Consider the following 113,814-nt stretch of genomic DNA (forward strand, 5'->3'; position numbering starts at 1 on the left):
AAATACGACCAAAAGCCTTCTTGCCTGCCTGACACACATGAGTCGCCCCAAGCGTAAACATAAAAGCGCGATCTACTACTTCCCCATCTACCCGCACACCACCAGAGCCGAGCAGATCACGCGCAACCGCAGCATTCTTGACCAAGCCCGCACGATTCAATACCGAGGCTATCGGCATATCTTCCAGTGAGCGCAACTCGATATCCGGCATGTCGTCAGGCAACTCGCCCTCTTTCATTCTATTACCCGCTGAGCGATGCGCAGCCGCAGCCGCTTCCTCTCCATGAAAGCGAGCAACTATTTCCTCAGCCAGGAGGATCTTGATATCGCGCGGATTAGCCCCCTCCTGCACGTCCACCTTGAGGGATTCGATCTCCTCCACGCTACGGAAGCTGAGCAACTCGAAATAGCGCCACATCAGAGCATCCGGAATTGATACCAGCTTGCCATACATGACACCTGGCGCCTCCTGAATACCCACGTAGTTACCGAGTGACTTGGACATTTTCTTGACGCCATCCAGCCCCTCGAGGAGCGGCATCGTCACAATGCACTGGGACTCCTGCCCATAGGAGCGCTGCAACTCCCTACCCATCAGCAGGTTAAACTTCTGATCCGTCCCACCCAACTCAATATCGGCCTTCAGAGCAACGGAGTCGTAGCCTTGAACCAGCGGATAAAGAAATTCATGTATTGCGATTGGCTGACTGGATGCATAACGCTTACTGAAGTCGTCACGCTCCAGCATGCGGGCAACGGTGTATTGCGAGGCCAGACGGATGAACTCCGACGGCTTCAGCTGATCCATCCAGGTGGAATTGAAAGCCACCTCGGTTTTCGCCGGATCGAGAATCTTGAACACCTGAGCCTTGTAGGTTTCTGCGTTTTCCAGAACCTGCTCACGAGTCAGGGGCGGGCGAGTCGCACTTTTGCCACTCGGATCCCCAATCATTCCGGTGAAATCACCTATAAGGAAGATCACCTGATGCCCCAGATCCTGAAGCTGACGGAGCTTATTGATGAGCACCGTATGCCCCAAATGAAGATCAGGTGCAGTCGGATCAAACCCGGCCTTGATTCGCAGCGGCAGGCCTCGCTCCAGTTTTGAAATCAGCTCTGCCTCAACGAGCACCTCATCAGCGCCCCGCCTGATCACCGACAACTGCTCTTGAACCGACTTCATTGGAGGCCCCGCACCGAGAAATAAAAGGGCGTCAACCTTACAAGATCGACCAAAAATTACAATGTCACAGCTAACACCCAGTTAGCAGTCCGCGTGTTTCAAGGGTTGCCTCGACAGCACTTTGCTTATATTTTAGGCAGATATTTTCCTGTACAAAAAATCGCCAGACATCTAATGACCTATTCAAAATCGAAAGCACCTTACTACCCGAAGAGCCATCTTTTGGCTGCAAGCGGCGTAGCTGCGCTTCTGAGCCTGGCACTGCTGGTGTTCCCATCGCGCGAAGTCGAGGCGAAGAAAACCTTTCTCGACCTCAGGCTGGATGCTGCCAATGAGCACGCACCAGTAGAAGCAGGGGCCTCATCAAACATAAGCGACGTCAGTAGCCCATTCGTACAAATACAGGCCTCAGAGCAGAAAGCAGCCACTGAAGCCTCGCCGGAGCAAACCGAGAACGCTCAGGCCGACACGAACCCCCTACTGAAGGAAGTCATAGTCGCCAATGGTGACACTCTGTCGACCGTCTTTGCCAAGGTCGGCCTGCCTCAGTCAACCGTTCATGACGTACTGGCGAGCAGCAAGGAAGCGAAGCAGCTTACCCGCCTCCGAATCGGCCAACGCCTGGAGTTCGAGATGGACGAACAAGGCGGACTCGCACGACTGAGTAGCCCGATAAACAGACTGGAAAGCCTTCAGCTGGAAAAAATGGACAGCGGCTATACCTTCAAGAAAGAACAGCTCAAGCCAGACGTCACCACGACCTACGCCTACGGTCAGATCGAAAGCAGCCTTTTCCTTGCAGCCAAGCGCGCAGGCCTGAGCCACAACTTGACGATGGATCTTGCCAACGTTTTTGGCTACGACATCGATTTCGCCATGGACATCCGCAAAGGCGATTCTTTTGAAGTCGTCTATGAGGAAAAGACCATTGAAGGCGAACGGGTAGGCACGGGCAATATTCTTGCCGCTCGCTTCACCAACCGCGGCAAGAGCTATACAGCCGTTCGATACACCAACAAGCAGGGCAACACCAGCTACTACACTGCCGACGGGACAAGCATGCGCAAGGCATTCATACGCACCCCCGTCGATTTCGCCCGTATCAGCTCTCGTTTCTCGAACGGTCGCAGGCATCCGATCCTGAACAAAATCCGCGCCCACAAGGGCGTAGACTATGCCGCCCCACACGGCACTCCGATCAAAAGCGCAGGTGACGGCAAGGTCTTGCTCGCAGGCCGCAAAGGCGGCTACGGCAACACTGTGGTCATTCAGCATGGCAATCGCTATCGCACGCTATATGCGCACATGCAAGGCTTCGCCAAGGGCGTGAGAAACGGCTCGCAAGTCAAGCAAGGGCAGATCATTGGTTACATCGGCACGACCGGTCTCTCCACCGGCCCGCACCTGCATTATGAATTCCAGGTAGACGGGGTGCATGTCGACCCACTCGGTCTGAAACTGCCCATGGCAGATCCGATTGCCAACAACGAAAAGCAGCGCTTTCTACAGCTGAGCCAACCTTTGATGGCGCAGATGGATAAAGAGCGCGCGACCATGCTGGCCATGCAGACTCAATAGCGATGCCGATCTATGTCGGCATCATGTCCGGCACCAGCCTCGACGGGCTGGATTTCGCGCTGATCGAACACACCAGCAACACCAGGCTGCTCGCCACTCACTACGAACCCATGCCGGAACAGCTGAAACAGGACCTGCTCGAGCTCTGCTCGACAGGCCCCGACGAACTGGCACGCGCAGCAATTACCGAGCAAACCTGGGCCAAGCTGGCTGGCTACGGTGTTCTACGACTCCTTCAGCAGGCGCAAGTCTCACCCAACGCCGTTCGGGCTATCGGCAGCCATGGACAAACAGTGAGACACGAGCCCCAGCGCGGCTTCACCATTCAGATAGGCAATCCCGCGCTCCTGGCAGAGCTGACAGGAATATGCGTGGTTGCCGACTTCCGTCGCCGTGACGTGGCTGCAGGCGGACAGGGCGCGCCTCTGGTGCCGGCCTTTCACGAAGCGGTATTCAGCGACGCCGGGCATGCCAGAGCAGTGCTCAATATTGGTGGATTCAGCAACCTCAGCCTGCTCCAGCCCGGACAGGAAGCCCGTGGCTTCGATTGCGGGCCTGGGAATGTACTGATGGATGCCTGGATTCAACGCAATCAGGGAAGTGCCTACGACCGGAACGGCACCTGGGCCGCCAGTGGAAAGGTGGACCCCGCCCTTCTTCACGCGCTTCTGGACGACCCTTTCTTCTCGGCCCAAGGCCCCAAAAGTACGGGGCGGGAGCTGTTCAACCTGGTCTGGCTGGACGACCGATTATCGGCATTCTCCGACTTACCCGCCCAGGATGTTCAGGCCACGCTACTCGAGCTGACCGCAAGAGCCATCTGCGATGCGTTGCAAAAAAGCCAGCCGGCAACAAAGGATGTACTGGTTTGCGGGGGGGGTGCGCACAACGCGACACTGATGCGCAGGCTGCAGGCGCTTATTCCTGACAGCAAGGTAAGCAGCACCGCTGATCTCGGAATAGAGCCCGACTGGATTGAGGCCATGGCTTTCGCTTGGCTGGCACACTGCTGCCTGGAAGGCATCACAGCCAATCGACCGAGCGTTACAGGGGCTCAAGGGCTGCGGGTACTGGGTGCGATCTATCCGGCCTGAGAACCCAAACGAAAACGCCGCGCATAGCGCGGCGCTCGTCGAGAAAACCCGATCAGATGGAGAACGAAGACCCGCAACCACACGTGGTAGTGGCATTGGGGTTCTTGATTACGAAGCGCGAGCCTTCCAGTCCCTCCTGATAGTCGACCTGCGCTCCGGCCAAGTATTGGTAGCTCATGGCATCCACCACCAGGCTGACACCTTCACGCTCGATGATGGTGTCGTCTTCAGCCAGATCCTCATCGAAGGTGAAGCCGTACTGGAACCCGGAGCAGCCGCCGCCCGTGACAAAGACGCGCAATTTCAGACGCGGATTGCCTTCTTCTTCGACCAGGCTCTTCACCTTGCTCGCAGCATCCTGACTGAACTGGATGGCGGTGGGTGTGAAGGATTCGACACTCATTTGGTTCTCCCGGCGCAAAGCGCGCTGTACTGCATTGATGGCGCATTATCGGCTTACCCTACGAAATCGGTCAACTATTGCCAGCAGATCGATTCCCAGGGACGAAAACCCGCCTCAGCAATCCCGACACGAGCTCAACAAGATTTATGGCAACAACGCCACATTGCCCAGCCCGAGACGCTCATCAAGCCCGAAGATGATGTTCATGTTCTGCAGCGCCTGGCCGGATGCACCTTTGACCAGATTGTCGATGACCGACAGCACCACGACCAGGTCGCCACCCTGCGGGCGATGCACCGCAATCCGGCACATATTTGCGCCACGTACGCTGCGGGTTTCCGGATGGCTACCGGCAGGCATTACGTCGACGAAAGGCTCGTCGGCATAGCGTTGTTCGTACAACGCCTGCAGATCGACCGACGTATCGGCGACCGTTGCATAAAGCGTTGCATGGATGCCGCGGATCATAGGCGTCAGATGTGGAACGAAGGTCAAGCCGACATCGCCTCCGACCGCACGACGCAATCCCTGGGTAATCTCCGGCAGATGACGATGTCCCTTGACCGCATAGGCCATCATGCTTTCGCCCGCCTCGGTAAACAGAGAGCCGATCTTCGCCGCGCGCCCGGCACCGCTGACACCAGACTTGCAGTCGGCAATCAGCCGCGACGCATCCGCCAGGCCATTTTCCAACAGAGGCAGGTAGCCCAGTTGAGTCGCCGTCGGATAACAACCAGGAACAGCTATCAACCGAGCCTGACGAATGTCTTCACGATTGACTTCCGGTAAGCCATAGACGGCCTCGGGCAGCAGATCGGGCGCGCCGTGCGGCTGGCCGTACCACTTCGCCCACTCATCAGCATCCTGTAGACGAAAATCCGCTGACAGGTCGATGACCCGAGTGCCCGCATCCAGCAATTCCTTCGCCAGAGCATGCGCAACGCCATGGGGAGTCGCGAAGAACACCACATCACAGGCGCCCAGGGTCGCCGTGTCTGGCACGCTGAAGGCCAACCCGTCGTAATGTCCGCGCAGGTTCGGATACATATCCGTGACCTTGACGCCATTTTCGGAGCGCGACGTGATCACGGTTACGTCAGCCTGAGGGTGCTGCGCCAGCAATCGCAGCAGCTCGACCCCGGTATAGCCTGTACCGCCGACAATTCCGACCTTGATCATGAGCCGCCTCTCGAATGGAACGATAAAAGACCGCTGATGATAAAGCTGCCCGCGCCCGGGGCCAACCATTGAGGTGACGCATGGCCGCTCAAGCCACTACTATCTGCGTCAAACACCAGACATGGAAACCTCGAATGCTCTACCTATGGCTCAAAGCTCTGCACATTATCGCGGTTGTCTGCTGGTTCGCCGGACTTTTCTACCTGCCAAGGCTGTTCGTCTATCACGCCATGAGCGAGGACCAGACCAGCCGTGAGCGATTCCAGGTCATGGAGCGCAAGCTCTATCGCGGCATCATGATTCCCTCGATGATCGCGACGTTGCTACTGGGCATCTGGATGATCGCCCTCAACCCGTCGCTGTTCGGTACAGGCGCATGGCTGCATGCAAAGCTCACGCTGGTGGCCCTGCTGATCGTTTATCACCATATGTGCGGGGCGCAACTGAAACGCTTCGCGCGCAATCAGAACACGCATAGTCACGTGTTCTACCGCTGGTTCAATGAGGTTCCTGTGCTGTTCCTGCTGGCCATCGTCATCCTGGTGGTGGTCAAGCCCTTCTGACAAATCACCCGGAGGCGTGATGCAGTACACATTTCGCACACCACTGCCTGCAGTATCACGCGCCTTGCTTGTTGCTGCCTCAGAGGCAATTTAGGCTTTGTCGGACAAACACCAACAAGGACGTCACATGCAGGCCAACCAGTACCGAATCGTTTTCGATGGCGAGCTTATGCCAGGCATGTCAGCCGAAACCGTCAAGGCGAATCTGGCCAGGCTCTTCAAAAGCGACAGCGGCAAGATCGACCAGCTTTTCGGTCGAGGCTCGGTCAATCTCAAACGAGAGCTGAGCGAAACGGAGGCCGACAAATACCTTAGCGCGCTGCAGGCTGCCGGCGCCAAGGCCCGCAAGGAACGGGAAGCCCGTCAGCCGCTCAGCCTGGCATTGGTGGACACCGATTCAACCATCACACCCGAGGTCGCCCCACCAATGGAATGCCCCAAATGCGGGCATATTCAGACGCAGGCCATCCAGTGCGAGAGCTGTGGAATCGTCATCGAAAAGTACCTCGCACGCCAGGTGCAGGCCAAAACGCGAAACAACAGGGCCGACACCAACCTGCCCTATGCACCACCAAGCGCCCAGGTAGCCGAGCCCATGCCGGAATATGGCGACCTCAAGCCATTTTCTCTGCAAGGCCGTATCGGTCGCCTGCGCTATCTGGCCTGGTCCATGGTGCTGTCAATTACCGCCCTGGGGCTGCTGGCCGCAGCCAGTGCCACCCTTGTCTTTTCCAGCCTGATAGGCGTACCTCTGGTCGCGCTGGTGGTCATCGGTTTTCTTGTCGTCAGTGTCCAGATCGGCGCTCAACGCCTGCATGACATTGGCTGGTCCGGCTGGCTACTGTTACTGACACTGATTCCAGTGGTCGGCTCGATATTCCCGCTGGTCATGCTGGCGGTACCCGGAAGCAGCGGGGTTAATCGCTTCGGCCCGCCACAGCCACCGAACAGCCGAGCAGTGAAGATTCTGGCTATCTTTTGGTTACTGGTGCCGCTCATCGGCATTCTCACCGCCATTGCCCTGCCGGCCTATCAGCAATATCTGCAGCGGATGACGCTTTGAAACCGACGTGCGCTCAGGCTTTGACTGCACGCCCCGAAGCCCAGCCACGAAGATCGGCCAAGGCTTCAGCCATCACCACCGAAAGCGGAGAGGTTGCCCGAATGCAGTCGAGCAACACCTGCTGGCCCGGCTCGCGTGACTGCGCCTGCCCTGCGTAGACTGCCGACACCACCACTTGCTCGATCTCCGCTCCGGAAAACCCTTCACAGGCCATCGCCAGCTCGGCAAGGTCGAACAGTTTCGGAGCTAGCTCGCGTCGCTCCAGATGAATACGGAAGATATCGGCACGGGTCGCAGTGTCGGGCAGATCGACAAAGAACAGCTCATCAAAACGCCCCTTGCGCAGAAGTTCGGGTGGCAGACGAGTCACCGCATTGGCCGTTGCCACCATAAACACCGGGGCCTTTCGTTCGGCCATCCAGGTCAGCAGTGTGCCGAGGATTCGCTGGCTTACGCCGCCGTCCATCTCACCAGTGGCCAATCCCTTTTCCAGTTCATCCATCCAGAGTACGCAAGGCGCCATCTGCTCGGCGAGCTTCAGGGCTTCTCGCAGGTTGCGCTCGGTCTCACCAAAAAACTTGTTGTAAAGACAAGCGAAGTCCAGCCGCAGCAACGGTAATCCCCAGAGTCCTGCAACAGCCTTGGCCGCCATGCTCTTGCCGCCACCCTGGACGCCCACCAGCATCACGCCACGTGGCATATCCTTGCCTCCGGCCATAAACGCCCCCTGACGCTCTCCCAGCCAGCGCCTGAAGTTATGCAGCCCGCCGACATCAGCGAAACGTGCCGTTTCGTGCTCGAAACCCAACACGCCCTGCATGTCCAGAAGCTCGAACTTCTTGCGATTGAGCTCCGGCAAATCATCCTGCGTAATAGCGCCGTCATCGCAGATCAGGCTGTGAGCCAGACTTCGGGCCTCAGCATGGCTCAGGCCGCGCAGATTCTTCACCACCTGCTGCAGGGTGCGATTATCGGTCCGAACCCGCGCGCCACGATTACGCTCGCTCCAGCGGGTCGCCTCGTCACGCACGATGCTCAGCAGCTCTTCTTCAGACGGCAGGGTCAGACTGAAACGGGCGGCGTAGCGCTGAACCTCGGCAGGTAGCGTAAACGCATGGGAAACCAGTACCAGCGTGGACGCCGACGACTCTTCAGCCATCGCGATTTCCTTGATCAGCCGCACCAGTTGCGGCTGATCAAGAAACGGATGCAGGTCGCAGAATACATAAAGGCTGCGTTGCGGATCATGTTTGACGTGTTTGAGCGCGACCTCCGGGGCACAGCTTTCGCCCTCATCCAGCGCCTCGCCACCAAAAGCCAGCCGCCGCAACCCCTCGGTTACAGACCAGACCTGTAGCGCCATGCCACGGGCTATCGCCAGGCCGGTCAGGGTTTCCAGAACACGCCGCTCGTCCCAGGACTCGATCACCACCAGCCGTAGCCGCGACTCAAGCACCAGCGCCAGATCATGAATGTCGTTCTTCATTGCTCCCCTCTTTCGCGCAAGCTGACCCATCGCTTAATGGCCTGCTAAACTGCCAGTCGATCCTAATTCCGGAGACATGCCATGGATTGTCTATTCTGCAAGATCGTGGCGGGGGACATCCCGGCGCACAAGCTATATGAAGACGATCAGGTCATTGCCTTCAATGACATCACACCCCAGGCACCAGTCCATTTTCTGGTGATACCGAAGAAGCACATCGCCACGCTGCACGACCTCAACGAAGAAGACGACAAGGCGCTCGCCGGTCATATCCTCTTCACCGCCCAGCAGCTTGCCGAAGAACAGGGCTGCCAGGAAGGCTTCCGCGTCGTCATGAACTGCAACGACCTCGGGGGCCAGACGGTCTACCACATACACATGCATGTCCTCGGCCAGCGCCAGATGCATTGGCCGCCGGGCTGACAGACGCCCGCAGCACTTATCGACGACCGCTCTGCAAACATGGAGGCGACATGCCCAACCAGCGTGAATACTCAACTGCCGACCGCCTGCTGATGCAAGCCGATGCCGCATTAAGAACGCTTCTGCCTTTCAGCGGACAGCCCAATCGCCCGAACCCGGGGCTATTGAAGAACGAGACCGAGCTAGGCGACAGCGAAACACGTCACGTTGCCGGCCTGATGCGGATCAACCATACCGGAGAAGTCTGCGCTCAGGCGCTGTACCAGGGTCAGGCGCTGACGGCCCAGTTGCCGAAAGTGCGCAAGGCGATGGAGCAGGCCGCCGAAGAGGAAATCGACCATCTGGCCTGGTGCGAACAACGCATTCGCCAGCTTGGAAGTCACACCAGCGTGCTCAATCCGCTCTTCTATGGACTTTCATTTGGTATCGGCGCTACAGCGGGACTGATCAGCGACCGGGTCAGCCTGGGTTTTGTCGCCGCCACCGAAGATCAGGTCTGCAAACACCTCGACGAACATCTTGAGCAGATTCCCGCAGGCGACGAGAAATCGCGGGCGATTCTCCAGCAGATGCGCGTGGATGAGGCACAGCACTCGACTGCCGCTCTGGAAGCAGGTGGATTTCGCTTCCCGGCGCCAGTCAAGTTCGGCATGAGCCTGATGGCCAAGGTGATGACCAAGACCACTTATCGTATATGAGCTACAAGCAAGACCGTACGAGAAGCGGCCTTCCAGACAACGTTACGCTCTGCCCGCCTTACCAGCAATTCAAGGCTTGAGCGTGCAGGTGTTGTTCAGCCCAACTCGACGATTTCGTAGTCATGCGTGATCTCGACACCGGCACGCCCAAGCATGATCGAGGCGGAGCAATATTTTTCAGCCGACAATTCCACAGCACGCCTGACCTGAGCTTCCTTCAGCCCACGTCCCTTGACGACAAAATGCAGATGAATCCTGGTAAATACCTTGGGGTCTTCATTGGCGCGCTCCGCCTCCAGGAATGCCTCACAGCTTTCAACCGGCTGTCGCGACTTTTTCAGGATGCTCACTACATCAAAGTTGCTGCAGCCACCCAGACCAAGCAACAGCATTTCCATCGGGCGAACACCGAGATTGCGTCCACCGTTCTCCGGCGGACCGTCCATCACCACGACATGCCCGCTGCCCGACTCGCCGAGAAACATGGCTTCGCCAGCCCATTGAATGCGCGCTTTCATCGATAGACTCCGCTAAAAAAGAGCGAAGCTTAGCATGAGCATCGACGGCGGCTGGAGACGACAAATCAACGCGACTGATTTGCCAAAGTTGATATTCGTGCCGCAGTTTTGTTGTCGACTTGAACCTGTCTGTTAAGCTCTTGTTGTTAATTATAAAGATCAGTCAATAAATAATAAGAACCTGCCTCTATTTGGAACCTTTTCCGGGACTACAGCATGGTCGCTATCACACTTACACCCAAGATCAAGAACATCGACAAACTACTCGCTCACTGCCATCGACGGCGCTATACCGCCAAAAGCACCATCATCTACGCGGGTGATCGTTGCGAAACTCTTTTCTTCATCGTCAAGGGATCGGTCACCATCCTGATAGAGGATGACGACGGTCGCGAGATGATCATCGCCTATCTCAATCCCGGGGATTTTTTCGGTGAAATGGGACTTTTTGAGAAGGAAGGCACCGAAAAAGAACGCAGTGCGTGGGTTCGCGCAAAAACCGAATGCGAGGTCGCCGAACTGAGCTATGCCAAATTCCGCGAACTGACGCAGCAGGACCCCGACATCCTCTACGCACTTGGCAGTCAGATGGCCGAACGCCTGCGCAATACCACCCGCAAGGTCGGCGACCTGGCGTTCCTCGACGTCACCGGCCGTGTTGCCCGCACGCTTCTTGACCTGTGCAAGCAACCCGACGCAATGACCCATCCGGATGGCATGCAGATCAAGATTACGCGCCAGGAAATCGGCCGTATCGTGGGCTGCTCGCGGGAAATGGTCGGACGGGTACTCAAGAGCCTGGAAGCCCAGGGACTGGTCTACGTCAAAGGCAAGACCATGGTGGTGTTCGGCACCCGCTGAATGCTGATCGGTGAAAGGCCGGCCTCATAGTAGCCGGCTCACCGACTCGGTCAGTCCGGGTCGCCAGACGCCCTGGGGCGGTTTCGCCCAGGAAAGAACAGGCGCTGCAATTCGACGCCAGGCTGCTCTGCGCGCATAAAGGCTTCGCCAACCAGAAACGCATACACCTGGTTTATCTCCATCAGCTCGACATCGGCGCGGTGCAGTATTCCGCTTTCGGTTACCACGACCCGATCACGGGGAACGCGCGGAAGCAGATCGAGCGTGGTTTCCAGATTCAGCTCGAAGGTATGCAGATTCCGATTATTGATCCCGAGCAGCGGTGCCTCGATGCATAAGGCACGCTCCAGCTCCGCAGCGTCATGCACCTCCACCAGCACATCCAGGCCATGACCCGCCGCCACATCGGCCAATTCCTTCATTTGCTCATCAGTCAGTGCCGCGACAATCAGCAGAATGCAGTCGGCGCCCAGCGCCCGCGCCTCGACTACCTGATAAGGGTCGACCATGAAATCCTTGCGGATGACGGGCAGATTGCAGGCACTGCGCGCCTGTTGCAAATACTCATCGGCACCTTGAAAAAAATCGATGTCGGTCAGTACCGACAGGCAGGTCGCGCCACCGGCCTCGTAGCTTCTGGCAATCTCTGCGGGAACAAACTCTTCACGCAACACCCCCTTGCTCGGCGAAGCCTTCTTGATCTCGGCGATCACCGCAGGCTGCTTGTTGCCAACCTGTTCCTGCAGCCGTCGGGCGAAGCCTCGTACCGGGTCCGCAGTCGCTGCCAGGCGCTCCAGCTCATCCAGCCCAATCCGGCCACGACGCTGGGCCACTTCCTGATACTTGCGCGTAATGATCTTTTCCAGAACGGTTGGCACGCTCATCGCGCATTCTCCTGTCTGAACACCGCTGTAAAGGAAACCAGCTCCTCGAACTTGTCGCGCGAAAGCCCGCTGTGCAGGGCGTCATGTGCCATTTCCACGCCCTCCTTGAAACTCATCGCCACGTCGGCGGCATACAGCGCTGCGCCGGCATTGAGCACGATCATGTCGGCGGCCTTCTGACCGTTTTCGGTCTTACGTCGGCCCAACGCATCACGAATCAACGTCAGCGAGCCCTGAGCGTCCTCGACATTCAGGCCGATCAGGCTCTTGCTCTTGATACCGAAATCCTCGGGCTGAACCCGGTACTCGCTAATTTCGCCATTGCGCAGTTCGGCGACATGCGTCGGTGCCGCCAGGCTGACCTCGTCCAGGCCATCCTGTGCATGGACCACCAGCACATGGCTGCTCCCAAGGCGTGCAAGCACTTCGGCCATGGGCCGGCAGAGCTCCTTGCTGAATACACCCAGTACCTGATGCCTGACGCCTGCCGGGTTCGACATCGGACCGAGAATATTGAACAGCGTGCGCAGTCCCAGCTCGCGACGCGGCCCTGCGGCATGTTTCATCGCGCCATGGTGAGCCGGCGCAAACATGAAGCCGACCCCCACCGTATCAACACTACGCGCCACCTGTTCCGGGCTCAGATCGAGGTAGACGCCCGCTGCTTCAAGCAGATCGGCGCTGCCGCTCTTGCCGGACACCGCCCGGTTGCCGTGCTTGGCCACTTTTCCGCCCGCCGCCGCAACGACGAAGGCAGCCGCGGTCGAGACGTTGAAGATATTCATGCCGTCGCCGCCGGTACCACAGGTGTCCACCAGACGATGGGTATCGAACTTCACCGGCTCGGCCAGCTCGCGCATCACCTGCACCGCACCGACAATCTCGTCGATGGTTTCGCTCTTCATGCGCATGCCCATGAGGAACGCGCCGACCTGAGCATCGCTGCACTGCCCGGTCATGATCTGGCGCATGACCGCCTTCATCTCTTCAGTGGTCAGATCCAGTTGGCCGACGATCCGATTCAGGGCTTCCCTGATGTCCATTAGCGTACGCCTCCGGTCTGCTTCAAGAAATTGGCGAAGAGCTCATGACCCTGTTCGGTGAGGATCGACTCGGGATGGAACTGCACGCCTTCGACATTCAAGGTCTTGTGCCGCAGCCCCATGATTTCATCAACGCTGCCATCCTCCCGGCAGGTCCAGGCGGTGACTTCCAGAGGCTCGGGAAGCGTCTCGCGGCTGACCACCAGCGAATGGTAGCGGGTGACGGTAAGCGGATTGTTCAGGCCTGCGAAGACGCCGGTATTTTCATGAAAGACCGGGCTGGTCTTGCCATGCATCACCTGCCGCGCCCGAACCACATCGCCACCGAAAGCCTGGCCGATGCTCTGATGGCCGAGGCATACGCCCAGAATCGGCAACTTGCCGGCAAAATGGCGAATCAGCTCCAGCGATATGCCCGCCTCGTTCGGCGTGCAGGGCCCTGGAGAGACAACAATGCGCTCGGGCTTGAGCGCTTCGATCTCGGCCACGCTCAGCTCGTCGTTGCGTACCACCCTGACCTCGGCACCGAGCTCGCCCAGGTACTGCACGACGTTGTAGGTAAAGGAGTCATAGTTATCCAGCATCAGCAGCATGTGCGTCACCCTCGAGAATTGCGCTGCCCCCTTCGGTGTTCGCCGGAGCCGTGGCGGTCGCGTGGCAATGAGGCGCAACCGGATGGCGGACGAAGCAGGGAGCGAATGATTTCTGGCCTGGCGCCAGCAAGACCGGATCAGGCGTGCCAACGCCATCGGGCGTTGGCCTTGAAAAGACATATCAGGAGGATGCTGCTGAATATCACGGGAAGGTCTCGCAAAACGATCGACGCAAAGTAGCCTATGCCAAGCCCTGATTCAACCTGCAACAGTCGCCACATGCCGCTACTGAGCCAGCACGCAACCTTGCGCATACCTGCGAACAGCGTCCAGAGTCGCCGTCAGCTCCTGGGCCGGCACCGGACGTGCATAGAGAAAGCCTTGCGCCTGCCGGCAGCCTAGCCGCAGCAGCTCGTCGGCAATAACCTGGTCCTCGACGCCTTCGGCCAGGGTCGCGAGCCCCAGCGAATCAGCCATCTGAATGATGGTGGCGACAATGGCATGGCCATCTTCGGTATCGATCCCCTGCACAAAGGATCGATCAATCTTCAGGGTATCCACCGCCAGCTGCCGCAAATAGGCGAGGCAGGAATAGCCCGTGCCGAAGTCGTCAATCGACAGTTTCACGCCAAGCACCTTGAGTCTGCTCAGCGTCAGCATGACCTCGGTGTTGTTTTGCACCAGACTCGACTCGGTGAGTTCAAGCTCCAGCGCAGACGCCGGCAACCCGGTTTTTGCCAGCGCCTTTCTGACGACGCTTTCCAGCGAGCCCTTGTGCAGCTGGGCTGCCGCCACGTTGACCGCGACCCTGGGAATCATCACGCCCTGAGCACGCCAGCTGGCGGCCTGTCGGCAGGCCTCGAAAAGCACCCAGGTGCCGATCTCAACGATCAGTCCGTTCTCTTCGGCGACCGGTATGAAACGCCCTGGCGGCACCAGCCCCCATTGCGGATGCTGCCAGCGCACCAGCGCCTCGACTCCCAGCACGCGGCCCGAGGCGATATCCACCTGCGGCTGGTAATGCAGCACCAGCTCGTTGTGCGAAAGCGCGAGGCGCAAGCCATTGACCAGATAGAGTCGCCCGCGCATCTCGGCATCCAGCCCGGCGTCGTAGTAACACCAGGTTTTGCGACCGGCATGCTTTGCCTTGTACATGGCCATTTCGGCATTGCGCAGCAGCATGAGAAAGTCGTCGCCATCGTTGGGACCCAGCGCCACGCCGATGGAAACCGGCGCCACGATACTCTGCCGGTCCAGCACGAAGGGTTCGGAAAACTCGGCCAGGATCGCCTGTATCACGACCGAAGCCGCCTCGGCATCCGCCAGTCCCGTCAGCAGGATCACGAATTCATCACCGCCGGCCCTTGCCAGCATGGCGTTTTCCGGCAGCAGACGCTGCAAACGCTCGGCTGCGCCACATAACAAGCGATCGCCAAAGGTATGACCGAAGGAATCGTTGACCATTTTGAAATGGTCGAGATCCATATAAAGGACGGCAATCGAACCCTGCAACTTCAGCGCACTTTCCAGCGCCTGACGCGTTCTCTCCTGCAACAGGTCCGGTTTCGGTAACCCCGTGAGGCTGTCGTAGAACGTCAGAAATTGCGCCTTCTTTTCTGCCGCATCACGCTCTGCCATTTCCACCGCAAGACGCACATAGGGCGCGCGCACGTTGGCAACGAACACCACATGGTAGATAAAGCAGTAGGAAATAATCTTGTAAGCGTGCCCGAGCAGGCTGAACAGGCTGTTCACGTTGCCGTAAGCGGTAAAACACAGCTCGGCAAAGATAGAAAGCAACGTTGCGGCCAGCATGCCGTCGGCATGCCAGGAGGGTCGCTCCCTGCGCCCGCCCCAGAAGCGCCAGGCGGCGACAACCAGCAGGCCGATGATCAGCCATTCGGCAATGATCTTGAATGAAGTCAGCCCGCTGCCATCGACAAAGGTGCGGGGCCAGAGCTGCGGCTGATAGAGCTGCAGATAGGTCGTCACACCGGCCACCGCCAGCGCCGCGACGAGCAATGCCGGGCGCGGCAACGAGCGCTTCGGCTCCATGCGAAAGGCAACTGCAAGCAGGGTGCAGGCGAGCAGCACGCGTGACACAAGCCAGAAGGCAATGGCTTTTTCCGGTGATGCCGGCGTTATCCAGTCTGGCATGCCCTTGTAGGACAGCATGTGCGCCAGATCGAGCAGGGCAATGGCGAGAAAAGCACAACCCAGCAACGGACTTGAAGCACGCTGCGGTCCATGGCTATGCCAGACCACGGCAAAGACCAGAGAGGCGACGACGATCGAGAAGACTTCAACAACGACATGCAGCGGTAACGGAAACCAGGCGGTGCTCGTCTGCAAATCGGTGAAGCTGGACAGCAGCCAGACCAGTCCGAGCAGCAGGCCGCAGGCAGTCACCAGAACCCGTATCAGGTAGCGATTTACGGGCGATACGGCGGCATTGCTATTCGACTGATACGGCATGCAGGTTACCGGCTGATAAATCGTCAAGAGCCCTGTATAGGCGAATTCGGACTATATACAGGGCAATTAGCCATTACCATACGGAACGCAGGGTATTTCGCATTACACCGTTCGCACGACTCAGCGCTCGGTTTTCTCCGCCAGGGCCACCGCACGGAACATCGCGCGACGCTTGTTCAGCGTCTCTTCCCACTCCAGCGCCGGCTGCGAGTCAGCAACAATGCCGGCACCCGCCTGCACATGCAGCTCGCCATCCTTGATCACTGCGGTGCGAATAGCGATTGCGGTGTCCATGTTGCCATTCCAGGCGAGATAACCCACGGCACCGCCGTAAACACCGCGCTTGACCGGCTCCAGCTCGTCGATGATCTCCATCGCACGCACCTTCGGCGCGCCGGACAGCGTTCCCGCCGGCAAGATCGCCCGCAGTGCATCCATCGCCGTCAGCGGCGCCTTCAACTGGCCCGTGACGTTGGAAACGATATGCATCACGTTGGAATAGCGCTCGATGACCATCTTTTCGGTCAGCCGTACCGAGCCGTTTTCAGCGACGCGACCCACATCGTTGCGACCCAGATCGATCAACATCAAGTGCTCGGCCAGCTCCTTGGCGTCGCTGAGCAGGTCCTGTTCCAGGGCCAAATCGGCTTCTTCATTGGCGCCGCGCGGGCGTGTTCCAGCGATGGGTCGAACTGTGACCAGACCTTCCTCGACCCGCACCAGCACCTCCGGCGACGAACCCACCACGTGGAAGTCGCCGAAATTGAAGAAGTACATGTAAGGGGTCGGGTTGAAGCAGCGCAGCGCGCGATACAGATCGATCGGCGCTGCCTTGAACGGAATTGACATGCGCTGGGAAATCACCACCTGCATGCAGTCGCCGGCGAGGATGTAATCCTTGATGCGGTTGACCGCCTGCTCGTAGTCCTCGCGACTGAAGCTGGAGCGGAAGGTCGGTTCGGCGCCGTTGCCCTGTTCAAAGTCCAGGCCCAGGCGCGGCGTGATCGACTGGCGTAGCTTCGCCCGCAACGCCTGCAGTCGGGCCTGACCTGCCTCGTAGGCGTCCGGCTGCGACGGGTCGACCAGCACGATGCAGTGCAGCTTGCCGGCTAGGTTGTCGAACACCACCACGGCGTCGGAAACCATCAGCAGGATATCCGGCGTGCCAAGCGGATCGGGATTAGGGCAGTTACCCAGCTTGCGTTCGACATAGCGCACGCTGTCATAGCCGAAATAACCGACCAGCCCGCCGTTGAAGCGCGGCAGGCCGTCCACCGGCGCGACGCGGTAGCGCTGCTGGAAGGACTCGACGAAGGCCAGCGGGTCCTCAACTTCACAGGTCTCGGTTTCGACGTCATCGGTGGTGACGCTGATACGGTGATCCTGCACGCGCAGCACGGTGCGGCACGGCAGACCGATGATCGAGTAACGCCCCCACTTCTCGCCGCCCTGAACGGATTCAAGCAGATAGGAGTTCGGCGCATCGGCCAGTTTCAGGTACAGCGACAGCGGCGTATCGAAGTCGGCCAGAGTTTCAAACGACAAGGGGATACGGTTATGGCCTTCGGTGGCCAAACGCTGGAATTCTTCGCGGGTCATGTCAGCCTCGTGGTCGGAGGGGCTTTCGAAAACAGCTTGGCAAACAACCGGCCTGCAGCCGGTCAGCAGACAGTCAGGCGCGCCAGCGCCAACGCGCCAGGGCCTTGATGACATTCGTCCATTGTTTGCGGGTGACCACCACGATCTGATCTCTTTGGCGGGGTGCAGAGTTGGGCCACACTAGCGCAGGCCCTCAGCCGAAGCAACCAGCTCACGCAGGTCATCCAGCACCATTGCCGGCTGCTCATTAGCGATGGGTTCACCATGGTTGTAGCCGTAGCTGAGTGCAACACAGGGCACCCCAGCAGCCTTGGCCGCCCGGACATCATTGCGCGAGTCACCGACAAACAGCGATTCGACCGGTGCGGCACCCGCCTTGCCCATCACCCAGAGCAGCGCTGCCGGGTCGGGCTTCTGCTGCGGTAGGGTGTCGCCGCCGACCAGCCATTGGAAATAACCGACCAGGCCCTTCTCTACCAGCAGCGGCTCGATGAACTGGGCCGGCTTGTTGGTGATGATCGCCATCGGCACATCGTGCTCGCGCAGCCAGCCCAGACATTCGCGCACGCCGGGGTAGACGGTAGTCAACTCGTGCCCGCCGGCATAGGCCTGCATGAACAGCGCCAACGCTTCTGCAGCCAGATCCCCAGGGACGCCATCATGCTCAAGCTGCCCCGCCAGCGCGCGCCGCACCAGCACCGGCGAGCCGTTGCCCACCCAGTTGCGCACCTGCTGCACACCAGCCGGTTCGCGACCCAGCTGCAGCAGCATCTTGTCCACCGCCGTAGCCAGATCCGGCACCGAATCCATCAGCGTGCCGTCCAGATCGAACATCACCAGCTGCGGCAGCTTGCCGTCGAACAGTTGCTCCAGCCGCGTCATGGACGAGCCAGCGCCAGCTCGGCACGCATCTGCTCGATCACCGCTTTGTAGTCCGGCTGATTGAAGATGGCCGAACCGGCGACGAAGGTATCGGCGCCCGCCGCCGCGATCTCACGGATATTCTTCGGATTGACGCCGCCGTCGATCTCCAGACGAATCTCGCGACCGCTGGCATCGATCAGCGCACGCGCTTCACGCAGCTTGTCCAGTGTGTTGGGAATGAACTTCTGCCCGCCGAAACCAGGGTTGACGCTCATCAGCAGGACCATGTCGACCTTGTCCATGACGTACTTGAGCACGTCCAGTGGCGTGGCCGGGTTGAACACCAGACCGGCCTTGGCGCCGCCGTCCTTGATCAGCTGCAGCGAGCGGTCGATGTGCTCGGAGGCTTCCGGGTGGAAGGTGATGTAGCTGGCGCCGGCTTCGAGGAAGTCGCCGATCATGCGGTCCACCGGCTTGACCATCAGGTGCACGTCGATGGGCGCGGTCACGCCGTGCTTGCGCAGTGCAGAGCAGACCATCGGGCCGATGGTCAGGTTGGGCACGTAGTGGTTGTCCATCACATCGAAATGGACGATGTCGGCGCCGGCGGCCAGCACGTTGTCCACTTCCTCGCCCAGGCGGGCGAAATTGGCGGAAAGAATGGAAGGGGCGATGGCGAACGGCTGCATGACGACCTCGGGTAGCACGGGCGGAATGCCGCGCATTGTACCCGAGGCGACGTAACGACAGCATGGCGATGGTCGGTGCGCCGCCTCGGGTTCCGGTCAGGTCAACTCGTCGAAGCACTCGCCAATGATTGCCAGGCCGCGGTCGAGCAGCTCGTCCTCCACCGTCAGCGGCACCAGCACCCGCAGTACGTTGTAGTAAGTGCCACAGGACAGCAGGATCAGCCCCTTGTCCCGCGCCCTGGCGACGATCTGCGATGTGAGCGCCGCTGCCGGTCGGGCATGGTTACCGTCCTCGAACAGCTCGATGGCGATCATCGCGCCAAGCCCGCGCACCTCGCCGATTTCCTTGTGCCGCGCCTGAACGGCCTTGAGGCCGGTGGTGAGTTTCTCGGCGACCGCCTTGCAGCGGTCGAGCAACTGTTCCTCTTCGAAGATTTCCAGCACTGCCAGCGCTGCTGCACAGGACAGCGGGTTGCCGGCGTAGGTGCCACCCAACCCGCCCGGGGCGATGGCGTCCATGAGCTCGGCCTTGCCGCACACGCCGGCGATCGGGAAGCCGCCGCCGACCGACTTGGCGAAGGTGGTCAGGTCCGCCACCACACCCATCTGCTCCATGGCGAAGAAGGTGCCGGTACGCCCGGCGCCGGTCTGCACTTCGTCGGCAATCAGCAGGATGCCGTGTTCGTCGCACAGTGCGCGCAGGCGAGCCATGAAATCCTTCGGCGCGACGTTGAAGCCGCCCTCGCCCTGCACCGGCTCGATGATGATCGCCGCGATGTCGCGTGGCTCCGCGTCGTTCTTGAAGATGCGCTCGATGCTGGCGATCGAGTCATCGACGCTGACGCCATGAATGGCGCAGGGGTACAGCGCACGGAAGATACCGCCCGGCATCAGGCCCATTCCAGCGGAGTACGGCGCGACCTTGCCGGTCAAGCCGAGGGTCATCATGGTGCGGCCATGGTAGGCACCGGTGAAGGCAATCACCCCGGCACGACCGGTGGCGGCACGGGCGATCTTCACCGCGTTTTCCACCGCCTCGGAGCCGGTAGTGACCAGCAGCGTCTTCTTGGCGAAATCACCCGGCACCCGCGCGTTTATTTTTTCGCACAGCTCGACGTAGGGCTCATAGGCGAGAACCTGAAAGCAGGTGTGGGTCAATTTGTGCAACTGCGCCTCCACCGCCGCGATGATTTTCGGGTGCAGGTGACCGGTATTCAACACGGCAATGCCCCCGGCAAAGTCGATGAACTCTCGCCCTTCCACATCCACCACCAGACTGTTCCGGGCATGGTCTGCAAAGATCGGGTGAATCTGCCCTACACCACGAGGGACGGCGGCAACGCGACGCTGCATAAGAGATTCGTTGGTCTGACTCATAAGGGCTCCTCGGTGAACGGGCAACAGGTTGCCCTTGAAGGCAGGGCGCTCGCCTGTGCAGTATCTTGCAAAGGATTACTCTAAGCCGCTGTTCGGGATATTGCACGCCCTTGGCATAAAGATGAATTCCGCACCGGCACGGTTGCCGTTAGGCTTGCGGCGTGCCGGGCAACCATGCCGAGCGCAACAGACCCAGCAGGAGAACCCGATGCTTTGCCGCCACCACATGAGGGTCGGTCTTTGCGCCTTCGCGCTGGCCATTACAGCCGTCAGCGCAAACGAGCCGGAAGCCGCAGTCGAGACGCCAGTTGTTGCGCCGGTGGAGCGTCACACGCTGTCATCGCGCAGCGACATAATGGCGGTCGATCTTGCGCGTCAGCTATCCCCCGCAGAAGTGCTCAACCTCCAGACATTTGAAGAAACCTTTATGGCCCTCTGGCTACCGGCGAATGTCGCCGAGCCAAGAGGGCTGGTGATTCTCCTGCCCGGCGAGGGTGAAAGTGCGGACTGGCCGCTCGGCATAGGCCCTCTGCGCCGCAACCTTCCCGATCACGGCTGGCACACCCTGAGCCTCAGCCTGCCGGATGCTCCCGGATTCACTCCATCCGCCACGCTGGCTCCAGCCGCGGACGAACCCGAACCCGACGAACCGACAAACGACGCAGAACCACCGAGTGCACCCAGCGAAGCCGGCTATCTGCCTGAAGAAACCGCAGCCTTGCAGGATGACGCGGCACCGGATGAGATTGAGCAGGAACAGGCCCCAGCGGGCGACGTCACTGAGGAAGCCGGCCTGCCTGAGCGCATTGATGCACGAATCACGGCAGCGCTGGATCATGCCCGCAGCCTGCAACCGGGGACCATCATCCTGCTGGGTCAGGGCACAGGCGCCTACTGGGCCGCCCACCACCTGCAACAGTGGGCACCCGATGACGTCGAGGGACTGGCGCTGATCCAGCCACGACAGCCGGAAAGCCAGCAGGAACCACTCGCCCAGCTGGTTCCGACACTCAAGCTGGCAACTGCAGACTTCTATTACCGTAACAACGCCAGCACCCTGGCGGCCGCGCGGGAACGCCTGAATGCAAGCCGTCGTATTGCCCATCCGGCCTACCATCAGGTCGGCCTGACCCCGCAGGCCGAGGAACGCAAGGTCGAGCAGGAGCAACTTGTGCGGCGGGTGCGTGGGTGGCTGGACAAGCCGTCCGATAAAAAGGAGCGCTAGCAGCCCATTGAAAGCCTGGTGAAGCAAGCAGCCGGATTGCCAGCGCAGGCAGGTTTCAACAGCCTGCTAACGAAAGCCCCGGCGCTCACGAATCAGCGCATAGGCATTATGCAATTCACGGGTTCGCTCGGTTGCTTCACGAACCTGCAGCGGTGTTGCACCAGCGCCGGCCTGTTTGTCCGGATGATGTTTGCTGAGCAGACGTCGATAGGCGCGTTTGATGGTCTGCGGGTCGCTGTCGCTACCCACGCCCAGCAGACGCAATGCCTGCTCATATGCGCCCCCCGGACTGCTCGGACTCTCCCGGCGCCGACCGCCGGCTTGATCAAGCGCCGCAACCGCGACCGCCTCCCAGCCCATCCACTTGCCCCACAGCAGTATCAATTCATGGGCGCGAGCATCTATCCGCCCCGGCGCCCGCGCCATCCGCCAGCAGGCCTGCAGGATCGCCTTCGCCTCGTCGCGCCGCCCCTGCAGTCGCTGCAGAGGTTCGCGCAACCCCTCACCGCTGGCCTTGCCCCGATAGAACGCGTCGATGGCGGCGCGCTGAGCCGCTGACGCCAGTTGCAGCCGCCGCATTTCGCTGCGCGCCACCTGAATGTGCGCCTCGCTGACCCGGCCACTGCTTTTCGCCAGACGCCCGAGCAGAAAGAACAGCAACTCGTTGCCCGCCATCATCGGCTGACTGCCTTTCATGCGCTGGCGCAGCTCCGACCAGGAACCCAGCCCGAGCCGACGGTCGAGCATCTGTCCGATCAGCGCTCCGAGCAAAGCGCCTGGAATGCTTGCCAGCAACCCGCCAGCCAGTGCTCCAAACAGTGTGATGGGCCAGAACATCAGCAACCCTCTCCGAGGATGCGTTCGACTTCAGCGAGCCGTTCAAGGGTACCGACATCGACCCAGCGCCCTGGATGGCGCTCGCCGCTGACGTCATTCGCCGCCATCGCGCGGCGCAACAGGGGCGCAAGCTTGAAGGCACCCGCACTGCAACCGTCGAACAGGCGAGGACTCAGCAGCGCAATGCCGCTATAGGTCAGCCGGCTCCCCGCGCCTTCCTCGGCCACCCGACCCTCGGCAAGCACGAAGTCCCCGTCCGGATGATGGCCGGGGTTATCCACCAGTACCAGATGGGCCAACCCGGTCAGCGGCTTCTTCAGGGCCGAAAAATCATAGTCGGTCCAGATATCGCCATTGATGACCGCAAAAGGGGCATCCCCCAGCAATGGCAGTGCATGATGGATGCCGCCACCGGTTTCCAGCGGCTCGCTCTCGGGCGAGTAGCGGATGCGTACACCGAATCGATCACCGTCGCCCAGATAAGCTTCGATCTGCTCGCCCAGCCAGGCGTGATTGATCACCAGTTCGCCAAAGCCAGCCTCGGCCAGCGCCCGGATGTGATACTCGATCAGCGGTACGCCGCAGGCCCTCACCAGTGGCTTGGGTGTATGCAGCGTCAGCGGGCGCAGGCGCTCGCCCTTGCCTGCCGCCAGAATCATCGCTTTCATGGGTGGGCCTGTGTGCGTGGCAGGTCTTGTAGCAGTTGCGCCAGCTCGGCCAGCTCGGGACGGCGTGCCAGTACACCGTCAACATAGGCAAAGAAGCGCGGCACATCGGCCAGATAGCGAGGTTTGCCGTCGCGATGGCAGATTCGCGCAAAAATGCCGATGACCTTCAGGTGCCGCTGCAATCCCATCAGATCGCTGGCGCACTGAAACTCGGCAAAGCTGTCCTGAACCGGGATACCCGCTGCCCGCGCGGCTTGCCAGTAGCCCTGCAGCCAGCCCTGTACCCGCTCTTCCGGCCAGCTGAGGAAGGCATCCTTGAACAGCGAGGTGATGTCATAGGTCACCGGGCCAATGACCGCATCCTGAAAGTCCAGAACGCCCGGATTCGGGTCACTGATCATCAGGTTGCGCGGCATGTAGTCGCGGTGCACCAGCACGCTCGGCTGCGCAAGCGCGGCGTCGATCAGCAAACGACAGCTGCGCTCCCAGAGCTGCTGCTGCGCCGGGCTGAAGCTGTAGCCCAGATGACGCTGCACATACCATTCGGGAAACAGCTGCAATTCACGCCGCAGCAGAGCTTCGTCATAGCGTGGCAGCTGCGCCGATACAGGCAGCACCTGGAATGCCAACAAGGCCTGGATCGCATCGGCGAACAGCCCATCGGCGTTGTCTTCGTCAATCACATCCAGGTAGGTCTGACGGCCCAGATCACCGAGCAGAAGAAAGCCACGCTCCAGATCCTCGGCAAGCACCTCCGGCACATGGATGCCCGCCTCGGCCAGCAGCGCCGCCACCTCGACGAAAGGTCGGCAGTTTTCCTGGGGCGGCGGCGCATCCATCACAATCAGGCTGCGATCCGCCGCCTGCCAGCGAAAGTAGCGGCGAAAACTCGCATCGCTGCTGGCCGGGATCAGCGAAGCCTCAGGCACCGGGCCCCAGCCGCGGTGCGTAAAAATGTCCTGCAGGCGAGGCTCCAGCCAGGCGCAGAGGTCCAGCAGACGTTGATCGTGTTGCGGCATATCAGGGCTCTCCACGGCGCTAGCCGATAAGCAGGTCATGCTTTATTATCCCGGATCTTTCTCAGCCCATCGAGAGGCCTGCGGCCCAGCACGGCCGATGGCTCGCCGCAAGCACGGACCAAAAAACAAGATGGCAGTCAAAAATCCCGCATTTCGCAAAAAATTCCCGCTACTGGTTACCGGCAGTCTGCTCGCACTGCAACCTATAGCGATACCCGTCGCCATCGCAGCCGAACAGTTCGCCTGCCAGCCGGGTGCTGGTGGTGGCTGGGACTGCGCAAGCAATGCCGCCAGCCCGACACTGCCGCCACGCCCCCTGCATCGCGGCAGTGCCGCCGAAAGCGCAGGTGATGGCGCGCAATCTGCCACCGGCAAAACCCAGCGCCAGGCAGCCACAACCACTGACGTCACCAAAAGCAAGGGCCGCGCCCTGGCCTCACGCAGCGCCGACTACAGCCATCTGGACTGGGTCCCGCGCGAGCAGCTGACCAACGCGCAACTGGCCGAGACGGGCCCCTACTGCGCCGGCGCCTATATAGAGCCGAGCCGTCCGGGGCAGTTCGACGACACCCCCATGAGCGATGCGCCGACCTATGTATCGGCCAAGGCGACCCGCCACGAGCAGGAGCAGGAAGTTTCCACGCTGGCAGGCGACGTGGTGTTGCGCCAGGGCAGCATGCAGGCCGAAGCCGACGAAGCGAGTCTCTATCAGCTGGAAAATCGTGGCGAGCTGAAAGGCAACGTCCGCCTGCGTGACCGCAACGCGCTGATGGTCGGCGACCGTGCGGAGATCTTCCTCGACAGTGGTGAAGCCAAGATCGAGAACGCCGAGTACGTTCTGCACGACAGCAGGATTCGCGGTAGCGCGCAGTACGCCAAGCGCGAGGAAACCGCCATCATCCGCCTCAAGGACGGCACCTACACCAGCTGTGAACCGGGCGAGAACACCTGGCACCTGAGAGGCAACAACGTCACGCTGAACCCGGCCACCGGCTTCGGCTCGGCTACCAACGTCACGCTGCGGGTCAAGGATATTCCGGTGTTCTACACACCCTATATCCACTTCCCCATCGATGACCGCCGTCAGTCAGGCTTCCTCATGCCGACCATCGGCAGCTCCAGCGACACCGGCCTGTCACTGCTGACCCCCTACTACTTCAACCTGGCGCCCAACTTCGACGCCACGTTGTATCCACACCTGATGACCGATCGCGGCCTGTTGATGGAAGGCGAGTTTCGCTACCTGACCCGCAGCAGCGAAGGCCAGTTCGGCGCCGCCTGGCTGAACGACGACAACGACGACCGCAAGCTGCAATCGGAATACGAAGACCAGCGCTGGATGTACAGCTGGCAGAACCGCAGCGGCCTGGACTCGCGCCTGCTGGCCGAAGTCGACTATACGGATATCAGCGATCCCTATTATTTCCAGGACCTGGATACACAGCTGGGCATCAGCCAGCCGGACTTCCTCGATCAGCGCGGCACCCTGACCTGGCGTGGCGACAGCTACACCGCCAAACTCAACGTGCATGCCTACGAGGCCACCAGTGTGGTCGACACCACGCCGTATGAACGTCTGCCGCAGCTGACCCTGGATGGCGCACTGCCCTTCCAGCCCGGCGGGCTGAATTTCGCCTACAGCACAGAGTTCGTCAGCTTTCAGCGGAGTCTGCGTAGCGGCAACTTCATCGATGAAGGTGGTACGGCTCAGCCCTGGTACGACAACAATGTAAGCGGCCTTGACCGCGCCGAAGGTGAACGTATTCATCTGGAGCCGGGCGTCAGCCTACCGCTGAACTGGAGCTGGGGCTTTGTCACACCATCGCTCAAGTATGCCTACACACAGTACGACCTTGATCTGGATAGCACAGGGCGAGGCGATCTCATCGGTCTTGGACGAGATTTCAAGAACTCTCCCGACCGCAGCGTGCCGATTTTCAGCGTCGACTCTGGTCTTTATTTCGACCGCGAAACCCAGCTATTCAGCAAGGATTACCGCCAGACGCTGGAACCTCGGCTGTTCTATCTCTATGTGCCGGAAGAGGACCAGGATGATATCCCTGTCTTCGACACCGGAGAAAGCAGCTTTAGTTACTCCTCGCTCTGGCGTGAAAATCGCTTCTCCGGCAAGGACCGTATCGGCGACGCCAACCAGATTTCCCTCGGCGTAACCAGCCGCTGGGTCGAACCCAACGGGTTCGAACGGCAGCGCGTGAGCATCGGCCAGGCCTTCTACTTTGAAGACCGCAAGGTACAGATGCCCGGCATCGACTATCGCGACCGCGATACCGAGCAAGCGTCGGTATCACCCTATGCGCTTGAATACATGTACCGCTACAACCGCGACTGGCGCTTCACCTCGAGCTTTGTCTGGGACCCGGACAGCCACACGACTCGCTCCGGCAGCGCCATGTGGCATTACCAACCGGCTGACAACCCCAACAAGATCGTCAACATCGGCTATCGCTATCGCAATGACACCATGCGTTACGACCAAGCCAGCGGCCAGTGGACCTACGGCAGTGATTTCGGAACGCAGGGTCAGCCCAACTACATCAAGGACTACTACAAGATCGACCAGCATGACTTCTCGTTCATCTGGCCGGTGGTTCCGCAGTGGAGCGTGATCGGGCGCTGGCAGCACGACTACAGCCGCAGCCGCACGCTGGAAGCCTTTGGCGGCTTCGAGTACGACAACTGCTGCTGGAAGATGCGCGTGATCAACCGCTACTGGATCGATTACGACGAAACCAGTCTCAACCCCGATCTCAACGATGAACCGGATACCGGCATCTTCCTGCAGATCGTGTTCAAAGGCCTCGGCAACGTCATCGGCGGTGCCACTGAGACTTTCCTCGACGAAGGCATACAAGGTTACCGTGAACGTGAAAATCAAGCTTTCTGACACCCTGCGCCCGCTGTCGCTGGCTACCGTGCTGCTGTGCGGTTCGCTCCTTGCCACCGCGGCGACAGCTCAGGTGCGCCCGCTGGACCGCATCGTCGCCATCGTCGACAACGACGTGATCATGCAGAGCCAGCTGGACCAGCGTCTGGCCGAAGTGCAGCAGACCATCGAAAAGCGTGGTGCGGAACTACCTCCGATCGACGTCATGCAACAGCAGGTGCTGGAGCGCCTGATTACCGAAAACCTGCAGCTGCAGATCGGCGAACGCTCGGGCATTCGCATCTCCGACGAAGAGCTCAACCAGGCCCTGGCCACCATTGCCCAGCGCAATAACATGACGCTGGAGCAGTTCCGCAGCGCACTGCAGCAGGACGGTCTGGGCCTGGAAACGGCACGCGAGCAGATTCGCCGCGAGATGGTCATCAGCCGTGTGCGCCAGCGGCGCATTGCTGAGCGCATTCAGGTCTCCAATCAGGAAGTGGAAAACTTCCTGGCTTCGGATCTGGGCAAGCTACAGCTTTCCGAAGAATACCGGCTGGCCAACATTCTGATCCCGGTACCCGAATCCTCGGATTCGGCAGCCATCCAGGCGGCCGAAAAGAGCGCAACGGATACCTGGCAGCAACTGCAGCAGGGTGTGGATTTTGCCCAGCTGGCGGTATCGCGTTCGGCCAGCGAGAACGCCCTGGAAGGTGGCGACATGGGCTGGCGCAAGGCTGCGCAACTGCCGCCGCCGTTCGACACCCAGGTGCGCGAGCTCAGCGTGGGTGAAGTCACCCAGCCTGTGCGCACGCCGCCGGGCTTTATCATCCTCAAACTGCTGGACAAGCGCGGCGGCGATACCCAGGTGCGGGACGAGGTGCATGTCCGCCACATTCTGATCAAGCCAAGCCAGATCCGCAGCGAAGCGGAAAGCCGCCGCCTGATCGAACGCCTGCGTGACCGCATCGAAGCAGGCGAAGACTTCGCCGAGCTGGCGCGCAGCTTCTCCGAAGATCCCGGCTCGGCCCTCAACGGCGGCGACCTCAACTGGATCGATCCGAATTCGCTGGTTCCGGAGTTCCGTGAAGTCATGGCCAACACTGCCAATGGCCAGCTGTCGGAAGCTTTCCAGTCTCAGTTCGGCTGGCACATCCTGGAAGTACTGGGCCGCCGCGCCACTGATGCCAGCGAAGAGTTCCGTGAACAGCAAGCCATGAACCTGCTGCGCAACCGCAAGTACGACGAAGAACTGCAGGCCTGGTTGCGCCAGATTCGCGACGAAGCCTATGTGGAAGTGAAGCTGTAACCTGTAGGGAAACGGAGGGTGGATGTCGCTTTTTACATCCACCGCAACTTCGCTCGGCGGATCGATGAAGCGCGATCCACCCTACGAAGCCCGCCTTTGTAGGTCGAATTAGCCGAAGGCGTAATCCGACGGCCAAAAGGCATAACCCGCTGATCAGAGACACAGATCGGAGACGCCATGCCCCTTCCCTTCGTTGTCACACCCGGCGAACCGGCTGGCATTGGTCCCGACCTGTGCCTGCTCATGGCACGCAATGCTCAGCCGCACGCGCTGATCGCCATCGCCAGCCTTGAGTTGCTCACCGCGCGCGCCCAACTACTCGGGCTGAATATCCAGTTGTTGCCGGTTCTGCCTGGCGCCTGGCCGCAAACACCGGCCCCGGCAGGTAGCCTTTACGTCTGGGACACGCCACTGAAAGCACCGGCAGAGCCGGGCCGGCTCGACCCCCGCAATGGACAGTACGTGCTGGAGACCCTGACCCGCGCCGGCCAGGGTTGCCTGGATGGCCACTTCGCCGGAATGATCACAGCCCCGGTACACAAGGGTGTGATCAACGACGCCGGTATACCCTTTTCCGGCCATACCGAATTTCTCGCCGAGCTGACCCACACCGAGCAGGTGGTAATGATGCTCGCCACACAGGGCCTGCGGGTTGCGCTGGTCACTACGCATCTGCCGCTCAAGGATGTTGCCGCCGCCATCACCCGCGAACGCCTGGAGCGAGTGACGCGCATCCTGCATGCCGATCTGGTCGGCAAATTCGGCATTGCCCAGCCCCGGATTCTGGTCTGCGGGCTCAACCCCCACGCCGGCGAAGGCGGCCACCTTGGGCGCGAAGAAATCGAGATCATCGAACCAGCACTGGCAGGGCTGCGCGAGGAAGGCATCAACCTGATCGGACCGCTGCCAGCCGATACGCTATTCACCCCGAAGCACCTTGATCGCTGCGATGCGGTGCTGGCCATGTATCACGACCAGGGCCTGCCGGTGCTCAAGTACAAGGGCTTCGGCGCCGCCGTCAATGTCACCCTGGGCCTGCCCATCGTGCGCACCTCGGTCGATCACGGCACCGCACTGGACCTGGCCGGCACCGGTCAAGTCGATACCGGCAGCCTTCAGGTCGCGCTGGAAACGGCCTACCAGATGAGCGGTAGCCAGCCCCGCTAACGGATCGCGGCTTAGCCAACCAGCAAGCGAAGTGCCGCGGGATGCTAAAGCGGCATACCCTTTACCGTTCAGCCCCGGCGCTTTTGTCGTGCCCTCTTCCCCAGCCTGCTAAAATGCTCGCCTTATCTGTTTCAGCTTCAAGCTTCAGGCTTCAAGCTGCTCCCTGGAGCTTCCATGTCCGAGTACCAACACCGCGCGCGCAAGCGTTTTGGCCAGAACTTCCTGCACGATGCCGGCGTGATTCACCGCATTCTGCGGGCCATACACGCCAGGCCCGGCGAGCGGCTCGTTGAGATCGGGCCAGGCCAGGGCGCACTGACCGAAGGCCTGCTGGACAGTGGAGCTCATCTGGATGTGGTGGAGCTGGATCTGGACCTGATCCCGATTCTGCAAGGCAAGTTTGCCGAGCGGGACAATTTCACCCTGCACCAGGGCGATGCCCTGAAATTCGACTTTGCACGCCTGAGCGATGTACCCGGTAGCCTGCGCATCGTCGGCAATCTGCCCTACAACATCTCCACGCCGCTGATCTTCCATCTGCTCGACCACGCGCATCTGATCCGCGACATGCACTTCATGCTGCAGAAGGAAGTGGTCGAGCGGCTCGCCGCTCAACATGGCGGCGGTGACTGGGGCCGACTGTCGATCATGGTCCAGTATCATTGCCGCGTGGAGCATCTGTTCAATGTCGGCCCAGGCGCTTTCAACCCGGCGCCCAAGGTGGAGTCGGCGATCGTCCGGCTGGTGCCGCACACGCAATTGCCACATCCGGCACAGGATCACCGCCAGCTCGAAACCGTAGTCCGCCAGGCCTTCAATCAGCGCCGCAAGACGTTGCGCAATACGCTCAAGGGCCTGCTCGATGCGGACGCCATCGCCGCAGCAGACGTCGACGGCAGCCTGCGTCCCGAGCAACTGGATCTGGCCGCTTTTGTTCGGCTCTCCGATCAACTCTCCGCCCGTACCTAACGGCATACCGAGCAGAATTCATGTCTGAAGATCTCCGCTACCAGATCGACGTCAACGTCACGCCGCAGTACTTGCCCGAACAGTCGCAGCCGGAACAAAACCGCTATGCCTTTGCCTACAAGGTAGTGATCGAAAACAATGGCCAGCTATCGGCACAGCTGCTGTCGCGCCACTGGATCATCACCGACGGCGACGGCCAGGTACAGGAGGTACGCGGCGCCGGCGTAGTGGGCGAACAACCGCTGATCGTACCGGGTGCGCGCCATGTCTACACCAGCGGTACGCTGATGAGTTCCAGTGTCGGCATCATGCAGGGCAGCTACCAGATGCTTGCCGAGGATGGTCACGCTTTCGACGCAATCATTGCCCCTTTTCGCCTCGCCGTCCCCGGAGTGCTGCATTGACCACTTATGCCGTTGGCGACCTGCAAGGTTGCCTGGAACCCCTTCAATGCCTGCTGCAGGAAGTCGACTTCAGCCCGTCGCGCGACTGTCTATGGCTCGCCGGGGACCTGGTCAATCGTGGCCCTCAGTCACTGGAAGCGCTGCGCTTCGTTCGCGATCTGGGCAGCTCGGGCGTCACGGTGCTGGGCAATCATGATCTGCATCTTCTGGCCGTGGCGCACAACATCGACCGGCTGAAGCGCTCCGATACGCTCAGGTCGATTCTTGACGCGCCTGACCGCAGCGACCTGATCGACTGGCTGCGACAGCAGAAGCTCGTCCATTACGACAGTGACCGGGAAACCACCATGGTCCACGCCGGCATCCCGCCGCAGTGGACCATGGAAAAAGCCCTCAGGCGCGCGGCAGAAGTTGAACAGGTGCTGCGTGACGATGCCCTCCTGTTGCCGTTTCTCGACGGCATGTATGGCAACCAGCCGGCCAAGTGGGACAAGGAACTGCACGGCGTGCCACGCCTGCGCCTGATCACCAACTACTTCACCCGTATGCGCTTCTGCAAGGCCGACGGCACGCTCAACCTGGAAGCCAAGGAAGGCATCGAGACGGCTCCGCCCGGCTTCGCCCCCTGGTTCAGCCATGCCAATCGCAAGACCCGTAACTGCACAATAATCTTCGGCCACTGGGCCGCGCTGGAAGGCCGCTGCGACGCCCCCAATGTCCATGCCCTGGACACCGGCTGCGTCTGGGGCAATGCCATGACCCTGATGAACCTCGACAGCGGCGAAATGCATCGTTGCGACTGCGATCACGGAAAGCCTGTATGACCGAATTCAAGCGCATCTCCCCCGAGCAGGCCCAGGCACTGCGCGAACAAGGTGGCGTTGTAGTGGATATCCGCGACGCCCAGAGCTACGCCAGCGGCCATATTCGCGGCTCAACCCTGCTGGACAACCACTCATTGCCGGATTTCATTGCCGCAGCCGATCTCGATCAGCCCCTGATCGTCACCTGCTATCACGGCCACTCCAGCCAGAGCGCCGCCGCCTATCTGGTCAATCAGGGCTTCTCCGACGTCTACAGCCTCGACGGCGGCTTCGAGCTCTGGCGGCACAGCTTCCCGCAGGACGTCGAACAGGGCGATCCGACATAAAAAGTCATTCTTCCAGAGGCCGCGCAGCACGCGGCCTTGAGCCTTGCGCCTGAAAAAATCTCGCACCAAATCATTGCTCGCCCCATTGAGTTTGCCGAATCCGAACTATCCTTGAGCTCAGGCCATCCAAACAGGTGAAAGTCGGCAAAACGACTACCGGGCCTCAGGTCACGACCATCGGCAGTTCGGGGGGACGCCACCATCAAGGCCGCCGCACAACAGCAGGCCGCCCCTGAATGCCTGATGACAACACCGGCTCCGAGCATCGTCCGAGGTGAAGTCAATGAGCATTTTCAGCCATTACCAGCAACGATTCGAAGCAACCCGGCAAGAAGAGTATTCGCTTCAGGAATACCTCGATCTGTGCAAGGAAGATCCGGGCACATACGCCAGTGCCGCCGAGCGCCTGCTGATGGCCATCGGCGAACCTGAACTGATCGATACCTCGACCGACTCGCGTCTGTCACGCATCTTTTCCAACAAGGTAATCCGTCGCTACCCGGCGTTCGGCGACTTTCATGGCATGGAGGAGTGCATCGACCAGATCGTTTCCTACTTCCGCCATGCCGCTCAGGGCCTGGAGGAGAAAAAGCAGATTCTCTACCTGCTCGGCCCGGTAGGCGGCGGCAAATCCTCACTGGCGGAAAAACTCAAGCATCTGATGGAAAAGGTGCCCTTCTACGCCATCAAGGGTTCGCCGGTGTTCGAGTCGCCGCTGGGGCTGTTCAACCCCGCCGAAGATGCGCGGATCCTCGAAGAGGACTACGGCATTCCGCCGCGCTACCTCAACTCGATCATGTCGCCCTGGGCAACCAAACGCCTGCAAGAGTTCGGCGGCGACATCAGCCAGTTCCGCGTGGTCAAACTGTACCCCTCGATTCTCAACCAGATCGCCGTGGCCAAGACCGAGCCGGGGGACGAGAACAACCAGGACATCTCCGCGCTGGTGGGTAAGGTGGATATCCGCAAGCTGGAGGAATTTCCGCAGAACGACGCCGATGCCTACAGCTACTCCGGCGCGCTGTGCAGGGCCAATCAGGGCCTGATGGAATTCGTCGAGATGTTCAAGGCGCCGATCAAGGTGCTGCACCCCTTGCTCACCGCCACCCAGGAAGGCAACTACAACAGCACCGAGGGGCTTGGGGCAATTCCCTACAGCGGCATCCTGCTGGCCCACTCCAACGAATCGGAATGGCACACCTTCCGCAACAACAAGAACAACGAAGCCTTCATCGACCGTATTTACATCGTCAAGGTGCCCTACTGCCTGCGCGTCACCGACGAGGTGAAAATCTACGACAAGCTGCTGTTCAACAGCTCGCTGGCCAAGGCCCATTGCGCGCCTGACACGCTGAAGATGCTTGCCCAGTTTTCGGTGCTCTCGCGCCTTAAGGAACCGGAAAACTCCAACATCTACTCGAAGATGCGCGTCTACGACGGCGAGAACCTCAAGGACACCGATCCCAAGGCCAAGTCGATCCAGGAATACCGCGATACCGCAGGCGTCGACGAAGGCATGAACGGCCTGTCGACCCGCTTCGCCTTCAAGATCCTGTCCAAAGTCTTCAACTTCGATCCGCACGAAATCGCCGCCAACCCGGTGCACCTGCTCTACGTGCTGGAGCAGCAGATCGAACAGGAACAGTTCCCCGCCGAGACGCGCGAACGCTATCTGCGCTTCATCAAGGAATACCTGGCGCCGCGCTACGTCGAATTCATTGGCAAGGAAATCCAGACCGCCTACCTGGAAAGCTACAGCGAGTACGGACAGAACATCTTTGACCGCTACGTGCTCTACGCCGACTTCTGGATTCAGGATCAGGAATATCGCGATCCGGAAACCGGCGAAATCCTCAACCGCATGGCCCTCAACGAGGAGCTGGAGAAGATCGAGAAACCCGCCGGCATCAGCAACCCGAAGGATTTCCGCAACGAGATTGTCAACTTCGTGCTGCGCGCCCGCGCCAACAACAACGGCAAGAATCCGTCCTGGCTCAGCTACGAGAAGCTGCGCGTGGTGATCGAGAAGAAGATGTTCTCCAACACCGAGGACCTGCTGCCCGTCATCAGCTTCAACGCCAAGGCCAGCAAGGAAGACCAGAAAAAACACAGCGACTTCGTCGTGCGCATGGTCGAACGCGGCTACACGGAGAAACAGGTTCGCCTGCTCTCGGAATGGTATTTGCGGGTACGCAAATCGCAGTAGAGCAGCTTGATGCCTGAAGCCAGCGCTGAAAGTGAAACGTGCTTCCAGCGCTGGATTCCAGCTGCACCGGAGGGGCTATGAGCTACGTGATCGACCGCCGCCTGAACGGCAAGAACAAGAGCACGGTGAACCGCCAACGGTTCCTGCAGCGTTACCGCGGGCATATCAAGAAGGCGGTGGAGGAAGCCGTGGGGCGGCGCTCCATCACCGACATGGAACATGGCGAGCAGATCAGCATTCCCGGTCGTGATATCGACGAACCCGTGCTGCACCATGGCCGTGGCGGACGGCAGACTGTCGTTCATCCCGGCAACAAGGAGTTCGTCGCCGGCGAACGCATCCCGCGCCCGCAAGGGGGCGGCGGCGGGGGTGGCTCAGGACAAGCCAGTGACAACGGCGAGGGCCTGGACGATTTCGTCTTCCAGATCACCCAGGAGGAGTTCCTCGACTTCATGTTCGAGGATCTGGAGCTGCCCAACCTGGTCAAGCGCCACATCACCGGTACCGATACCTTCAAGACGGTACGCGCCGGCATCAGCAACGAAGGCAACCCGTCACGGATCAACATCGTCCGCACCCTGCGTTCGGCGCACGCCAGGCGTATTGCGCTGTCCGGCAGCAGCCGCACGAAGCTGCGTGAGGCAAAGGCCGAACTGGCGCGACTCAAACTTGAAGAGCCGGACAATTTCAGTGATATCCGCATCATCGAACAGGAAATCGAACGCCTGAGCGCGCGCATCAACCGCGTGCCCTTTCTCGATACCTTCGATTTGAAATACAACCTGCTGGTCAAACATCCCAACCCCAGCTCCAAGGCCGTGATGTTCTGCCTTATGGACGTTTCCGGCTCCATGACCCAATCGACCAAGGACATCGCCAAACGCTTCTTCATCCTGCTGTACCTGTTCCTCAAGCGCAGCTACGACAAGATCGAGGTGGTGTTTATCCGCCACCATACGAGTGCAAAAGAGGTGGACGAGGAGGAGTTCTTCTACTCGCGGGAAACCGGCGGCACCATCGTCTCCAGCGCGCTGAAAATGATGCAGGAAATCATGGCCGAGCGTTATCCGGTCAACGAGTGGAATATCTATGCGGCTCAGGCCTCTGACGGCGACAACTGGAACGATGATTCGCCGGTCTGTCGCGACATTCTGATCAACCAGATCATGCCGTTCGTCCAGTACTTCTCCTACGTTGAAATCACGCCTCGCGAACATCAGGCACTGTGGTACGAATACAACCAGGTGGCCGAAGCCTTTGCCGATTCGTTCGCCCAGCAGCAACTGGTGAGTGCGGGGGATATCTATCCGGTGTTCCGCGAACTCTTCCAGCGACGCATGGCCAGCTGAGGTACGCCGCATGAAACGACAGCCCATTTCCACCGGCTCGGAATGGACCTTCGAGCTGATCCGTGCCTACGACCGCGAAATCGGCCGGATCGCCGAAGGCTATGCCCTCGACACCTACCCCAACCAGATCGAGGTGATCACCGCCGAGCAGATGATGGACGCCTACGCCTCGGTGGGCATGCCGCTGGGCTATCACCACTGGTCCTACGGCAAGCACTTCCTCAGCACCGAGAAATCCTACAGCCGTGGCCAGATGGGCCTGGCCTACGAAATCGTGATCAATTCCGACCCCTGCATCGCCTATCTGATGGAGGAAAACACCATCACCATGCAGGCGCTGGTGATCGCCCACGCCAGCTACGGCCACAACAGCTTCTTCAAGGGCAACTACCTGTTCCGCACCTGGACCGATGCCGGCTCGATCATCGACTATCTGGTGTTCGCCAAGCAGTACATCACCCAGTGCGAGGAACGCCACGGCATCAATGCGGTAGAGGACCTGCTGGACTCCTGCCACGCGCTGATGAACTACGGCGTGGACCGCTACAAGCGGCCCTACCCCATCTCTGCCGAGGAAGAGCGGCGGCGCCAGAAAGACCGCGAAGAGCACCTGCAAAAGCAGATCAACGACCTCTGGCGCACCATCCCCCGCGGCCCTGGAAAAGGCGATGAAGAGGACGACGGCCAGCGTTTCCCCGTCGAGCCACAGGAGAACATCCTTTACTTCATCGAGAAACACGCACCCCTGCTGGAACCCTGGCAGCGCGAGGTCGTGCGGATCGTGCGCAAGATCGCCCAGTATTTCTATCCGCAGCGGCAAACCCAGGTAATGAACGAAGGCTGGGCCACCTTCTGGCACTACACACTGCTCAACGACCTCTACGACGAGGGGTTGGTGACAGACGGCTTCATGTTCGAATTTCTCCAGGCGCACACCAGCGTGATCTACCAGCCGGGGTTCGATAGCCCTTACTACAGCGGCATCAACCCCTACACGCTGGGTTTCGCCATGTACCAGGATATCCGGCGGATCTGCGAGAACCCCACAGAGGAAGACAGGCGCTGGTTCCCCGATATCGCTGGGAGCGACTGGCTGACCACGGTGAAATTCGCCATGCAGAACTTCAAGGATGAGAGTTTCATCCTGCAGTTTCTCTCACCCAAAGTGATACGCGACCTCAAGCTGTTCAGCATTCTTGATGACGACCACAAGGACGAACTGCTGGTGCCGGCCATCCATGACGAGAGCGGCTACCACACCATTCGCGAATTGCTGGCCGCGCAGTACAACCTCGGCAACCGCGAACCCAATATCCAGGTCTGGAGCGTGGACCGCCGTGGCGATCGCTCGCTGACCCTGCGCCACCAGCAACACGACCGCAAACCCCTGGGCAGTTCTACCGAAGAAGTCCTCAAACACCTGCATCGTCTCTGGGGCTTTGATGTCCATCTGCATTCCATGCAGGACGACAATCGCGTGGCCACTCACCATATGCCGCCCAGGACCGAAGCAGAGCCCGAACCGCGTTTCCCCGGCTTGAATCTGACGACGAAACACTGAGCACGAACATTGCGCGCCAAACGCGTAACGCAAGATCCGGCCTACCGCCTGAGGCCCGAACCCTGTTTATCCTTTATCCTCCGCACGAACGGAGGAAGGCATGCAGATCTACAAAGTCGGCGGAGCGGTACGTGACCGGTTGCTGGGGCGTCCCGTAACCGAGGTGGACTGGGTTGTGGTCGGCGCCAGCGCCGAGCAAATGCAGGCGCTGGGCTATCGCCCGGTGGGCGCGGACTTCCCCGTGTTCCTGCATCCACAAACCGGCGAGGAATATGCCCTGGCCCGCACCGAGCGCAAAAGCGGGCGCGGCTATGGTGGGTTCACTTTCTACGCCAGCCCCGACGTCACCCTTGAAGAAGACCTGATCCGCCGCGATCTCACCATCAACGCCATGGCCGAGGACGAACAGGGTCGGCTGATAGACCCTTACAACGGCCAGGCCGATCTCGCCGCACGCACACTCAGGCATGTTTCGCCCGCCTTTGCCGAAGACCCGCTGCGGGTGCTGCGCGTGGCCCGATTTGCGGCACGCTATGCCGGGCTGGGCTTCACCGTCGCCCACGAAACCCTGGCACTGATGCGCCAGCTGGCCGAGTCGGACGAACTGCAAGCGCTCACACCGGAGCGCTGCTGGAAGGAAATTTCCCGCGCCCTGATGGAGCCACACCCCGACGTGTTTGTGCAGGTGTTGCGCGATTGCGGCGCGCTCGCCGTATTGCTTCCCGAGATTGACGCGCTCTTCGCAGCGCACACCGGCAAGGACACGAACCTGCTCGATGTGCTGCGCCAGTGCGCTCTCCACGAGCAGCCACTGACCATTCGCTGGGCTTGCTTGCTGCATTCGCTGAGCAAGAAAGCTGTAATCGAAGCCGTAAATGCACGCTACAAGGTCCCACGCGACTGTCAGGAACTGGCCCTACTGGTCGGTGAATTCCACAGTCACGCACAGCGGGCGCTGGAGCTTGGCGCTGCAGAGCTGTTCGACCTGCTGCAGCACTTCGACATCCACCGCCGCCCCGAGCGCTTCGAGCAGTTCATTGCAGCCTGCGAGATGATCGCCTGCACATATCCCACCCCAGGACAGGACGAACATCCGCAAAGCGCCTGGCTGCGCGCTGCCGCAGACGCCGTCCGCACTGTGGGAGCGAAAACGCTGATCGCGCAGGGCTACAAGGGAGCGGAACTGGGAGAAGCCCTGAAACGCGAGCGATTCAAGGCCATCGAGGACTTTGTCGCCAACCCGCATTGAACGCAGGTTCGCGAGCGTGGCAGCGGACGGTCATGTAGGGTGGATCACGCTTTACCGATCCACGGGGTGGCCATCCACCGAGCGGAGCCACGGTGGATGTAAAAGGCGACATCCACCCTACGATCGACTCAGCAGCTCTTGGGGCGTCAGTTCGCTCTCTCGCCAACGAAAGGCTGTCGGCCACAGTTGCTGCTCGATTCGTGCGGCCTGCCAAAGCTCGTCAAACGTCTGGCCGGCCAGCGGATGACAAACCTCGGGCGCCAGCAGGGCCAGTGGCCAAAGGACGAAGGCATTCCTCAACGTCTCCGGACGCGGCAGTTCCAGGCCATGGAAATTGCCGACCAGATCGGCATACATCAGCACGTCGATATCCAGCGGCAAACCCTTGCGGTCAGGCGCATAGCGGCCATTGTCCGCCTCGATGAACTTGAGCCGGCGATCCAGCTCCATCAGGGGCAGCTCGGTCGTGCCGGCCACTGTCAGATTGAAAAAGTTGTCGCCCTTGTAGCCTACCGCATGGCTTTCGAAGACCGGTGAGCAGCGCATGTTTCCCAGCAACTGGCTCAACGCATCGAGGCCGGCGGTCAGATTGCGCTCGCGTTCGACATTACTGCCGAGCCCGAGCAATACGGGTATCAGCGACATCCGCGCTCGATCTCCACGCCCAGCGCCGTAGCGCGGGCATTGACGCCCGGTTTGGTTACCCGCAACCGCAACCAGGGGATCGCGAAGCGCGTCATCAGGGTCGCAGCCAGGCGCTCGGCGAACGTCTCGACCAGCTCGAAGCGGGCTGCCTGCGCAAACTGGTCGATGACACCCGCCACTTCGGCGTAATCAAGCGCCTTTGCGAGTTCGTCATTCTCGGCAGCAGGACGAATGTCCCAGCCAAGGGTCAGGTCCAGCCGCAGGCACTGGCGAATACCGCGTTCCCAGTCATAGGCGCCGATCAGCGTATCCACTTGCAACCCTTCGATGAAAACTGTATCCACGCAACTCACTCCACGGCACGACACGGTTCATCCTGCGTCGCTGGCAGCGATCATCGAAAAACACGGGCCATGCCGTTTTTTTAACGAAGTATTGCCAACGCAGGTAGTTTTACAGCGCCCTGTTAGACTTTGGGACCCCTGCCCCGGATGTAATTTCATGTTCTGGCAACTGACACTGCTCGCTTATCTGATCGGTTCACTGTCATTTGCCATTCTACTCAGCCGTCTGGTGGGCGCACCCGACCCACGTGCGAGTGGCTCCGGCAACCCAGGCGCGACCAACATGCTGCGGCTGGCCGGCAAGCGCCTGGCGATTGCCACGCTATGCGGCGACCTGCTCAAGGGCCTGCTGCCCGTGCTGCTCGCCGCAGCCCTGGGATTACCGATCGAGCAGCAAAGCTGGATTGCACTGGCAGCCGTGCTTGGCCACCTGTATCCGCTGTATTTCCGCTTTCGCGGCGGCAAGGGCGTGGCCACTGCGGCAGGCGCCCTGCTAGGACTCTATCCACCCGCCGCGCTGCTCGCACTGGCCGCCTGGCTACTGGTATTCAAACTCTCCCGCACCAGCTCCCTGGCCGCGCTGGCCGCGTTGCCGCTGTGCCTGCCACTACTTGCGTGGCAACGCCCCGACAGCCTACTGCCGATGGCCTTGCTGGCCGGCCTGATCATCTGGCGGCATCGCGGCAACCTGCGCGACCTGATTGCCGGACGCGAACGGCACTTCTGAGGACACCTGAACGACGCAACCTGCGCTTACACCCCGCAGCCGGGGAGACTTTCCATCGGCCAGCGCGCCTGCACCTTGATCGCCAGGTCTTCATGCTGACCGGCGAGCAGGCGCTGACATCCGGCATAGGCGATCATCGCACCGTTGTCCGTGCAGAAGCGTGGTCGCGCATAGAACACCTGCCCTTTGAGTTCGGCGAGCATGCCTTCCAGACTGTGCCGCAGGGCCTGATTGGCGCTCACGCCACCGGCGATCACCAGCGTATTGAGGCCCGTCTGCTGCAAGGCGCGGCGGCATTTGATCGTCAACGTATCGACGACCGCCTGCTGGAAGGCCAGGGCGATGTCACAGCGCGTCTGCTCGCCCTCATCACCAGCAGCGCGACAGCGTTGCCAGGTGGTGAGGGTGGAGGTCTTGAGGCCGCTGAAACTGAAATCCAGCCCTGGACGATCAGTCATCGGGCGCGGGAATACAAAGCGTCCCGGCGTGCCACGCTCGGCCAGCGCAGCGATTTCAGGGCCGCCGGGATAGCGCAGCCCCATCAACTTGGCCGTCTTGTCGAAGGCCTCACCAGCCGCATCGTCCACCGACTCACCCAGCAACTCATAACGACCGATGCCATCGACCCGCACCAGCTGCGTATGGCCACCGGAAACCAGCAAGGCGACGAACGGAAACGCCGGGGGCCGCTCTTCGAGCATGGGCGCCAGCAGATGACCTTCCATATGATGCACACCAATCGCCGGCACGCCCCAGGCAAAGGCCATCGCCTGAGCACAGGAGGCGCCCACCAGCAAGGCACCCACCAGACCAGGGCCGGCTGTATAAGCCACTGCGTCGATCTGGCTCGAATCGCGCCCGGCCTCATCCAGCACCTGACGAATCAGCGGCAGCATGCGCTTGACGTGATCGCGCGACGCCAGCTCGGGCACAACGCCGCCGTACACACGGTGCAGGTCGATCTGACTGAACAGCGCATCGGCCAGCAGCCCCTGTTCGCTGTCATACAGCGCGACACCGGTTTCGTCGCATGAAGTTTCCAGCCCCAGCACCAGCATGGGTGTGTAACCTTTAGAGAAGCGAATGAAGCCGCGCATGATAATCGCCGCAGTGCCACAGGGGCCAGGACTCTGATGCTTTTTCGCTCAACGCCCTTTGCATTCCTCGCAGCAAGGCGTTAACATCCGCAACCCTTAAAACCAGCGTGCTCGCGATATTTGCCGAAGCGCGTTGTAACCGGTAAACAAGTGAAGGTACGTCCTGGATGCCCAACGTTAAAGTCAAAGAGAACGAACCATTCGACGTAGCTCTGCGTCGCTTCAAGCGTTCTTGCGAAAAGGCCGGTGTTCTGGCCGAAGTCCGCAGCCGCGAGTTCTACGAGAAGCCTACTGCCGAGCGCAAGCGTAAAGCTGCTGCCGCAGTCAAGCGTCACGCCAAGAAAGTGCAGCGCGAACAGCGCCGCAGCGTTCGCCTGTACTGATCCCGGTACAGCGAAGCTGCTTCAAGCCCGGCGAATGCCGGGCTTTGCATTTGCGCTGAAAAAGACTCCGCTTCGCCAGCTGGCGAATGGGCGGAGTTTTTTCATTTCCGCGCCATTCATTGCGAGCGTACTCTAAAGCCCTTATGGCCGGCCTGATCCCACAGTCCTTCATTGATGACCTGCTCAACCGCTCCGATATCGTCGAAGTGGTGAGTTCGCGTATTCAACTGAAAAAAGCCGGAAAGAACTACACCGCCTGCTGCCCATTCCACAAGGAAAAAACCCCCTCGTTCAGCGTCAGCCCTGACAAGCAGTTCTATTACTGCTTCGGCTGCGGCGCAGGTGGCAATGCCCTTGGCTTCATCATGGACCACGACAGCCTGGACTTCCCCCAGGCCGTCGAGGATCTGGCCAAGCGCGCCGGCATGGAAGTGCCCCGCGAGGAAAGCGGCCCCGGTCGCAAACCCCGGCAGCCGGTCGACTCGCCGCTTTATCCGCTGCTCGATGCCGCCGCCGACTATTACCGTCAGGCACTGAAGAGCCACCCCGCGCGCAAGGCTGCCGTGGAATACCTCAAGAGCCGCGGCCTGTCGGGGGTGATCGCCCGCGACTTCAGCCTGGGCTTCGCACCGCCCGGCTGGGACAACCTGATCAAGCATTTGGGCGGCGACACCCTGCAGCACAAAGCCATGCTCGACGCCGGCCTGCTGATCGAGAATGCGGAAACCGGACGCAGCTACGACCGCTTCCGCGACCGCGTGATGTTTCCCATCCGCGACAGTCGCGGCCGCATCATCGCCTTTGGCGGGCGAGTGCTGGGCGACGACAAACCCAAATACCTCAACTCGCCAGAGACCCCGGTATTTCACAAGGGCCAGGAGCTCTACGGCCTCTACGAGGCGCGCAAGTCCAACCGCGACCTTGACGAAATCATGGTCGTGGAAGGCTATATGGACGTCATCGCCCTGGCCCAGCAAGGCCTGCGCAACGCCGTCGCGACACTCGGCACCGCCACCAGCGATGAGCACCTCAAGCGCCTGTTCCGCGTCGTCCCCAGCGTACTGTTCTGCTTCGACGGCGACGCTGCTGGCCGCAAGGCAGCCTGGCGCGCACTGGAATCGACACTGCCCAACCTCCAGGACGGCAAGCGCGCGCGCTTTCTGTTCCTGCCCGAAGGCGAAGACCCGGACAGCCTGGTGCGCCGCGAAGGCACCGATGCCTTCCTCGCCCGCATCCAGCAGCAGGCACAACCGCTCGCCGACTATTTCTTCCAGCAGCTCAGCGAAGAGGCCGACCCACGCTCACTGGAAGGCAAGGCCCACCTGGCAACGCTGGCGGCACCGCTCATCGAAAAGATTCCCGGCGCCAACCTGCGCACCCTGATGCGTCAGCGCCTGGGCGAAATCACCGGCCTGCACGGCGACGCACTGCAGCAAATGACCGCCGCCGCGCCAACTGCAGCGCCCCACTACGATGACAACGCCTATTACGACGCCAGTACCGGCCACGAGGAAGACGCCTACTACGCGCCGCAGGAGCCTCCCCAACCCAGGCGCAGCGACAAGAAAGATTGGAAAAAGGACTGGAAAAAACCCGGCCAGCGACCAGACTTCAAGGCACGAGGCCCTCGCACCCCAACCAGCGTCGAGCCGCCGGCACTGACCACCCTGCGCACACTGCTGCATCACCCTGAGCTGGCGCAGAAAGTCGAAGATGCCAGCAATTTTGCCGCAGAAGATGACACCTACGCCCAACTGCTGGTCGCCCTGCTCGGCACCCTGCAAAAGAATCCAAAGCTGCGCAGCCTGCAATTGATCGCACGCTGGCACGGCACCGACCAGGGCCGTCTTTTACGCGCCCTGGCGGAGAAAGAATGGCTGATCTCGGCCGATAACCTTGAACAGCAATTTTTCGACACCATAACTACCCTGGCCTCCAGACAACGCGAACGCAGCCTCGAAATACTGCTCCGCAAGGCCCGCCAGGGCGAACTCAGCGCAGAGGAAAAAGATCAGCTGCGCAACCTTTTGAATCGCAACGCAACACCCGCTAAAGAGCTCCTCTGAAACGTAGGCGAGGCAGGCAGGACCAGGAAAAAACAGGTGAGACACGTAGCGCAGCGAACTAACAGCCCCAGGCTGGCCCGCAGGGTGAGCGCAGCGAATCACGCAAAGCTTAGTGGTGTAAATAAGCCGTCCAAGCCTGTTTTTAACGCAGTATTGCCAACGCAGATCGTTTGAGAGGCGCCCTGAATCGACCTCAACTGGCGCGTGAGGTCCCTGCTCGGCTATAATGCTCAGCTTGTTTTCAGCCCGCCAGAACCGTCAGTGGATAGGGTTATATGTCCGGAAAAGCGCAACAGCAGTCTCGTCTCAAAGAATTGATCCAGCGTGGCCGTGAGCAGGGTTACCTGACTTACGCTGAGGTCAATGACCACCTGCCGGAGGATATTTCCGACCCGGAACAGGTGGAAGATATCATCCGCATGATCAACGACATGGGTATCAATGTATTCGAGGTCGCCCCGGATGCCGATGCCCTGTTGCTGGCCGAAGCCGATACCGATGAAGCCGCTGCCGAAGAGGCCGCCGCGGCTCTCGCTGCCGTCGAAACGGACATTGGCCGCACAACCGACCCGGTGCGCATGTACATGCGTGAAATGGGCACGGTCGAGTTGCTGACCCGCGAAGGCGAGATCGAAATCGCCAAACGCATCGAGGAAGGCATCCGCGAAGTCATGAGCGCCATCGCTCATTTCCCCGGAACCGTCGACAGCATTCTCGCCGATTACGACCGCGTCACCACCGAAGGTGGCCGTCTGTCCGACATCCTGAGCGGCTATATCGACCCTGATGACGACGGCGCTGCCGGGCCTCAACAGGAAGTCGAGCCAGTCGTACCCGCAGCTGCAGCCAAGCCTGCAGCCGACGGCAAGGATGACGAAGAGGAAGACGACGCCGACACCGAAGAGGAAGAAGGCGATGGCGGTCCGGATCCAGAAGTCGCCCGCGTGCGCTTCGGCGCCGTTGCCGACCAGCTGGAAGTCGCCAAGAAAGCCCTGAAAAAGCATGGCCGTGCGAGCAAGCAGGCAGTCGAAGCCCTGCAGGAGCTGGCCATCCTGTTCATGCCGATCAAGCTCATTCCCAAGCAGTACGATGCGCTGGTGCTGCGCGTGCGCGACGCCCTGAGCCAGGTGCGTGCGCAGGAACGCGCCATCATGCAGCTCTGTGTACGTGACGCCCGCATGCCACGCGCCGACTTCCTGCGCCAGTTCCCCAACCATGAGACCGACCTTGACTGGGCCGAGCAACTGGCGGGCGGCAAGAGCAAATATGCCGAAGCCATCGGCGCACGCAAGGAAGACATTCAGCGCTGCCAGCAGAAGCTGATCGCCCTTGAAGAAGAATGCGTACTGGCCATTGCCGACATCAAGGACATCAACCGTCGCATGTCCATCGGCGAAGCCAAGGCACGCCGGGCGAAGAAAGAGATGGTCGAGGCCAACCTGCGCCTGGTGATCTCCATCGCCAAGAAGTACACCAACCGCGGCCTGCAATTCCTCGACCTGATTCAGGAAGGCAACATCGGCCTGATGAAAGCGGTGGACAAGTTCGAATACCGCCGCGGCTACAAGTTCTCGACCTACGCCACCTGGTGGATTCGCCAGGCGATCACTCGCTCCATTGCCGACCAGGCGCGGACCATCCGCATCCCGGTGCACATGATCGAGACGATCAACAAGCTCAACCGCATCTCCCGTCAGATGCTGCAGGAAATGGGTCGTGAACCCACTCCCGAAGAGCTTGGCGAGCGCATGGAAATGCCCGAGGACAAGATCCGCAAGGTGCTGAAGATCGCCAAAGAGCCGATCTCCATGGAAACCCCCATCGGTGACGACGAAGACTCGCACCTGGGCGACTTCATTGAAGACTCCGCCATGCAATCGCCGATCGACGTGGCGACTGTGGAAAGCCTCAAGGAAGCCACCCGGGACGTCCTCTCCGGCCTTACCGCACGGGAAGCCAAGGTCCTGCGCATGCGCTTCGGCATCGACATGAACACCGACCACACCCTTGAGGAAGTCGGCAAGCAGTTCGATGTCACCCGCGAGCGTATCCGCCAGATCGAAGCCAAGGCACTGCGCAAGCTGCGCCACCCGACGAGAAGCGAGCACCTTCGCTCCTTCCTCGACGAGTGACCCAAAACCCCCGGTCCAAACCGGGGGTTTTGCTTTGCACTACACAAAGCAGCCATCCTGCACAGCTTCGCTTGGCGCACCCGCAACACCCCCGGTATAATCCGCCGGCCTCTGAGGGCCTATAGCTCAGTTGGTTAGAGCAGAGGACTCATAATCCTTTGGTCCACGGTTCGAGTCCGTGTGGGCCCACCATTAAAATCAACGACTTAAGCCCGCCTCCATGGTGGGCTTTTTCGTTTATAGCCATTCTAGTCCCCGCTTTAGTCCCCGCTACCTCTCTTACCCTGGCTTGCAGTCGAGGCAGCGAAGCGCCACAGCTGGCTCTCCCAAAGCAGAAAGATCCGCTTCGGCCAGCACTTACTCACGAAGATGAGGCAGCTGACGATCGTTAGTGGGCCGTTCCACAGCAATCGTTTAGACTTGGTTACGTAAATACGTAATCAAGACAAGCCAAATCCAGACAGGGATGATGCTAATGGCCACGGCCCGTCAAATCATTGCTCTGCTGAGTAGCCATAACCAAGGTGATGAGGAGCAATTCCTCTCAATCGCCCTGCAGGTGGCTGCGTCTGAGTCGCGTCGAGGTCGACAGGAAGTCGCAGACGAGCTCAAGCGCTTGGTAGATGCTGCTCGCACTCAGAACCATAAGCCGCGGGTTGTCCCCAAGCGGGCCGGGTACGATGTCGCCATTCCAATTGCCAAACCTCGCGGCGAGCTTGAAAACCTACTAACCGCATCATTTCCGCACGCAAAGATGCAGGATTTGGTGCTTGCTGAAAGCATGCTCTCGCGGCTTGAGCGCTTCGTGCACCAACAACGTCAGCGAGATAGGCTGCGGCACCACAACCTCACCCCAACGTCTCGCCTACTTTTGGTTGGCCCTCCCGGCTCAGGTAAGACTTTGACGGCATCTGTCTTAGCTGGTGAGTTACAACTCCCACTGTTCACTATCCGCTTAGATACCGTTATAACGCGGTATATGGGCGAAACCGCATCTAAACTACGGCTAATTTTTGATCAGATAGCTACAACGCGTGGCGTTTATCTTTTCGATGAGTTTGATGCAATCGGTGGGCGGCGCAACGCAGATAATGATGTGGGAGAAATGCGCAGAGTACTTAACTCTTTCCTCCAATTCCTCGAGGAACCAAATAGTACTGATAGCGTCGTGATTGCCACTACGAACCACCCGGAAATTTTGGATCGCGCATTATTCCGTCGCTTCGATGACATATTGGAATACGCCCTACCAGATGCTGATGGAATAAAATCTGTATTGCAGACACGCCTACATGACTATCTTCCTAAGCGGATGACTTGGAGCAAGGTCACGAACGCAGCTGCAGGATTGAGCCAGGCGGAAATCACAAGAGCCGCAACCGAAGTAGTGAAAGGCTTGGTCCTAAGTAATGAAGGACAGCTCTCCACAGATACATTAATTTCCGCTTTGAATGAACGCCACACCCTACGAGAGACAATGTCTGGCATTTCGCAAAGCTAACCTACTTTCAAATTGAGGCTGGAGGCCTAACCGTAGTTTATGGAAGACTCAAATAATAAGACGCCTCCTTACAACTTGCCTCACTTTCGCGTTGAAAAATTCAAAACTGAACATGATTATCAGCGCCCCGACAAAGACTTCAGCGGAATTACGTCCGGTAGAGATTACTTGGCTCACGGCCCACGCCTGAGAGCCGAACTCGCTGAAGCATTTCAGGCTACTCATGCCTTGCCGAGCCTCTACGACCCTCAAATAAGCACATCAAAGCCCGCTGTTTACCTTGAGGTCACGGTTCCCAAGGACGCCCCCATCCCAGACCTGAGCTGGAAGAGCCAGGATATCCGCTTTTCCGCCCTGCGAGTGAGTGACAATGGAGAGCAAGTCGGCGCCCTCTATATCCCACACAATGCTGAAGTGTTCTTAACTGAAAAAGTTCGGGAATACGCAACAGAAACCACTGACTCGGGCAAGCCAAAACTCGAAAACAAATTATCTCCTGTAGAGAACTTCTCTGCAGGTAGCATCAAAACTCTATGGACCGACTCTCGACCATTCCCCCAACCAACTGAAGCATTGTGGTGGGAGTGTTGGTGCTTAGCATCGCGAGTAGAAAACTTCGTCAGGCTTGCGCAAAGACTACAATTAAGAGTTAGTGAAGCGCGATTGAGCTTTCCTGATATTGAAGTCGTACCCGTCTATGCCAATGCTGGTGAAATACAAAAACTAATTCAAAATTCTGATGCCGTCGAGGAACTACGCAAGGCATCTGACAACCCCTGCTTCTTCACTCGGACCGCTCGTCATGAACAAGCGGCTTGGGTCGAAGGGCTGATAGAGAGAATCCGCCCCCCAGCTAGTACTAGCCCAGCGATCTGTATTCTTGATCACGGTGTAAATCAACAACACCCATTACTCAGTCTCGCACTTGCAATCGAAGACTGTCAGTCCGTGCACCCTGAATGGGGCGGCCACGACCACGACGGTCATGGAACCAATATGGCGGGTTCCGCGCTGTACGGTGATATCACCTATTCGCTTGCCGATCAAAGAAGTATCTCTCTGGCTACAAGGCTTGAATCGGTAAAATTTCTTCCGCCTCCAGGGTGGGAGCGTAACGATCCTGCTAACTATGGGGTTATCACTCAATCAGCCGTGAGCATCGCGGAGACTCGTAATAATGAGCGGCAACGAGTCTACTGCATGGCTGTTTCGAACACGGATGTTTCTGGAGAGCGCCCTACCAGTTGGAGCTCAGCTATTGATCAGATCTGTTCGGGCTCAATGGTAGGCGACGAGGACGAGGACTCAACTGAAACCCCAAAGCGTCTTTTCATACTATCGGCAGGGAACATCCCCGACTCCTCAGACCCGGACGAAGTTTCAGATATTGATGAGTTTCCAATTGAAGATCCTGCTCAAGCATGGAATGCAATTGCGGTTGGCGGCTTTACCGACAAAATTGATCTATCGGCACAACCGGGATTAGAAGAGTGGCAAGCGCTGGCCGAGGTAGGTGATCACAGCCCATACAGCCGCACATCTGCCGACTGGGACCACTCTCGCTGCCCAATAAAGCCTGAGATCGTTTTTGAAGCTGGCAATAGAGCCATAAGCCCTGATGGTCGCGAACTACTTTCAGGGGTTGCCGCGCTCTCAATATTGACCACTGGCAAGGACTTCACGAAGGTTCCGTTGGAAGAGTTTTGGGCAACAAGCGCAGCTACAGCTCAAGCTGCCGGCATGGCGGCAGCCATCATGGCCAACCATCCAGATTTTTGGCCTGAGACAGTTAGAGCGCTGATGATCCACAGCGCGCAGTGGACTCCGGCAATGCTTGCTCGGCTTAAAAGTAAGGGAAAGAAAGAGTCCATCCTATTAGCCAGACATTTTGGTTACGGGGTTCCTCAGCTAAATAGAGCATTGTCATCCGCACAAAACGATTTAGCACTAATCTCTGAAGCTCATATTCAGCCATTCATTCGTAAAGAAAATCATGAGGGTAAGCTTGCCTCATCACCGTCATTTAATGAAGTCCACTATTACGACCTCCCCTGGCCAAAGTCTGAACTTGAGCGTCTAGAGAACAAAAAGGTCAGCTTAAAAATAACATTATCTTATTTTATCGAGCCAAGCCCAGGAGAAATGGCGCAAGTCGTGCCTGCTCGCTACCAGTCCTTTGGCTTGCGCTTCGAGCTTAAAAGAAAATCGGATACAGAAACGGTTTTCAGACACCGAGTTAATAAATTAGAACGGCACGGCCCGAAACCACCAGATGCCGAGATAGATAACCGCTGGACATTCGGACCGAAAAGCATTGCTGCCGGATCAGTGCATAGTGACGTATGGACAGGACCAGCGATTGACTTAGCATCGCGGGACAAAATAGCAATATACCCTGTCGCCGGCTGGTGGAGATATCGCAGCCACCTCAAGAAATACAACTCTGTGGCGAGGTATAGCTTAGTGGTCTCCATTTCCTCACAAGAGGAAGATGTTAATCTGTATTCAGAGATCGCCCAAGTTATCGCGACCAGAATAGAGAGCGAAATTTCTACGTGATGTGCAAACATGAACGGATTGCTTCAGTACACCTTCAACGAACAATGTTTTGGCGATAGTTGCCCTCTGCTGATCGATGAAAGCCATAAGAAGCCTTCCTGACAACTGTCAAAGCACTTATGGCAAGCTTCCGATGGCTGCACTCGCCTAGGCAGGGTTGATACCGGCCGCGCCTGGATCTAAGACGACCTTCCCAACCAAATTCGACGTAGTCAATTAGCCGTTAGTTAGCTATTGGCCGCAACAGAAAACACTGACCAAAGTAAAAGGTCCAGGAGCCACTTTTGGGAACCATTATTGACCTCACTGTCGGAGGGGTAGTTGTCGACTGGAGCAAAAACAGCAGGGGCATCGATCACGGCGCACTGTTTCAAGAGGGCGATCGGAAACGCCTTCGATCTGAGCAGATCGACTACGGGTATTTTGATCAAAATAATCTAAGCCCAGCCGACATGGAGATGGCATTCAGCCGATCATTGCGAACACTCGTTCCACGGCTAGAGTTACTTGGCTTCCGTCTTGAAACAGTACACCAGATGTATCAGCAGTTGGCGAAGCAATGGCAGGAGGATCAAGCCGCGCTTGCCGGCAACGATGACACCTTAGTCGAGCCCCTGAGCTTCGAAGAATTCTTATCATTTGTGCGGGCCAACCCGATTCGGGTGCTTGACGACAGTTTCGTTCACGAAATTGATGCGGAAGCGGAGCGACGGATTAGGGGGCGCTTCGATGCTGACGAGAATGTCGCTCGGATTCCAGCCAATCCCGAGCACTCATCAAATGCCTACTCCGAGCGCAGCTTCTTTGGTGTGCTCATCGACTTTCTACACCCCTATGCCGCACTACGATTACTGGCAGAGACCCCCTCCAATCTAGACTTGGATGTCGTCTGGCAGTACGGCCCGCTGGTTGATGCCGGCTGGGTTGATGTCTCGGAGTTTGTAGCCTGTGCACGTCGCGCGCAAACGGTTCTGATCGCAACCGAAGGGACATCTGACGTCCATATTCTTAGCCGCGCAATTGAACTGCTCAGACCGGAAGTAGCCGACTTCTTCCGCTTTATTGACGTAAGCGAACGACATCCATTTTCCGGCACAGGCAGCCTTGTGAAATTTGCAGAGGGACTGGCCAAGATCGATGTCCAGAACCAAGTCATCTTTCTCTTCGACAACGATGCTGAGGGCATAGATGCGTACGAAGCCATTCGGCGATTCAAACTTCCCCACAACATGCGAACATTGGTTCTCCCCGAGCTGGAGGAGTTTCGCCGTTTTCCTGCACGCGGCCCCAACGGCGTAACCGATTGCGACATAAACGGCCGTGCAGCCGCGATCGAATGCTATCTGGATCTAAATCTGCGCGAATATGGGCCAGCCAAAGTCGTTTGGACAAACTACAAAAAGGAGCGCGACATCTATCAAGGCTCCCTAGAGTACAAAGACTCGTACACGCGGGCATTTCTTGAGCAGACGACCGAAAGCGTACGCAGCGGTAGCTACGATGTAAGCAAGCTGGAACGGGTACTGGATGTAGTAATCGGGGAGAGCAGCCGGCTGGCAATGGCCGTGAGGACGTCAAGTGCATGACGATGATGCGGTGGGTGGCGAACGTCAAATTTACGGGCGGAAGCAACCATCGTCACTACGAGGCGAGTGACCTCAACGGATCGATCTCTGTTGCTCACAGGTCAAGTCGCATGAATTCGTTGGCTGCTCAATTCCGCACGAGCCTCATGCACATACTTGAGTTCTGGCTTGAATACGCTGCAAACATTCTTATACGATCAATGCAGGCTGGATCGAAGCCTGCTGCCCACCTTGGCAAACCCGAATGGGACGGTTCTCTTCTTACTTAATGCGTTTGGGATTCCCTGTGCGGATCTCGGCAGTGGGCACCGGCACTCCGCGAATAGAGGAGCCTTTACATGCAACGCATTTACTTGATCCCGCAAGAAGCCATCTCTCGCCTTAAGCAACGTGCTCGCCGCATGAAGCGAGAAAAAGATATCCCGCATCACGAAGCTCTTGAGATCACAGCCAAGGCCGCTGGATTTGATAACTGGCATCAGGTCGCAGAAGCTGCGGAGAGGTGCAAGCCGATTGAGGATGCATACCACCGAGGATTTCTGCTGGCTTTCGACCCATCAGAAGTGCCTGACACAGAGGATGAAGACTCGTCTCTCAAGTGGGAGCCTCATGCTTTCAACCTTCTGCAAGATCGACTGTTTGAAAACTATGCCAGTCAGCTTGACGAAGAAGATCCTGATGAAAGGCCTATTTCGGAGACGCTAGATCCGAGTGATCTCCAAGAGTACTTCAGCGATGACTGGGGCAGCATGTACTTCTTCCGACTGAAGCGCTCCGACCAAGTGACCACGATCGAGCAACTCTTGTCGCTCGTGAGCAAGAACTCGTTTTGGCCTCCACGCTTCGTCTTCTCCAAGGGAAAACTGGTGGATACCTATAGGCAACCAGCGCTGAACGCCAACGGTGAAGTTGTGGGCATTCGCTTCTAACGGCAAACAGCCTTCAGTCTGGCCGTGTACGGAAAGTCACTAATTTGTGATGCTCCGTGCATGGCTTATCGTCATGCGAGGTTGGATCTCTCCACAAACTGAGCCAGCATCCGGGCATCCTGAAGGGCATCCTGAAGGGCATGGTGGGGCGGTTCCTCCACATCGGCAGAAACCTCGATGTCGCAGCGGATCCTCCCCGCCTCTACTCCTCTTGGTAACCCATCCTGGCCTGCCAGCCAAACCAGCAAAGGCCAATCCCAGTCAAGCGCATCGCTGATGATCTCCACCGGACCGAGCCGAAGGAGGAAATCCAGTAGCTCTATTCGTGCCCGCTCTGTTGTGCGCCCATAGGCCACCGGGTCCAACTGTGGCAGCACAATCTCCCGGACGAAATCGGAGCAGTCACGGTAAGCCGATGGCATAGCCAGACGATTAGCGCAAGGCGACACAGCAAGGTTATAGCAAGGGTGACGGGGCGATTACGGGGGAGGAACCCCAAGGTTGCCCCAAGGGCGAGACTGAAAAACAATCAACGGATATCAAGCGCCCGACACCGCTTCCAAAGTAGAGAGGTTTAGATCCTCAAAACAGGGCAGCAAACGAAAAAGCGCGTAGATTTGTGAGTAGATTGATTACCACCCTAAGCGCGAGACCTTATACTGCGGGGCCTTTAGCGATTGGTTCGATTCTGTCCCTGGCACCATCTATTAATTTCAGGTGGTGTCAAAACCACCCGAAAGCCCACAAGAAGCCCGCCTCGTGCGGGCTTTTTGTTGTCTGCAATTTTCTAATCGCTCTGAAACACTCCGAACACCTCACCCGCACGGCTTCATAGCAGCGGCGGGACGGGTGCGCTGTCAGCTATGGACTAGGCTTGAAGTGACTGATATGAAATAGCCAGTTGGCACCTTATTCCAATAAATATAAGCGTCGGCCTGGGAGTGGAAGCAATGCGGACATTATTCTCAGCCCTGTTGACCGGGGTGATGCTGGCCGCCGCTCCGGCCATGGCCGGGCAATGGACATTCGTGACCGAGGACTTCCCGCCCTTTACCCATCCTTCCGAAGATGCCGGCAGCCTGGAGGCAGGGGTGCTGGCTGGCGGACCGCTGGTGGAGATCGTGCAAAGTGTCTGCGCGCACCTCGGTCAGGAATGTTCGATCATGCTGCACCCCTGGCAACGGGCGTTACGAATGGCCGAGCAGGGTGAGGCGGATGGCATTTTCACCGTGATCCGGTCCCCCGACCGCGAACGCGAGTTTCATGTCAGCCGCATGCTGGTGATGTCGCGTTACAGCGTCTTCGCGCGGGATGACAGCGCTTTTGTCTTCTCTCGCGCAGAGGATATGGCCGGTCGGACGGTTGGGGTGTACGGACCCTCCGGAACGTCCTATGTGTTGTCCGAACACCTCAAGTCCATCGGCGATGTACGCATCCATATGGCACTGAATAACCGCCACCTGTTGAACATGTTGAAGTCGGGACGGTTCGGCAAGGAGGGACTCGCGGTGGTCAATCAGGATGTGGCCTGGCACCTGATCGAGGATGAAAAGCTCGATGGCCTGCGTGAAGCAGGCGAGCTTGCGGTGGTCTATTACGGCATAGGCCTGTCCCGAAAGCGGATCAACGAGGCGCAGTTCAGGGCGTTTGAAGAGGCCCTGGATGCGGTCATTGCCGATGGTACCGTGCCTAAAATACTGCGCCGCTATCAGCTCGAAGCCGCTTACCCATAAACCTTTGGGTTCGAGACTGGCCGGCAGACTTTCGCTGCGCCACAACTGCCTGCGGCCTCCCGTTGATGCCTGGTGAGTATTTACCCGTAAACTACCGTCTACTCTTTGAATGGTGGCTCATGAAGCCGACCCTTTCACCAGCCAGAGACCAGACGCCCTATGGAATCACCAAGCAAGCTGCCCAAGGCCGTTATCCTTTTTCCAGTCTTCATTCCCGCCGTAATCGTCACGCTGCTGCTGGTCATCGGCACCATCAGCAATCCCGAACTGGCCGGCGAGCTGTTCAGCGAGGTTCTGGCGTTCATCACCCGCTCGTTCGGCTGGTTCTACATGTTGTCCGTGGCGTTCTTCCTGGTGTTCATCGTCGGTATCGCCAGTACCAAATGGGGCAACATCAAGCTTGGGCCTGACCACGCCGAGCCGCAGTACAGCTTCCCTGCCTGGTTCGCCATGCTGTTCTCCGCGGGCTACGGCATCGCACTACTGTTCTTTGGTGTTGCCGAGCCGGTTCTGCACTTCTCCACGCCGCCTGCCGGCGCACCGGAAACCGTGGACGCGGCCAAACAGGCGATGCAGATCGCCTTCTTCCACTGGGGCTTCCATATCTGGGCGATCTATGGTCTGACCGGCCTGGTGCTGGCCTATTTCTCATTCCGCCACGGCCTGCCGCTGTCGATGCGCTCGGCGCTTTATCCAATCATCGGCGAACGCATCTACGGACCGATCGGGCATGTGGTCGATATCTTCGCAATCCTCGGCACACTGTTCGGCATTGCCACCACGCTCGGGCTGTCGGTCACCCAGATCAACGCGGGGATGAACTACCTGTGGCCGCAAATCCCGGTCAACATCACCGTGCAGATCATCGCCATCGCGGTGATCACCGGTCTGGCGATCTGCTCGGTGGTGGCCGGGCTGGACAAGGGTGTGAAGAACCTTTCGCTGTTGAACATGGTGCTCGCCATTGCGCTGATGCTGTTCGTCTTTCTGGTCGGCCCGACCATCTTCATTCTGGAAACCTTCCTGCAGAACACCGGCAGCTACCTGAACAACATCATCGAGCGCACCTTTAACCTGCAGGCGTATTCGCGCAGTGACTGGATCGGCAACTGGACACTGTTCATCTTCGGCTGGACCATTGCCTGGTCGCCCTTCGTCGGGCTGTTCATCGCCAAGATCAGTCGCGGTCGAACCATTCGCCAGTTCGTCTTCGGCGTCATGTTTGTGCCCACCATCTTCACCTTTCTCTGGTTTTCCATTTTCGGCGATACGGCGCTGCACATGATCATGGTGGAGGGCTACACAGCGCTGATCACCGAAGTGCAGGACGACCATGCCATCGCACTGTTCAAGCTGTTCGAACGACTGCCACTGACCTCCATTGCCTCGTTCGTCGCCGTGCTGCTGATCATCACGTTCTTCGTCACCTCATCGGACTCCGGCTCGCTGGTCATCGACTCGCTAGCCGCAGGCGGCGCGTCGAAAACGCCTGTCTGGCAACGGGTGTTCTGGGCATCGATCGAGGGTGTGGTGGCCTCGGCACTGCTCCTGGCCGGAGGCCTCAATGCCTTGCAGACCATGACCATCGCCAGTGCCCTGCCCTTTGCCATCATCATGATGCTTGCCGCGCTGGGCATGTGGCGCGCGCTGGTGATCGAGGGCCATCACGAAGTCAGCCTGCAGACCCACATGCATGGCAGCCGGCTGGCGAGCAATGCAGGCCCCGGTCTGTGGAAGAAACGCCTGGCCGGGCTGGTCAACTTCCCCAGCCGCGAGGAGGCGGAGAACTTCATCGGTACCCGCGTGATCAAGGGCATGCGCCGGGTGCAGCGTGCTCTGGCCGAACAGGGCTGGCCGGCTGAAGTACATACCGATGAGCAGAATTCGCGGGTCTATCTGGAGGTCATCAAGGAGGATCAGGTCGACTTCATCTACGAAATTCGACTGGTCGGTTACGCCATGCCCTCCTTCGTACTCACCGAGGACCCGGACAGCAACGAGCAGTACTACCGCGCCGAAGTCTTCCTGCGCCGTGGCGGCCAGTCTTATGACGTCTACGGGTACGACCAGCAGGACATCATCAGTGACATCCTCGACCAGTTCGAGAAGTACCTGAACTTCCTGCATATCTCGCCCGGCAGCCTGCCGTGGAAAATGGAGGAGCACGACGAAATGCTCAGCAACGAAACGGAGGTGCCGAAGCCCGCATCCTGATGCAGCCAAACAGTGCAAACTCATCTATATAGGTAGGAAGCGATCTGCCTTACCGGTGGCCCAGCCCTCGATCACGCAGTGACCGGCCAGTCACGCGAATGGTCGAGGCGCCGCGCTTGGCGCATGCCGCCTCACATGCTAGGTTTGCGCCCGCCAGGAAGGCGAGCAGTCAGCCGGAGTGCGATCAATACAGAATCAGGCCCGGCAAAGCGCGCGGTCTGGGAAGAGGAAGTTCAATGGCCGAGGCCATCCCTGCACTGGAAATCCGCAACCTGCACAAGCGCTACGGCGAGCTGGAGGTTCTCAAGGGTATTTCGCTGACGGCACGCGACGGTGACGTCATCTCCATTCTCGGCTCGTCCGGCTCGGGCAAGTCCACCTTTTTGCGCTGCATCAACCTGCTGGAAAATCCCCATGAGGGGGAAATCCTCGTCGCTGGCGAACAGCTCAAGCTGAAGCGGGCCAAAGGCGGCGATCTGGTCGCGGCGGACGCCAGGCAGATCAACCGGATGCGCAGCAAACTCGGTTTCGTATTCCAGAATTTCAACCTCTGGCCACACATGAGCGTGCTCGACAACATCATCGAGGCACCGCGTCGGGTACTCGGCCAGAGCAAGGCCGAAGCCACGGAAATCGCCGAGGCGCTGCTGGCCAAGGTCGGTATCGCCGACAAGCGCCATGTCTACCCCAACCAGCTTTCCGGTGGTCAGCAGCAACGCGCAGCCATCGCCCGCACGCTGGCGATGCAGCCGAAAGTGATCCTGTTCGACGAGCCCACCTCGGCGCTGGACCCGGAAATGGTACAAGAAGTGCTTGCAGTGATTCGCTCGCTCGCCGAAGAAGGGCGCACCATGCTGCTGGTCACTCACGAGATGAATTTCGCCAAGCAAGTCTCCAGCGAAGTGGTTTTCCTCCACCAGGGTCTGGTCGAGGAGCAAGGAACGCCCGAGCAGGTATTTGACAACCCGCAATCGGCGCGCTGTAAACAGTTCATGTCCAGCCATCGTTAATGGAGCAACACCGCATGAAAAGCTATAAGAAGATTCTGCTGACCGCCGCGGCTTCCCTGATCATTGGCACCCAGGCCTTCGCTGCGGAAAAACTGCGGATCGGTACCGAAGGCGCCTATCCTCCGTTCAACCTGATCGACGCCAGCGGCCAGGTCGTTGGTTTCGATCTGGATATCTCCCACGCTCTGTGCGCCAAGATGGAAGTGGAGTGCGAAGTGGTGACCTCCGACTGGGACGGCATCATTCCGGCACTGAACGCACGCAAGTTCGACTTCCTCGCCGCCTCCATGTCGATTACCGAAGAGCGCAAGAACGCGGTCGACTTCACCGATCACTACTACACCAACAAGCTGCAGTTCGTGGCGCCCAAGTCGGTGGACTTCAAGGCCGACAAGGGTTATCTGAAGGGCAAGGTGATCGGTGCCCAGCGCGCGACCATCGCCGGCACCTGGCTGGAAGACAACATGGACGGCGTCGTCACCATCAACCTCTACGACACCCAGGAAAACGCCTACCTGGACCTGGCCACTGGCCGTGTCGATGGCATCCTCGCCGACACCTTCGTGCAGTGGGAATGGCTCAAGAGCGACGCCGGCAAGGACTTCGAGTTCAAGGGCGAGCCGGTATTCGACGATGACAAGATCGCCATCGCCGTGCGCAAGGGTAACGACGAACTGCGCGAGCGTCTGAACAAGGCACTGGCCGAAATCATCGCTGACGGCACCTACAAGCAGATCAACGACAAGTACTTCCCGTTCAGCATCTACTGATCCAACCGAACCGAAGCCCGGCCGCCATACGAATGGCGGGCCGGGCTTCGGTGTTTGAGCTTCTATGATTCCCGACCTTCACGGATTCGGTCCGGCGCTGATCGCCGGCACCTGGATGACCATTCAACTGGCCTTGGCGTCGCTGGCGCTGGGGCTGGTCCTCGGCTTGCTTGGCGCACTGGCCAAGACTTCACCCTACGTTACCGTGCGCTGGATCGGCGGCACCTATTCAACCATCGTGCGCGGTGTGCCAGAGCTGATCTGGGTGCTGCTGATCTACTTCGGCACCATCAATCTGGTGCGCGGGATCGGCACCTTGGTGGGCATCGACGATCTTGCACTGAGCCCCTTCGTCGCCGGCACCATCGCCTTGGGCCTGTGCTTCGGTGCCTATGCCACGGAAGTCTTTCGCGGCGCGCTGCTGGCGATCCCCAAGGGTCATCGCGAAGCGGGATTAGCGCTGGGCCTGGGCAAGCCGCGGATCTTCCTGCGCCTGATCCTGCCGCAGATGTGGCGACTGGCCCTGCCGGGGCTGGGCAACCTGTTCATGATCCTGATGAAGGATACCGCGCTGGTCTCGGTAATCGGCCTGGAGGAAATCATGCGCCGTTCGCAGATCGCCGTGACCGCCAGCAAGGAGCCCTTCACCTTCTTCCTGGTCGCCGCATTCATCTATCTCGGGCTGACCGTGATCGCCATGATCGGCATGCACTTCCTTGAAAAACGCGCTGGCCGCGGCTTCAGCAGGAGCGCCGCATGACCTGGGAAATCCTCCTCAAATGGCTGCCAAGCTTCGTCGAAGGCGCCTGGCTGACGCTGCAACTGGTTGGCGTTTCGGTCATCGCCGGGCTGATCTTCGCGCTGCCGCTGGGCATTGCGCGGTCCTCGCGCCACTTTCCGGTGCGCGCATTGCCCTACGCCTACATCTTCTTCTTCCGCGGCACGCCGCTGCTGGTGCAGCTGTTCCTGGTCTACTACGGGCTGGCGCAATTCGAGGCGGTGCGCCAAGGCCCGCTGTGGCCCTATCTGCGCGACCCTTACTGGTGCGCCATCATCACCATGACCATGCACACGGCTGCCTACATCGCCGAGATCATCCGCGGCGCCATCCAGAACGTACCCTCCGGCGAAATCGAGGCCGCTCGTGCGCTGGGCATGTCACGCAGCCAGGCGCTGTGGCACATCATCCTGCCGCGCGCCACGCGCATCGGGCTGCCGGCCTACAGCAACGAGGTGATACTGATGCTCAAGGCCAGTGCGCTGGCCAGCACCATCACCCTGCTGGAGCTGACCGGCATGGCGCGCAAGATCGCCGCACGCACCTATCTGCACGAGGAAATGTTCCTCACCGCCGGCCTGATCTATCTGCTCATTGCCTTCGTGCTGATGCAGGGTTTCAAGCTGCTGGAGCGCTGGTTACGGGTCGACGCCTGTCAGGGTCGCTGAACCGCACGACGTGTAAGGTGGATCACGCTTCACCGATACACCGGGTGGCGCTCCACCAAGCGCAGCCACGGTGGATGAAAAAAGCGTCATCCACCCTACGCAGACAGATGAAATCCCGCCTTGCGAGCGTTGTCAGAGCCACATCAGAGCCCACCACGAGATCTTCCCATGCCCGTTGATATCCAACGTATCGAAATGGATCAGCTCACCTGCTGGCGCGTCCAGCGGGGCGACGATGAACTGCTGGTTGCCGAACAGGGCGCGCAGATACTCAGCTACCGTCAGGGTGATCTGCCGGTCATCTGGCTCAGCGAAGAAGCAGCCTTTCAGCACGGCCAGCCGGTTCGCGGCGGCGTGCCACTGTGCTGGCCCTGGTTTGGCGACCTGACGCGCAATCCGCAAGACGTGCAGGCAATGCATGAACAAGCAAGCGAAGCGCCCTTTCATGGCCTGGTACGCAACCTGGACTGGCAACTGCGAGGGCAGCGCTGCGAAGGCGACAGCGGCATTCTGGAGTTTGTCTGCGCGCAGGCCCTGGGTGAGCTTCCGGGCTGGCCGCATCAAGTGGATCTGCGACTGCAGATCCGCCTGGATGAGCAACTGCATATCAGCCTGACCAGCCGCAACCAGGGCGAGCAGCCCGTCGCCATCAGCCAGGCGCTGCACAGTTATCTCGCTATCGGCGACATTCATCAGGTATCCGTAGACGGCCTGGATGACTGTCGCTATCTGGAAACGCTGGATGAGTGGCAGCAACGCCAGCAGCAGGGCGAATTGCGCTTCGAGGGCGAAACCGACCGCATCTACCTCGGTCTGCCGCCGGTACTGAACCTGCTGGACCGGGCCTGGAATCGGCGCATTACGCTGCACACCAGCGGTTCGCGCTCGGCCATCCTGTGGAATCCCTGGACCGCCAAGGCGCAGCGCCTCTCGCAGTTTGCCGACGACGCCTGGCAACGGATGCTCTGCATCGAAACCGCCAATGTGATGGATGACCGGATATGCCTCGCCGCGGGTGCCAGTCACACCCTTGCCGTCACCATCGGCAGCGAGCCACTTTGAAAGACGGCTAAAGCGGCCTGCTACAAATCCTCTTCCTCGATCAGCTGGACCTGTTCGGCCACCAGCGCATAGGCGGCGTCGGCCAGGTCGTTGCTGACCAGCTCGACATGCAGCCGTCCATCGACCCACAGCGGCGCATAGATATCGTCCAGCGTGATGCCTTGCGGGTAGCGCACCAGCACAATCTGGTTCGGCGGCGGCGGCGGTACATGGATGCAGGCGCCGGGATAGGGCACCAGGAAGAACTCGATGCTGCGCCCGCGGCTGTCGCTTTCCAGCGGCACCGGATAGCCGCCGAGGCGGATGCTTTTGCCATCGAGTGACGGTACGGTCTTGGCCGAATACATCACCGCCGGCAGCCCCCCGCCCTGCTTCAGGCCGCCCTGGTCGCTGAAGCCATCGGCTTCGGGCGAGTTGTGCTCGATATCCGGCATGGCCTCCAGCGCCTGACGATCCGCTTCCGGCATCAGCTCAAGCCAGTCCAGTTCGACGGGCGCGGCCTGGATGGCCAGCGGCAAAGCAATAAGCAGGGACAGGCAAAAACGGCGCATGGAGCAGAGCACTCAAATTAGATGGAATCAACATACAAGGGCCGAATTCATTCGGCCACGGCAGACCGAACAAGTGTGCCCTACGACCTGCATCAGGCAGAGCCCATGCAGGTTGCAGGATCGACTGGAAAAGGCGTAGTTCGTCAGGGCGATCAGTCGCCAGGGGTCCACTAGCCCTTGCGGCCAGTCGCCATACCGTAGATCACCAGCAGAATGATCGCGCCGACCACCGCACCGATAAAGCCCGCGCCCTCTCCTGCCTCGTACAAGCCCAGCGCCTGCCCGCCATAGCTGGCCAGCAGCGAGCCGCCGATACCCAGCAGGATGGTCATGATCCAGCCCATGCTGTCGTTGCCGGGTTTCAGGAAGCGCGCGACAAGCCCCACGATGAGGCCAATGATGATGATTCCGATGATACCCATGGGCAGTCCCCCTCAAGTCCAAAAAATATTTGCCTCTCTTCGGACCGGGAGCATAACAGCCAGTTCGCCGCCAACTACTTAAGAACAGGCCCTCAGTCCCGCTCGACGAGCGACTCCACTGCAGTAATCTGCCTGTCCAGCGTGGCGCGGTCCGGGCAGCGCAGGGTGGCGTGGCCGACCTTGCGCCCGACCTTGAACGCCTTGCCGTAGTGATGCAGGTGGCAATCCTCAACGGCGATGACCTTGGCCACTGGCGGCACTTCACCGATGAAGTTGAGCATCGCGCTTTCGCCCAGCTTGGCGGTCGAGCCTAGCGGCAAGCCCGTGATGGCCCGCAGATGGTTCTCGAACTGGCTGCACTCGGCGCCTTCGATGGTCCAGTGCCCGGAGTTGTGCACGCGCGGCGCAATCTCGTTGGCCTTGAGCCCACCGTCGATTTCAAAGAACTCGAAAGCCAGCACACCGACATAATCCAGCTTGGTCAGCACGCGGCTGGCGTAATCCTCGGCCAGCGTCTGCAGCGGATGGCTGCTGCTGGCTATCGAAAGCCGCAGGATGCCGTCTTCATGGGTGTTGTGTACCAGCGGATAGAAGCAGGTCTGACCGTCACGACCACGCACCGCAATCAGTGAAACCTCGCCGGTGAAGGGTACGAAACCTTCGAGAATGCACGGCACGCTGCCCAGCTCGGCGAACGCATTGACCACGTCGGCCAGCTTGCGGAGCACCTTCTGACCCTTGCCGTCATAACCCAGGGTGCGGGTCTTCAGCACTGCCGGCAGGCCGATGCGGGCCACGGCGGCATCCAGATCGTCCTGGGACAGCACATCGGCGAATTCCGGTGTCGGGATACCCAGATCCTTGAGCATCGACTTCTCGAACCAGCGATCACGGGCGATCCGCAGCGCCTCGGCACTCGGGAAGACCGGTACGAACTGCGACAGGAAAGCCACCGTTTCAGCCGGTACGCTTTCGAACTCGAAGGTCACCATATCCACTTCGTCGGCCAGCTGACGAAGATGATCCTGATCGCCGTAATCGGCACGCAGATGCTCACCCAGCGCCGCGGCACAGGCGTCCGGTGCAGGATCGAGGAAAGCGAAGTTCATCCCCAGCGGCGTACCCGCCAGAGCCAGCATGCGGCCCAGCTGGCCGCCACCGATTACGCCGATCTTCATTTACGCGTTCCTCGGGTCCGGATTGTCGAGCACGGTTTGCGTCTGCTCATCGCGGAATTTCTTCAGCGCGGCATGATATTCGGGGAATTCGTGGCCAATGATGCTGGCCGAGAGCAGCGCCGCATTGATCGCCCCGGCCTTGCCGATGGCCAGCGTCGCCACCGGCACGCCAGCGGGCATCTGCACGATGGACAGCAGCGAATCGACCCCCGAGAGCATAGACGACTGCACCGGCACGCCCAGCACAGGCAAATGCGTCTTGGCCGCGCACATGCCCGGCAGATGCGCCGCGCCACCGGCACCGGCAATGATCACGCGCAGACCGCGCTCTTCCGCCTGCTCGGCGTACTGGAACAGCAGGTCGGGCGTGCGGTGCGCGGACACCACGGTGACTTCATGGGGAATGCCGAGCTTTTCCAGCATCTCGGCGGTATGGCTGAGGGTGGACCAGTCGGACTTGGAGCCCATGATCACGCCTACCAGTGCGGTCATCGTTGTGCCTCTCGTTGTGCGCAGCGCAGCGCTACAAAACCAACAAGCCACGCATCAGAGGCGTGGCTTGTCATGTGCGGGCCGAATCAACCTTGCGCTGATTCAGGGCGACGAAGTATACCGTAAAGCCAATCAGGCATCCCCATAAACGCTTGCCGAAGCACTTCTCCCGCAGCTCTATCGGCGGCCACTGCAAAGCGCAGAACCTGAGCAGATTGGCGGTGGCTCAGCCGTATCAAGACAGTAATGAATGTTCACCGCTGCTGCCATTTGACACGATCAATAAATGCATTCAGCCCGACCAACCAATCACGCTGAACATCCGTATAGGTCGCCTGTATGGGACCCGGCACAACAAGCTGCAAACCATGCGAGCGCATTTCTCTTGTCTGGGTTTCACTAATGGCAGCCTCCAGAGTCACGAGATGTTTTCTGGCAATCCTGTCAGCCTCACTCAACACCTGTCGCCAGCGGTCCTTGCATGTTGTCTTTGCCCCCAACATGGACAGTCGATCTATCGGGAAAGCAGGATTTCGATAATCGACAAAGCCGGGAAATAAAAAATCCGGCTTGGCACTGTTCTCAGTTACACGCCCCTTGCCACGCCCCTGCTCAAACCGCAAGCCGTGCAACTTGAAAAGCCGATCCAAATGCCCTTCAAATGCGTGCCCTACCCGCGACTTGCGCCGATTTTGCACGCTCAACGAAAAGCTGATGAAAGCATCTACATCATCACCATCGGCACCAAAACCCAAACACAAACGCTTTTTCACCAAATGCCGCTCATAAATACGGAACAGTTTTTCTTCATGGTCCATCCAGTCAAGAACAGCCTGATCTGGATCTTGTAATGGATCAACACCGTCCCCAACCGTCTCTCGGGCATAGGCCGAAAAGATGGACGTAGTGGGGAAATCTTTTTCTCCAAAAAGTCCGATCAAACGCTCAAGCCAAACATCATCCCCGTCTTCTACACGACTGAGCTCAACACCAAGGTCCTCCAGCATCAGCCGAAGGGGCAGGAGTAGCTGCACAGCATTCAGGGTTCCCGCCTGAAAATCCTTGCCAATATGATCAAGCCCGAACAAGAGTCGCAACTGGCTCTCAACTGTACTACCGCCAGGCGTAAAAACCATTAGCAGTGAGTTGTCTCGCATTTTTGCAACGAGAAGAAAATCCCCCTCTGCCAACAGTTCGGTTACTGGTGTTGTGTAGTAATAGAGGCGATATTCAGGGCCGCGATGTGGCTTGTTTCGCCGACAATCATACCAAGTGACCAAGCCTTCGCTTATTTCAGGGGCATCAGATTCATCCGTGAGATAAATCTGCTTCGCCATGAAACGATGTTCTGCTCCTTCACCTTTTCCAGGCTCGCCGAGGTAGCGTTTAAAGCCTGCCGCAGGCAGCCCGCCAATCTCATGCCCATTTGAGCGCGCGGGATCGGCATCTACGGCGCTCAGGTATTTGGCAGCAACACCTTCGAAGTAATCACTAATTTTGTCGTTGAACATTGTGGGATTTCCGATGCGAATTTTCTTCCTGAATACACGCATCATTTACCAGCCACCTTGCAATAAGGTCAATCAGTGTTTCGCCATTCTGTCTTTTCGCTGCACGAATTTCACATTCCCAAACAGTCATAACCCTCCAGCCCAAAGCTCGCAGCGCTAATTCCTGGCGCTCGTCCCTGAACCGGGTTTGGCCAATTTTTTCCAACCAGAAATTCGTACGAGTTTGCGGTACTTTGAAGTATTTGCAGTTGTGCCCATGCCAGAAGCAACCATGCACAAAAATGACTGCTTTGTACTTTGGAAAAATCAAGTCCGGCTTTCCTGGCAAGCCCTTTGCGTGTAAACGAAAACGAAAACCCCTTGCATGCAAAGCTTTTCGAATCGCGAGTTCAGGCTTTGTATCCTTGCCACGAATGCCGGACATCATCCGGCTACGAGTGTCTTTATCTACAACATCAGCCATCAGGCCGCAGCCATAGCGAGCCCCCTCATGGCGACCGGATAGCAGGCCTTATATACCCCATCACCAAATGACTCAAAAAGCTGCACCATGATTATTCTTACTGCAGCCACTTCAGTAGCAGTAAAAACCGGCGTATTTGTTGCGATCAAAAAGATATCTCCCGGGTCATCATCCGGATGAAAAAGCAACCCCACTTCCTGCATGGAGGAGAACCACTCTTGGGCAGCTACAAGGGTGAAGCCTTTCACTTTTGGGATGCGAGAAATACTTTGCATGACACCACCTTGTTCATTCGGAAAAAAGAGCCAACTCCGGCTCCAAGCTAGCAGGCTCTAGAAACTGCTGCATCAAGCGAGCAACATGAGACATAACACCAACCACTACGGAATTTCCAAACTGCTTGTATGCGCGCGTATCAGACACCGGAATACGGAAAGTATCCGGAAACCCCATCAAACGAGCACACTCTCGCGGGGTAAGACGGCGCGGATTATTTCCATCACCTTGATCTACGAGAATTTCAGAACCGTCTTTGTAATAACGAGCTGAAAGAGTGCGGGTAACACTATCTGGGCCGACCAGTCCAAACCCGAACCCGTTACCTTTTGCACGATGCTTTGCTGCATACATCTGCAAATATGCCCAGAGCCTTGGTGTGAGAGTGTATTTATCAGGCACCTGTCTAACGTCATGATCAAAGAAACGCTTGCCATCCCACTCCAGCACAGGCTCCGTACCATCTGTACGGTGGAGAATATCTTTCAGGATACGGCTACCCTTTGCCGGTAATGGCAAGGCGTCCCAGTCAAAAGCCACTTGCTCACGGAATCCAACAATAAGAATTCGCTCGCGATGCTGCGGTGTAAAGTGCGCACCGTCGATTACTTTATGAAAGATGTGATAGCCCAGCTCGTCTCTTAACGTCTGGCGAATTACTTCAAAAGTTCGCCCCTTATCATGCGACATTAGGTTTTTGACGTTTTCCAGCAGGAAAGCGCGTGGCTTTTTATGAGCAATGATGCGTGCAACGTCAAAAAATAATGTGCCTTGGGTTGCATCCTGAAAACCGTGGGCACGGCCAAGAGAGTTCTTTTTTGACACTCCGGCAATTGAAAACGGTTGGCAAGGAAATCCAGCCAGAAGCACATCATGATCCGGTATTTCAGCCTCATGGAGCTGAGTGATGTCGCCATTCAGCGCGTGCTGATCGCGATGATTGGCTTGATAGGTACGCTGCGCATAAGCGTCCCATTCACTGGTAAAAACACATTTTCCTCCAATGGACTCGAATGCCAAACGCAACCCACCAATACCGGCAAACAGGTCAATAAAGGAAAAAGCGCCTTCGGCTTGCTCCTCATCAAGAGGGATAACCATTTGCTTAAGACGATCGACAACATAGGGCTTGGGCTTTGTCTCACCAATTTCCCAGCGTCGAACAGTACCTACGTCCACTTCGAGTGCTGTGGCGAGGTCACGACGACTGTAGGACTTGAACGCCTCTTGGAGATAATAATTGACCTGCGCGCTGCTCATTTTTAGCTCCAAAGGGAATTTTTTGTGCATTCTGCATAAAAAACAACAACTGTACAAGCAGCCAGTATCACTTCCTTCGTCTTGGCCCCACGCTTGATTCCGCACCAAAGCCGCCACCCAAAACCCCTCTGATACTTCCTCGGTTACGCGCTAGCACACTGCCCGCGATGGCCAGCGCCGAGCACCTCCAAGCTTGATATGCTCATCGCGTACTGTCATCGGAGGTGCCGTGTTCTCATTGAAGCGCCAGGGCGATTTTCGCCTGCAACTGACCCGCACGCTGACCAAACCGGGCCGGCATCTGGTCGAGCTGTACCTGTTCACCCCCCATGAGACCACCTTTTCCACCCGCACCCTGACCGAGGATCAGTTCTTTCACAGCGCCCTGGTCCATCGCTTCCGCCTGCTCGGCCTGCCGACACAGGACCGGGCCAGCAAGCTGGACACTTCCTTTTCCCTGCTTTCGCCGCACTACGAAATCATGCACGGCGCCTGGTTCTTCCAGTACCAGGCGTCCCTGGATCGTCTGCGCCAGCAATTTCAGGGCAAGGCGAGCGCCGAACCCCTGGGACGTGCATTACGGCTCAGTCAGAACTTCGGCCAGCGACTGCGCAAGGCAGAACCGAAGGGGAGCAAGCAAGCGCGCTATTTCCGCCAGCTGGATATCTATTTCTCCTGGCTGGCAGAGCAGTTCCTGCTGGAAAGCATGATGCTGGAAGGCTACGACGACCTCGATGACGAGCTGAAACTGGGGGTGCAGGAATTTCTTCAGCAGGAGCAGCGCTACCGCACCGATCGTGATTACCTCGGTGATTTCAAGGGCCCGCCGACCCGCGTCTGGAACCGCATGAGCCTTTATGTGCGGCTGCTGGAGTATCCGGTGGTACTGCGCCAGAAGGTCATCGAGCTGGGCGCCGGCACCCGCAAGCTGGTCAAAGCGACGTCCACCATGTTGATCATGTCGCTGTTCACCTATTTCCTGTTCAACGTGCGCGACGCCAGCCAGAAACTTTCCCTGGCGCTGCTGGTGGGTATCGCACTGATCTATGCGGTGCGCGATCTGCTGCGTGACGACCTGAACGAGACCGTCACCCGCTGGCTGCGCAAGGGCAAGCCGCGCTGGAGGCTGCGCCTGCTGATGCCCTACACCCAGAAGCTGATGGCGCAGCAGCTGGTCTGGCTCGATTACCGCAAGCTCTCCGAACTGAGCAAAGCGGTGCGCGAGCATTCGGGAAAATGGGCGACCAACGAGGAGCGGCAGATCGTCTGCTACCGCTCACGGCTGATACTGGACAAGGCAGCCCTGACCCAGGACGAAATCCAGGAGCGCCTGATTCTGGATTTCGAGCCGTTGTCCGCGCTGATCCAGGCCAGTCACCAGCAGCTGTTCGAGTGGAAGCGAGAAGAGGGTCAGCCACCGGTCGTTCAGGCTCACACCATCGAAAAGCAGCATGACTACAACCTGCTGGTGGTGTGCCGACAGCCGGGGCAGGAGGAACCCCTGGCGCAACGCTGGACACTGCGGCTGGGCGCCGCCGGCATCGTGCGCTGCGAGAACAAGTCGGTGGCCTGGCCCGAATCATCACCACGGCGGAGCCTGTGGCGGCGGGGCCGATGATGCTGTTACTGGCGGGCCTTGAGCAGAGTCTCGATCTCGTCGCAGGTGAGCACCTTGCCCACCGACACCACCTCGTCGTCGATGGCCAGCGCTGGAGTCGACATCACGCCGTGGGCAGCGATCTCGGCAAAGTCGGTGACTTTGACCACATCGGCCTGCCGCCCGAGACGGGTCAGCGCCGCGTGAGTGTTTTCGGTGAGTGTCACGCACTTCTTGCAGCCTGAACCAAGGACTTTGATGATCATGATGCTTCTCTCGGGTTAGAGGAACAGGTGGGTGAAGGTGTTGAACAGGTAGCCGATCAGCATGATGCCTGACACGACGATGGCCAGAAACAGGATCAGCAACGGCGCCTTGACCACCTTCTTGAGCATGATCAGCGATGGCAGCGACAGCGCGGTTACCGCCATCATGAAGGCGAGCACGGTACCCAGGCCGACCCCCTTGGCCACCAGCGACTCAGCAATCGGCAGGGTACCGAAGATATCGGCATACATCGGTGCGCCTGCCAGGGTCGCCAGCGGCACCGACCACCAGTTGTCGCTGCCGAGCAGCGCAATGATCAGGTCCTGTGGAATCCAGTTGTGGATGGCCGCCCCGATACCCACACCGATCAAAATGTACAGCCAGACCTTGCGAATGATTTCCCCGACCTGCTCACGGGCGTAGCTCAGACGGTCGCCCAGAGTCAGCTGGTCCTGCGGCAGTTCCAGCACCTTCTGCTGGGTGACGAAGGCTTCGACGTACTGTTCCATGCGCGCCTTGCCGATCAGGGTGCCACCGACCACCGCCAGCACAATCCCCACCACGACGTAGGCCAGGGCAATTGACCAGTTGAAGATGCTAGCCAGCAGGATCATCGACGCCAGATCGACCAGCGGCGAGGAGATCAGGAACGAGAAGGTGACTGCCAGCGGCAGACCCGAGCTGGTGAAACCGATGAACAGCGGGATCGACGAGCAGGAGCAGAACGGCGTGACCGTGCCCAGCAATGCCCCGGTGAGGTTGGCCCGGAAGCCGCGCAGGCCACCCAGAATGCGGCGAGTGCGCTCGGGTGGAAAATAGCCCTGCACCCAGGAAATGGCGAAGATCAGCACCGATAACAGGATGAATATCTTGATCACGTCATAGATGAAGAAATGCAGGCTGCCACCGAGGCGGCTGGCCATGTCCAGGCCGAACACATCTTCAACCAGCAGTTGCACCAGCCAGTGCAACCAGTCCATGCGCAGCAGTTGATCATTCAGCCATTTGAAAATATCCACGCTGCTTTCCTCAGTGATGCGCCAGCCCACGCTCATACCAGGTGCTGCTGTTGTTGATCATCTTCACCAGCCAGAGCATCACCGGCACCTCGATCAGCACTCCGACTACCGTGGCCAGCGCCGCGCCCGAGTTGAAGCCGTAGAGCACGATGGCCACCGCCACCGCCAGCTCGAAAAAGTTCGAGGCACCAATCATCGCCGCAGGCCCGGCAATATCGTGGCGAACCTTGAGTTTGCGGCACATCCAGTAGCCCAGCGCGGCGATGCAAAGGGTCTGCAAAAGAATCGGCACGGCCAGCATGGCGATGATCAGCGGCTGCGCGACAATGGTCTGGCCCTGAAAGGAAAACAGCAGCACCAGCGTGGCCAGCAGGGCAACGATGGAGAACGGGCCGATGCGTGCGAGCACAGCTTGCAAGGCTGCTTCACCTTGACGCAGCAGGCGCTTGCGAATGAACTGGGCAATCGCCAGGGGGATGACGATGTACATCACCACTGAAAGCAGCAGGGTGTCCCAGGGCACCGGGATCGACGACACACCCAGCAGCAGGGCAACGATGGGCGCGAAGGCGAATACCATCACCAGGTCGTTGATTGCCACCTGCGTCAGGGTGAAATTGGCGTTGCCGTTACACAGGTGGCTCCAGACGAAGACCATGGCCGTGCAGGGCGCCGCACCCAGCAGAATCAGCCCGGCCACGTAGCTGTCGATCTCCTCGGCCGGCAGCCAGCCGGCGAAGACATGGCGCAGAAACAGCCAGGCCATAAAGGCCATGGTGAAAGGCTTGATCAGCCAGTTGATGCTCAGCGTCACGCCAAGACCGGCGCGCTGCTCATAGACTTCGCCGATGGCGCTGAAATCGATCTTCATCAGCATCGGAATGATCATCACCCAGATCAGCAGGCCCACCGGAATATTCACCTGGGCGACCTCCAGTGCACCTACGGCCTGGGCTGTCTCTGGGGCGAACAGACCGAGCAGCGTGCCACCGATGATGCACAGAAAGACCCAAAGCGTCAGGTAACGCTCGAAAAACCCCAGAGGGGCGCCTGCAGCTTGTTTGGCGACGACTTCACACTGGCTGGACATTGCAATTTCCTGGTAACTGAGTGACGGCCTGTGCGGCACTCGGATGCTTTCTATTGAGCTGTATCGCCCTGCAGGGCTTCTGCTATCTCACTGACCGTGCTGCGGGCAGTGCGGGTGACGCCGATCAGGGTGGCCGATGCTGCCCCGGTCCATTCGCCATAACCGACCAGCCACAGCCCGGGCTGTTTGAGCGCGCGGGTTCCATCGACAGCGATCCTGCCGTCGGCCTCCAGCACATTCAGACCTTGCAGATGATCAAGCGCCGGGCGAAAACCCGTGCACCAGATCACTGCATCCACGGCCTCACGGCGACCATCGGCCCACTCCACGCCCTCTTCCGTGAAACGCTGGAATGGCCGCTCGGCCACCAGCACGCCGCGCTCGCGGGCCTCACGGACGGGTTCAACCATCACGATATCGCCCAGGCCGCCCACCGGCTGATCGATCACGCGGCCTTCCTGCTGGGCCTTCCAGCGTTCGGTGGCGCGCTCGAATAACACCCGGCCATCGACCTCATCAGGCAGAAAAGCCGGCGGCTCCGGGGTGATCCACAGGGTGTCGGCGACTTTGGAGACCTCGGCGAGAATCTGCGCCCCGGAGTTGCCACCGCCCACCACCAGCACTCGCTTGCCGGCAAAAGCCTGCGGATCGCGATAATGCGCCGAGTGCAGCTGCTGGCCGGCAAACTGCGCGCGGCCTGGGTAGGCCGGGATAAAGGGTTTGCTCCAGGTGCCGGTGGCGCTGACCAGGGCGCGACAACGCCACTGCCGAAGGCCGGCCTGCACCACAAACAGTTCCCCCTGGCGTGTCACGGCATCGACATGCATCGGTCGCAGAATGGGTAACTGATAGCGGGCCTCGTACCGGGCAAGGTAATCGATCACCGCATCGCGGTGCGGGTAGCCAGGCTCCTGGCTGGGCATCTGCCAGCCGGCGATGGAGCTCCAGGTTGCCGGGGAAAACAGCCGCAGCGAATCCCAGCCATGCTGCCAGGCGCCGCCGGGTTGCGCCTGGTCATCCAGCAGCAGATACGCCAGCTGAGTGCGACGCAGAAAGTAGCCGGTGGCCAGCGCAGCCTGACCACCGCCAATCACCAGCACATCCAGCGGCGCTTGCGTCGTCATGCAGTCGCTCCTTGGTTGCTTGCCACAGCAAGCGGCCCGTCAATACATATGGTTTACAATATATACGGATTTAAATATATTCGCCAAACCGAATTTTAATGGCGCACCGTGGCAATGACGTCGAAAACCCGAGTGTTGTTTCTCTGTGTGGCCAATGCCGCTCGCTCGCAGATGGCCGAAGCCCTGCTGCGCCACACCGACCCCGAAAACTATGAGGCCTTCAGCGCCGGCACAGTACCGGGAGAAGTCGATCCCCGTGCGCGCCTGGCGCTTGAGCAACTGAGGGTGAGCTGCGAGGGCCTGCACAGCAAGCCTCTGGAAGACTTCGACGGTCAGCAGTTCGATTACGTGATCACGCTGTGCGACAAGACTGCCTTCGAGTGCAGCACCCTGCCGGGGGCCAGTGAGTACATCGCCTGGGACTTCGAAGACCCGGCCAGCAGCCGCCGGCGCGACGCCTACAAGACCACCCTCCAGCAGATCCACGAACGCATCAGGATGTTTGTGCTGGTCAAGAGCAAGGCCCCTTCACCCGTGCAGATGCTCGCACCGGTCAGCCTGTTCAAGTGTCTGGCCGATGACACCCGCGCCCGTATGACCCAGCTGATCGTGGTGGAGGGTGAATTGTGCGTCTGTGAACTGACCGCCGCACTGCAGGAAAGCCAGCCGAAAATTTCCCGCCACCTGGCCCAGCTGCGCAGCTGCGGCCTGCTGCAGGATCGCCGCGCCGGACAGTGGGTCTACTACCGTCTGCACCCGCAACTGCCGGCCTGGGTCGGCGAAACCCTGACCCAGGTGCTCAAGGCCGATGACCCGCAACTGGCCGAAGATCGCCTGCGTCTGCACAGCATGCGCGACCGTCCCGATCGCACATCGCTGTGCGGCTGATCTACCGGTACCCGGAGAACGTCCATGACCGTTGAATTGCCCAATATCGACCCCGAACTGCTGGATCTGCCCAGTCAGGCAGCGCCGGTACAACCGACTGCTACACACAGGCCGCGCATACTGCTGCTTTACGGCTCCAACCGGGCGCGCTCCTACAGCCACCTGCTGACCGAGGAGGCCGCGCGCCTCCTGCAGCAGTTCGGCGCCGAGACGCGAATATTCAACCCCAGCGGCCTGCCCCTGCCGGATGACGCCCCGGAGGACCACCCCAAGGTGCAGGAGCTGCGTGAACTGGTGCTGTGGAGTGAAGGCATGGTCTGGTGCTCGCCCGAGCGCCACGGCGCGATGGCCGGAGTGTTCAAAGCACAGATCGACTGGATTCCGCTGAGCATGGGCGCGATCCGTCCGACCCAGGGCAAGACTCTGGCGCTGATGCAGGTATCCGGCGGCTCCCAGTCGTTCAACGCGCTGAACCAGATGCGCGTACTCGGCCGCTGGATGCGCATGTTCACCATCCCCAACCAGTCCTCCGTAGCCAAGGCCTGGCTCGAATTCGACGAAGCCGGACGGATGAAGCCCTCGGCCTATTACGACCGGGTGGTAGATGTGATGGAAGAACTGGTCAAGTTCACCCTGCTGCTGCGTGACCGCACCGACTACCTCGTGGATCGCTACTCCGAACGCAAAGAGTCCGCCGAGCAGCTGTCCAAACGGGTCAATCAGGCATCCATCTAATCAGTTGCAGGATCACATCATCATGCCCCACCCTTTCGACACTCTCGACATTCCTGCCCGCCCCGGTCGGCTGATCTTCACGCCCTGCCCAGGCACCAGGGACGGCAGCATCGATCAGGCCCTCGACACACTCAAACAGGCCGGCGCCGAGGCAGTGCTGACCCTGATGCCATCCGCCGAACTGGCGCAAAACGCGGCCAGCGATTTGCCTGCGCTGTGCGCCGCGAAGGACCTGCTCTGGCTGCATTTACCCGTGGCTGATGAACAGGTGCCGCAGGCAGATTTTGATGCGGCCTGGGCGGCGACCATTGTGCAGATTCAAGAGCTGCTGGCGGCTGAAAAGGCCATCGCCATTCACTGCAAAGGGGGCTCGGGACGCACCGGCCTGGTTGCCGCGCGCATCCTGATCGACTGCGGTCTGCCGCACGCCGAGGCCGTTGCGATGGTTCAGACCCTGCGTCCCAAGGCCATTCAGCACCCCGCTCATGTGAGCTGGCTCGAACGCTTCGGCCAATAGGCAGCCGTCATGCTCAAGACCTTTGCCCTGTTTGCCGTCACGGCCCTGGCCGAGATTGTCGGTTGCTATCTGCCCTATCTCTGGCTTCGTCAGGGCAAGAGCGCCTGGCTACTGGTACCGGCCGCCGCGGCACTGGCTTTGTTCGCCTGGCTGCTGTCGCTGCACCCGACCGCCGCCGGACGCGTCTACGCAGCCTACGGCGGCGTCTACATCGGTGCGGCGATCCTCTGGCTGTGGCTCGTCGACGAAATCCGCCCCACCGGCTGGGATCTGCTCGGCTCTGCCGTGGCCCTCACCGGCATGGCCATCATCATGTTCGCGCCTCGAAGCGCCTGACACAGGGGAATCAGCATGACCATCAAAGTAGGCATCAACGGCTTTGGCCGTATCGGGCGACTGGCCCTGCGCGCGGCATGGGGCTGGCCGGAACTTGAGTTCGTACAGATCAACGACCCCGCCGGCGATGCCGCAACCCACGCCCACCTGCTGAATTTCGACTCGGTGCATGGCCGCTGGCAGCATGAGGCGGGCAGCGCTGACGACTGCATCGTCATCGAGGGCAGGCGCATCAAGGTCACCGCCAACAAGGCCATTGCCGACACCGACTGGAGCGGCTGCGATCTGGTGATCGAGGCCAGCGGCAAGATGAAGACGGTTGCCGTGCTGCAAGGCTATCTGGATCAAGGCGTTAAGCGCGTGGTGGTCTGCGCGCCAGTGAAAGAGCCGGGCGCGCAGAATATCGTGATGGGCGTCAACGATCAGCTGTTCGATCCTGCCCGACACCGCATCGTCACCGCGGCGTCCTGCACCACCAACTGCCTGGCGCCGGTGGTCAAGGTGATCCATGAGGCGCTCGGCATCCGCCACGGCTCGATCACCACCATCCACGACCTGACCAACACCCAGAGCATTCTCGACACTCCCCACAAGGACCTGCGCCGTGCCCGCGCCTCCGGCATGAGCCTGATCCCGACCAGCACCGGCTCGGCCACGGCGATTGCCGAGATATTCCCGGAGCTGCGCGGCAAGCTGAACGGCCATGCGGTACGCGTGCCGCTGGCCAACGCCTCACTGACCGATTGCGTGTTCGAGCTGGAGCGAGCGACTACGGTAGAAGAGCTCAATGCGCTGCTGAAAGCCGCCGCAGACGGTCCGCTCAAGGGCATTCTCGGTTATGAGGAGCGCCCGCTGGTCTCCATCGACTACCGCACTGACCCGCGCTCGTCGATCATCGACGCGCTCTCGACCATGGTGGTCAACGGCACCCAGGTGAAGATCTACGCCTGGTACGACAACGAGTGGGGCTACGCCAATCGCACCGTGGAACTGGCGCGACTGGTCGGCTCGACTCAATAAATCACCACGTCCTGTTCCACTGCTCCGGTGGAAATGCTGCGCGATTTCCACCCTACGCCGGATCGACCCTCTCCCATGCCCAGCCTCAGCCGACTTTCCCCTGAAATCCGCCAGTACCTGCTGGTCACCGGCAACTACTGGGCCTTCACGCTCACCGACGGCGCGCTGCGCATGCTGGTGGTGCTGCATTTTCATGGCCTGGGCTACACGCCGCTGCAGATCGCCGCGCTGTTCCTGTTCTATGAAATATTCGGTGTAGTCACCAACCTGCTGGGTGGCTGGCTGGGCGCGCGTATCGGTCTGAACCGCACCATGAACATCGGCCTGGGCCTGCAGGTAGCGGCGCTGCTGATGCTGACGGTGCCGGCAGCCATGCTCACGATCCCCTGGGTGATGGCCGCGCAAGCGCTATCAGGCATCGCCAAGGACCTGAACAAGATGAGCGCCAAGAGCTCGATCAAGATGCTGGTCGCCGATGGGCAACAAGGCACGCTCTACCGATGGGTGGCGCTGCTGACCGGCTCGAAGAATGCGCTCAAGGGTGCAGGGTTTTTCCTCGGCGGCGTGCTGCTCGCCGTCATCGGCTTTACCGGCGCGGTGCTGGTGATGGCTGCCATGCTGGCGCTGATCTGGCTGGCCAGCCTGTGCCTGCTGAAAAAGGATCTGGGCAAGGCGAAGGTCAAGCCGAAATTTCGCGACATCCTCTCCACAAGCCGCGCCATCAATATCCTCTCGGCGGCGCGGCTGTTTCTCTTCGGCGCCCGTGATGTCTGGTTCGTGGTGGCCCTGCCGGTCTACCTGTCAGCCAGCTTCGGCTGGGACTTCTGGCAGGTCGGCGGCTTTCTCGCGGCCTGGGTGATCGGCTACGGCATCGTGCAATCCTTCGCGCCGCATTTCACCGGCAAGCGCAGTGGCAGGGTGCCGGATGGTCGCGCCGCCTTCATCTGGGCCGCACTGCTGGCCGGTCTGCCAGCAGTCATCGCCCTGGGCCTGGGCAGCGAACTGCCGGCGCAACCCGTGCTGATCGGCGGCCTCATGCTGTTCGGCGTGCTGTTCGCCATCAACTCGTCGCTGCACAGCTACCTGATCGTCAGCTACGCCAGGGAAGACGGCGTATCACTGGATGTCGGTTTCTACTACATGTCCAACGCGCTGGGTCGGCTGCTCGGCACCCTGCTCTCGGGGTGGGTGTTCCAGGTGCACGGGCTGGAGGCCTGCCTGTGGGTATCCAGCGCCCTGTTGTTGCTGGCCGCGCTGATCGCCATCGGCCTGCCGCGGCATGCCATCACGCTGAACTGAGCCGGATAAGCGCGATACATTTGGTCTGTCAAAGGCCTGCTTTGGTAATTGGCATCGCGGTCTTTACCGCCTGCTTCTGAGATGAGAAACCCATGCCTCGGCTCGTGCCGCGAGGTCATGATCGAGCCGTTCTGGCTGAACGCTTCAGCTGCCTTTATCGACTGATGGAGTACCCATGCCCGCTTGCGAAAAAATCCTGCTGCTTTATACCGGCGGCACCATCGGCATGCAGCAGAGCGCCACAGGACTGGCGCCCGCCTCCGGTTTCGACAGCCGCATACGCGCCCGGCAGCAAGAGCAGTCGCTGGATTTGCCGCACTGGCAGTTCCACGCGCTGCAGCCGCCCATCGACAGCGCCAACATGAATCAGCACCACTGGCTGGCCATGGCCGAGACCATACGCCACGCCGTCGAGGCCGATGGCTGCGAGGGCGTGCTGGTACTGCACGGCACCGATACCTTGGCCTACAGCGCCGCCGCCCTGAGTTTTCTGCTGCTGGGGCTGCCGCTGCCGGTCTTGCTGACCGGCTCCATGCTGCCGGCGGACGCACCCGGCAGCGACGCCTGGGCCAACCTGTTCGGTGCCATGCAGGCCCTGCAAGCAGGCATGGCGCCCGGCGTACGACTGTATTTCCACGGCAGGACACTGCACGGCGCGCGAGCCAGCAAACTGGGTACGGCAACGCTCGACGCCTTCGACGTTGCGCCACGCCTGCGCCAGAGCGAGCGAGCTGCACAAATCCCGGCCACCCTGGACTATCGCCAGCAACGCCAACCGGTCAACTTGGCCGTACTGCCGCTCTATCCTGGCATCCAGGCCGCTCAGTTGCAGGCGCTGCTCGACACGGGCGTGCAGGGGCTGCTGCTCGAATGCTACGGCAGCGGCACCGGGCCAGCCGAGGATGATCAGTTACTGACGGCGCTGCACAGCGCCCATCGACGCGGCGTGGTGCTGGTGGCCATCAGTCAGTGCCCGCAGGGGCATGTGGAGTTCGGCCTCTATGCCGCCGGCAGCAAGCTGGCGAGAACCGGGCTGATCTCGGGCGGCGGCATGACCCGCGAAGCCGCACTCGGGAAACTGTTCGCCCTGCTTGGCGCGGGTCTCTCACAAGCCGAGGTGGAACGCTGGTTTGCGCTGGATCTGTGCGGTGAGCTCACGGACTGACCATCAGTCACAGCGCCGGCAGCACGATCCAGAAGCGACTACCAACGCCCGGCGCGCTCCGGAAACCGATATCGCCGTTCATCAGCCGGGCATATTCCAGGCATAGCGACAGCCCTACACCGGCTCCCAGAATGCTTGAGTTTTCGCGACCCAGACGCTGGAAAGGCTCGAATATCCGCGCCTGCTGGGTTTCTTCAATTCCCAGACCGCTGTCTTCGACGATCAGATGTACCTGACCGCCCTGCCTCTCGACAGCCAGCAGAATCCGTCCGTTCGGGGTGTTGTACTTGATGGCGTTGGACAGGAGATTGAGCAACACCTGACGCAACCGTCGTGGCTCGGCCAGCACCTGCAGCGAAACATCCGGCAGATCAAACGCCAGCCGCAGGCCCTGACGCTGTATATCAAGGGCCACCAGCTCTGCGCATTCACGCATCAGCGCGGTGACTTCGACCCGCTCCAGCTGCAAGCATGGAGGCTCTGCCTGCAGGCTTGACCAGTCGAGAATATCGCCCAGCAGTTGGTTGAGATGCCGGCTGGCCAGCAGGATCTCGTCAAGGTAGTCGGCCGCCTCCGGATCGGCTTCCGCCGAGCAGTCCATGCGCATCAGCTGGGCAAAGCCGAGAATCGCATTGAGCGGCGTACGCAGTTCATGGCTGATGCCGGATATCAGATGGGTCTTGGCCTCGTTGGCGCTCTGGGCCTGTACGGTCGCCTGACGCAGGTCTTCCTCGACCCGCTTGAGCGCATCGATATCCACGTAGGTACCGGCCATCAGCACGGCCTGCCCGGTCTGCGGGTCTCGCTCGAGTACACGCCCCCGACTCAACAGCCAGTGGTAATCACCCAGGGCGTCGGCAAAGCGGAATTCACTTTCGTAACGCAACGCGCTGTCTCGGTGCATACGCTCAAGCTCGGCGCGCATGCGCGGCAGATCGGCGGGGTGAACACGCTGCAGAAACTGCGCTTCGCTGAGCCGCGACGAAGGCAGCCCGAAGCGCGCCGGCAGACGCCCGCGAAACTGTAGCGTGGCGCTGCGCAGGTCGCTTTCCCAGAGGCTTTCGGTGGCGCTTTCCAATACCAGCTCCAGACGTCGCTGCGCCTGCGAACGCTGCGCTTCACTGAATTCCAGCTGGCAGCCGATGGTCTGGGTATGCCGTGCCAGGTCATTCAGCTCGCGGATATCCGAAGTGGCCAGCTGTGGACGCCAGTGCCCCAGACCGATCTGCCCCATCATTTGCGAAATGCTGGCGATGGGCGCCAGCAGCGACTCACTGAGGCGACGCGCACGCAGCCACATATAGACGAAGAACAGCAGATAAAACAGCACCAGCCCAACGATCAGCAGGTAGCCGATCTGCTGGTAACGGCTGGCCAGGGCGTTGGTCTGGCTGAAGACCTGGCCTTCATCGACAACCGCCAGCAGATGCCAGCCGGTGTGCTCGACCCGGGTACGGGCGACGAGCTTTTGCTGTCCACCGATGCTCAAACGCTGCAGGCTTTCGTCTTCGGCGGCTACGGCCTTCGCCAGCTCACGGGTTTGTGGCCGACTGCCAAGACGAAAGTCCTCGGGCTTGAATACCTCACGGCGAATTGCTTCCTCGTAGGAGTGTTCGGTCAGCTCATCAAGCCCGAAGTCACGCTCACCGGCTTCGGGCAATGCCATGATCTTGAGGTCACGGCTGACCAGCATGGCATAGCCATTCCACGGCAGGCGCAGGCTTGCAATCTGCTGCAGCAGGCCGCTGACGGTGATGTCGATACCCGTGACACCTTCGAGGAAATCGCCGCTGTAGACCGGCGCAATGGCCGACATCATCCAGCCCTGCCCGGCAGGGTCCAGGTAGACGTCGGTCCAGACAACTTCGCGCTTCGGGTTGTGCCAGGCGTTGGCCAGGTAATAGAAGTTGTAGCTGGGGATGTCCATGTCCGGCGGGTACTGGCCGGCGGTGTCGAACCAGGGGTAGATATGGTTGTAACTGTCCCAGCTATTGAAATAGAGGCTGGCAATCAGCGGATTAGCGGCGTGCAGCTCCTTCATCAGTGAATCGAGGCGCTGCAACTGCCCGACCTTCTCCAGATCCTGCTGGGCAGCTGCGGTGGCCGCCGAATAGAAACTCGCTGCGCCCCCTTCATCGCGCGGACTGTAACGCACGCCACGGCCATCCAGATTCAGCAGCACCGGCCCCTCGCCGCCCGTCAGCAGTGCCTGTTGGGTGAGGTTGCGGTATAGCGCGGTGGTCGCCGCAATCTGCTGCAGCTGCTGGTCGATGACCCGTGCCTCCATGTCCACCGAAGCCTGCAGATCGGCCAGTGCCGTCTCGCGCAGATGCTCGATCTGTGCATCGCGAATGGCGTTGTTGGTCAGCAAATAGACGGCAATGAGCACCGCCTCCACCAGCACCAGCGGGATCAGCGCACTCTGCACGAAGGCGCGCCAGATCCAGCGGCGCATGCCGGGAGCTTTCCTTGCAGTCACCCCAACGCCCCCGCGATCACCTCAGCCATGGCCTGCATGTAATACCACCCGACAAACATGCTTCAGCGATTCGCCAGATCGATCAGTTCGCTGCGCCAGTCAACCCCGCGCGGCAGCGCCAGAAAGGACGGGTTGAGGTAGGTTTCGCGCGCCTCGTAGGTCAGGGGCGCACCGCTGATGTCCAGCACTTCGCCACCGGCGCCTTCGAGCACACCCTGTGCAGCAGCGGTGTCCCACTGGGAGGTAGGCGCCAGCCGCGGATAACAGTCGGCAGCGCCTTCGGCCAGCAGGCACAGCTTCAGGGAACTGCCGATACTGGCCAGTTCCAGCTCGCCGAAACGCTGACGCAGGCCGTCGAGCAACTGTTCCTGCGCCGGGCTCGAGTGGCGACGGCTGGCAACCACGGTGAAGCCCTGCGACGGGTTGTGCCGCACCTGCAAGGGAAGCACGCCGCCCTCGACATCGGCCATCCAGGCGCCAAATTCGGCGCCACCGTAGTAGCAGCGGCCATTGGCCGGGATGCCCACCACACCGAACACCACTCTGCCCTGCTCGATCAGCGCGACATTGACCGTGAATTCTTCGCTGCCGGCGATGAATTCCTTGGTGCCGTCCAGCGGGTCTACCAGCCACCAGCGTGTCCAGCCGGCGCGTTCGGCCAGGCTCAGTGCGCAATCCTCCTCGGACAGCACCGGAATGCTTGCATCCAACGCCAGCAGCCCCTCGACCAGCAGATGATGCGCGGCCAGATCAGCCGCCGTGACTGGCGAGGCATCGGCCTTTTCATGCACCTGCACGCCGCTGCGCCAATGCGGCAGGATGGCGTGCCCCGCCGCGCGAACCAGATCGATCACCGGCGCCAGATAAGGATGGCTCATTGATTGAACTCCCCGCGCTGGATCAGTAGATCACGCGCCAGATAGAGCGCAGCCAGTGCGCGACCTTCGCTGAACTGCGGGTTCTGGATCAGGCTCGACAGCTCGCGCAGATCGACCCGGTCGACGCGCATTGGCTCTGGCTCGTCGCCGGGCAATCGCTCGGGATAAAGATCACGAGCCAGCACCACCTGAATCTTCTGGCTCATGTAACCGGGCGACAGCGACAGCTCGGTGAGCAGTTCCAGCTGGTGCGCACCGAAGCCGGCTTCCTCCTTGAGTTCGCGATTGGCGGCGTCCAGCACGCTTTCACCCGGTTCGATCAGACCCTTGGGCAAGGACAGCTCGTAGGTGTCGGTGCCGCCGCAATATTCCTCGATCAGCAGCGCCTGTCCGTCTGCATCGAGCGCGACGATCATCACTGCGCCATAGCCGGCGCCCTTGCCGACCAGCCGTTCGTAGGTGCGTTCGGCACCATTGGAAAAGCGCAGCTGCAGCTCCTCGACACGGAACAGGCGGCTGGTTGCGACGATCTCACGGGCAAGCACGGTAGGTTTCTGGCGCATGGGAGGTTCCTTGAAACGCGAGGCCCAATCATAACCCGGCTTATCGCAGGGTCTGTTGACGTTTCATCACATCCGCGCCGAGCCTCTTTGCATCGAACCGACCACTGCCGCACCATTGCACCCTGCCGAACCACAAGAGCCTGCCATGACCGCTTCCCTGCCCTGGTCCGAAATCGATACCGTCCTGCTGGACATGGACGGCACCCTGCTGGACCTGCATTTCGACAATCACTTCTGGCTCGAATTTCTGCCTCAGCGTTATGCCGAACTGCACGGCATCAGCCGCACCATGGCCGAGCTCGAACTGGCGCCGCTGTTCAACGCCCATCAAGGCCAGTTGAGCTGGTATTGCCTGGACTTCTGGACCCGCGAGCTGAACCTGCCGATCCGCGAGATGAAGCGCGAGATGGCCGACCTTATCGCCCTGCGGCCCGCCGCCGACCAGTTCCTCGCCGCGTTGCGCCAGGCCGGAAAGCGCGTGGTGCTGATCACCAATGCCCACCGCGACTCGCTGTCGCTGAAGCTCGAGCGCATCGAGCTGGCACCCTGGTTCGACCGCTTGATCAGCTCCCATGACTACGGCTTCCCCAAGGAGCAGGCACAGTTCTGGTATGCACTGAAAACCGACCTGGATTTCGATCCGGCAAACGCGCTGTTCATCGACGACAGCCTGCCGATACTGCGCAGCGCCCGTGACTTCGGCATCGCGCACCTGCTGGCAGTCAGCCAGCCGGATAGCCGTCGCGGGCAGAAAAATACCGAGGAATTCGCAGCCGTTGGCGATTATCTGGAGCTGATCCGCAGCCTGCAGGGCTATCCTGACTGAAACGCCTTGAGCAACACCCTTGCTGTCAAAACCCGTACTTGTCGAGTCTGCCCATGAATGCTCCACGCCATCCAGCCTTGCCCCCTGAACCCAACACCGCCGCGCCTGCAGGCGCCAGCGGGCACTATCATTTTCAAGCCATTGGCCAGACGCAACCGGAAGCCATCGAACTGGCCGAGGAATGCGCGCTGGCCATCGCCTACAACGGCATCAGCCAGGCCGTGATGATGGTGTCGCCGGCCGACCTTGAGGATTTCGTGGTGGGCTTCAGCCTCGGCAGCGGCATCGTCGAGCAGGCCGGCGATATCTACGACATCCGCATCAGCGGCACGGGCGAGGGTCGCCAGGCCGAGGTGGACATTGCCAGCCGCGCCTTCTGGAAGCTCAAGCAGCAGCGCCGCCAGCTACCCGGAAACGCCAGTTGCGGCCTGTGCGGAGTCGAGGCACTGGAACAGGCGCTGCCACACTTGCCGAGCCTGCCCGGCGCACCGCTGCCACCGGCACATTGGCTGGATGACCTGCGCCAGCGCATCGGCGAATTCCAGATACTCGGGCAGAGTTGCGGCGCGGTGCATGCCGCGCTGTTCATGGATGCCCAGGGCGAGATTCGCCTGAGCCGGGAAGACATTGGCCGGCACAATGCGCTGGACAAGTTGATCGGGGCCATCAACCGCAGCGGCCTGGAGGTCGCGGGTGGCGTCGCGGTCGTCACCAGCCGCTGCAGCCTGGAACTGATCCACAAGGTCCAGCGCGCCGGCATCTCGACGCTGGTCAGCCTCTCGGCACCCACGGGCCTCGCCACGCGCTGGGCACAGCGGCACAACCTCAACCTGATCCATATTCCGCATCGCAGCCCGCCGCGCGTGTACAGCCCGCAAGCCGGAATCTGAGGTTCCAATTGACGGCACGCGCACCGAAGACCGCTTCGCTTGTCGAAAGTTCCAGATATAAATCAACAAGTTGCACAAAGCGAAGTGCTTCACACCTTTCGTCTCCCGGCGCTTGCACAGGCCCGCTCGACAGCCGAGGATCGCGCCGTCATTCCTGCTGAGGTTTCACCATGAAGTACCCCTCGATTCTGCTGTTGTCCGCCAGCCTGCTCAGCGGCGCCGCCCATGCCGGTAGCAACACCGAAGCCGCCGTAGGCGGGGCGTTGGGCGGTGCGTTAGGCTCGGTGGTGGGTGAACACCTGGGCGGCTCTACGGGTGCAGCCATCGGAGCCGGCGTTGGCGGCGCAGCGGGCGGCATGGTCGGTGCGGACAAGCGCAGCCGTACGGAAGCGGCCATCGGCGGCGGTCTGGGCGCGGCGGGCGGCAACGTAGTCGGTCAGCGCGTTGGGGGGAGCACTGGCGGCCTGATCGGCGCGGCAGTCGGCGGCGGCGCGGGCGGTGCAATAGGCAATGCCTACGGCGACGACGACGATGACTACCGTCGCCACCGCGATGACCGCCGCCACTACGGGCCTCCCGGCAAAGCCAAGGGCCATTACAAACACAAACACAAGCACGGCCACAGACACTGAAACGCTCGTAACAGCGGCGGCAGTTCAGGCGATGCTGCTGCCGCCGCCGCCCACCAGCAAGGCCTCCAGCGCCTTGCGCAGCCCAAATGGAATCCCGATTGCGCGGTTCTGCGCGCGCTCGACGAAGACGTGCACGACCTTCCCCACCGCGCAGGCCTGGGTCTCGCCCTGCCTGAAGATGGCCAGCTCGTACTGCACCGAACTGTTGCCCACTCTGGCAACACGCAAGCCGACCTCGATGGCATCCGGGAAGGCAATCGGCTCGAAGTAGTCACAGGACGAACTCACCACATAACCCACGACCTCTCCAACATGGATATCCAGCCCGCCCTGCTGGATCAGGTAGGTATTTATCGCACTGTCGAAGTAGCTGTAGTAGGTGACGTTGTTGACGTGGCCGTAGAGATCGTTGTCGTGCCAGCGAGTGCTGACCGCATGGAAATGCCGATAGTCACTGTGCAGATGCCTGGGTTGTTCGGGCATTCTTTTTTCTCCGCTCCGCTAGTAGGCCGCTTGATAGATGGCCAGCGCATCGGCCTCGGTGATTTCGCGCGGGTTGTTCACCAACAGGCGCTGTTGCAGCATCGCCTCCCGGGCCAGTTGCGGCAGCATCGCCTCGGGTACCCCGGCGTCGCGCAGCCGGGTCGGCAGACCCATGCGCCCGCTCAGTTCGCCAAGCTCCTCGATCAACTGATCGGCGAAGGTGGCCGGGTCGTCACTGCGCAGGCGCTCACCCAGCACGATGGGCGCCAACTCGCTGTAATGGCTGGTCGCCGCGCTGACGTTGAAGCGCAACACGTGCGGCAGCACCAGCGCGTTGGACAGCCCGTGGGGAATATGGAAGTTGCCGCCCAGCGGATAGGCCAGCGCATGCACGGCCGCCACCGGCGCATTGGCGAAAGCCTGACCGGCAAGGCACGCACCCAGCAGCATGGCCTGACGCGCCTCGCGATTGCTGCCGTTGTGTACGGCCTCATGCAGGTTGGCCGAGAGCAGGCGCAGCGCTTCCCGGGCCAGCAGGTCCGATAGCGGATTCTTCTTCAACACGCTGGTGTAGGCCTCGATGGCGTGCACCATGGCGTCGATGCCGGTTGCAGCGGTCACGGCAGGCGGCAGGCCGAGGGTCAGGTCGGCATCAAGCAGCGCCAGGTCCGGCAGCAAAAGCGTGGAGACCACCCCCATCTTGGTGGTTTCGCCGGTGGTGATGATGGCGATCTGGGTGACTTCGGAACCGGTGCCTGCGGTGGTTGGCACCTGAATCAGTGGCAGGCGCTGGCCCCGCGCGTTTCCCACGCCGTAGATATCCTGCAGCGACTGGGCACACTGCGGATGCGCCAGCAACGCCACAAGCTTGGCGACATCCATCGAACTGCCGCCACCAAAGCCAATGACCAAGTCCGCCTTTACCGCTCTGGCCTGCGCCACGGCAGCCAGAACGATATCCTCCGGCGGGTCTGCCACCACCTGATCGTAGACAGCCACCTGCAAGCCCTCGGCCTCGAAACCCGGCAGCACATCATCGAGCAAGCCGAAACGGGTAATTCCAGGATCTGTCACCACCAGTACCGAGCGCGCCCCGCGCTCAAGGCAGAGACTGGCCAGCCGACGCGACGAGCCTGGCTCGCAGATCAGTTGAGCGGTCGTGGCGAAATTGAACGGATGCATCGGTGCCTCCTGTGTTCGATAAGGTCAGAACGCGAAGTGGCTTTCCGGCAGCGCCATCAAACACCCGGCACCACCCGCAATTGCTTCCCGGTGGGCACTCGCCCGCGGCAGTACACGACGCAGGTAGAAATCCGCACTGGCCAGCTTGGCCTGATAGAACGCCTCGTCATCTGAACCCTGCTCCAGTGCGTCCTGTGCTCGCGCCGCAGCCTGCAACCACAGCCCTGCCAGCAATACATAGGCCGAGTACTGCAGAAAATCCACGGATACCGCGCCGATTTCCTGCGGGTCACGTCCGGCAGCGGCAATGATCTCGGCAGTCAGCTCCCGCCATTCGCCAATACGCGCTTGCACCTTGCCGGCCATTGCATCCAATTGCGGGCGATCAACCTGTCGATCACAGGTCTCACTGAACTCTGCCTGCACCGCCGACAACTCGGCGCCGCCGTTGCCAAGCAGCTTGCGACGGATATAGTCCAGCGCCTGGATGCCGTTGGTGCCTTCGTAAAGTTGGGTGATGCGACTGTCACGCATCAACTGTTCCATGCCCCACTCGCGGATGTAGCCGTGGCCGCCGTAAACCTGCACACCGAGGCTCGCGACTTCCTGCCCCATATCGGTGAAGAAGGCTTTGACGATGGGGATCAGCAGCGCCGCGCGCTTGCTCGCGGCCTTGCGGTAGGCCGGATCGGGGTGGCCGTGTTCGAGGTCAAGCTGCCGCGCGCAATAGGCGGCCAGCATGCGGCTGCCTTCGACCAGGGTTTTTTGGGTCAGTAGCATCCGGCGCACATCGGGGTGAACGATGATCGGGTCAGCGACCTTGTCCGGGTACTGCGCGCCGGCCAGTCCGCGTGATTGCAGGCGCTCGCGAGCATAGGCAAGCGAGCCCTGCCAGGCCTGCTCGGCGATGCCCAGGCCCTGCAGGCCGACCTGAAAGCGCGCGTCGTTCATCATGGTGAACATGCACGCCAAGCCTTGATTGACCTCGCCCACGACCCACCCAGTGGCGCCATCGAAATTCATCACGCAGGTGGCGGCGCCCTTGATACCCATCTTGTGCTCGATGGCGCCGCAGGACAGCGCGTTGCGCTCGCCCGGCGTGCCGTCGGCATTGGCGATGAACTTGGGCACCAAGAGCAGGCTGATGCCCTTCACCCCGGCGGGCGCATCCGGCAGGCGCGCCAGCACCAGGTGCACGATGTTCTCGCTCATGTCGTGCTCGCCGCCGGAGATAAAAATCTTGCTACCGGTGACGCGGTAGCTGCCGTCCGCCTGAGGTTCGGCACGTGTTCGCAGCAGCGCCAGATCAGTACCCGCCTGCGGCTCGGTGAGGCACATGGTGCCGCTCCAGCTCCCGCTGACCAGCTTCTCCAGATAGGCATTCTTCAGTTCATCGCTGCCGTGCTTGTACAGCGCCAGCACCGCGCCTTCAGTCAAGCCGGAATAGATGCGAAAGGACAGCGACGCGCCCATCAACATCTCGTGGAAGTTGCAGGCCACCAGCTGCGGGAAGCCCTGGCCGCCGTACTCGGTCGGCCCGGTCATGCTCGCCCAGCCGTTATCGACGTACTGCTTGTAGGCCTCGACAAAGCCCTGCGGCGTCCTGACTTCGCCATTATCCAGGGTGACACCTTCTTCATCGCTGTTGCGATTGAGCGGGGCGATCTCGCCGCCGGTATAGCGCGCGGCTTCCTCCAGCACACCGTCAATCAGCTCGCGATCCAGGCCGTTACCAAGCAGTTCGCAATGGGCGCTGGCGTCGAACAGCTCATGCAGGACGAAGCGCATGTCACGTAGCGGGGCTTTGTATTCCATGCTCAGGCCTCCTTCTTCTGATCGGCGAAACGGCCACCGACGGTCGCCAGGTTTTCAATCAATTCAGCCGGTTTCCAGTGCTCGCCGTGCTGCTCGGCCAGTGCGTCGAGGCGATCCTTGATCGCCGGCAGGCCCTCACCATCCGCCCAGGTCATCGGCCCGCCAGCGGCTGCCGGAAAGCCATAGCCATTGAGGTAAACGGTGTCGATATCGGCGCTGGAGCCGGCCATGCCTTCCTGCAGAATTTTCGCGCCTTCGTTGACCAGCGCCAGCAGGCAACGCTCGAGGATTTCCGCTTCGCCAATCTCGCGCCGGTCGTAGCCAAGCCGCTCGGCTTCACGCTGCACCAGCGCATCCACTTCCGGATCGTGCTCAGCCTGGCGGCTGCCTTCGGCGTAGCGGTAGTAACCCATGCGCGACTTCTGGCCGAAGCGGCCCAGCTCGCACAGGCGATTGTCGACCTGTACCTCCGGCTCGTCCTGGCCCTCACCGGCCAGTTCGCGGGCGCGCCATTCCAGGTCGATGCCGACCACGTCGTACATGCGGAACGGGCCCATGGCGAAGCCGAAGCCCTGCAGCGCGGCGTCCACCTGATGCGGATAGGCGGCTTCGAGTAGCATCATCCGCGCCTCGCGCACATAGGTCGCGAGCATGCGGTTGCCGATGAAGCCCGGGGAGTTGCCGGCAATCACGCTGACCTTGCCCATGCGCTTGCCCAGTTCGGTGGAGGCGTCGAGCACGGCCTTTGAGGTCTTCGCACCGCGGACGATCTCCAGCAGCTTCATGATATGCGCCGGGCTGAAGAAGTGCAGACCCACCACCTGCTCCGGTCGCCCGGTCACGGCAGCGATGGCGTCGATATCCAGTGCCGAAGTGTTGCTGGCGAGGATGCCGGTCGGCTTCACGATGCCGCCCAGCTCGCGGAAGATCTTCTGCTTGAGTTCGAGGTTTTCGTACACCGCCTCGATCACCAGATCGACATCGGCCAGCGCCTGGTAATCAGCTGCCTTGCTGATGCAGGCGCGTCGCGCTGCGGCCTGGGACTCGTCGATGCGCCCCTGGCGGACGCTATGTGCGTAGGTGTCGGCCACCACGCCCAGCGCCTGTTCCAGCATCTCGGGATTGTTGTCCAGCCAGCGCACCTGCACGCCGGCGTTGGCCAGGCTCATGACGATACCGCGGCCCATGGTGCCCGCGCCGATCACGGCGGCGGTCTGGATATCGAAGCGGGTTTGGCTCATTGCGGCAGTCCTCGTCGCTGGGCTGGAAAAACGGAAGACCCACCATAGACGAAGACACTACTATTTTTGAAATTTAGTCTTGTGATGATTAAGATTCACCAGATGAATATCTATAACTTCGATCTCAACCTGCTCCGCGTGCTGGACGCCCTGCTGCGCGAGCGCAACGTTTCCCGTGCAGCCCAGCGGCTTTCCCTCAGCCAACCGGCAGTCAGCAATGCGCTGGGTCGCCTGCGCGAATTACTCGACGATCCGCTGCTGGTGCGCGTGGGTCGTGCCATGCAGCCCACGCCCCGCGCGCTGAGCCTGGAAGTGCCGATTCGCGATGCGCTGCAGCAGATCGAACACACGCTCAATGCCGGCGACTTCTTTGACCCGGCCACCAGCGGGCAACGCTTCGTCATCGCCGTGACCGACTACGTCGAGCTGATCTGCATGCCGCCGCTGATGGCGCATCTGGCCAGGGTAGCGCCGGGTATCCAGCTGGCGATCCGGCACCTGACCCCAACCCTGCCCGCCGAGGCCCTGGATAATGGCGAGCTGGATCTGGCGCTGGGGCGTTTTCCTGAGGTGCCGACGCGCTTCCAAAGCCGCCGCTGGGCCAGCGAAACCCTGCAGGCGGTGCTGCGCAAGGCACATCCGATGATCGACGGCGGACTCGATTTACCGACGTTTCTGCGCCTGCGCCATCTGTGGGTTCACGGCGGGCAGACCCGTGGCATGGTCGATCAATGGCTGAAAGAGCACAACCTGACGCGCGATGTGGTCTACACCACACCCAACTACCTGCAGGCGGCGCATATCGTTGCCAGCAGTGATCTGGCCGTCGTGCTGCCCACTCAGCTTGCGCGGTACTTTGCCAAATTGCTGCCGTTGCAGCTGTTCGACATGCCGTTCGATCTGGGCAGCTTTCAGCTGGATATCGTCAGCGTCGCGCAACGGGAGCGGGATGCGGCCCTGCAATGGTTGATCGAACAGATCGTAGCCATCGCCCATGATTGATGCCTGCCCGCCAATCCGCAGCAGGCCGGCTTTCGACTGAAACATAGAGCGATTCACGCAGGTGGGGTTGAAGGTCTCTCCAGATGGCAAAAAACCCGCCGAAGCGGGTTTTTCCTGACCATTTCAATCCGTTGAAGCGCCTTCCTGGCTTGGCCGATCATCCATGATCCTGAGCGCTTCCTGCGCTTCAGAGACGTGCATAGATTAAGCATCTGCAAAGAAAGGCAGAAGGGGCGATAGACGCGACGACGTGTAAGCCTTTCGCTATAGCTGTGTGGCTGACAAAGAAGGCTGAACCGACAGCAGGCCTGCTTCACACTGGTGCCGGCACCGCCTTTGTCTATGCTCAACCCATCCCGCATGGCCATGCAGGTAATAGTGAAAGCAAAGGAATGACCATGATCGACGTACTGGTATACCGCTACAACGAAGAACAGGACACCAGCCCCTATATGCAATCGATGCAGGTGCCCGAAGCTTTTCGCCAGCGCATGGTGCTTGATGTGCTGGAGTCTCTGCGCGAGACGGACCCTTCACTGGCCTACCGCCGCTCCTGTCGCGAAGGCGTTTGTGGCTCGGATGGAATGAACATCAACGGCAAAAACCGCCTGGCCTGCATCACAGCGGTTGCCGATGCCCTGGACGGCAGCGGTCGTCTGGTCATCCGACCGCTGCCGGGTATGCCGGTGATCCGTGACCTGGTCGTGGATCAGAGCCTGTTTTTCAAGCAGTACGAACGCGTCAAACCCTGGCTGATCAATGACGAACCGGCGCCCGGCATCGAGCGCCTGCAATCACCGGATGAACGTGCCCGGCTTGATGGCCTGTACGAATGCATACTCTGCGGCTGCTGCTCGTCGCAGTGTCCGTCCTGGTGGTGGAACCCGGAAAAGTACGTGGGCCCTGCCGGACTGCTGCAGGCCTGGCGCTTCATAGTCGACAGCCGAGACACCGCTGCCGCCGAACGCCTGTCCGATCTCGACGATCCCTTCAGCGTGTTCCGCTGCCGCAGCATCGGCAATTGCAGCTGGGTCTGCCCAAAGGGGCTAAACCCGATGGGCGCGATTGGACACATTCGCCGCGCACTGACGCAGCAGGGGACCTGAAGCGGGCTTCAGCCACGACGCACATCCTTGAGTCCTATTCCCGGCCCAGTGCCTCTTGCCTGGCGAGGAACTCTTCCTGCAACAAGGCATCGGTGACCCGCTGTGGCTCTTCATCCAGCAACGGATCGGCGAGCTGCCCGGTGGCAACCACTTTCGCATCGAGCTTGCCCATCAGATGGCCGATGGCGTTGTGCATTTTCTCGGCAGCCCCGTCGACCGCCAATTGCAGCGACTCGGCTTTGTGGGTGACCGATAGCGGCTGATGGCCCTTGGGGCGCGCTTCGATCTGGCACCGCTTGTCGGCAGCGCCGGCCTTCTGCGCGTTCTCGTCGCCAACGTGGACTTCCACCCGCATGAGGAAATCCTCGAAACGCTCCAGCCGGTCCTGCACCGCTGCGCCAACCCACTCATGAAGTCCGGAACTGCCTTCGATATGGTTACTTCTCACCTGGATCTGCATTGGATCTCACCTCTTTCGTGGTACGTCTCAAGGTTCGAGGATGAGACCCGCGCCGGGGTTCAGAATGATCGGACGGATCACCTGCACGCCGACTAATCAGCCATCAGTTCCCGGTAGCGCCGCTGATAGTCCTCATATGACAGGTTTTCACCCATCAGCCGCTCGATCTGCTGCTGCCGGTACGCCGCCTTGCTCAAGGGTGCCGAGCCGTCGGCCACCTCCGGTGCAGGCCGGCCAAGGTTGAACGCGCCGTGGGGAAACAGCTGGTGCGTGAGTTCGGCGATCTTGTTCTCGGCGCTGATGAATTTGTCCAGCCGCCCACCCCCCCAGCGCGCATCGTACTCAGCCTGCCCGACCTGGCGGCCCTTCTCGTATACGCGGATATCGGCATATTTCATGTACAGCGCCAGATCCCAGCCCCAGTGGCCAATATAGGTGGTGGCGAGCGCACAGCGATCAGGGCTGCTGCCGGGCGCCATCATGCGCGTCCTGAAGCCTTTTTCAGCCAGTTCGTTCTGGTAGGCACTGGTGAAGCCGGCACGCAGATTCGGCGCAGGAATCATGCAGATCTCCGGCGCCAGCTCGGCGGAAAGGGTTGCAGGGGTGACGCTCTGCTGGATGCTGCAACCACTGATGGCAACAACGGCGACCAGTGTGAACAACGATGCGATGCGCATGACAACCTCCATGTCGGAAAAAGTGAATGGCAGTTTGCCAGCAGTCAGGACGCGCGTCTTCAGTCAATCTCCGTTACGGCTTGTGCCCGTACCGATCGGCCCTGCCACCCAGGTACCAGCCCAGCACAGCCCAGACCGCCGCACAGCCGGCACCCACCAGACCGATCAACAGGGCACCCTGGCCGAGCATGTCGAGTAGCGTCTTGACCCAGCCGCTGAGTGCGTCTCCGCCGCGATAGACCACCGTATCGATGAAGTTCTTCGCCTTGTACTTGCTCATCGCATCCAGCGGTGCGAAGAGCATTTCGCGACCCGGACGAACGAAGGCATACTCGCCAATGCGCCGCACGATCATCACCGCCGCCAGCACGGCAAAGGTCGGTGCCAGAGCCAAGCCGATAAAGCCCAGACAAACCAGCGCCGGTACCGCCGCCAGCAACACGCGCACGCCGAGGCGCTGAGCGATGCGTCCGGTGATGAACAGCTGCGACAGCAACGCACCGGCCTGTACCACGAAGTCGATAATGCCAAACACCCGCACCTGTTCGGCACGGCCCGGGAACAGTTCGGCCACCAACCGCGCCTGCTCGAAATACAGAAAGGTGCTGGCGGTGGTCAGCAGCAGCACGAATGCCGCGATACCCAGCAGATAGCCAGACCCCAGCACCCGCGTCAGGCCGCTGAACGGATTGCCCGCCACCGGACGCCGCGGACTCTCTGCCGGCACGGCGCCAGGGCGCCCGGCGCCGCCCCTATCTCGCCAGTTCATCAGATAGCGCTTGAGCCCCACGGCGACGACCAGCAACAGTGCCGCCAGCAGCATCAGACCGAACTGGCCTGTCACGCCCACCAGCAGAGCACTCAGCGCCGGCCCGACAAGGCCACCGACGCTGGCGCCTGCGGCAATGAACGCGAACAGCCGCTTGGCCTGTGGCGCATCGAATACATCGGCCATCAGACTCCAGGCCACGGAAACCACGAACAGGTTGTAGACCGAGATCCACACGTAGAACACCCGTGCCAGCCAGACGCTGTCGTCCATGAAGAAGAACAGCCCGGCAAACATCAGCAGGTTGAGGCAGAAGAAGCCGTAGACCCAGTCGATGTAATGAATGCGCGCCACCCGCGAGTTGAGCCAGGCGAACAGCGGCACTGCCACCAACATGGCGACGAAGGTCGCGGTAAACAGCCACTGCAGGTTTTCCACGCCACCCTGGATGCCCATCGATTCGCGGATCGGCCGCAGCATGAAGTAGCCGCTGAACAGACAGAAGAACAGGGCGAAGCCGGCCAGCGAGGCGGACAGTTCGCCAGGCCGGGCGTTGATCAGCCGCGCCAGGCGTACCTTGGCAACTCGCTCAACCGAAGGCATCGGCGATCAGTTGACGCTGCCGCGCATCCGGCAGGCGCCCCTGTCCGGCCAGCAGGTTGTCGGCCATGTAACGAGGGGTCGACGTCGCCGGAATCACCGCCGTCACCGCGGGTTCGGCAAGGATGAACTTGAGCGCCAGCTGTGCCCAGGAAGTGGCATCGAGCTCAGCCGCCCACTCGGGCAGCGGCTTGTTCCTGACCTGCCCGAGCAGATTGCCGCGGGTAAAAGGACGATTGATCAGCGTGGCAATGCCGTTGTCGGCGCAATACGGCAGCAGGCGCTTCTCGGCGTTGCGCTCGCCCACCGAGTAGTTGAGCTGGACGAAATCGACCTTCTCCTGCCTGAGCACGTCGAGCAACCGCTCGTGTGCCGACTCCACATAATGTGTGACGCCGATATAACGAATGCGCCCCTGCTCTTTCAGTTCGCGCAACAGGCCGAGCTGGTTGCTGGTGTCCTGCAGGTTGTGCACCTGGATCAGGTCGATGGTATCGGTTTGCAGCGCCTCGAAGCTGGCCTCGATCTGCGCCAGCCCGCGTTCGCGACCGGTCGATGAGACCTTGCTGGCGAGAAATACCTGCTCACGCACAGAGCGCCGTGCAACCAGCTCACCACTGACCGCTTCGGCATTGCCATAACTCGGCGCGGTATCGATCAGTTTTGCGCCGCCTTCGACGAAGATCCGCAGCACCTCCAGCAGCGCATCCATCTGCGGATCATCGAGGCCGACGTCATGGGTGCGCGAAGTGCCCAGGCCGATCACCGGCAGCATCTCGCCCGTGGATGGAATTCGTCGCTGGCGCAAGGGTTCTGCCCACGCCAGGGCTGGCAGGAGCGGCCCCAGCGCAGCGAGCGCGGCAACCAGTGCGGAACGGTGAAGAAGCTGACGACGCGTCTGCATGAGCGTGTTCTCCGGAGGGCTACACGGACTTGGCGATTGAGTATGGTCGACATCGCAAAGACCATCAGGCGATCGGAGGACGGAGGGTTTTCTGTTTGTTTCAGTGACGCCCCGCCATCGGCTGCTTGTCCGCCGGATGGCGACGCACAGTACTGGCAATATGCCGCCAGTTCGGTTTTACTGCGCCCGCCATCGGCAACCTACGCTACGCGCTATCGAGACCGCATGCCCCGCCAGACCCACAGACCAGATCCCCCTCCCCCGGCGGGCCCACACGCGACCACGCTGTCGAAGTCGCGCCGGAAACGGCACAACAACAGGCTGATCAGCCTTGTTTACGCGCTGGGCCTGCTGCTGATCTTCATCCTCAGCCTGCTTCTGCTGCCTGCCGATACCGGTCTCGGCAAGCTACTGTGGAGTTCGCTGAGCGCCGGACACTGACAAGCAGCTCCCGGCCTCACGAGCCGTTTTGCACGGCTCGATTCAAACGCGAAAACGCCCGACCAGCCCCGCCAGGCGCTGCGACAAGCCGGACAACTGCTGGCTCGCGTGCATGCTCTGCGCCGAATTCTCCGCTGCTTCGTTGGACAGGTCACGGATATCGGTGATATTGCGCGCAATTTCCTCGGTCACGCTGCTCTGCTCTTCGCAGGCCGTGGCAATCTGTGCCGCCATGTCGTTGATACGCCGCACCGCCTGGGTGGTATCGGAAAGCGCCTGATCCACTCCGGTGGCCCGCTCGACACTTTCGCGCGCCTTGCCACTGCCGGCATGCATGGCCTGAACGGCCTTGCCGACACCGCCTTGCAGGCGCTCGATGCGAGCCTGGATGTCCTTGGTCGATTCCTGGGTCCGCGCCGCCAATGCCCGGACCTCGTCTGCCACCACCGCAAACCCGCGTCCCTGCTCTCCCGCCCGTGCCGCTTCAATGGCTGCGTTGAGCGCCAGAAGGTTGGTCTGCTCGGCGATGCCGCGGATGACCTCCATCACATCACCGATGCTGGAGGCTTCCTCGGCCAGCGCCTCGATACTGTGCGAGGTGCTTTCGACTTCCTGGGCGAGCTGGCGAATCGATTCGATGGTGCCGCTTACCACCCCTGCACTCTCGTGCGCCTGGCTCTCTGCCTGACGCGCCGCATCCGAAGCACTCTGCGCATTGCGCGCCACTTCATGCACGGCAGCGCTCATCTCGGTGGCCGCGGTACTGACCTGATCGACGGCGGCGTGCTCGCCGCTGATCAGCTGGTCATTGGCAGAGGCCATGCCGGACATCCCCCGAGCCGCCGCCTCGACTTCGGCAGTCACCTGCCCGACCTCGGCAATCAGGGGCTGCAACTTGTCCAGAAAGCCGTTGAAGGCCTTGCCCAGCTGGCCCAGTTCGTCCGCCGAACGGACATCCACGCGCGCACGCAGATCGCCATCCCCTTCGGCAATCTGCTCGACACGCTGAAGCAGCCGACGCATCGGACGCAGCACCACCAGCGGCATCCCCAGAACCAGCACGATACAGCCGATCAACCCCACCAGCAGAATGGCGCCCTGCTGCGCAGCGACGGCCAGGCCCTCGGCAATCGCCGATTCACCGACACCGTTGGCGGCCTGATCTTCCAGCTCGCCAAGCTTGTCGATGGCCTCACGCATGGCCTCGAAGCGCACCTCGCTGTCACCGAAGCTCAACGCACTGGCAGCCTGCGGATCGCTATCGACCAGCTGAATGACACGCTGCGAAACCTGCCGCCACTGCTCGAAGCCGCGGTTGAACTGATCGACAAGCGCCAGCGCCTCGGCACTCGGTTTCATCTGGGCATATTGCTGCACGCGCTCATGAGCCTGCTGCAGGTTTTCCGCATGGCTCTTGCGCAGTGTCTGAGCATGATCCGCAACGTCATCGCCCAGCAGGCTGCGTTCGGCGATGAACGCCTGATACAGATCGCGATCAGCATTGAGCAGCAGGCTGATGGCGGGCAGATAACGTGTCGCCAGCGTGCTGCTGGAAGACGCGACTTGATCGATGCCCCGCATGCTCAGCCAACCCATCAGCACCAGCAAGAGCGCCAGAAAGCTGATCGGCAGGGTAATTTTCCAGCGAAAGCCGAGATCGGCGAAAAAACGCAACATGGCATCACTCCTTGAAAGCTTTTCTGGTTATCGGCAAAGACGCTTGCAACGAGAGGGCACCAAACAGCATCGCCTGTTGCGCCACCACCACGACCGCGCCCAAAGCGCAATGGGAGCCACACAGTTGCACAGCGACAGAGCGCAACCCTTGAGCCGCATCAACCGTACGACATGATTTTTCTTCTACTTAAGTACGAGCACCATGGTTGCATAGCCAGCCTTGCCAACCGACCAGTAGCCTGAATCGCACACGGCAGGCGCCAGTGGTATTCCCGATATGCCATGCAATGCCCAGCGACGCTGTTTACCGCAAGCGGCAGCTTCCCCATCGATCTGCGCGAGTACCGCCCATGTTTCCGTTTTCCCACTTCAAGCCGGGCAGCAAGCAGGCCGATGGCGTGCTGAGCCTGCTCGGCAGTGCGCAACAGCTGACACAGCAACTCGCCACACTGCGCTTCAACCCGACCTACATTGCCGGCTTCGTCTCGCCGCACGTGGATATCGACGCCGTGGCACGGCAGATCACGCAACGCTTCCCCCAGGCGGTACTCAGCCTGTGCACCACCTCGGGCGAGCTGTCCAGCGACAACCCGCACCTGTATTGCACCACCGGGGCGCACTGGGACCGAGTGGTGCTGCAGCTGTTCGACGCCAGCGTGATCGCCGCGGCGGAGATCGTGCGGGTGCCGCTGGAATGCGAGGACATCCGCGGAACGGGCCAGCGCATGAGCATGGCCCAGCGCATTGCAAAGCTGACCGCTTCGATCAAGCGCCTGCAGGTGTCAATGAAGATCGACTACCGCGACACCCTGGCCAACATCTTCTTCGACGGGCTTTCGGCCTCGGAATCCTTCTTCATGGAGGCGCTGTACGAGTCCGGCCGTTTCCCCTGCCTGTTCGTCGGCGGCTCAGCCGGCGGCACGCTGGACTTCCAGAAAACCCAGCTGCATGACGGCCAGCGCGCGTACCAGAACCACGCGCTGATCGTCTTCCTCAAGTGTGCCCGCGACGTGCGTTTCGGCGTATTCAAGAGCCAGAACTTCGAGCCCACCCCGCTCAGCCTGAGCGTGCTCAGCGCGTCTCTGGAAGACCGTTACATCAGCCAGGTAGTGGACGCCCGCGGCAATATCCGCAGCATGGTTGCCGCACTCTGCGAGGCGCTCAACTGTGCGCCACAAGAACTGGAACGGCGTCTGGCGGACTACTCTTTCGCGATCCGGGTGGGTGAGGAAGTATTCGTGCGTTCGATCTCGCGGATCGATTTCGCCAACGAGCGCGTGCATCTGTTCTGCGACGTGGCGCCCGGCGAGGAGCTGATCATGGTCAAGCGCACGCCGCTGGCCGAAGCCACCCGCCGCGACTATGAGCGCTTCCTGCGCAACAAGCCGGGCAAGCCGCTGGTGGGCATTCTCAACGACTGCATCCTGCGCCGGCTCAACAACGAACAGGCACTGGGCAGCATGGACCCGGTGTTCGGCGACGTACCGGTGGCAGGTTTTTCCACCTTCGGCGAGATCCTCGGGCTCAATCTCAACCAGACGCTGACGGCGGTGTTCTTCTTCCGCACCAACGGCAAGGCTGAGTTCCACGACGAGTACACCGACAACTTCATCGCCTACCACGGCGAGTTCAAGGCGTTTTTCCTGCGTCGGCAGATCAAGAAGCTCACGGGCCTGAGCCAGGTGGTGGTCAAGCAGATCGAACAGTTCAAACGCCAGGACTACGGCAGCACGGTGGACGTCAACGGCCTCGACGAACACATTCGACCGGTGTTCTCGGGGCTTGCCGACCTGGGCCAGGTGCTGTCACAGGCCGACCAGGAGCGCCAAAGCATCGCCGGGCAATTGAACCATTACGCCACAGAGCTGCATGGTTCGATGGACGACCTGAGCCTGAACATCAGCCGCCAGGGGCAGGTCATCGAGCAGGCCGCCGGCTCGGTCAAGCAGATGGTCAATCAGGCCGACAAAGTGGTCAGCAGCGCCCGCGACCTGGCGCAGTCGAGTCAGCGTATTCAGTCGGTGGTGCAGACCATTCAGCAGATCGCCGGACAGACCAACCTGCTGGCGCTCAACGCCGCCATCGAGGCGGCGCGCGCCGGAGAGATGGGCCGCGGGTTTGCGGTGGTGGCCGACGAGGTGCGCAAGCTGGCGGAAATCACCGGCAGGAATGCCGAGGAAATCGGCACCGACATCGAACGCCTGGCCAGTGAAATACGCGCCGTGGCGCAGCATATCGAGGCGCAATCGACCGACGTCGGCTCGCTCACCGGGCTGCTCGATGCCCTGGAAGACTCCAGCAACCTTACCGCCGACACCTCTCGTCAGACCAAGGGTGTCGCCGATCTGCTGCTCGGTCTGACGGCACGTTGAATCCGCTTATTCAGGCTGGGGCCGCTGCGAACGTGCGACGTGCTCACGCACTTCGGCATAGGGATAAGCTTCCAGGGAAGCGAAACCTGGTGTGCCGCGCGCCTTGAGTCGGGTGAACAGCGGCACGCTGATGCCACAGAGAAAACGTGTCAGGCACTCGACGCCGGGCTCGCTATTGGTCAACTGCCCATAGCGCTGGTTGAACTCGGCACAGCGGGCAGCGACGTCGATCCCGGCCAGCGGCGCCAGTTGCGGTGGCGCCGGCAGTTGCGCGACATGCCCCTGGCAGACCGAACAATGCCCGCAACGCCGCGGCGCCTGATGATCACCGAAGTAGTCGGCCAACCGCCAACTGAGGCATTCGCGCGACTCGAACAGCGCGAGCATGTTGTCTATGCGGGTGATTTCACTGGTTTCATGCTGCTTGAAGTAGGCGTGCAGCTCGGCACTCAGCGCGTCTGTATCGAAGTTCGAATCGAGCAGCGCATAGACCTCGGTCATCTGCTTGCTCTCAAGTTCGATCCAGCCCTTTTCCTGGAAGTAATCCAGCGCCTTGACCACCCGTGCCCGATCGGCGCCGTGCTGCTGGTAGAGCACATCGAAATCCAGCGTGCACCAGGTTCGTGCCCGTGCAGAAGTCTGCACAATGGCTTCGACAAACTGCCGCCGTTCGCCCTCGAAGCGCGCGGACAGGGCTTCCGGCTCCAGGAGGTACTTGAAACGATACTCGGCGAAATAAGCAAAACGCGGCGCGATGATGCCTTTGAGTTCAAGCTGCACCAGCAGGGTTTTCAGCGGCAGTTGACGGATATTGCTCTGTTCGGAAAGCCGATTGAGCATCAGCTCCCACTGACCGCCCGGGCCAACGCTCGCCAGCTCATCCAGCACATGGCGGATACCGACGCGCTCCGGCGTGTCGCCGTAGACGAAATTCTGCAGCACGTTGAGGCTGTCGCGGTTGGCCAGCACCAGGCAGTCGGAAGGCTGACCGTCGCGTCCGGCCCGGCCTATTTCCTGGCTGTAGTTCTCTACCGACTTGGGCAGGTCGAAGTGCAGCACATTGCGGATATCGGCCTTGTCGATGCCCATGCCAAAGGCGATGGTGGCGACGATGCAGTTCAGTTCGCCCGCCATGAAGCGCCGCTGGATGGCTTCGCGCAGCTCGTGGGCCATGCCGGCGTGATAGGCGCTGGCCGGAAATCCGTGCTGCGCCAGGTGCTCGGCAACCTGCTCGGCAGTCTTCTGCTGGGTGACGTAGACGATGGTGGGCTGTGCCGCCTTATCGGCCAGCCACTCCACCAGCCGGCGCTGCTTGTCGAAACCGCTGACCGGCTCCACCAACAGATTGAGGTTGGATCGGTAGAAGCCGGTGGTGACCACATCCTCAGCCGCAATGGCGAATTTGGCCTGCATGTCGGCAATCACCGGCGGCGTCGCCGTGGCGGTCAGCAACAACACTTGGGGAATCTTGAACTGGCGCTGATAGTCGGGGAGCTTGAGGTAGTCCGGGCGGAAATTGTGGCCCCACTCGGAAATGCAATGCGCCTCATCCACCACCAGCAATGAAATCGGCACCTGGCTGATGAAATGGCGGAAACGCTCGTTCTTCAGGCGCTCGACGGAAATCATCAGAATCTTGAGCTCGCCGGACTTGGCGCGGCTCATGGTGTCGCTGGCCTGCTCGCGGCTCTGCGCCGAGTCGATGCTGGCCGCCGCGATGCCATGGCGATGCAGAAAGGCCAACTGATCCTGCATCAGCGCCAGCAATGGCGAAACCACCAGGGTCAGGTGCGGCAGATGCAGCGCCGGCAACTGGTAGCACAGCGATTTGCCGGAGCCGGTGGGAAAGATCGCTGCCGCCGAGCGGCCAGCCACCACGGTGCGAATGGCTTGTTCCTGGCCAGGACGAAAACCGTCATAGCCGAACGTCTGGGCAAGTGTCTGCTCGATCATGCTGAGTCACTCCTTTGACCGGGTAGCCCGAGGTGGGTAAATGGAAAGACACCGCATGGTGGACCGGGTTACACGGCCCACCAAGGGAGCATGATTCAGGCGAGTCAGAAACGGTCGCGGATGACCACCTCCTCGAACGGCAGTTTGCCGACGCGGGGCTTGGGATCGACGGTGCGCTTGCCCACCGCGACCATCATCGCGATCACATGATTCTCCGGCAGGCCGATCAGCTTGCCCACCGCCTCGAAATCGAAGCCGTCCATGGGGCAGGAGTCCAGGCCCTTGCCGCGTGCTGCGAGCATCAGTGTCTGTGCCATCAGGCCGCAGCTGCGCATGGTTTCGTCACGCTGTACCTGCGGCTTGTCGCGGTAGTAGTTGTCGATGGCGCCAGCCATGTAGTCCTGCACTTCCGCAGGCGTGCCTTCCCAGACGCGCCGGGCGTTCTTCTCCCAGCTGTCGACCTGGGCACAGAACACCACCAGCATCGAGGCATCGGTCATCTGCGCCTGGTTCCAGCCCACCTCGCGGATCTGCGCACGCAGGGCCGGGTCGACCACTTCCAGCATCCGCACGTGCTGCAGATTGAACGCCGAAGGTGCCAACAGTGCCAGGCGCAGCAAGTCATCCTTCTCCTCGCGGCTGAGCTGGAAACTGCTGTCGTAGGCCTTGACCGCGCGACGGCTCTGAATGGCTTCTTCGATATGCATGAGGTGGACTCCACTGAGTTGAACAAGAGCGCCATGCTATGCCCCCACCCCACTCAAATCCATGGGCCTTTGTTGATGCAAACCATCTACTTTATCGATCCATGCAACGACAGCCAGCCACAAAAAAGCCGCCAGAAGGCGGCTTTTCGGTAACGCTACGGCGTTAGAGCTGCGGACCAGCCGCCTTGATGGCGTCGGAGACATCGAACTTCTTGAAGTTTTCGATGAACTTCTCAGCCAGCAGCTTGGCCGCTTCGTCATAGGCGCTGGCGTCTGCCCAGGTGTTGCGCGGGTTGAGCAGCTGGGTATCGACGCCCGGAACCGAGGTCGGCACGTCCAGGTTGATGATCGGCAGATGCTCGGTAGGCGCACCGACCAGAGTGCCACCCTGAATCGCCGCGATCACCGCACGGGTAGTCGGGATATTGAAGCGCTTGCCGACGCCGTAGCCGCCGCCGGTCCAGCCGGTGTTGACCAGATAGACCTTGGAGCCGAAGGCCTGGATGCGCTTGATCAGCAGCTCGGCGTAGACACCGGCCGGACGCGGGAAGAACGGCGCGCCGAAGCAGGTAGAGAAGGTCGACTTGATGCCACTGCCCGAACCCATCTCGGTGGAACCGACCAGCGCGGTATAACCGGAGAGGAAGTGATAGGCCGCCTGCTCTTCGTTGAGGATCGACACCGGCGGCAGTACGCCGGTCAGGTCGCAGGTCAGGAAGATCACCGCGTTCGGCTCACCGCCGAGGTTCTTCTCGGAACGCTTCTCGACGTGCTCCAGGGGGTAGGCGGCGCGGCTGTTCTGGGTCAGGCTTGCATCGGCGTAATCCGGTACATGGTTGTCGTCGAGAACCACGTTCTCCAGCACGCTGCCGAACTTGATCGCCTTCCAGATGACCGGCTCGTTCTTCTCCGAGAGGTCGATGCACTTGGCGTAGCAGCCGCCTTCGATGTTGAACACCACGCCGGTGCCCCAGCCGTGCTCGTCATCGCCGATCAGGTAGCGGGATTCATCGGCCGACAGGGTGGTCTTGCCGGTTCCGGACAGGCCGAAGAACAGCGTGACGTCGCCTTCTTCACCGATGTTTGCAGCGCAGTGCATCGGCAGCACGTCAGCTTCTGGCAGCAGATAGTTCTGCACCGAGAACATGGCCTTCTTCATTTCACCGGCGTAACGCATGCCGGCGATCAGCACTTTTCTGGCAGCGAAGTTGATGATCACGCAGCCATCGGAGTTGGTGCCGTCACGCTCTGGGACGCACTCGAAGTTGGCAACGTTGAGCACCTGCCACTCGCCCTTGCCTGCCTGATTGTACTGCTCTGGATTGATGAACAGCTGACGACCGAAGAGGTTCTGCCAGGCCGTGGCAGTGGTCATCTTGATGGGCAGGTAGTGGGACTCGGAAGAGCCTACATGGACATGGGAAACGAAGTGATCCTGGGCCTGGTTGAAGGTTTCGACACGGTCCCAGAGCGCATCGAACTTCTCCGCCGGGAACGGGCGATTGATCGGACCCCAGGCAATATTGTTCTGGCTGCCTGGCTCTTCGACGATGAAACGGTCAACGGGAGAGCGACCGGTACGATGCCCAGTCCTGACGACCAGCGCGCCATTGGCGGCCAGTTGGCCTTCGCCGCGCTGGATGGCTTGTTCAACCAGTTGAGCGGCGCTGATATCGATGTACACGGCGTTGGTGGCTTGCGTCATGAGTTTCCCGTCGGCTCTGGGCCGATTCCTCCATGCTGTTGTAGCCCACCAAACAGCGGACTACACCGAAAAAAGTGGGCGCGATTATGACAGAAAAGGCGCGGTGCTGGGTATGAGCGCGTGATGGCAAAAAGGTTCAGAGCCTAATGCCGTGTGCCTGACGGTCCTTCGACACCCGCGCCGGCAAACAACTGTGCGATATCCGCTGCATCGAAGCGATAACTGTGGTTGCAGAACTGGCAGTCGATGGTGATCGCATCACCCTGCTCGCGCAACAGCTGTTCAGCATCCGTCTGACCCAGGCTGATTACGGCCTTGGCCGAGCGCTCGCGTGAGCAGCTGCAGCGGAAGGTGATCGGACGCGGTTCGAACAGGCGCACCGACTCATCGTGATAGAGCCGGTGCAGCACAGTCTGGGTATCCAGACCCAGCAGTTCTTCAGCCGACAGCGTGTCGGCCAGGGTTCGCAGATGCTGCCAGCTGGCTTCGCGCTCTTCGCTATCGCGGATGCGATCGGCAGGCAGTTGCTGCAACAGCAGGCCGCAGGCGCGACGGCCATCGGCGTTAAGCCAGAAGCGCGTCGGCAACTGCTCGGATGAAGCGAAGTAATTGGACAGACTGTCCGCCAGGGTGACGCCATCCAGCGCCACAATGCCCTGATATCGCTGACCATTGGTCGGGTCGACGGTCATCGCCAGCATCCCCTCGGGCATCAACTCGCCAAAGGTGGCGCCCGGGGTCAACTGGTCGGCGTGGTAGCGCGCAATGCCACGCACCTCTCGCTCACTGGAGCACTCAACCATCAGCAGCGGCACCGGCCCGCTGGAGCGCGCCTGCAGCACCATCAGCCCGTCGAATTTAAGGGTACCGACCAGCAATGCCGCAGCGGCCAGCAGTTCCCCCAGCAACTGGGCAACCGGCTCCGGGTAGTCGTGCTTGGCCAGCACTTCGGCATAGCTGCGCTCAAGCCCGACCCACTCGCCACGCACATCGGTGTCATCGAAGAGAAAACGCTGGGTGTAATCGGAATCGAGCATGAGTAGGACCAGACCAGATTGAAGAACGGGAGCCGTAGCGGGCAGCGGAACTTGGCGAGTTACGCAAGCCTTGGTGACCCACGAGAGAAGGGACCGCATTCTAGGTTGAAAGTGGCGCCCATCCAACCGCTGCAGTTCATTGCTGGTCCGCACGAAAGCGCTGCAGGTCGCGGCGCTGCTTCTTGCTCGGCCTGCCGTCGGTTTCCACACCCAGCGCTCCGGCCTTGCGCTGCGCCGCTGCCTGCTCACGGCGGATCAGGCTGTCGGCTGTTTCTTCGTATAGCAGTTGCGCTTCCGGCGCGCCCTTGCGCACGGCGGACAGGGCGCGGACCACCACGGTGCGCTCGTCAAAACCGGCGCGGATCACCAGCTCCTCACCGACCCTCGGCTCCTTGCCCGGTTTGCAGCGCTCACCCCGACAGTGCACCTTGCCGCCTTCGATGGCGGCCTTGGCCAGCGCCCGGGTCTTGAAGAAGCGTGCAGCCCACAGCCACTTGTCCAGACGGAATTTGCCGTCATCTTTTTCGCTCATCGTTCAACTCTGCCTGCCATGTTGGGTCATAGGTTCGTACAGATAGATGCGCTTGTCATGCACCCCATCTAGAATGGCGCAACCCTACTGGATACTCGCCTTGGATACTCCCGACCCACACACCGTCATCGGATTGCGCGAATGGATTGCACTGCCCGAACTCGGCGTGGTCGGTCTGCGCGCGAAGATCGACACAGGCGCCAGCACTTCGGCGCTACACGCCACCGAGATCAGCGAATTCGACCGCGACGGTCAACGCTGGGTGCGCTTCACCGCCCACCTGGGTACGCAAGTGCAGCGCCGACACCGCTGCGAAGCACCGCTGGTGACGCGCAAGTTGATCAAGAGCTCCAATGGCCATACCCAGACCCGCTATGTAGTGCGCACACTGCTGGCGCTGGGCGATCACCTGTGGCCGGTCGAATTCACCCTGACCTGCCGCAAGACCATGCGCTATCGCCTGCTATTGGGCTCCAGGGCGCTGATGGATGGCAAATGGCTGATCGATCCGGCGCTGACCTATGTGCAACAAAAACCCCAAACCCTTACTTTTCCCGGTGCCCAATGAAAATCGCCGTGCTGTCGCGCAATCCCCGCCTGTATTCGACTCGCCGACTGGTGGAGGCCGGCCAGCAGCGTGGCCATGAGGTCGTGGTAATCGACACCCTGCGCGCCTACATGAACATCGCCAGCCACAAGCCGCAGATCCACTACCGGGGCAAGCCGCTGGAAGGCTTCGACGCGGTGATTCCACGGATCGGCGCGTCGGTGACTTTTTACGGCTGCGCGGTACTGCGTCAGTTCGAGATGATGGGCGTATTTCCGCTCAACGAGTCGGTCGCAATCGCCCGCTCGCGGGACAAGCTGCGCTCGCTGCAACTGCTGTCGCGCCGGGGCATCGGCCTGCCAGTGACCGGCTTTGCGCACTCGCCCGATGACATCGCCGACCTGATCCAGATGGTCAACGGCGCGCCGCTGGTGATCAAGGTGCTCGAAGGCACCCAGGGCATCGGCGTGGTCATGTGCGAAACGGCGACAGCGGCCGAATCGGTGATCGAGGCCTTCATGGGTCTCAAGCAGGACATCATGGTGCAGGAATACATCAAGGAAGCCGGGGGCGCGGACATCCGCTGCTTCGTGGTGGGCGACAAGGTCATCGCGGCGATGAAGCGTCAGGCCAAGCCGGGTGAATTCCGCTCCAACCTGCACCGTGGTGGCACGGCCAGCCTGATCAAGATCACCCCGGAAGAACGCATGACCGCCATTCGCGCCGCCAAGGTCATGGGCCTGAGCGTCGCCGGCGTGGACATCCTGCGCTCCAACCACGGCCCGCTGGTGATGGAAGTGAATTCCTCACCCGGCCTGGCCGGCATCGAGGAAACCACTGGCAAGGACGTGGCCGGGCTGATCATCCAGTATCTGGAGAAGAACGCCGGCCCGCATTTGACCAGAACCAAGGGCAAAGGCTAGACCAACCCGACCTATGACGCCTCGGCAGCACCTCGCGGCAACAACAGCCCCAAAGGCAGGCTGACGCGAGCTTCCAGCCCTCCGCCGGCACGATTGCGCAGCTCGATGGTGCCGCCATGCTGGGCGGCGATGCGCTTGACGATGGCCAGCCCCAGCCCGGTACCCTGCCCACCGCGAGCGCGGTCGCCGCGGATGAAGGGATTGAAGATCTCGCCCAGCTCATCCGGATTGATCCCGGCACCCCGGTCAAGCACGCTCAACACCACATAGGGCGCCTGGCGCTCGCCCGAAACGAAAGCCGCCACTTCGACTCCATGCCCGCCGTAACGCAGGGCATTCTCGATCAGGTTGACCAACAGGCGCTTGATCGACACCCGCCGCAGCGCCAGTTCCGGCATCGGCTCCACGCACAGGCGCACGGTTTCCCCGTACTGGTTGTAGGGCGCCACCACTTCGCACACCAGCTCACCGAGGTCGATGCTCTCCACCGGCTCGTCGCTGCCATCACGCACGAAGGCGAGGAACTGATCGAGGATGGCGTCCATGTCCTCGACATCGCGGATCATGTCATCGGTCAGCTCATCGTCACTGGACATCAGTTCCAGTGACAAACGCAGGCGCGTCAGCGGCGTACGCAGATCGTGGGAAACCCCGGCAAGCATCAGTTCGCGCTCACGCCCGGCCTGCTCGACGTCCTCGGCCATCTGGTTGAAGGCCCGATAGACCTCGGTCATCTCGCTCGGCGTGTCGCTGACCGGCAGGCGCACGCTGCGCCCCTTGCCGATCTGCCGGGCGGCGTAGACCAGACGCTTGAGCGGCAGGTTGAGCTGACTGACGAAGATCCAGGCGGCAGCGGTGGAGAGCAGACCGATCCCGAGGAACCAGCCCAACACGCTCCAGATCCGCTGGCCGCGCAAGGGATAGGCATACAGCGGCACTTGCAGCCAGTCCGGCCCGAGTTTCGGGGCGCGCACCCATATCGCCGTCTGTGGCTGGATACGCACCCGCACATCGGTGTCGATGCCGAGCTCGGCCTGCATCTGCCGCTGAAAGATTTCCGTGTAGGGCCAGTGGTATTCGCTGGGCGGTACCTCCTCGGGCGGCACGCGCAGCAGGCCGGCAGCCGTGGCGATACGCTCGCGGTTTTCCTCGTCCGCTGCCCAGTAGGCACGCAGGGTCAATGCCGCACCGTGGCTGTACTGACGATCGACCATCACGTCTTCATTCATCATCAGGTACACCAGCATCAGTACCTTGGAGAACAGGACGACGATCAGCACCATCCACAGGGTGCGGGCGAAGAAACTTTGCGGGAACCAGAGCGGGGCTTTCATCTAGCTGCAGACCTCAGGCTTCATGCTGCAGGCAAAAGCTCCCCACGTCATCATCGCTTGCCGATGGCGACGTGTTGCTGGCCGCTTCACTTGTTGCCGTCTGGCACGAAAACGTAGCCCACGCCCCAGACCGTCTGGATATAGCGCGGCTTGGACGGATCGGGTTCGATCAGGCGGCGCAGACGCGAGATCTGCACATCGATGGAGCGCTCCAGGGCGTCCCATTCACGACCACGGGCAAGGTTCATCAGCTTGTCGCGGGTCAGGGGTTCACGGGCGTGCTGCACCAGCGCCTTGAGCACTGCGAACTCACCGGTGGTGAGCATATGCACTTCGTCGCCCTTCTTCAGCTCGCGGGTGCCGAGGAACAGCTCGTAGTCACCGAAGGTCACCGTCTCGTCTTCACTGCCCGGTGCGCCCGGCACCTGTGGCGCCTGGCGGCGCAACACGGCACGTATCCGCGCCAACAATTCACGCGGATTGAAAGGCTTGGCCAGGTAATCGTCGGCCCCCTGCTCCAGCCCCTGGATACGACTGGCCTCGTCACCCTTGGCGGTAAGCATGATGATCGGAATCTGATTGCCGCTTTCACGCAGGCGGTGGCAGGCCGACAGGCCGTCCTCACCGGGCATCATCAGGTCCAGTACCACCAGGTGGAACAGCTCGCGGCTGAGCAGACGATCCATCTGCTCGGCGCTTTCCACGGTACGGACACGATATCCCTGCTCATCGAGAAAGCGTTCAAGCAAACGCCGCAGACGGGCATCGTCATCGACGATGAGGATCTTTTCACCTTCGCTGGCTGACGCAGTGCTACTCATGGAAACTCCCCGATTTATCGACGCCACATTATGCGCTTGCCAATGACAAGGCGATTGGCGGCCATTGTTAGCAGATTTTGCGGGCCAAGCGCGATGGCGGATAAATTCCGATCCATTACCTGTGCCGCTTTTTCTTTCAGCTTCCAGCCCCAGGCTTCCGGCTGCCCTTATAATCCCGCCCTTTCGCGCAGGCACGGCCTGCATGGTTTGACTGACCCAGGTAGGTTCATGGACAGCATCAATTCCCGCATTGCCAACGAACTGGGCGTGCGCCCGCAACAGGTCGCCGCCGCCGTGGCGCTGCTCGATGAAGGCTCTACCGTGCCCTTCATCGCCCGTTACCGCAAGGAAGTCACCGGCAGCCTCGACGACACCCAGCTGCGCAACCTCGAAGAACGTCTGCGCTACCTGCGCGAGCTGGACGAGCGCCGCGCCTCGATCCTCTCCAGCATCGAGGAACAGGGCAAGCTGACCCCCGAACTTGCCCGCGAGATCAACCTGGCCGAGACCAAGACCCGCCTCGAAGATCTCTACCTGCCGTACAAGCAGAAACGTCGCACCAAGGGCCAGATCGCCCTGGAAGCTGGCCTCGGCGAGCTAGCCGATGCGCTCTTCGCCGACCCGACACTGACGCCCGAGACCGAAGCCGCACGCTTCGTCGATGCCGAGAAGGGCTTCGCCGACACCAAGGCCGTGCTCGAAGGCGCCAAATACATCCTTATGGAGCGCTTCGCCGAAGACGCCAACCTGCTGGCCAAGCTGCGTGACTTCCTCACCCACAACGCAACGCTCAGCGCCCGCGTGGTGCCGGGCAAGGAAGCCGAAGGCGCCAAGTTCAGCGACTACTTCGAGCATGACGAGCCGCTCAAGAGCACGCCATCGCACCGTGCGCTGGCGATATTCCGCGGACGCAACGAAGGTGTGCTCAGCGTAAGCCTGAAGGTCGGTGATGAAACCCCGGGCGCCATGCACCCAGGCGAAGTGATGATCGGCGAGCGCTTCGGCATCGCCAACCAGAACCGCGCTGCCGACAAGTGGCTCGGCGAAGTGGTGCGCTGGACCTGGAAGGTGAAGCTCTACACCCACCTGGAAACCGATCTGCTCGGCGAGCTGCGCGACAAGGCCGAGGACGACGCCATCGGTGTGTTCGCCCGCAACATGCACGACCTGCTGTTGGCCGCACCGGCCGGTCCACGCGCGACCCTTGGCCTCGATCCGGGCCTGCGTACCGGCTGCAAGGTGGCAGTGGTCGATGCCACGGGCAAACTGCTGGACACCGCCACCGTCTATCCACACGCACCGCGCAACGATTGGGACGGCACCCTGGCCGTGCTGGCCAGGCTCTGCGCCAAGCACGCAGTCGACCTGATCGCCATCGGCAACGGCACCGCCAGCCGTGAGAGCGACAGGCTGGCCGCGGACCTGATCAAACAGGTGCCTGGCCTGAAGTTGACCAAGGTGATGGTCTCCGAGGCCGGCGCCTCGGTGTATTCTGCCTCGGAGCTCGCAGCCAAGGAATTCCCGGATCTGGACGTTTCGATCCGCGGCGCCGTATCCATCGCCCGTCGCCTGCAGGACCCGCTGGCCGAGCTGGTGAAGATCGATCCGAAGGCCATTGGCGTCGGCCAGTACCAGCACGACGTTTCCCAGCTCAAGCTGGCGCGCTCGCTGGATGCCGTAGTCGAGGATTGCGTGAACGCCGTGGGCGTCGACGTCAACACGGCCTCGGTAGCGCTGCTGGCGCGTATCTCCGGCCTGAACACCACCCTGGCGCAAAACATCGTTGCCTACCGCGACGCCAACGGCGCATTCAAGGCCCGTAGCGAGCTGAAGAAGGTGCCGCGCCTGGGCGACAAAACCTTCGAGCAGGCCGCCGGCTTCCTGCGCGTGATGAATGGCAGCAACCCACTGGACGCCTCGGCTGTCCACCCGGAGACCTACCCGCTGGTCAAACGCATTGCCCAGGACACCGGTCGCGATATCCGCTCGCTGATCGGCGATTCGACCTTCCTCAAGCGCCTCGATCCCAAGCAGTTCACCGATGAGAGCTTCGGCCTGGTGACCGTCAGCGACATTCTGCAGGAACTGGAAAAGCCAGGCCGCGACCCGCGCCCCGAGTTCAAGACTGCCGAATTCCAGGACGGTGTGGAAAAGCTCAGCGACCTGACACCGGGCATGGTGCTCGAAGGCGTGGTGACCAACGTGACCAACTTCGGCGCGTTCGTCGACATCGGCGTGCATCAGGATGGCCTGGTGCATATCAGCGCACTGTCGGAGAAGTTCGTCAAAGATCCCTACGAAGTGGTCAAGGCGGGTGACATCGTCAAGGTCAAGGTCATGGAAGTGGACATCCCGCGCCAGCGCGTCGGCCTGTCCATGCGCATGAGCGACACGCCCGGCGAGAAGGCCGAAGGCCCTCGCGGCGGCAAGCCACGCGGCAATGCACCGCGCAGCGAACGTCATGCGCCACAGGAAAAGCCCGCGCCGGCCAACAATGCCATGGCGGCGCTGTTTGCCAATGCCAAGAACCTGAGGAAGTGAAGATGAGTATTCAAGTCGAGGCGGCGGGCAATTCCAGCGCCTTCGCACGCCTGCTCGGCCTGGAGATTCACCGCGTCGAGCATGGCGAGGCCGTTCTCGGTCTGACCATGCACGACGGGCTGCGCAACCTGCACGGCAAGCTGCATGGCGGCGCGCTGTTCTCGCTGATCGATACCGCCATGGGCCAGGCCAGCCACAGCCTCAACGGCGGTCTGCCGAACAGCGTGACCCTGGAATGCAAGGTCAACTACATTCGCCCGGTGACCGAAGGCGAACTGCTGTGCCGGGCCTGGGTCGTGCATGGCGGGCGTCGCACCCAGGTGCTCGAAGCTGAGGTTCATCAAGGCGACAAACTGATCGCCAAGGCACAGTCGACCTTTGCCTGCCTGTAAGCGACAAACCGCAAGCGAAAGCCGTGCATGCTTCTTCTTGATGCCTGCAGCTTGAAGCTTGCCGCTCCCCGCCCCATATTGGGCCGACTGATGCGTGAAGGAACCCGAACTTGAGCGATTTCTCCCACCGCCTGGCGTTGCTGGCCGAGCCCCCGAACCTTTCGCTGCTCGCCCAATGCCTGCACGGAATCGAGCGTGAATGCCTGCGTATCGACAGCCGCGGCAAGCTGGCGCTGACGCCGCACCCGCAGGCACTTGGGTCGGCACTGACCCACCCGAAGATCACCACCGATTATTCCGAGGCGCTGCTGGAGTTCATTACCGGCACCGAAACCGATCCGCAGCAGACGCTGGCCGAGCTGGACAGGATTCATCGTTATACCTACAGCAAGCTGGGTGATGAGTTTCTCTGGAGCCCCTCGATGCCGGGTCCTCTGCCCGAAGAGGCAGAGATTCCCATTGCCGAATACGGCAGCTCGAATATCGGTCGGCTCAAGTATGTCTATCGCCAGGGTCTGGCGCTGCGCTACGGCAAGACCATGCAGTGCATCGCCGGCATCCATTACAACTTCTCGCTGCCCGAAGCGCTGTGGTCGCTGCTGCAGACCGACGACGGCGACCCGCGCAGCCGACAGGACTACCAGTCTTCGCGTTATATCGCGCTGATTCGCAACTTCCGCCGCTACAGCTGGCTGCTGATGTACCTGTTCGGCGCTTCCCCGGCACTGGATGCCAGCTTCATGCGCGGGCGTTCGCACCAACTCGAACAGTTGGACGAAGACACCCTCTACCTGCCCTGGGCCACCAGCCTGCGCATGAGCGACCTGGGCTACCAGAGCAACGCCCAGGCCGGCCTGACGCCCTGCTACGACAATCTGTCCAGTTATACCGACAGCCTGCACAAGGCCGTGTCGACGCCGTATCCGGCCTATGCCGCGATGGGCACCCGGGACGCCGACGGCAACTGGCTGCAGCTCAACACCAATGTCCTGCAGATCGAAAACGAGTACTACTCCAACATCCGCCCCAAGCGCGTCACCGAAACGGGCGAACGTCCGCTGCAGGCGCTGCGCGCTCGTGGCATCCAGTACATCGAAGTCCGCTGCCTGGATATCAATCCTTTCCTGCCGCTGGGCATCGACCTTGCAGAAGCGCGCTTTCTGGATGCCTTCTTGCTCTTCTGCGCATTGGAGGAAAGCCCCTGCCTGGCCGCAGGCGAGTGCAGCGCCAGCAGCGACAACTTCCTGAAGGTGGTTAACGAAGGGCGCAAGCCGGGTCTTGAATTGCAACGTTGTGGCGAGCAGATAGGGCTGCAGACATGGGCAGAAGAGCTGCTCGACAGGATCGGCCAGGTCGCCGCGCTGCTGGACCGCAGCCATGGCGGTGATGCGCACGTCCAGGCACTGGTGGAGCAACAGGCCAAGGTAGCCGACAGCCGTCTGACACCCTCCGCGCGCTTACTCGACGAGCTCAAACGCAGCGGGGAAAGTTTCAGCCAGTTCGCCCTGCGCCAGACTCAAGCCCATGCCGAGTTTTTTCACAGCCAGCCGCTGAGCGCTACCGAGCTAGCCTGGTTCGAAACTGCTGCGAAAAAATCGCTCAACGAACAGGCCGAGCTGGAGGCTCAGCAGGAACTGGATTTCGACCAGTTCGTTGCGGCCTATCAGGCGAGCCTGCTGGCCATCGGCAGCTGAGCGCGGCAGACGCGTAGGGCCGAATAAATTCGGTCCTACAGCCTGCAGCGTTTTTATCGTCTTACAACTTCTTCTCGAACACCTTGGATTGGCGCTGGAAGTTGTACAGCGAGGCTCGCGCCGCTGGCAAACGTTCGACGCCGCTGGGCTCGAAGCCGCGCTCGCGGAACCAGTGGGCAGTGCGTGTGGTGAGCACGAAGAGCGTCTTCAGCCCCAGCTTGCGCGCACGCGCTTCGATACGTTCGAGCAACTCGTCGCCGCGACCTCCGTGGCGATATTCGGGGTTGACCGCCAGGCAGGCCAGCTCACCCCAATCCGAATCGGGGATGGGATACAGCGCGGCGCAGGCGATGATCAGCCCGTCGCGCTCGACGATGCTGAATTGCTCGACCTCGCGCTCCAGCACATCCCGCGAACGACGCACCAGAATGCCCTGCTCTTCCAGAGGCGTGATCAGGTCTATCAGCCCACCCACATCCTCAATGGTCGCTTCGCGCAGCTGCTCGAACTGCTCCTGGGAGACCATGGTGCCGGCGCCATTGCGGGTGAACAGCTCATTGAGCAACGCACCGTCATCGGCATAGCTGACCAGATGGCTGCGCCGTACCCCGCCGCGGCAGGCCTGTGCGGCGGCATCCAGCAGTTCG

Annotated in this window: 105 protein-coding genes and 1 tRNA gene (1 of these 106 only partly in view); 55 read left to right on the forward strand and 51 right to left on the reverse strand. The window is 60.6% G+C overall.

The window, feature by feature from the left end; all coding sequences use genetic code 11:
* A partial coding sequence (gene tyrS, locus NAV32_RS07410) for a tyrosine--tRNA ligase (protein ID WP_256052162.1) occupies positions 1 to 1,183 on the reverse strand: 1,183 nt, incomplete at its 3' end.
* A gap of 174 nt (positions 1,184 to 1,357) precedes the next feature.
* Here tyrS and NAV32_RS07415 point away from each other — a divergent pair.
* Positions 1,358 to 2,761, forward strand: coding sequence for a peptidoglycan DD-metalloendopeptidase family protein (locus NAV32_RS07415; RefSeq protein ID WP_256052163.1), 1,404 nt, complete (start codon positions 1,358 to 1,360; stop codon positions 2,759 to 2,761).
* A 2-nt stretch (positions 2,762 to 2,763) separates the two neighbouring features.
* Positions 2,764 to 3,855, forward strand: coding sequence for an anhydro-N-acetylmuramic acid kinase (locus NAV32_RS07420; protein WP_256052164.1), 1,092 nt, complete (start codon positions 2,764 to 2,766; stop codon positions 3,853 to 3,855).
* A 52-nt stretch (positions 3,856 to 3,907) separates the two neighbouring features.
* Here the strand turns inward: NAV32_RS07420 and erpA are convergent, their stop codons facing one another.
* Together erpA and argC are read right to left on the reverse strand one after the other, a co-directional pair.
* The gene (gene erpA, locus NAV32_RS07425) at positions 3,908 to 4,258 is read right to left on the reverse strand and encodes an iron-sulfur cluster insertion protein ErpA (RefSeq protein ID WP_256052165.1); all 351 of its coding nucleotides are present in this window, start codon (positions 4,256 to 4,258) and stop codon (positions 3,908 to 3,910) included.
* Positions 4,259 to 4,402: 144 nt separating this feature from the next.
* Entirely contained in the window at positions 4,403 to 5,437 is a 1,035-nt protein-coding gene (gene argC / locus NAV32_RS07430; RefSeq protein WP_256052166.1) for an N-acetyl-gamma-glutamyl-phosphate reductase, read from the reverse strand.
* Positions 5,438 to 5,571: 134 nt separating this feature from the next.
* On the opposite strand from argC, the gene hemJ reads away from it, so the two are divergent.
* Positions 5,572 to 6,000, forward strand: coding sequence for a protoporphyrinogen oxidase HemJ (gene hemJ, locus NAV32_RS07435; protein WP_256052167.1), 429 nt, complete (start codon positions 5,572 to 5,574; stop codon positions 5,998 to 6,000).
* A gap of 127 nt (positions 6,001 to 6,127) precedes the next feature.
* The gene (locus NAV32_RS07440; RefSeq protein ID WP_256052168.1) at positions 6,128 to 7,063 is read left to right on the forward strand and encodes a DUF805 domain-containing protein; all 936 of its coding nucleotides are present in this window, start codon (positions 6,128 to 6,130) and stop codon (positions 7,061 to 7,063) included.
* A 13-nt stretch (positions 7,064 to 7,076) separates the two neighbouring features.
* On the opposite strand, the gene NAV32_RS07445 is transcribed toward NAV32_RS07440, so the two are convergent.
* Positions 7,077 to 8,549: an AAA family ATPase gene (locus tag NAV32_RS07445; protein WP_256052170.1), complete on the reverse strand. Its 1,473-nt coding sequence runs from the start codon at positions 8,547 to 8,549 to the stop codon at positions 7,077 to 7,079.
* 81 nt (positions 8,550 to 8,630) lie between these two features.
* Here NAV32_RS07445 and NAV32_RS07450 point away from each other — a divergent pair, with 81 nt between their 5' ends.
* Both NAV32_RS07450 and coq7 read left to right on the forward strand, forming a co-directional pair.
* Positions 8,631 to 8,972, forward strand: coding sequence for a histidine triad nucleotide-binding protein (locus NAV32_RS07450; protein WP_256052172.1), 342 nt, complete (start codon positions 8,631 to 8,633; stop codon positions 8,970 to 8,972).
* 50 nt (positions 8,973 to 9,022) lie between these two features.
* Positions 9,023 to 9,670, forward strand: coding sequence for a 2-polyprenyl-3-methyl-6-methoxy-1,4-benzoquinone monooxygenase (coq7, locus tag NAV32_RS07455; protein WP_256052173.1), 648 nt, complete (start codon positions 9,023 to 9,025; stop codon positions 9,668 to 9,670).
* Positions 9,671 to 9,765: 95 nt separating this feature from the next.
* Here the strand turns inward: coq7 and NAV32_RS07460 are convergent, their stop codons facing one another.
* On the reverse strand, positions 9,766 to 10,188 hold the full coding sequence (locus tag NAV32_RS07460; protein ID WP_256052174.1) for an OsmC family protein: 423 nt from the start codon (positions 10,186 to 10,188) through the stop codon (positions 9,766 to 9,768).
* A gap of 216 nt (positions 10,189 to 10,404) precedes the next feature.
* On the opposite strand from NAV32_RS07460, the gene crp reads away from it, so the two are divergent.
* On the forward strand, positions 10,405 to 11,049 hold the full coding sequence (crp, locus tag NAV32_RS07465; protein ID WP_256052175.1) for a cAMP-activated global transcriptional regulator CRP: 645 nt from the start codon (positions 10,405 to 10,407) through the stop codon (positions 11,047 to 11,049).
* A 50-nt stretch (positions 11,050 to 11,099) separates the two neighbouring features.
* On the opposite strand, the gene trpC is transcribed toward crp, so the two are convergent.
* The 8 genes from trpC to gabT all read right to left on the reverse strand — a co-directional run bounded on the left by trpC (position 11,100) and on the right by gabT (position 20,573).
* Positions 11,100 to 11,933, reverse strand: coding sequence for an indole-3-glycerol phosphate synthase TrpC (trpC, locus tag NAV32_RS07470; protein WP_256052176.1), 834 nt, complete (start codon positions 11,931 to 11,933; stop codon positions 11,100 to 11,102).
* Positions 11,930 to 12,976, reverse strand: a complete 1,047-nt coding sequence (trpD, locus tag NAV32_RS07475) for an anthranilate phosphoribosyltransferase (protein WP_256052177.1) — start codon at positions 12,974 to 12,976, stop codon at positions 11,930 to 11,932. Before trpD ends, trpC begins: the two co-directional genes overlap by 4 nt.
* Positions 12,976 to 13,569 carry an aminodeoxychorismate/anthranilate synthase component II gene (locus NAV32_RS07480; protein ID WP_256052178.1) on the reverse strand — a complete coding sequence of 198 codons (594 nt, stop codon included), beginning with the start codon at positions 13,567 to 13,569 and terminating at the stop codon, positions 12,976 to 12,978. Before NAV32_RS07480 ends, trpD begins: the two co-directional genes overlap by 1 nt.
* A gap of 285 nt (positions 13,570 to 13,854) precedes the next feature.
* Positions 13,855 to 16,044 (reverse strand): putative bifunctional diguanylate cyclase/phosphodiesterase, encoded by a 2,190-nt coding sequence (locus NAV32_RS07485; RefSeq protein ID WP_256052179.1) that lies wholly within the window; start codon positions 16,042 to 16,044, stop codon positions 13,855 to 13,857.
* 120 nt (positions 16,045 to 16,164) lie between these two features.
* Positions 16,165 to 17,643, reverse strand: coding sequence for an anthranilate synthase component I (gene trpE / locus NAV32_RS07490; protein ID WP_256052180.1), 1,479 nt, complete (start codon positions 17,641 to 17,643; stop codon positions 16,165 to 16,167).
* Positions 17,644 to 17,823: 180 nt separating this feature from the next.
* Entirely contained in the window at positions 17,824 to 18,525 is a 702-nt protein-coding gene (locus NAV32_RS07495) for a phosphoglycolate phosphatase (protein ID WP_336604862.1), read from the reverse strand.
* Positions 18,522 to 19,196 (reverse strand): ribulose-phosphate 3-epimerase, encoded by a 675-nt coding sequence (rpe, locus tag NAV32_RS07500; protein WP_256052181.1) that lies wholly within the window; start codon positions 19,194 to 19,196, stop codon positions 18,522 to 18,524. The genes NAV32_RS07495 and rpe overlap by 4 nt, the downstream gene beginning before the upstream one ends.
* 96 nt (positions 19,197 to 19,292) lie before the next feature.
* Positions 19,293 to 20,573: a 4-aminobutyrate--2-oxoglutarate transaminase gene (gene gabT / locus NAV32_RS07505; RefSeq protein ID WP_256052182.1), complete on the reverse strand. Its 1,281-nt coding sequence runs from the start codon at positions 20,571 to 20,573 to the stop codon at positions 19,293 to 19,295.
* 208 nt (positions 20,574 to 20,781) lie between these two features.
* Between gabT and NAV32_RS07510 the strand changes: the two genes are divergently transcribed.
* Complete coding sequence (locus NAV32_RS07510) at positions 20,782 to 21,798, forward strand: DUF3530 family protein (protein ID WP_256052183.1); 1,017 nt, start codon at positions 20,782 to 20,784, stop codon at positions 21,796 to 21,798.
* 66 nt (positions 21,799 to 21,864) lie between these two features.
* On the opposite strand, the gene NAV32_RS07515 is transcribed toward NAV32_RS07510, so the two are convergent.
* The 3 genes from NAV32_RS07515 to NAV32_RS07525 are packed head-to-tail and all read right to left on the reverse strand — an operon-like array spanning position 21,865 to position 24,322.
* Entirely contained in the window at positions 21,865 to 22,635 is a 771-nt protein-coding gene (locus NAV32_RS07515; RefSeq protein WP_256052184.1) for a DnaJ domain-containing protein, read from the reverse strand.
* On the reverse strand, positions 22,635 to 23,303 hold the full coding sequence (gene murU / locus NAV32_RS07520) for an N-acetylmuramate alpha-1-phosphate uridylyltransferase MurU (RefSeq protein ID WP_256052185.1): 669 nt from the start codon (positions 23,301 to 23,303) through the stop codon (positions 22,635 to 22,637). Before murU ends, NAV32_RS07515 begins: the two co-directional genes overlap by 1 nt.
* A complete protein-coding gene (locus NAV32_RS07525) occupies positions 23,300 to 24,322 on the reverse strand; it encodes an aminoglycoside phosphotransferase family protein (RefSeq protein WP_256052186.1) in 1,023 nt (340 codons plus the stop codon). The genes murU and NAV32_RS07525 overlap by 4 nt, the downstream gene beginning before the upstream one ends.
* 130 nt (positions 24,323 to 24,452) lie before the next feature.
* Here NAV32_RS07525 and NAV32_RS07530 point away from each other — a divergent pair, with 130 nt between their 5' ends.
* From NAV32_RS07530 to NAV32_RS07580, 11 genes are all read left to right on the forward strand, one after another.
* Positions 24,453 to 27,227 (forward strand): LPS-assembly protein LptD, encoded by a 2,775-nt coding sequence (locus tag NAV32_RS07530; protein WP_256052187.1) that lies wholly within the window; start codon positions 24,453 to 24,455, stop codon positions 27,225 to 27,227.
* Positions 27,208 to 28,515, forward strand: a complete 1,308-nt coding sequence (locus tag NAV32_RS07535) for a peptidylprolyl isomerase (RefSeq protein ID WP_256052188.1) — start codon at positions 27,208 to 27,210, stop codon at positions 28,513 to 28,515. Before NAV32_RS07530 ends, NAV32_RS07535 begins: the two co-directional genes overlap by 20 nt.
* A gap of 177 nt (positions 28,516 to 28,692) precedes the next feature.
* Positions 28,693 to 29,682: a 4-hydroxythreonine-4-phosphate dehydrogenase PdxA gene (pdxA, locus tag NAV32_RS07540; RefSeq protein ID WP_256052189.1), complete on the forward strand. Its 990-nt coding sequence runs from the start codon at positions 28,693 to 28,695 to the stop codon at positions 29,680 to 29,682.
* A 174-nt stretch (positions 29,683 to 29,856) separates the two neighbouring features.
* A complete protein-coding gene (gene rsmA / locus NAV32_RS07545) occupies positions 29,857 to 30,651 on the forward strand; it encodes a 16S rRNA (adenine(1518)-N(6)/adenine(1519)-N(6))-dimethyltransferase RsmA (RefSeq protein ID WP_256052190.1) in 795 nt (264 codons plus the stop codon).
* 20 nt (positions 30,652 to 30,671) lie between these two features.
* Positions 30,672 to 31,055 (forward strand): Co2+/Mg2+ efflux protein ApaG, encoded by a 384-nt coding sequence (gene apaG / locus NAV32_RS07550; RefSeq protein ID WP_256052191.1) that lies wholly within the window; start codon positions 30,672 to 30,674, stop codon positions 31,053 to 31,055.
* Positions 31,052 to 31,879, forward strand: a complete 828-nt coding sequence (locus NAV32_RS07555) for a symmetrical bis(5'-nucleosyl)-tetraphosphatase (protein WP_256052192.1) — start codon at positions 31,052 to 31,054, stop codon at positions 31,877 to 31,879. Before apaG ends, NAV32_RS07555 begins: the two co-directional genes overlap by 4 nt.
* Complete coding sequence (gene glpE, locus NAV32_RS07560) at positions 31,876 to 32,205, forward strand: thiosulfate sulfurtransferase GlpE (protein ID WP_256052193.1); 330 nt, start codon at positions 31,876 to 31,878, stop codon at positions 32,203 to 32,205. The genes NAV32_RS07555 and glpE overlap by 4 nt, the downstream gene beginning before the upstream one ends.
* Before the next feature lie 283 nt (positions 32,206 to 32,488).
* Positions 32,489 to 34,411, forward strand: a complete 1,923-nt coding sequence (locus NAV32_RS07565; protein ID WP_256052194.1) for a PrkA family serine protein kinase — start codon at positions 32,489 to 32,491, stop codon at positions 34,409 to 34,411.
* Positions 34,412 to 34,488: 77 nt separating this feature from the next.
* Complete coding sequence (locus NAV32_RS07570) at positions 34,489 to 35,760, forward strand: YeaH/YhbH family protein (protein ID WP_256052195.1); 1,272 nt, start codon at positions 34,489 to 34,491, stop codon at positions 35,758 to 35,760.
* Positions 35,761 to 35,770: 10 nt separating this feature from the next.
* Complete coding sequence (locus tag NAV32_RS07575; protein ID WP_256052196.1) at positions 35,771 to 37,321, forward strand: SpoVR family protein; 1,551 nt, start codon at positions 35,771 to 35,773, stop codon at positions 37,319 to 37,321.
* 100 nt (positions 37,322 to 37,421) lie between these two features.
* Entirely contained in the window at positions 37,422 to 38,570 is a 1,149-nt protein-coding gene (locus tag NAV32_RS07580; protein WP_256052197.1) for a multifunctional CCA addition/repair protein, read from the forward strand.
* Between the two features lie 117 nt (positions 38,571 to 38,687).
* Here NAV32_RS07580 and folK read toward each other — a convergent pair whose 3' ends face one another.
* Positions 38,688 to 39,215, reverse strand: coding sequence for a 2-amino-4-hydroxy-6-hydroxymethyldihydropteridine diphosphokinase (gene folK / locus NAV32_RS07585; protein ID WP_256052198.1), 528 nt, complete (start codon positions 39,213 to 39,215; stop codon positions 38,688 to 38,690).
* Entirely contained in the window at positions 39,206 to 39,559 is a 354-nt protein-coding gene (folB, locus tag NAV32_RS07590; RefSeq protein WP_256052199.1) for a dihydroneopterin aldolase, read from the reverse strand. The genes folK and folB overlap by 10 nt, the downstream gene beginning before the upstream one ends.
* 157 nt (positions 39,560 to 39,716) lie before the next feature.
* Here folB and plsY point away from each other — a divergent pair, with 157 nt between their 5' ends.
* A complete protein-coding gene (gene plsY, locus NAV32_RS07595; protein ID WP_256052200.1) occupies positions 39,717 to 40,286 on the forward strand; it encodes a glycerol-3-phosphate 1-O-acyltransferase PlsY in 570 nt (189 codons plus the stop codon).
* 26 nt (positions 40,287 to 40,312) lie between these two features.
* Here plsY and tsaD read toward each other — a convergent pair whose 3' ends face one another.
* Positions 40,313 to 41,344, reverse strand: coding sequence for a tRNA (adenosine(37)-N6)-threonylcarbamoyltransferase complex transferase subunit TsaD (gene tsaD / locus NAV32_RS07600; RefSeq protein WP_256052285.1), 1,032 nt, complete (start codon positions 41,342 to 41,344; stop codon positions 40,313 to 40,315).
* Between the two features lie 206 nt (positions 41,345 to 41,550).
* Between tsaD and rpsU the strand changes: the two genes are divergently transcribed.
* From rpsU to NAV32_RS07675, 15 genes are all read left to right on the forward strand, one after another.
* Positions 41,551 to 41,766 carry a 30S ribosomal protein S21 gene (rpsU, locus tag NAV32_RS07605; RefSeq protein ID WP_003283508.1) on the forward strand — a complete coding sequence of 72 codons (216 nt, stop codon included), beginning with the start codon at positions 41,551 to 41,553 and terminating at the stop codon, positions 41,764 to 41,766.
* 143 nt (positions 41,767 to 41,909) lie between these two features.
* Entirely contained in the window at positions 41,910 to 43,832 is a 1,923-nt protein-coding gene (gene dnaG, locus NAV32_RS07610; RefSeq protein WP_256052201.1) for a DNA primase, read from the forward strand.
* 275 nt (positions 43,833 to 44,107) lie between these two features.
* A complete protein-coding gene (rpoD, locus tag NAV32_RS07615; protein WP_256052202.1) occupies positions 44,108 to 45,964 on the forward strand; it encodes an RNA polymerase sigma factor RpoD in 1,857 nt (618 codons plus the stop codon).
* Positions 45,965 to 46,079: 115 nt separating this feature from the next.
* Positions 46,080 to 46,156: transfer RNA gene (locus tag NAV32_RS07620), tRNA-Ile, on the forward strand.
* Between the two features lie 283 nt (positions 46,157 to 46,439).
* Positions 46,440 to 47,465 carry an AAA family ATPase gene (locus NAV32_RS07625; RefSeq protein WP_256052203.1) on the forward strand — a complete coding sequence of 342 codons (1,026 nt, stop codon included), beginning with the start codon at positions 46,440 to 46,442 and terminating at the stop codon, positions 47,463 to 47,465.
* A gap of 39 nt (positions 47,466 to 47,504) precedes the next feature.
* Complete coding sequence (locus NAV32_RS07630; protein WP_256052204.1) at positions 47,505 to 50,024, forward strand: S8 family peptidase; 2,520 nt, start codon at positions 47,505 to 47,507, stop codon at positions 50,022 to 50,024.
* Between the two features lie 284 nt (positions 50,025 to 50,308).
* Positions 50,309 to 51,610 carry a HEPN/Toprim-associated domain-containing protein gene (locus tag NAV32_RS07635; RefSeq protein ID WP_256052205.1) on the forward strand — a complete coding sequence of 434 codons (1,302 nt, stop codon included), beginning with the start codon at positions 50,309 to 50,311 and terminating at the stop codon, positions 51,608 to 51,610.
* 338 nt (positions 51,611 to 51,948) lie between these two features.
* Positions 51,949 to 52,539: a hypothetical protein gene (locus NAV32_RS07640; protein WP_256052206.1), complete on the forward strand. Its 591-nt coding sequence runs from the start codon at positions 51,949 to 51,951 to the stop codon at positions 52,537 to 52,539.
* Between the two features lie 950 nt (positions 52,540 to 53,489).
* On the forward strand, positions 53,490 to 54,272 hold the full coding sequence (locus tag NAV32_RS07645; RefSeq protein WP_256052207.1) for a substrate-binding periplasmic protein: 783 nt from the start codon (positions 53,490 to 53,492) through the stop codon (positions 54,270 to 54,272).
* A gap of 159 nt (positions 54,273 to 54,431) precedes the next feature.
* Positions 54,432 to 56,486: a BCCT family transporter gene (locus NAV32_RS07650; protein ID WP_256052208.1), complete on the forward strand. Its 2,055-nt coding sequence runs from the start codon at positions 54,432 to 54,434 to the stop codon at positions 56,484 to 56,486.
* Positions 56,487 to 56,722: 236 nt separating this feature from the next.
* Positions 56,723 to 57,496 (forward strand): ABC transporter ATP-binding protein, encoded by a 774-nt coding sequence (locus NAV32_RS07655; RefSeq protein WP_256052209.1) that lies wholly within the window; start codon positions 56,723 to 56,725, stop codon positions 57,494 to 57,496.
* Between the two features lie 14 nt (positions 57,497 to 57,510).
* On the forward strand, positions 57,511 to 58,266 hold the full coding sequence (locus tag NAV32_RS07660; protein WP_256052210.1) for an ABC transporter substrate-binding protein: 756 nt from the start codon (positions 57,511 to 57,513) through the stop codon (positions 58,264 to 58,266).
* Positions 58,267 to 58,330: 64 nt separating this feature from the next.
* Positions 58,331 to 59,026, forward strand: coding sequence for an ABC transporter permease (locus NAV32_RS07665; RefSeq protein ID WP_256052211.1), 696 nt, complete (start codon positions 58,331 to 58,333; stop codon positions 59,024 to 59,026).
* On the forward strand, positions 59,023 to 59,712 hold the full coding sequence (locus NAV32_RS07670) for an ABC transporter permease (protein WP_256052212.1): 690 nt from the start codon (positions 59,023 to 59,025) through the stop codon (positions 59,710 to 59,712). The genes NAV32_RS07665 and NAV32_RS07670 overlap by 4 nt, the downstream gene beginning before the upstream one ends.
* Before the next feature lie 168 nt (positions 59,713 to 59,880).
* Positions 59,881 to 60,774: a D-hexose-6-phosphate mutarotase gene (locus tag NAV32_RS07675; RefSeq protein WP_256052213.1), complete on the forward strand. Its 894-nt coding sequence runs from the start codon at positions 59,881 to 59,883 to the stop codon at positions 60,772 to 60,774.
* A 20-nt stretch (positions 60,775 to 60,794) separates the two neighbouring features.
* Here the strand turns inward: NAV32_RS07675 and NAV32_RS07680 are convergent, their stop codons facing one another.
* From NAV32_RS07680 to dcm, 8 genes are all read right to left on the reverse strand, one after another.
* Positions 60,795 to 61,325 (reverse strand): DUF3299 domain-containing protein, encoded by a 531-nt coding sequence (locus tag NAV32_RS07680; protein WP_256052214.1) that lies wholly within the window; start codon positions 61,323 to 61,325, stop codon positions 60,795 to 60,797.
* 170 nt (positions 61,326 to 61,495) lie between these two features.
* Positions 61,496 to 61,747: a GlsB/YeaQ/YmgE family stress response membrane protein gene (locus tag NAV32_RS07685; protein ID WP_256052215.1), complete on the reverse strand. Its 252-nt coding sequence runs from the start codon at positions 61,745 to 61,747 to the stop codon at positions 61,496 to 61,498.
* 92 nt (positions 61,748 to 61,839) lie between these two features.
* Entirely contained in the window at positions 61,840 to 62,925 is a 1,086-nt protein-coding gene (locus NAV32_RS07690) for a 5-(carboxyamino)imidazole ribonucleotide synthase (RefSeq protein WP_256052216.1), read from the reverse strand.
* A complete protein-coding gene (purE, locus tag NAV32_RS07695; RefSeq protein WP_256052217.1) occupies positions 62,926 to 63,417 on the reverse strand; it encodes a 5-(carboxyamino)imidazole ribonucleotide mutase in 492 nt (163 codons plus the stop codon).
* Positions 63,418 to 63,671: 254 nt separating this feature from the next.
* Positions 63,672 to 64,928: a type II restriction endonuclease gene (locus NAV32_RS07700; RefSeq protein ID WP_256052218.1), complete on the reverse strand. Its 1,257-nt coding sequence runs from the start codon at positions 64,926 to 64,928 to the stop codon at positions 63,672 to 63,674.
* Complete coding sequence (locus tag NAV32_RS07705) at positions 64,909 to 65,391, reverse strand: very short patch repair endonuclease (RefSeq protein ID WP_256052219.1); 483 nt, start codon at positions 65,389 to 65,391, stop codon at positions 64,909 to 64,911. Before NAV32_RS07705 ends, NAV32_RS07700 begins: the two co-directional genes overlap by 20 nt.
* Positions 65,391 to 65,666, reverse strand: a complete 276-nt coding sequence (locus NAV32_RS07710) for a hypothetical protein (RefSeq protein WP_256052220.1) — start codon at positions 65,664 to 65,666, stop codon at positions 65,391 to 65,393. Before NAV32_RS07710 ends, NAV32_RS07705 begins: the two co-directional genes overlap by 1 nt.
* Positions 65,667 to 65,679: 13 nt before the next feature.
* Positions 65,680 to 66,927, reverse strand: coding sequence for a DNA (cytosine-5-)-methyltransferase (gene dcm, locus NAV32_RS07715; protein WP_272890199.1), 1,248 nt, complete (start codon positions 66,925 to 66,927; stop codon positions 65,680 to 65,682).
* 229 nt (positions 66,928 to 67,156) lie between these two features.
* Between dcm and NAV32_RS07720 the strand changes: the two genes are divergently transcribed.
* On the forward strand, positions 67,157 to 68,545 hold the full coding sequence (locus NAV32_RS07720) for a hypothetical protein (protein WP_256052221.1): 1,389 nt from the start codon (positions 67,157 to 67,159) through the stop codon (positions 68,543 to 68,545).
* Positions 68,546 to 68,550: 5 nt separating this feature from the next.
* On the opposite strand, the gene NAV32_RS07725 is transcribed toward NAV32_RS07720, so the two are convergent.
* The 4 genes from NAV32_RS07725 to NAV32_RS07740 are packed head-to-tail and all read right to left on the reverse strand — an operon-like array spanning position 68,551 to position 72,024.
* Entirely contained in the window at positions 68,551 to 68,790 is a 240-nt protein-coding gene (locus NAV32_RS07725) for a thioredoxin family protein (RefSeq protein ID WP_256052222.1), read from the reverse strand.
* 15 nt (positions 68,791 to 68,805) lie between these two features.
* Complete coding sequence (locus tag NAV32_RS07730; RefSeq protein ID WP_256052223.1) at positions 68,806 to 69,810, reverse strand: permease; 1,005 nt, start codon at positions 69,808 to 69,810, stop codon at positions 68,806 to 68,808.
* 10 nt (positions 69,811 to 69,820) lie between these two features.
* On the reverse strand, positions 69,821 to 70,900 hold the full coding sequence (gene arsB / locus NAV32_RS07735; protein ID WP_256052224.1) for an ACR3 family arsenite efflux transporter: 1,080 nt from the start codon (positions 70,898 to 70,900) through the stop codon (positions 69,821 to 69,823).
* 50 nt (positions 70,901 to 70,950) lie between these two features.
* Positions 70,951 to 72,024, reverse strand: coding sequence for an ArsO family NAD(P)H-dependent flavin-containing monooxygenase (locus tag NAV32_RS07740; RefSeq protein WP_256052225.1), 1,074 nt, complete (start codon positions 72,022 to 72,024; stop codon positions 70,951 to 70,953).
* Positions 72,025 to 72,138: 114 nt separating this feature from the next.
* Between NAV32_RS07740 and NAV32_RS17620 the strand changes: the two genes are divergently transcribed.
* From NAV32_RS17620 to NAV32_RS07780, 7 genes are all read left to right on the forward strand, one after another.
* A complete protein-coding gene (locus NAV32_RS17620; protein WP_272890200.1) occupies positions 72,139 to 72,912 on the forward strand; it encodes a metalloregulator ArsR/SmtB family transcription factor in 774 nt (257 codons plus the stop codon).
* 24 nt (positions 72,913 to 72,936) lie between these two features.
* On the forward strand, positions 72,937 to 73,647 hold the full coding sequence (gene arsH, locus NAV32_RS07755) for an arsenical resistance protein ArsH (protein WP_256052226.1): 711 nt from the start codon (positions 72,937 to 72,939) through the stop codon (positions 73,645 to 73,647).
* A 22-nt stretch (positions 73,648 to 73,669) separates the two neighbouring features.
* Complete coding sequence (locus tag NAV32_RS07760; protein ID WP_256052227.1) at positions 73,670 to 74,164, forward strand: tyrosine-protein phosphatase; 495 nt, start codon at positions 73,670 to 73,672, stop codon at positions 74,162 to 74,164.
* A 9-nt stretch (positions 74,165 to 74,173) separates the two neighbouring features.
* Positions 74,174 to 74,500 carry a YnfA family protein gene (locus NAV32_RS07765; RefSeq protein ID WP_256052228.1) on the forward strand — a complete coding sequence of 109 codons (327 nt, stop codon included), beginning with the start codon at positions 74,174 to 74,176 and terminating at the stop codon, positions 74,498 to 74,500.
* Positions 74,501 to 74,515: 15 nt separating this feature from the next.
* Positions 74,516 to 75,520: an ArsJ-associated glyceraldehyde-3-phosphate dehydrogenase gene (locus tag NAV32_RS07770; protein ID WP_256052229.1), complete on the forward strand. Its 1,005-nt coding sequence runs from the start codon at positions 74,516 to 74,518 to the stop codon at positions 75,518 to 75,520.
* Between the two features lie 75 nt (positions 75,521 to 75,595).
* Complete coding sequence (arsJ, locus tag NAV32_RS07775; RefSeq protein WP_256052230.1) at positions 75,596 to 76,819, forward strand: organoarsenical effux MFS transporter ArsJ; 1,224 nt, start codon at positions 75,596 to 75,598, stop codon at positions 76,817 to 76,819.
* A 175-nt stretch (positions 76,820 to 76,994) separates the two neighbouring features.
* Positions 76,995 to 77,984: an asparaginase gene (locus tag NAV32_RS07780; protein WP_256052231.1), complete on the forward strand. Its 990-nt coding sequence runs from the start codon at positions 76,995 to 76,997 to the stop codon at positions 77,982 to 77,984.
* Between the two features lie 7 nt (positions 77,985 to 77,991).
* Here NAV32_RS07780 and NAV32_RS07785 read toward each other — a convergent pair whose 3' ends face one another.
* From NAV32_RS07785 to nudE, 3 genes are all read right to left on the reverse strand, one after another.
* Positions 77,992 to 80,439, reverse strand: coding sequence for an ATP-binding protein (locus NAV32_RS07785; protein ID WP_256052232.1), 2,448 nt, complete (start codon positions 80,437 to 80,439; stop codon positions 77,992 to 77,994).
* An 86-nt stretch (positions 80,440 to 80,525) separates the two neighbouring features.
* Entirely contained in the window at positions 80,526 to 81,341 is an 816-nt protein-coding gene (gene cysQ, locus NAV32_RS07790; protein ID WP_256052233.1) for a 3'(2'),5'-bisphosphate nucleotidase CysQ, read from the reverse strand.
* Positions 81,338 to 81,904, reverse strand: a complete 567-nt coding sequence (gene nudE, locus NAV32_RS07795) for an ADP compounds hydrolase NudE (RefSeq protein WP_256052234.1) — start codon at positions 81,902 to 81,904, stop codon at positions 81,338 to 81,340. Before nudE ends, cysQ begins: the two co-directional genes overlap by 4 nt.
* Before the next feature lie 145 nt (positions 81,905 to 82,049).
* Here nudE and yrfG point away from each other — a divergent pair, with 145 nt between their 5' ends.
* From yrfG to NAV32_RS07810, 3 genes are all read left to right on the forward strand, one after another.
* Complete coding sequence (gene yrfG, locus NAV32_RS07800) at positions 82,050 to 82,730, forward strand: GMP/IMP nucleotidase (protein ID WP_256052235.1); 681 nt, start codon at positions 82,050 to 82,052, stop codon at positions 82,728 to 82,730.
* A gap of 53 nt (positions 82,731 to 82,783) precedes the next feature.
* Positions 82,784 to 83,620, forward strand: a complete 837-nt coding sequence (fdhD, locus tag NAV32_RS07805) for a formate dehydrogenase accessory sulfurtransferase FdhD (protein ID WP_256052236.1) — start codon at positions 82,784 to 82,786, stop codon at positions 83,618 to 83,620.
* A 170-nt stretch (positions 83,621 to 83,790) separates the two neighbouring features.
* Entirely contained in the window at positions 83,791 to 84,252 is a 462-nt protein-coding gene (locus NAV32_RS07810; RefSeq protein ID WP_256052237.1) for a glycine zipper domain-containing protein, read from the forward strand.
* 24 nt (positions 84,253 to 84,276) lie between these two features.
* On the opposite strand, the gene NAV32_RS07815 is transcribed toward NAV32_RS07810, so the two are convergent.
* From NAV32_RS07815 to NAV32_RS07830, 4 genes are read right to left on the reverse strand one after another with little or no spacing between them, the layout of a single operon-like run.
* The gene (locus NAV32_RS07815; protein WP_256052238.1) at positions 84,277 to 84,735 is read right to left on the reverse strand and encodes an acyl-CoA thioesterase; all 459 of its coding nucleotides are present in this window, start codon (positions 84,733 to 84,735) and stop codon (positions 84,277 to 84,279) included.
* Between the two features lie 18 nt (positions 84,736 to 84,753).
* A complete protein-coding gene (locus NAV32_RS07820; RefSeq protein WP_256052239.1) occupies positions 84,754 to 85,917 on the reverse strand; it encodes an iron-containing alcohol dehydrogenase in 1,164 nt (387 codons plus the stop codon).
* 24 nt (positions 85,918 to 85,941) lie between these two features.
* Positions 85,942 to 87,732 (reverse strand): acyl-CoA dehydrogenase C-terminal domain-containing protein, encoded by a 1,791-nt coding sequence (locus NAV32_RS07825; protein ID WP_256052240.1) that lies wholly within the window; start codon positions 87,730 to 87,732, stop codon positions 85,942 to 85,944.
* Between the two features lie 2 nt (positions 87,733 to 87,734).
* A complete protein-coding gene (locus NAV32_RS07830) occupies positions 87,735 to 88,973 on the reverse strand; it encodes a 3-hydroxyacyl-CoA dehydrogenase (protein WP_256052241.1) in 1,239 nt (412 codons plus the stop codon).
* A 102-nt stretch (positions 88,974 to 89,075) separates the two neighbouring features.
* Here NAV32_RS07830 and NAV32_RS07835 point away from each other — a divergent pair, with 102 nt between their 5' ends.
* Together NAV32_RS07835 and NAV32_RS07840 are read left to right on the forward strand one after the other, a co-directional pair.
* On the forward strand, positions 89,076 to 89,975 hold the full coding sequence (locus NAV32_RS07835; RefSeq protein ID WP_256052242.1) for a LysR family transcriptional regulator: 900 nt from the start codon (positions 89,076 to 89,078) through the stop codon (positions 89,973 to 89,975).
* Between the two features lie 398 nt (positions 89,976 to 90,373).
* A complete protein-coding gene (locus NAV32_RS07840; protein WP_256052243.1) occupies positions 90,374 to 91,081 on the forward strand; it encodes a succinate dehydrogenase iron-sulfur subunit in 708 nt (235 codons plus the stop codon).
* 34 nt (positions 91,082 to 91,115) lie between these two features.
* On the opposite strand, the gene NAV32_RS07845 is transcribed toward NAV32_RS07840, so the two are convergent.
* The 4 genes from NAV32_RS07845 to NAV32_RS07860 all read right to left on the reverse strand — a co-directional run bounded on the left by NAV32_RS07845 (position 91,116) and on the right by NAV32_RS07860 (position 94,491).
* Positions 91,116 to 91,541, reverse strand: coding sequence for an HPF/RaiA family ribosome-associated protein (locus NAV32_RS07845; RefSeq protein ID WP_256052244.1), 426 nt, complete (start codon positions 91,539 to 91,541; stop codon positions 91,116 to 91,118).
* Between the two features lie 92 nt (positions 91,542 to 91,633).
* Complete coding sequence (locus NAV32_RS07850; RefSeq protein WP_256052245.1) at positions 91,634 to 92,218, reverse strand: Sbal_3080 family lipoprotein; 585 nt, start codon at positions 92,216 to 92,218, stop codon at positions 91,634 to 91,636.
* Positions 92,219 to 92,291: 73 nt separating this feature from the next.
* On the reverse strand, positions 92,292 to 93,590 hold the full coding sequence (locus NAV32_RS07855) for an NTP/NDP exchange transporter (protein WP_256052246.1): 1,299 nt from the start codon (positions 93,588 to 93,590) through the stop codon (positions 92,292 to 92,294).
* Entirely contained in the window at positions 93,577 to 94,491 is a 915-nt protein-coding gene (locus tag NAV32_RS07860; protein ID WP_256052247.1) for an aldo/keto reductase, read from the reverse strand. Before NAV32_RS07860 ends, NAV32_RS07855 begins: the two co-directional genes overlap by 14 nt.
* A gap of 225 nt (positions 94,492 to 94,716) precedes the next feature.
* On the opposite strand from NAV32_RS07860, the gene NAV32_RS07865 reads away from it, so the two are divergent.
* The gene (locus NAV32_RS07865; RefSeq protein WP_256052248.1) at positions 94,717 to 94,932 is read left to right on the forward strand and encodes a hypothetical protein; all 216 of its coding nucleotides are present in this window, start codon (positions 94,717 to 94,719) and stop codon (positions 94,930 to 94,932) included.
* Positions 94,933 to 94,974: 42 nt separating this feature from the next.
* On the opposite strand, the gene NAV32_RS07870 is transcribed toward NAV32_RS07865, so the two are convergent.
* Positions 94,975 to 96,609, reverse strand: a complete 1,635-nt coding sequence (locus tag NAV32_RS07870; protein WP_256052249.1) for a methyl-accepting chemotaxis protein — start codon at positions 96,607 to 96,609, stop codon at positions 94,975 to 94,977.
* A gap of 350 nt (positions 96,610 to 96,959) precedes the next feature.
* Here NAV32_RS07870 and NAV32_RS07875 point away from each other — a divergent pair, with 350 nt between their 5' ends.
* Positions 96,960 to 98,981, forward strand: coding sequence for an FIST N-terminal domain-containing protein (locus NAV32_RS07875; protein WP_256052250.1), 2,022 nt, complete (start codon positions 96,960 to 96,962; stop codon positions 98,979 to 98,981).
* Between the two features lie 6 nt (positions 98,982 to 98,987).
* Here NAV32_RS07875 and NAV32_RS07880 read toward each other — a convergent pair whose 3' ends face one another.
* The 5 genes from NAV32_RS07880 to NAV32_RS07900 form a co-directional block, all read right to left on the reverse strand.
* Entirely contained in the window at positions 98,988 to 100,934 is a 1,947-nt protein-coding gene (locus tag NAV32_RS07880; protein WP_256052251.1) for a RecQ family ATP-dependent DNA helicase, read from the reverse strand.
* Positions 100,935 to 101,038: 104 nt separating this feature from the next.
* Positions 101,039 to 101,641, reverse strand: a complete 603-nt coding sequence (locus NAV32_RS07885; protein ID WP_256052252.1) for a nitroreductase family protein — start codon at positions 101,639 to 101,641, stop codon at positions 101,039 to 101,041.
* A gap of 163 nt (positions 101,642 to 101,804) precedes the next feature.
* Complete coding sequence (locus tag NAV32_RS07890) at positions 101,805 to 103,346, reverse strand: phosphoenolpyruvate carboxykinase (protein ID WP_256052253.1); 1,542 nt, start codon at positions 103,344 to 103,346, stop codon at positions 101,805 to 101,807.
* A 143-nt stretch (positions 103,347 to 103,489) separates the two neighbouring features.
* Positions 103,490 to 104,383 (reverse strand): Hsp33 family molecular chaperone HslO, encoded by an 894-nt coding sequence (gene hslO, locus NAV32_RS07895; RefSeq protein WP_256052254.1) that lies wholly within the window; start codon positions 104,381 to 104,383, stop codon positions 103,490 to 103,492.
* 136 nt (positions 104,384 to 104,519) lie between these two features.
* Entirely contained in the window at positions 104,520 to 104,915 is a 396-nt protein-coding gene (locus NAV32_RS07900; RefSeq protein ID WP_256052255.1) for an RNA-binding S4 domain-containing protein, read from the reverse strand.
* A gap of 73 nt (positions 104,916 to 104,988) precedes the next feature.
* Between NAV32_RS07900 and NAV32_RS07905 the strand changes: the two genes are divergently transcribed.
* Together NAV32_RS07905 and rimK are read left to right on the forward strand one after the other, a co-directional pair.
* On the forward strand, positions 104,989 to 105,483 hold the full coding sequence (locus tag NAV32_RS07905; protein WP_423836421.1) for an ATP-dependent zinc protease: 495 nt from the start codon (positions 104,989 to 104,991) through the stop codon (positions 105,481 to 105,483).
* Positions 105,480 to 106,385, forward strand: coding sequence for a 30S ribosomal protein S6--L-glutamate ligase (gene rimK / locus NAV32_RS07910; RefSeq protein WP_256052257.1), 906 nt, complete (start codon positions 105,480 to 105,482; stop codon positions 106,383 to 106,385). The genes NAV32_RS07905 and rimK overlap by 4 nt, the downstream gene beginning before the upstream one ends.
* A gap of 11 nt (positions 106,386 to 106,396) precedes the next feature.
* Here the strand turns inward: rimK and NAV32_RS07915 are convergent, their stop codons facing one another.
* Both NAV32_RS07915 and ompR read right to left on the reverse strand, forming a co-directional pair.
* Positions 106,397 to 107,719, reverse strand: coding sequence for an ATP-binding protein (locus NAV32_RS07915; RefSeq protein WP_256052258.1), 1,323 nt, complete (start codon positions 107,717 to 107,719; stop codon positions 106,397 to 106,399).
* A gap of 86 nt (positions 107,720 to 107,805) precedes the next feature.
* Complete coding sequence (gene ompR / locus NAV32_RS07920; RefSeq protein ID WP_256052259.1) at positions 107,806 to 108,540, reverse strand: two-component system response regulator OmpR; 735 nt, start codon at positions 108,538 to 108,540, stop codon at positions 107,806 to 107,808.
* Positions 108,541 to 108,768: 228 nt separating this feature from the next.
* Between ompR and NAV32_RS07925 the strand changes: the two genes are divergently transcribed.
* The 3 genes from NAV32_RS07925 (at position 108,769) to gshA (ending at position 113,167) form a co-directional block, all read left to right on the forward strand.
* Entirely contained in the window at positions 108,769 to 111,081 is a 2,313-nt protein-coding gene (locus NAV32_RS07925; protein ID WP_256052260.1) for a Tex family protein, read from the forward strand.
* Between the two features lie 2 nt (positions 111,082 to 111,083).
* Complete coding sequence (locus NAV32_RS07930; protein ID WP_256052261.1) at positions 111,084 to 111,473, forward strand: PaaI family thioesterase; 390 nt, start codon at positions 111,084 to 111,086, stop codon at positions 111,471 to 111,473.
* 110 nt (positions 111,474 to 111,583) lie between these two features.
* A complete protein-coding gene (gshA, locus tag NAV32_RS07935; protein WP_256052262.1) occupies positions 111,584 to 113,167 on the forward strand; it encodes a glutamate--cysteine ligase in 1,584 nt (527 codons plus the stop codon).
* A gap of 61 nt (positions 113,168 to 113,228) precedes the next feature.
* Here gshA and argA read toward each other — a convergent pair whose 3' ends face one another.
* Positions 113,229 to 113,814, reverse strand: partial view of an amino-acid N-acetyltransferase gene (argA, locus tag NAV32_RS07940; protein ID WP_256052263.1) — the end only. 713 nt of this gene lie beyond the right edge of the window; the window shows 586 of its 1,299 coding nt (coding positions 714–1,299); the start codon falls outside the window, past its right edge — the gene reads right to left on this strand; its stop codon occupies positions 113,229 to 113,231.

Source organism: Stutzerimonas stutzeri, assembly GCF_024448695.1.
In the GTDB taxonomy this organism is placed as follows: Bacteria; Pseudomonadota; Gammaproteobacteria; order Pseudomonadales; family Pseudomonadaceae; genus Stutzerimonas; species Stutzerimonas stutzeri_T.

What these genes read in the sequence shown, in the direction of transcription:
- NAV32_RS07415 (WP_256052163.1), top strand. Translation starts at nt 1,358, where the DNA reads ATGACCTATTCAAAATCGAAAGCACCTTACTACCCGAAGAGCCATCTT.
- NAV32_RS07420 (WP_256052164.1), top strand. Translation starts at nt 2,764, where the DNA reads ATGCCGATCTATGTCGGCATCATGTCCGGCACCAGCCTCGACGGGCTG.
- erpA (WP_256052165.1), bottom strand. Translation starts at nt 4,258, where the DNA reads ATGAGTGTCGAATCCTTCACACCCACCGCCATCCAGTTCAGTCAGGAT.
- argC (WP_256052166.1), bottom strand. Translation starts at nt 5,437, where the DNA reads ATGATCAAGGTCGGAATTGTCGGCGGTACAGGCTATACCGGGGTCGAG.
- hemJ (WP_256052167.1), top strand. Translation starts at nt 5,572, where the DNA reads ATGCTCTACCTATGGCTCAAAGCTCTGCACATTATCGCGGTTGTCTGC.
- NAV32_RS07440 (WP_256052168.1), top strand. Translation starts at nt 6,128, where the DNA reads ATGCAGGCCAACCAGTACCGAATCGTTTTCGATGGCGAGCTTATGCCA.
- NAV32_RS07445 (WP_256052170.1), bottom strand. Translation starts at nt 8,549, where the DNA reads ATGAAGAACGACATTCATGATCTGGCGCTGGTGCTTGAGTCGCGGCTA.
- NAV32_RS07450 (WP_256052172.1), top strand. Translation starts at nt 8,631, where the DNA reads ATGGATTGTCTATTCTGCAAGATCGTGGCGGGGGACATCCCGGCGCAC.
- coq7 (WP_256052173.1), top strand. Translation starts at nt 9,023, where the DNA reads ATGCCCAACCAGCGTGAATACTCAACTGCCGACCGCCTGCTGATGCAA.
- NAV32_RS07460 (WP_256052174.1), bottom strand. Translation starts at nt 10,188, where the DNA reads ATGAAAGCGCGCATTCAATGGGCTGGCGAAGCCATGTTTCTCGGCGAG.
- crp (WP_256052175.1), top strand. Translation starts at nt 10,405, where the DNA reads ATGGTCGCTATCACACTTACACCCAAGATCAAGAACATCGACAAACTA.
- trpC (WP_256052176.1), bottom strand. Translation starts at nt 11,933, where the DNA reads ATGAGCGTGCCAACCGTTCTGGAAAAGATCATTACGCGCAAGTATCAG.
- trpD (WP_256052177.1), bottom strand. Translation starts at nt 12,976, where the DNA reads ATGGACATCAGGGAAGCCCTGAATCGGATCGTCGGCCAACTGGATCTG.
- NAV32_RS07480 (WP_256052178.1), bottom strand. Translation starts at nt 13,569, where the DNA reads ATGCTGCTGATGCTGGATAACTATGACTCCTTTACCTACAACGTCGTG.
- NAV32_RS07485 (WP_256052179.1), bottom strand. Translation starts at nt 16,044, where the DNA reads ATGCCGTATCAGTCGAATAGCAATGCCGCCGTATCGCCCGTAAATCGC.
- trpE (WP_256052180.1), bottom strand. Translation starts at nt 17,643, where the DNA reads ATGACCCGCGAAGAATTCCAGCGTTTGGCCACCGAAGGCCATAACCGT.
- NAV32_RS07495 (WP_336604862.1), bottom strand. Translation starts at nt 18,525, where the DNA reads ATGACGCGGCTGGAGCAACTGTTCGACGGCAAGCTGCCGCAGCTGGTG.
- rpe (WP_256052181.1), bottom strand. Translation starts at nt 19,196, where the DNA reads ATGCAGCCGTTCGCCATCGCCCCTTCCATTCTTTCCGCCAATTTCGCC.
- gabT (WP_256052182.1), bottom strand. Translation starts at nt 20,573, where the DNA reads ATGAGTCAGACCAACGAATCTCTTATGCAGCGTCGCGTTGCCGCCGTC.
- NAV32_RS07510 (WP_256052183.1), top strand. Translation starts at nt 20,782, where the DNA reads ATGCTTTGCCGCCACCACATGAGGGTCGGTCTTTGCGCCTTCGCGCTG.
- NAV32_RS07515 (WP_256052184.1), bottom strand. Translation starts at nt 22,635, where the DNA reads ATGTTCTGGCCCATCACACTGTTTGGAGCACTGGCTGGCGGGTTGCTG.
- murU (WP_256052185.1), bottom strand. Translation starts at nt 23,303, where the DNA reads ATGAAAGCGATGATTCTGGCGGCAGGCAAGGGCGAGCGCCTGCGCCCG.
- NAV32_RS07525 (WP_256052186.1), bottom strand. Translation starts at nt 24,322, where the DNA reads ATGCCGCAACACGATCAACGTCTGCTGGACCTCTGCGCCTGGCTGGAG.
- NAV32_RS07530 (WP_256052187.1), top strand. Translation starts at nt 24,453, where the DNA reads ATGGCAGTCAAAAATCCCGCATTTCGCAAAAAATTCCCGCTACTGGTT.
- pdxA (WP_256052189.1), top strand. Translation starts at nt 28,693, where the DNA reads ATGCCCCTTCCCTTCGTTGTCACACCCGGCGAACCGGCTGGCATTGGT.
- rsmA (WP_256052190.1), top strand. Translation starts at nt 29,857, where the DNA reads ATGTCCGAGTACCAACACCGCGCGCGCAAGCGTTTTGGCCAGAACTTC.
- apaG (WP_256052191.1), top strand. Translation starts at nt 30,672, where the DNA reads ATGTCTGAAGATCTCCGCTACCAGATCGACGTCAACGTCACGCCGCAG.
- glpE (WP_256052193.1), top strand. Translation starts at nt 31,876, where the DNA reads ATGACCGAATTCAAGCGCATCTCCCCCGAGCAGGCCCAGGCACTGCGC.
- NAV32_RS07565 (WP_256052194.1), top strand. Translation starts at nt 32,489, where the DNA reads ATGAGCATTTTCAGCCATTACCAGCAACGATTCGAAGCAACCCGGCAA.
- NAV32_RS07570 (WP_256052195.1), top strand. Translation starts at nt 34,489, where the DNA reads ATGAGCTACGTGATCGACCGCCGCCTGAACGGCAAGAACAAGAGCACG.
- NAV32_RS07575 (WP_256052196.1), top strand. Translation starts at nt 35,771, where the DNA reads ATGAAACGACAGCCCATTTCCACCGGCTCGGAATGGACCTTCGAGCTG.
- NAV32_RS07580 (WP_256052197.1), top strand. Translation starts at nt 37,422, where the DNA reads ATGCAGATCTACAAAGTCGGCGGAGCGGTACGTGACCGGTTGCTGGGG.
- folK (WP_256052198.1), bottom strand. Translation starts at nt 39,215, where the DNA reads ATGTCGCTGATACCCGTATTGCTCGGGCTCGGCAGTAATGTCGAACGC.
- plsY (WP_256052200.1), top strand. Translation starts at nt 39,717, where the DNA reads ATGTTCTGGCAACTGACACTGCTCGCTTATCTGATCGGTTCACTGTCA.
- tsaD (WP_256052285.1), bottom strand. Translation starts at nt 41,344, where the DNA reads ATGCTGGTGCTGGGGCTGGAAACTTCATGCGACGAAACCGGTGTCGCG.
- rpsU (WP_003283508.1), top strand. Translation starts at nt 41,551, where the DNA reads ATGCCCAACGTTAAAGTCAAAGAGAACGAACCATTCGACGTAGCTCTG.
- dnaG (WP_256052201.1), top strand. Translation starts at nt 41,910, where the DNA reads ATGGCCGGCCTGATCCCACAGTCCTTCATTGATGACCTGCTCAACCGC.
- rpoD (WP_256052202.1), top strand. Translation starts at nt 44,108, where the DNA reads ATGTCCGGAAAAGCGCAACAGCAGTCTCGTCTCAAAGAATTGATCCAG.
- NAV32_RS07625 (WP_256052203.1), top strand. Translation starts at nt 46,440, where the DNA reads ATGGCCACGGCCCGTCAAATCATTGCTCTGCTGAGTAGCCATAACCAA.
- NAV32_RS07630 (WP_256052204.1), top strand. Translation starts at nt 47,505, where the DNA reads ATGGAAGACTCAAATAATAAGACGCCTCCTTACAACTTGCCTCACTTT.
- NAV32_RS07640 (WP_256052206.1), top strand. Translation starts at nt 51,949, where the DNA reads ATGCAACGCATTTACTTGATCCCGCAAGAAGCCATCTCTCGCCTTAAG.
- NAV32_RS07645 (WP_256052207.1), top strand. Translation starts at nt 53,490, where the DNA reads ATGCGGACATTATTCTCAGCCCTGTTGACCGGGGTGATGCTGGCCGCC.
- NAV32_RS07650 (WP_256052208.1), top strand. Translation starts at nt 54,432, where the DNA reads ATGGAATCACCAAGCAAGCTGCCCAAGGCCGTTATCCTTTTTCCAGTC.
- NAV32_RS07655 (WP_256052209.1), top strand. Translation starts at nt 56,723, where the DNA reads ATGGCCGAGGCCATCCCTGCACTGGAAATCCGCAACCTGCACAAGCGC.
- NAV32_RS07660 (WP_256052210.1), top strand. Translation starts at nt 57,511, where the DNA reads ATGAAAAGCTATAAGAAGATTCTGCTGACCGCCGCGGCTTCCCTGATC.
- NAV32_RS07665 (WP_256052211.1), top strand. Translation starts at nt 58,331, where the DNA reads ATGATTCCCGACCTTCACGGATTCGGTCCGGCGCTGATCGCCGGCACC.
- NAV32_RS07670 (WP_256052212.1), top strand. Translation starts at nt 59,023, where the DNA reads ATGACCTGGGAAATCCTCCTCAAATGGCTGCCAAGCTTCGTCGAAGGC.
- NAV32_RS07675 (WP_256052213.1), top strand. Translation starts at nt 59,881, where the DNA reads ATGCCCGTTGATATCCAACGTATCGAAATGGATCAGCTCACCTGCTGG.
- NAV32_RS07680 (WP_256052214.1), bottom strand. Translation starts at nt 61,325, where the DNA reads ATGCGCCGTTTTTGCCTGTCCCTGCTTATTGCTTTGCCGCTGGCCATC.
- NAV32_RS07685 (WP_256052215.1), bottom strand. Translation starts at nt 61,747, where the DNA reads ATGGGTATCATCGGAATCATCATCATTGGCCTCATCGTGGGGCTTGTC.
- NAV32_RS07690 (WP_256052216.1), bottom strand. Translation starts at nt 62,925, where the DNA reads ATGAAGATCGGCGTAATCGGTGGCGGCCAGCTGGGCCGCATGCTGGCT.
- purE (WP_256052217.1), bottom strand. Translation starts at nt 63,417, where the DNA reads ATGACCGCACTGGTAGGCGTGATCATGGGCTCCAAGTCCGACTGGTCC.
- NAV32_RS07700 (WP_256052218.1), bottom strand. Translation starts at nt 64,928, where the DNA reads ATGTTCAACGACAAAATTAGTGATTACTTCGAAGGTGTTGCTGCCAAA.
- NAV32_RS07705 (WP_256052219.1), bottom strand. Translation starts at nt 65,391, where the DNA reads ATGGCTGATGTTGTAGATAAAGACACTCGTAGCCGGATGATGTCCGGC.
- NAV32_RS07710 (WP_256052220.1), bottom strand. Translation starts at nt 65,666, where the DNA reads ATGCAAAGTATTTCTCGCATCCCAAAAGTGAAAGGCTTCACCCTTGTA.
- dcm (WP_272890199.1), bottom strand. Translation starts at nt 66,927, where the DNA reads ATGAGCAGCGCGCAGGTCAATTATTATCTCCAAGAGGCGTTCAAGTCC.
- NAV32_RS07725 (WP_256052222.1), bottom strand. Translation starts at nt 68,790, where the DNA reads ATGATCATCAAAGTCCTTGGTTCAGGCTGCAAGAAGTGCGTGACACTC.
- arsB (WP_256052224.1), bottom strand. Translation starts at nt 70,900, where the DNA reads ATGTCCAGCCAGTGTGAAGTCGTCGCCAAACAAGCTGCAGGCGCCCCT.
- NAV32_RS07740 (WP_256052225.1), bottom strand. Translation starts at nt 72,024, where the DNA reads ATGACGACGCAAGCGCCGCTGGATGTGCTGGTGATTGGCGGTGGTCAG.
- NAV32_RS17620 (WP_272890200.1), top strand. Translation starts at nt 72,139, where the DNA reads ATGACGTCGAAAACCCGAGTGTTGTTTCTCTGTGTGGCCAATGCCGCT.
- arsH (WP_256052226.1), top strand. Translation starts at nt 72,937, where the DNA reads ATGACCGTTGAATTGCCCAATATCGACCCCGAACTGCTGGATCTGCCC.
- NAV32_RS07760 (WP_256052227.1), top strand. Translation starts at nt 73,670, where the DNA reads ATGCCCCACCCTTTCGACACTCTCGACATTCCTGCCCGCCCCGGTCGG.
- NAV32_RS07765 (WP_256052228.1), top strand. Translation starts at nt 74,174, where the DNA reads ATGCTCAAGACCTTTGCCCTGTTTGCCGTCACGGCCCTGGCCGAGATT.
- NAV32_RS07770 (WP_256052229.1), top strand. Translation starts at nt 74,516, where the DNA reads ATGACCATCAAAGTAGGCATCAACGGCTTTGGCCGTATCGGGCGACTG.
- arsJ (WP_256052230.1), top strand. Translation starts at nt 75,596, where the DNA reads ATGCCCAGCCTCAGCCGACTTTCCCCTGAAATCCGCCAGTACCTGCTG.
- NAV32_RS07780 (WP_256052231.1), top strand. Translation starts at nt 76,995, where the DNA reads ATGCCCGCTTGCGAAAAAATCCTGCTGCTTTATACCGGCGGCACCATC.
- NAV32_RS07785 (WP_256052232.1), bottom strand. Translation starts at nt 80,439, where the DNA reads ATGCGCCGCTGGATCTGGCGCGCCTTCGTGCAGAGTGCGCTGATCCCG.
- cysQ (WP_256052233.1), bottom strand. Translation starts at nt 81,341, where the DNA reads ATGAGCCATCCTTATCTGGCGCCGGTGATCGATCTGGTTCGCGCGGCG.
- nudE (WP_256052234.1), bottom strand. Translation starts at nt 81,904, where the DNA reads ATGCGCCAGAAACCTACCGTGCTTGCCCGTGAGATCGTCGCAACCAGC.
- yrfG (WP_256052235.1), top strand. Translation starts at nt 82,050, where the DNA reads ATGACCGCTTCCCTGCCCTGGTCCGAAATCGATACCGTCCTGCTGGAC.
- fdhD (WP_256052236.1), top strand. Translation starts at nt 82,784, where the DNA reads ATGAATGCTCCACGCCATCCAGCCTTGCCCCCTGAACCCAACACCGCC.
- NAV32_RS07810 (WP_256052237.1), top strand. Translation starts at nt 83,791, where the DNA reads ATGAAGTACCCCTCGATTCTGCTGTTGTCCGCCAGCCTGCTCAGCGGC.
- NAV32_RS07815 (WP_256052238.1), bottom strand. Translation starts at nt 84,735, where the DNA reads ATGCCCGAACAACCCAGGCATCTGCACAGTGACTATCGGCATTTCCAT.
- NAV32_RS07820 (WP_256052239.1), bottom strand. Translation starts at nt 85,917, where the DNA reads ATGCATCCGTTCAATTTCGCCACGACCGCTCAACTGATCTGCGAGCCA.
- NAV32_RS07825 (WP_256052240.1), bottom strand. Translation starts at nt 87,732, where the DNA reads ATGGAATACAAAGCCCCGCTACGTGACATGCGCTTCGTCCTGCATGAG.
- NAV32_RS07830 (WP_256052241.1), bottom strand. Translation starts at nt 88,973, where the DNA reads ATGAGCCAAACCCGCTTCGATATCCAGACCGCCGCCGTGATCGGCGCG.
- NAV32_RS07835 (WP_256052242.1), top strand. Translation starts at nt 89,076, where the DNA reads ATGAATATCTATAACTTCGATCTCAACCTGCTCCGCGTGCTGGACGCC.
- NAV32_RS07840 (WP_256052243.1), top strand. Translation starts at nt 90,374, where the DNA reads ATGATCGACGTACTGGTATACCGCTACAACGAAGAACAGGACACCAGC.
- NAV32_RS07845 (WP_256052244.1), bottom strand. Translation starts at nt 91,541, where the DNA reads ATGCAGATCCAGGTGAGAAGTAACCATATCGAAGGCAGTTCCGGACTT.
- NAV32_RS07850 (WP_256052245.1), bottom strand. Translation starts at nt 92,218, where the DNA reads ATGCGCATCGCATCGTTGTTCACACTGGTCGCCGTTGTTGCCATCAGT.
- NAV32_RS07855 (WP_256052246.1), bottom strand. Translation starts at nt 93,590, where the DNA reads ATGCCTTCGGTTGAGCGAGTTGCCAAGGTACGCCTGGCGCGGCTGATC.
- NAV32_RS07860 (WP_256052247.1), bottom strand. Translation starts at nt 94,491, where the DNA reads ATGCAGACGCGTCGTCAGCTTCTTCACCGTTCCGCACTGGTTGCCGCG.
- NAV32_RS07865 (WP_256052248.1), top strand. Translation starts at nt 94,717, where the DNA reads ATGCCCCGCCAGACCCACAGACCAGATCCCCCTCCCCCGGCGGGCCCA.
- NAV32_RS07870 (WP_256052249.1), bottom strand. Translation starts at nt 96,609, where the DNA reads ATGTTGCGTTTTTTCGCCGATCTCGGCTTTCGCTGGAAAATTACCCTG.
- NAV32_RS07875 (WP_256052250.1), top strand. Translation starts at nt 96,960, where the DNA reads ATGTTTCCGTTTTCCCACTTCAAGCCGGGCAGCAAGCAGGCCGATGGC.
- NAV32_RS07880 (WP_256052251.1), bottom strand. Translation starts at nt 100,934, where the DNA reads ATGATCGAGCAGACACTTGCCCAGACGTTCGGCTATGACGGTTTTCGT.
- NAV32_RS07885 (WP_256052252.1), bottom strand. Translation starts at nt 101,641, where the DNA reads ATGCATATCGAAGAAGCCATTCAGAGCCGTCGCGCGGTCAAGGCCTAC.
- NAV32_RS07890 (WP_256052253.1), bottom strand. Translation starts at nt 103,346, where the DNA reads ATGACGCAAGCCACCAACGCCGTGTACATCGATATCAGCGCCGCTCAA.
- hslO (WP_256052254.1), bottom strand. Translation starts at nt 104,383, where the DNA reads ATGCTCGATTCCGATTACACCCAGCGTTTTCTCTTCGATGACACCGAT.
- NAV32_RS07900 (WP_256052255.1), bottom strand. Translation starts at nt 104,915, where the DNA reads ATGAGCGAAAAAGATGACGGCAAATTCCGTCTGGACAAGTGGCTGTGG.
- NAV32_RS07905 (WP_423836421.1), top strand. Translation starts at nt 104,989, where the DNA reads ATGGCGCAACCCTACTGGATACTCGCCTTGGATACTCCCGACCCACAC.
- rimK (WP_256052257.1), top strand. Translation starts at nt 105,480, where the DNA reads ATGAAAATCGCCGTGCTGTCGCGCAATCCCCGCCTGTATTCGACTCGC.
- NAV32_RS07915 (WP_256052258.1), bottom strand. Translation starts at nt 107,719, where the DNA reads ATGAAAGCCCCGCTCTGGTTCCCGCAAAGTTTCTTCGCCCGCACCCTG.
- ompR (WP_256052259.1), bottom strand. Translation starts at nt 108,540, where the DNA reads ATGAGTAGCACTGCGTCAGCCAGCGAAGGTGAAAAGATCCTCATCGTC.
- NAV32_RS07925 (WP_256052260.1), top strand. Translation starts at nt 108,769, where the DNA reads ATGGACAGCATCAATTCCCGCATTGCCAACGAACTGGGCGTGCGCCCG.
- NAV32_RS07930 (WP_256052261.1), top strand. Translation starts at nt 111,084, where the DNA reads ATGAGTATTCAAGTCGAGGCGGCGGGCAATTCCAGCGCCTTCGCACGC.